A 96,766-nucleotide genomic window follows, 5' to 3' on the forward strand; every position below is an offset into this window, starting at 1 on the left:
ACGCCCGGTTACATTTCGAACCCGGAAGCTAAGCCTTTCAGCGCCGATGGTACTGCAGGGGGGACCCTGTGGGAGAGTAGGACGCCGCCGAACAAATTGTGAAACGCCTCAGTCCCCGAACCGTATGGTTCGGGGACTGAGGCATTTTTGCGTTTAGGGTGCAGTCATGCGCTACGACCTCATCATCTTCGACAACGACGGAGTGCTCGTCGACAGCGAGCCGCTCTCCAACCAGGTGCTGTCCGAGTACCTGTCCGAACTGGGCCACCCCACCTCGTACGAGGAGTCCCTCCGCGACTACATGGGCGCCGCCGTCCACCGCATTCACGACACCGTCCAGGAGCGGACCGGCCGGCAGCTGCCGGCGGAGTTCGACGAGACGCTGCACGCCCGGATCTTCCGCGCCTTCGAGCAGCACCTGCAGCCGGTGAAGGGGGCGGCCGAACTGCTGGAGTACCTGGTCGCCGAGGGGGTGTCGTACTGCGTGGCGTCCTCGGGCAGCCACGAGCGGATCAGGGTCGGGCAGCGCCGGGCCGGGCTCGACGAGTGGTTCGAGGAGGAGTGGATCTTCAGCGCGGACGACGTCGGGCGGGGCAAGCCGGCGCCCGACCTGTTCCTCCACGCGGCACGGTCGATGGGGGTCGAGCCGGGCCGGTGCGTCGTGATCGAGGACAGCCCGCTCGGAGTGGAGGCCGCCGTCGCCGCCGGGATGGACGTATTCGGCTTCACGTCGATGACCCCCGCCGACCGGCTGTCCGCCGCGACCGAGGTGTTCACGGACCTGGGGGACCTTCCGCGGCTCCTCGGCTGAGCCGCCCGGGCCTGGCCCGTCCCTGGCCAGAGCCCTCCCGCGCCTCCAGTCCCGGCCGCCGAGGCCGGCGCCCGAACCACCCCGGCCCCCACTCCCGTAATTCGCTGTGTGATCCATCTACCCAGCGGTAGTTCTGGCCCGTACGCTCCCCGCCATGACCGCCCCCTCCGCTTCAGCGGCGCGACTGCGGCACGGCCGCAAAGCCCTGGCCGTCAGCTTCTTCGTCCAGGGCGCGGTGTTCGCCCTGCTCGTGACCCGGATCCCGGCCATTCAGGATCAGTACGGGATATCCGACGGGCTGCTGCCCGTCTTCCTGGCCGCCGTGCCGATCCTCGCGGGCGTCGGCAGCATCGGTACGGAGCACCTGGTGGCGCGGGTCCGGCCGAGCGTCGTGCTGCGCTGGGCGCAGCCCGCCGTCTGCCTCGCGCTCCTCGCCGCGGGCTCCGGCGACGCGGTGTGGGAGGCGGCGGTCGCGCTCGGGCTGTTCGGGCTGACGGTGGGCGGTCTGGACGCGTCGATGAACATGCTCGGCGTGAGCCTGCAACGGGCGTACGGGCGGAGCATCATGTTGGGCTTCCACGCCGCGTACAGCCTCGGAGGGATCGTCGGGGCCTCGCTCGCCTGGGCCGGCGCGCATTGGCACCTCTCGCTCGCCGTCCTCTACGCGCCGCTGGTCGTGGTGGTGATCCCCGCGGCCCTCGTCGCCAGCCGCTGGTATCTGGACCAGCGCAGACCGCAGCAGGAGAGGCCCGAGGAGAGCCACGAGAGCCACGAGGAGCGTGTGAGCCGCGACGGCGCGGCAGCGGCGGCCCGGCCAGGCGCTCCGGTCACCATGAGGCTGCTGTGGCCGCTGTGCATGGTCATGGCCTTCGCCTATATAGGTGACTCGACCGTGTCCAACTGGAGCGCCAAGTATCTCCAGGACGTGCTCCACAGCTCGGAGCAGCTGTCGACGGTCCCGTACAACGTCTACATGGTGATGACCCTGCTGGGCCGTGCCGTCGGCGACCGGGGCGTACGGCGGTTCGGGCCGGTCGCGATCGTACGGATGGGGGCGGTGGTGGCGGCGTGCGGTTTCGGGGTGGTCGCGGTCGCGCCCGGGGCGTGGGCGGGGATGCTCGGGTTCACGATCCTGGGGCTCGGGCTGTGTGTGATCGTGCCGCAGACCTTCGCGGCGGCCGGGCGGCTGTTCCCCGGAGCGACGGATACCGCCATCGCGCGTCTGAATATCTTCAACTATGTGGGTTTTCTGATCGGTTCGCCGCTTGTCGGGGCCCTGGGGGACGCCTGGAGCTACCGCGGCGCGATGGCCGTCCCGCTGCTGCTCGTGCTCGCGATGCTCTTCTACGCCCACTCGTTCGGTTCCGCCGCCGACCGATACCGTGGCGGGCATGAGCGGCCGCGCACAGTTGATGTGGGATGAGGCAGTAACGGGCTACGACTTCGGCCCGGGGCACCCGATGGACCCGGTGCGGCTCGCGCTGACCATGCGGTTGGTCGAGGCGTACGGGCTGCACCGCGAGGTCGACGTGGTGGCCGCGAAGGCGGCCGGCGACTCCACGCTGCGGCTCGTGCACCGGCAGGACTACGTGGACGCCGTGCGCCGGGTGTCGGCCGACCCGAGGGCGGCCGACGGTACGTACGGGCTCGGGACCACCGACGACCCGGCGTTCGCGGGGATGCACGAGGCGTCGGCGCTGATCGCCGGCCAGTCGGTGGGCGCGGCCGAGGCGGTGTGGCGCGGTGAGGCGCTGCACGCCGTGAACTTCACGGGCGGGCTGCACCACGCGATGCCGGGCGGCGCGTCCGGGTTCTGCGTCTACAACGACGCGGCGCTGGCGGTGGCGCGGCTGCTGGAGCTGGGTGCGCGGCGGGTCGCGTACGTGGATGTCGACGTGCACCACGGGGACGGGGTGCAGGCGGCCTTCTGGGAGGACCCGCGGGTGCTCACCATCTCGCTGCACGAGCACCCCAGCACGCTCTTTCCGCAGACCGGTTGGCCGCAGGAGACGGGGGCGGACGAGGCCGAGGGCTCGGCCGTCAACGTCGCGCTGCCGGCGGGGACCGGGGACGAGGGGTGGCTGCGGGCGTTCCACGCGGTGGTGCCGGAGCTGCTGGCGGCGTTCCGGCCGGACGTGCTGGTGACGCAGCACGGGGCCGATACGCACTTCGAGGACCCGCTGGCGCATCTGGCGGTGTCGTTGGACGCGCAGCGGATGGCCGCCGAGTCGTGCCACGCGCTGGCACACGAGCACGCGCGGGGGCGCTGGGTGGCGCTGGGCGGCGGCGGGTACGCGGTGGTGGACGTGGTGCCGCGGTCGTGGACCCATCTGGTGGGGATCGCGGCGGGGCGGGCGGTCCCGCCGGAGTCCCTGGTGCCGCAGGAGTGGCGGCACGAGGTGTACCGGCGGACCCGGGAGGCGGCGCCGGTCCGTATGACGGACGGGCGGGAGCCCGGGTGGCGGGATTTCCTGGAGTCCGGATACGACCCGGCGGACCGGCTGGATCAGGCGATTCTCGCCACGCGACGGGCGGTTTTCCCCGCGCACGGGCTGCTGCCGTTGCCGTAGGGCGGGGGAGCGGGGCCGAGCGCCTTCGCGCGCCCCACGGACCCCTGCCGTCCCCTAGCGCACGCTTTTGGCGATTTGCCCGCCCCGGCCCTCGGTGAACCGCCACCATGGAGCCCGTGGTGAGTTCACACGCCCTGCGCGCGCATCTGCTCGATGCCCGGCTGGCCGGCCCCGTGGCCACGAGCCGTGAGCGGAGCCTGCACCGCTACCGGCTCTTCGTCGCGCGGGACCCCCGCGCGCTGATCGGGCTGGAGCCCGAACGCGACTGGTCTCTGGTCGAGTTGCTTGGGCTTATGGGCGAACGGTGTGGGGTTTCGGTCGATCCGGAACATACTTCTGGGCAGGATGTGATCGACCCCGACCGTACGGTGGAGGCGCTCGGATTCTTCGCCGACCGGCTCCGGGCGGCGGTGGAGGAGGGCGCGACGGTGCTGATCGGGACCGGTCACCCGCACCGGCTCCTGGGCTTCTACGCCTCGTTGGCCGGGGCCCTGTCGGCGGCGGGATGCACTGTTCTCACCCCGGCGCAGGGTCGAAGAGTCGACATGACGACCCGGTTCGGGGTACGTACGTACAACCTTGACTACGTACGGGGAGTCGCGATGGTGCGGGAACCCGGCGCACGGGAGCCCGGGAGTACGCCGGGCGCACACACCCATTCCCCCCTCCCGATTCGTACCGCTCTGGCGGCCGCGGTAGACGCTCGCAGCACCCTGCCCACCCTCGTCATCGGGGATCACGGATGGGTCTGCGGAGCAGGTCAGCTGGGCATTGAGGCCATCGGTCTGGCGGACACGGACGATCCGGCGCTGTTCGTGGGGCAGGCCGAGGGGCGGGTGTCCGTGGCCGTTCCGCTTGATGACACTGTGCGGTCTGATTACTACCGACCGCTTACTCGCTATGTACTCAATCGAGCGTGTCTGTCACAGTAGGCGGCCGATCGCTGCTCCTCTTCCCCACTCGTATCACCCGCCCCTAACCTGGGGAGTGAGCGCGCAGCGACGAGGAGTCACCGGAGGGGAAGCCGGTGCCCGTCATGTGCGGAAGGTTCAGGTGTGACATGGCTGCTGGCGAGAGGCCTCTGAATGAGGTCGTGTTCCTGACCGTGGCGGAAGTCGCCTCGGTGATGCGAGTGTCCAAGATGACCGTGTACCGCTTGGTGCACAGTGGTCATCTGCCGGCGATCCGGGTGGGCAGGTCCTTCCGGGTCCCAGAGCAGGCGGTGCACGAGTACCTCCGCGAGTCCTATGTGGGGGTGGAAACCGCCTAGGGAGCGGGCCGGGGGAGGCATTTCCCCGGCCTGTGCTCTGACGAGCACCTCGGATTACGCCGATCGCTCGGTGCCGGGTAGGCTGGCCTGATGTAGGTAGTGTGGGCTCGGACGCCCCGCACCGAGTGATCGAAGTTAGCGAGGGTAGTCGTGGGCTCTGTTATCAAGAAGCGGCGCAAGCGGATGGCCAAGAAGAAGCACCGCAAGCTGCTCAAGCGCACGCGCGTTCAGCGTCGCAACAAGAAGTAAGCAGCGACGCTGTGTACATCCCGCAGCCCTTCCACCGGATCACGGTGGGAGGGCTGCGGTGCTGTGAGGGCGGGGTGGCGTCCGTGGCGCTCCGCCCCAGGGCAGAACGTCGCTTTGCGTGAGCCCTTCACTACGGCTTGAAATGTAGCTCCATGCATCGGGCGGTCATCACAGCGCAACAACGAGCCGCTACGGTGGCGGCCAAAGCCCCGCTCGTCGAGCGGGGTTTCGAGGGAAGGCGCTGATCTTGGGCAAGGTCGTGCTCGTCACCGGGGTCGCACGTCAGCTGGGCGGCCGTTTCGTACGGCGCGTCCAGCGGGAGCCCGGCGTCGACCGGGTCATCGGTGTGGACGCCGTGCCCCCCGAGCACCACTTGGGCGGGGCCGATTTCGTACGGGCCGACATCCGCCATCCCACGATCGGCAAGGTCCTGGCCGAGCACGGCGTCGACACCGTCGTCCACATGGACGTCAACGGCACGCCGCTCGGCAAGCGCGGCGGCCGGACCCTGGTCAAGGAGACCAACGTCATCGGCACCATGCAGCTGCTCGGCGCGTGCCAGAAGGCGCCGACCGTCAAGCGGCTCGTGATCAAGTCGAGCACCAGTGTGTACGGCTCCGCGCCCCGCGACCCCGCGGTCTTCACCGAGACCACGCCCCCGAAGTCGCTGCCCAGCGGCGGCTTCGCCAAGGACACCGTCGAGGTCGAGGGGTACGTACGAGGGTTCGCGCGCCGCCGCCCCGACGTGGCCGTCTGCGTGCTGCGCTTCGCCAACGTGCTGGGGCCGTGCGCCGATTCGCCGCTCGCCGAGTACTTCTCGCTGCCCGTCCTGCCCACCGTGCTCGGCTTCGACCCCCGCCTCCAGTTCGTGCACGAGGACGACGCGATCGAGGTGCTGCGCATCGCCGCCGGCGAGCCGCGCCGCTCCACGCTCAACAGCGGCACCTTCAACATCGCCGGTGACGGCGTGCTGCTGCTCTCACAGACCGCGCGCCGCCTCGGCCGCCCCACGCTCCCCTTCTTCCTGCCGACCGTCACCTGGATCGGCTCCGCGCTGCGCTCCCTCGGCATCAGCGACTTCTCGCCCGAGCAGATCCGGCTGCTGACACACGGGCGGGTCGTCCAGACCACGCAGATGCGCGAGACACTGGGATTTGAACCGAAATACACCACCGCGGAGGCGTTCGCGGACTACGCGCGCAGTCGCGGTCCGGGGCTGCTCCCGCCCGAGAACCTCGCCCGTACCGTCGACCGGATCGCCGCGGTGCTGCCTGTCGGCGGCGACCAGAATTGAGGAGCGCACCCAACATGGCGGACGCGAAGGTCATTCCGTTCGGCGAGGAACCGCGGTCCCGGCGCAGGGTGAGGCGCGCGGGGCGCGCGAGCGGCCGGGCGGAGGTCCCGCTGGCGCCCGTACCACCGCAGCGCGAGGAGGAGCCGGAGCCCGCCGGCGAGCCGTCGCGGCAGAACGGCGGCGGGGGCTGGGACCAGCGGCTGGCGCACGGGCTGAGCTTTCTGCGCCGCCGGATCACCGGCGAGTACGAGGTCGACGAGTTCGGGTACGACGAGGAACTCACCGACCAGGTGATCATGTCGATGCTGCGCCCGTTCTACGACAAGTACTTCCGGGTCGACGTGAAGGGCATCGAGAACATCCCGTCCGAGGGCGGCGCGCTGATCGTCGCCAACCACTCCGGCACCCTGCCGCTCGACGCGCTGATGCTCCAGGCCGCGGTGCACGACGAGCACCCCGCCGGTCGCCATCTGCGGCTGCTGGCCGCCGACCTCGTCTTCGTGCTGCCGGTGGTCAACGAGCTCGCGCGGAAGGCCGGCCACACCCTCGCCTGCGCGGAGGACGCACAGCGGCTGCTGGAGCGCGGTGAGGTGGTGGGGGTGATGCCGGAGGGGTTCAAGGGGATAGGGAAGCCGTTCTCCGACCGGTACAAGCTGCAGCGCTTCGGGCGAGGCGGTTTCGTCTCGACGGCGCTGCGCGCCAGGGCGCCGATCGTGCCGTGCTCGATCGTCGGCGCCGAGGAGATCTATCCGATGATCGGCAACGCGCGGACCCTCGCGCGGCTGCTGGGCATCCCGTACTTCCCGCTCACGCCGACCTTCCCGTGGCTGGGGCCGCTGGGCGCGGTGCCGCTGCCGACGAAGTGGACGATCCAGTTCGGGGAGCCGATCCTGACGGACGGCTATCCACCGGAGGCGGCGGACGATCCGATGCTGATGTTCAACTTGACGGACCAGGTGCGCGAAACGATTCAGCACACGCTGTACAAGCTGTTGGTGCAGCGGCGTTCGGTGTTCTTCTGAGCCGGTGTTCTTCTGAGCCGGGGCTCTTTGCAGCAGGGACTCTTTTAAGCGGGCGTTCTTTTAAGCAGGCGTTCTTTTGACGGTGGTGCCGGAGGCGGAGAGGCCCGAACGGGTCTCTCCGCCTCCGGCGTCACTTCCCGTCGTCGCCGTTGATGCCCAGGCCCGGCAGCAGGCCCGGCAGCAGCGGCGGGATGGTGATGTCCGGCTTTCCGCCCGACTTGCCGTCCTTGCCGTCCTCCCCGTGGGACGGGGCCGGACTGTCGCCGTGGTCCTTGGCGGGCGGATCCAGCAGGCCGGTGCCGCCGAGGAGACCGCCGTCCTCGCTCTTGTCGGCCGATGAGGACGGGGACGGATGGTGACCGCCGCCGCCCGGACCGCTGTCGGCCTTGGTCGGATGGGGCGAGGGCGTCGGGTGGGCCGTGTGATCCGGCGCGGCGTGCCGGGGAGCACCGCGCCGCTCCGTGGCGCCCTGCTTGCCCGGGGTGGCCGGGAGCAGCGACCGCAACGGGCCGACCTCCTCGTCTATGGCGTCGAAGACCGAACTCACCTGGTCACGCACGTCCGTGAGCTGAAGGGGCAGCCGCTCGCGCAGCTGGTGCCAGCCCTCGCGGTGCGAGGTGGTGAAGGAGGACAGCGCCCGGATCGGATTGAGCGAGCCGTCGCGCTCGTACGCCTCGTGGAGGAGCCGGTGGCCCTCGGAGGCGTCGAAGTGCATGCCGGAGAGCGCCTTGCGGACCTCGCCGACGGACTCGTGATCGAGGTCGCCGAGGCGGCCGCGCTCCAGGAGGCGACGGGCCTCCTGCATCCGCGTGGACGCCTGGTCAAGATAGGCCTGGCCGCGATCGGAGTCGCCGTCGGCCATGCCCAGCTTGAAGTCCTCCATGCCGCGCTTGAGTCCGTACAGCGAATCGCCGGGCAGGGCGTTGTTGCTCGCCGCGGCGACGCCTCCGAACGCGCCCGCCGCCACGCCCACGGTGAGCCCGCCGGCGGCGAGCCCCTTGGACCAGCGGGAGCGCGGCCGCAGCCTGCTCAGCGGGCTCGCCCGGTGCGTGCCTTTTCCGGAACGCTGCTCGGGGACTTGGGCTGCGCCCTCCGCGAACTGTGCCTCCATGGCAGCGATCAGCTGCGCACGCTGCACGATTTTGACTTCGGGGTCCAACTCCGGTGCCGGTAGCTCGCCGAGCCCGCTCGCCAGGGCCAGCAGCCGATTCCGCTCGGCGTGTTCCGCCGATGGATCGGACTGCTCGGCCGTTGCGCCCTGGAGCGCCTGCTCCTCCAGGGACTGGGCGAAGGCGTTCGCCCGCCGGTGCGCCGATACGTTCGCGATCACAGGCGGCACCTCCTCTCGTCATGACGGTCGACTCCCCAGGACACCTGGAAGGTTGCACGCCTTGATCGCGTCCACTCGATCGAGTGAGTGGCTGCGGGCATGGCGTGACCGCAGGGAGCCTGCATCCCGCACAACGAGCGGCGCGGCACTCGGGTTACGCGGTCCGGATGATCTGACCGCAGGTGAGGGGGTGAATACCAAGGGTCAGCGGGCATCGTCCGGCAGGAGCCGGGCGAGGGTTCGCACGGCACGGTATTGGAGGGTCTTGATGGCACCCTCGTTCTTCCCCATGACGCGGGCGGTCTCGGCGACCGACAGGCCCTGGAGGAAGCGGAGGGTCACGCACTCCTGCTGCTGCGGGTTGAGCTTGCGGACCGCTTCCAGCAGCGCGGCGTTGGAGAGGGATTCGAGGACGGAGTCCTCCGGGCTGCGCTCGACCTCGTTGGCGTCGAGCATCTCCCCGGTGGTCACTTCGAGCCGGAACCTCGACGACTTGAAGTGGTCGGCGACGAGGTTGCGGGCGATGGTCACCAGCCAGGCGCCGAAGTCGCGGCCCTGCCAGGTGAAGGTGCCGATGCGGCGCAGGGCGCGCAGGAACGTCTCGCTGGTGAGGTCCTCGGCGGTGGCCCTCCCGCCCACGCGGTAGTAGATGTATCGGTAGACGGTGTCGGAGTACTGGTCGTAGAGGCGGCCGAAGGCGTCGGCCTCCCCGGCCTGGGCGCGCTCGACCAGGTCCATCATGCGAGCGCTGTCACTGTCGGCGCTCGGGCGGCGGGGGGCGGTGGACGTGCCGGTGCCGGAGCCGGTACGTCCGCGGGTGCGTCTGCCGACGGCCGTGGTGCTCTCGGCCATGGCATAGCAGGGGCCGGCGGGACCGCCGGCGGGGGCGAGCGGGGCAAGGGCGGGGACGGCGTACGCGGTGGGGACGAAACCGCGCAGGCGGTCGATGACCGTTGCGCGGAGCGTAGCCAGGCCCGAGGCGTCAACCCCGACGTGTGGGTACACGGGACTCCCAGAGGCAGAGCTTCCATCACGTGCAGTGCGGGACCGTTCACTCGTCGTAGGGACGTGCGGGTACCGGTTTGCGTCTGAGGAGGATAACGCTTCGTGTAGGCGACGCTACACCCAGTTGCTCAAATCATCGTTTACGTCCGGTCTGTTACCGGTTAACGACCGATCAAGTGTCGAACATGTGGCGGTTATTGATCGGAGTGAGTCAAGAGTTGATTGGCTGGCTGGCGTGTTGTGGCAACCCGGACACAAGGGGACTGGCGGGGGCCGTGTGGGGGTGAAACGGCGGGATTGGCATGGGGGTGACGGTGGTTACGGCGGGCGACGGGGGGTGTGGCGGGGGTGGCGTCGGGGCGGGCCGCCCCGGGGCGGCGTCGGGGTGGCGTCGGGGCGGCCCGGGGCGGGGGGACCTCAATCGCCGGACGGGCTGAGTGGCGCGGGTTCATCGGGGCTCCGCCCCGGACCCCGGTCCTCAATCGCCGGACGGGCTGGATTGGGCAGGGCTTCGCGGGTTCGCTCGGGCCGGCGGACACCGGGGCTCCGCCCCGGGCCCCGGTCCTCAATCGCCGGACGGGCTGGATCGGGCGGGTGCTTGTGCGCCGGCCCCGGCCCCGGCCCCGGTCCTCAAGCGTCGGGCGGGTCGAGTCGGGCCCGGGGTTGTTCGTGGTTCAGCGGCGGCGGCGGTGCAGGGCTACTGCCGCTGCCGCGCCGCCCGCGAGGGCGCCCACGCCCGCCGCCGCCGGGATGCCGACGCGCGCGGCTTTGCGGCCCGTACGGTAGTCGCGTAGGCGCCAGCCGCGTTCGCGGGCGTGTCTGCGCAGGTGGGTGTCGGGGTTGATGGCGTACGGGTGGCCGACGATCGACAGCATCGGGATGTCGTTGGCGGAGTCGCTGTACGCGGCACAGCGGGCGAGGTCCAGGTTCTCGGCCGTGGCCAGGGCCCGTACCGCTTCGGCCTTCGCCGGGCCGTGCAGCGGTTCGCCGACCAGCTTGCCCGTGTACACGCCGCCGATCGACTCGGCGACGGTGCCCAGGGCGCCGGTCAGCCCCAGCCGGCGGGCGATGATCGTCGCGGTCTCGACGGGGGCCGCGGTCACCAGCCAGACCTTCTGGCCCGCGTCCAGGTGGGCCTGGGCCAGCGCGCGGGTGCCGGGCCAGATGCGCTCGGCCATGTACTCGTCGTAGATCTCCTCGCCGATGGACATCAGCTCCGAGACGCGGTGGCCCTTCACGATGGACAGGGCGCTGTCGCGCGCGTCCTGCATGTGCTCGGGGTCCTCGACGCCGGCCAGCCGGAACCACGCCTGCTGCCAGGCGAAGCGGGCCAGTTCGCGCTTGCGGAAGAAGTGCCGCTTATAGAGGCCGCGGCCGAAGTGGAAGAGGGCCGCGCCCTGCATCACGGTGTTGTCGAGGTCGAAGAAGGCGGCGGCCTTCTCGTCGCCGACGACGGGGAACTCCGGTTCGGCGGCCTCGGTGGAGCCTGACGGCTCGGCTGCCTCGGTGGCCTCAGCGGCCTCGGCGGGCTCAGTTGTCTCGGCGCGTTCGGGGGAGGCGGGCTCGCGCCCCTCCTCTGCTGCCATGTCGGGAGTGTCGTGCGCGGACTTGCGGGCTGCCTCCGCCGCCGCCTCGCCGGCCAGCACGCTGCGTGCGGTGGCGGAGCGCCTACGGGGGGTGAGCCATCCCAGTGCGGCCATGGCGCGAGCATAGCCAGTTTGTTCGGTGCGGCCGGACTCGGAACGATTCGGGCGCGTGAACTTCCCGCCACGCTCCGGTGCGAGCCTGTGCCCTCCCCCGGTCGGATCGGCGCGCCTGCCAGGCGCCGCGTGCCAGGCGTCGCGCGCCCGGCCGGGTAGGCGCCCCGGGCCCTTACCCGCCGAGCGCCTTCCGCAGCCGAGCGGGGTCCACTCGCCAGAAGTCGTGCTGCGCGCCGTCCACCAGGATCACCGGGATCTGTTCCCAGTATTGGCGGTGCAGTTCCGCGTCCTGCGTAATGTCTTTCTTTTCCCAGCTCGCGCCGAGTTCCGCGCAGACCCGCTCGATGACCGCCTCCGCGTCGTCGCAGAGATGGCAGCCGGGTTTGCCGATCAGGGTCACCGTGCTGTTGGCGGGATTCTTACGGGCCGGGCGGCGCAGCAGCGGGGTCATGGCAGTCATTGTGCCCGGTACGGGGCGGTCGGCGGCGGGGCCCTCGGTCCTTGTCCGGTCGTCGTGCGATGGCCCTCCGCCGGTCTCCCGATCTCGCCCCGATGGCCGTGAAGCGGTCAGTAAGGGTGCCCGGGGCGACTACCATGGTGGGCGATTTGTTGGTGTCCGGGGGCATAGTGGCAAGGAGTGAGGGCGCGTGCTCCCGTCGGTGAACCCGCGATACGGCTGTGGTCGCGGTGGTGCGGGCGGTGGTTCCCGGAAGCGGCTGAAAGGGCGCGTGACGCCTGTCACTTTGCTCGGACAAAGCGGACACCATCTTTGTGCACGCGTTCACAAAGACATAGCCTGCATTCGACGGGGCGGTCCTGCGACAAGATGCCGCCCGCAGCCCCGCGCTACCCGCAGGAGCACCGTGGCAACTGGCCGAACTCACCGACCGGCGACCCGAAGCCGAGGGATTCCCGAGGCCACCGTCGCCCGGCTTCCGCTGTATCTGCGTGCGCTGACCGCGCTTTCCGAGCGTTCGGTCCCCACGGTCTCCTCCGAGGAACTCGCAGCCGCCGCGGGGGTCAACTCCGCGAAGCTGCGCAAGGATTTCAGCTACCTCGGCTCGTACGGGACCCGGGGCGTCGGCTACGACGTCGAGTATCTCGTCTACCAGATCTCCCGTGAGCTCGGCCTGACCCAGGACTGGCCGGTTGTGATCGTCGGTATCGGCAACCTCGGGGCGGCGCTCGCCAATTACGGCGGCTTCGCGTCGCGCGGCTTCCGGGTCGCGGCCCTGATCGACGCCGATCCGGCCATGGCCGGCAAGCCGGTCGCGGGCCTGCCGGTCCGGCACACCGACGAACTCGAAGCGATCATCAGCGACAACGGGGTCTCCATCGGCGTCATCGCCACCCCGGCCGGCGCGGCCCAGCAGGTCTGCGACCGGCTGGTCAACGCCGGGGTCACCTCGATCCTCAACTTCGCGCCGACCGTGCTGACCGTGCCCGAGGGCGTGGACGTGCGGAAGGTTGATCTGTCCATAGAGCTCCAGATCCTCGCCTTCCACGAGCAGCGCAAGGCGGGCGAGGAGTCCGAATCCGCCGCCACCGCGCCGCCGCCGACGGCGGCCCGTACGGTCACCGGCTCCGGCGGCCGAAAGGGACCCGACGGCGATGTACCCGCCGTGATGCCGGCATGAGCGGGTTCAGAGAACGGACCATCCACCACGACGTCCCCGGCGCGGGGCGGCCCGAGCGAAGCGAGGAGAGGTCATGAGCCTCCTGGTCGTCGGCCTGAGCCACCGCAGCGCGCCGGTCAGCGTGCTGGAGCGCGCCGCGCTCGCGGCGGACACGCAGGCGAAGCTGTTGCACGACACCCTCGCCGCCGAGCCCGCCGCCGAGGCGGCGGTGCTCGCCACCTGCAACCGCATCGAGCTGTACGCGGACGTGGACAAGTTCCACGCGGGCGTCGCCGAGCTGTCCACCCTGCTCGCCCGGCACACGGGCGTGGGGCTGGAGGAGCTGACGCCCTACCTCTACGTGCACTACGAGGACCGGGCCGTCCACCACCTCTTCTCGGTGGCCTGCGGGCTCGACTCGATGGTCGTCGGCGAGGGCCAGATCCTCGGCCAGATCAAGGACGCGCTCGCCCTCGGCCAGGAGCTGCACACGGCCGGGCGGCTCCTCAACGACCTCTTCCAGCAGGCCCTGCGGGTCGGCAAGCGCGCGCACAGCGAGACCGGCATCGACAAGGCGGGTCAGTCGCTGGTGACCTTCGGCCTGGAGCAGCTGGCCGACGGCGCCTCCGTCCAGGAGTGGGCGCGCGGCAAGCGCGCCCTGATCATCGGCGCCGGTTCCATGTCCTCGCTCGCCGCCGTCACCCTGGCCCGCGCCGGCGTCACCGAACTGGCCGTCGCCAACCGGACGTTGGAGCGCGCCCAGCGCCTGGCGCTCGCGCTGACCGAGCCCGGCGGCCCGGGCGCGGCCGAGCTCACGGCCTCCGCCGTGCCGATGGCCGACGTCGCCGCCGAGCTGGCCCAGGCCGACATCGTCGTCTCCTGTACGGGCGCCACCGGCCTGGTCCTGACGGTCGAGTCGGTGCTGTCGGCCCTCACCGAGCGGCTGGCGGCGAGCGCCGAGGCCGTGAGCTCGGCCGCCGCGTCCGGCGCTGCCGACCGGCTCGCACCGCGTGAGGACGTACGCGGCGAGGACGACGCCACCGCCCAGGACGCGGCCACCGCCCAGGACGGCGACTGCCCCCTCGGCCTCGTGGACGACGCGCGCCGCACCGCCCCCCTCCTGCACCTCCTCGACCTCGCGATGCCGCGGGACGTGGACGCCGCCGCGCACCGGGTCGAGTACGTACGCCTCGTCGACATCGAGTCGCTCGCCGAGGCGTCCGCCGACGCGCCCATGGCCGCCGACGTCGACCGGGTGCGCACGATCGTCGCGGACGAGGTCGAGGCATTCGGCGCCGCCCAGCGCGCCGCGCACATCACGCCCACCGTGGTCGCGCTGCGCACCATGGCGGCGGACCTCGTCGCGAGCGAGATCACGCGGCTGGACGGCCGCCTTCCGGATCTGGACGACAAGGAGCGCGCGGAGATCACCCAGACCGTCCGCCGTGTCGTCGACAAACTCCTGCACGCGCCCACCGTGCGGGTCAAGCAGCTCGCCGCGACGCCCGGCGGCGCCGGGTACGCGGACGCGCTGCGCGAACTCTTCGACCTCGACCCGCAGGCGGTCGCCGCCGTCAGCCGGGCGGACACGCGGTCCGACAGGCAGAACACAGCACGGGAGCGGGCATGAACGACACCTCACCCACGGCGGCCGCCGACAGCCGGCCGCTCCGGCTGGGCACCCGGCGCAGCAAGCTAGCCATGGCCCAGTCAGCTCAGGTCGCCGAGGCGGTGCGCACGCTCACCGGGCGCGCCGTGGAGCTCGTCGAGATCACGACGTACGGCGACACTTCGCGCGAGCACCTCGCGCAGATCGGCGGTACCGGCGTCTTCGTCTCCGCGCTGCGCGACGCGCTGCTCGCCGGTGACATCGACTTCGCCGTGCACTCGCTGAAGGACCTGCCGACCGCCGAGCCGGCCGGGCTCGTGCTGGCCGCGATCCCGGTCCGCGAGGACCCGCGCGATGTGCTGGTCGCCCGCGACGGGCTCACCTTCGAGTCGCTGCCGCCGGGCGCCCGGATCGGCACCGGTTCGCCGCGCCGGATGGCGCAGCTGAACGGCTGGGCGCGGTCGCTCGGCCGGGACGTCGAGACCGTGCCGATCCGCGGCAACATCGACACCCGCGTCGGGTACGTCACCGGCGGGGAACTGGACGCCGTCGTGCTGGCCGCGGCCGGCCTCACCCGCATCGGCCGGATCGGGGAGGCGAGCCAGTTCCTGCCCGCCGACTCGGTCCTGCCCGCCCCCGGCCAGGGGGCCCTGGCAGTCGAGTGCGTCGCCGACCCGGTCGGCGGCGCTCCCGGACTCGCCAGCGTGCTCGCCGAGCTCGACGACCCGTTCACCCGGGCCGCCGTGACCGCCGAGCGTTCCCTGCTCGCCGCCCTGGAGGCCGGCTGCTCCGCACCTGTGGGTGCGCTGGCCGACCTGCAGGCCGACGGGCAGGCTGTCACCGTAATGCGCCTGCGCGGCGTCGTCGGCTCGACCGACGGCTCGACGCTGGTGCAGCTGTCCACCACCGGTCCCGTTCCGGCCTCCAGCGACGAAGCCTCGGCCCTCGGCCGGGAACTCGCCGCGGAGATGCTGGCAAAGGGTGCGGCCGGTCTTATGGGGGAGCGAGCACTTTGAACCCCACCGCCCCTAACCACCCCGCGCACGGGCACGTCACCTTCCTGGGTGCCGGTCCCGGAGACCCGGGACTGCTGACGCTCCGAGCCGTGGAGGCACTGGCGGCAGCGGACGTACTGATCGCCGATCCGGACGTGCTCGACGTGGTACGTGCTCATGTGCGTGCCAATACGGCCGTGGAGAGCCACGGCATGCCGGCCCAGACGGTAGCTGATGGCTCATCAACTGCCGCCGAGGTCCCGGTTCTTAGGGACACCGCCAATCTTGTCATGGGGGCGGCGCGGAGCGGCAAGCGGGTCGTCCGTGCGGTCGTCGGCGACCCCGGTCTGGACGGCAACGCCGCCGACGAGATGCTGGCCTGCGCCGCGGAGGGCGTCACCTTCGAGGTGGTGCCCGGCGTCGCCAACGCGGTGGGCGTACCCGCCTACGCCGGTGTGCCGCTGCGCGACGCGAGCGGCGCCGACGTCCGGTTCCTGGACGCCCGTACGGCCTCCGACCGGTGCTGGGCCGAGATCGGCGCGAGCGAGGTGACCGCGGTGGTCACCGCCACCCTCGACACCGTCGCCGCCACCGCCGGCGAGCTCATCTCGGCCGGGCGCAAGCCCGACACCCCGATGACCGTCACCGTCGCGGGCACCACGACGCGCCAGCGCACCTGGTCTGTGACGCTCGGTTCGGTGGCGCAGACGCTCAAGGCCGCGAAGGTGCTGCCGTCGCCGAATGGCGGGCAGCCCGTCATAGCCGTGGTCGGCGAGCGCAGTGCGGCCGCGCAGCGCGACCGGCTCTCGTGGTTCGAGTCCAAGCCGCTGTTCGGCTGGAACGTGCTCGTGCCGCGCACCAAGGAGCAGGCCGCATCGCTCTCCGACCAGCTCCGTTCGTACGGCGCCGTGCCCAGTGAGGTCCCGACGATCGCCGTCGAGCCGCCGCGCACCCCGCAGCAGATGGAGCGCGCGGTCAAGGGCCTGGTCACCGGCCGCTACGAGTGGATCGCCTTCACCTCGGTCAACGCCGTCAAGGCGGTGCGCGAGAAGTTCGAGGAGTACGGGCTCGACGCGCGCGCCTTCGCCGGGATCAAGGTCGCGGCGGTCGGCGAGCAGACCGCCAGGTCGCTGGTGGAGTTCGGCGTCAAGCCGGACCTGGTGCCGAGCGGCGAGCAGTCGGCCGCCGGGCTGCTGGAGGACTGGCCGCCCTACGACCCGGTCTTCGACCCGATCGACCGGGTCTTCCTGCCGCGTGCGGACATCGCCACGGAGACCCTGGTCGCCGGGCTGATCGAGCTGGGCTGGGAGGTCGACGACGTCACCGCCTACCGGACCGTACGCGCTTCCCCGCCGCCCGCCGAGACCCGCGAGGCGATCAAGGGCGGCGGCTTCGACGCGGTCCTGTTCACCTCGTCCTCGACCGTGCGGAACCTGGTCGGCATCGCCGGCAAGCCGCACAATGTGACCGTGATCGCCTGTATCGGTCCGGCCACCGCCAAGACCGCCGAGGAGCACGGGCTGCGCGTGGACGTCATGTCGCCCGAGCCTTCGGTGCACAAGCTGGCCGCGGCGCTCGCGGACTTCGGGGCCGCGCGGCGCGATACCGCGCTGGAGGCCGGCGACCCGGTCACCCGGCCCAGCGAGCGGCGGCCCGGATCGCGTAGGAGGGCACGGAGTTGAGCACGGATTACGGAAGTTTCCCAGGGGCGCGCCCGCGGCGGCTGCGCACCACCCCGGCCATGCGCCGGATGGTCGCCGAGACGCGTCTGCACCCGGCCGATCTGATCCTGCCCGCCTTCGTGCGGGAGGGCGCCGTCGAGCCGGTGCCGGTCACCTCCATGCCGGGCGTCGTCCAGCACACCCGCGACAGCCTGCGCAAGGCGGCCGTCGAGGCCGTCTCGGCGGGCGTCGGCGGGTTCATGCTCTACGGCGTGCCCGAGGAGAAGGACGCGGTCGGCAGTCAGGGCACGGACCCCGACGGCATCCTCCAGGTCGCGATCCGGGACGTACGGGCCGAGGTCGGCGACGACCTGGTGATCATGTCGGACCTCTGCCTGGACGAGTACACCGACCACGGCCACTGCGGCGTGCTGGACGAGCAGGGCCGGGTGGACAACGACCCGACGCTTGAGCGGTACGCCGAGATGGCGCGCGTCCAGGCCGACGCGGGCGTCCACGTGGTCGCGCCCAGCGGCATGATGGACGGCCAGGTCCGGGTCATCCGCGAGGCGCTGGACGGCGCGGGCCACCAGGACGTCTCCATCCTGGCCTACACCGCCAAGTACGCGTCCGCGTTCTTCGGCCCCTTCCGGGAGGCCGTCGCCTCCTCGCTGACCGGCGACCGCAAGACGTACCAGCAGGACCCGGCCAACGCCCGGGAGTCCCTGCGCGAGCTGGCGCTCGACATCGAAGAGGGCGCCGACATGGTCATCGTCAAGCCGGCGCTGCCCTACCTGGACGTCCTGCGGCAGGTCGCGGACGCGGTGGACGTGCCGGTCGCCGCGTACCAGGTCTCCGGCGAGTACGCGATGATCGAGGCCGCCGCCGCCAACGGGTGGGTCGACCGCGACCGCATCATCATGGAGACCCTCGTCGGCGCCAAGCGCGCGGGCGCGAGCATGATCCTCACCTACTGGGCGGCGGAGGTCGCGCGGCAGCTCTGACGCCGGTGCGAACTGAGCCCGTTCACGTACGCGGCCCCCGACGGTCCTTCCGTCGGGGGCCGCGTACGTGAACGGGGTACGGCCGTCAGCGCGGCGCCGTGAACGCGGCGCGCGGCGCGGCCCCGTTGACGAGGAAGGCGGTGGGGGCGAGGACCAGGGCGCCGGCGATCTGTGCCGCGACGAACCACGCCGGGAGGGCGCCGGGGATCACGTCGATGGCGACGATCGCGACCGGCGCGACCACCGAGATGACGCGTACGCGCAGAAACGCCGACCGGGAGCCGCGTGCGGCGAGGCCGGTCAGCCAGTAGGTCACCACGGCGCTCGCGAGCACTCCGCCGGCCCGGCCCCACATGAACGGCGTCGGCTGCTTTCCGGCGGTCGCGAGGACCACATCCGCGATGAGGACCGCGACGCTGATCGCGCCGTAGCCCACGACGAACCTCCTCACCGTGCCGAAGGTCTGCTGAACGTCCGGGGCGCCGAGGCGGGTGGCCTCGGCCGTGGTGCGGGTGGTGGTGTCCATGTCCCTCTTCCCTTGTTTCCGCTGTGCCGGTCGGCGTGTTGTCGACGCTAGGGAGCGCGCGGGAGGCGGGGTATGGGGCTGGACGCCGGGGTGGGTGGGGCCAGACCCACTCCGCCGCGAAACCGGGGGGTCCGGGGCCCCGCGCGGTGCAGAGTGAGAACGCCGAGCCGCACCGGCCGTACCGCCTGTACCGGCGGGACCCCGATGCGGAAGAACCAGAAGAAGGAAGTGTCATGCGACAGGTGAGGTTGTGGGTGTCCAGCGCCTGCGTGGGGTTCGCGCGGGCCTGCGCCGTGGTGGCCGTCAGCCTGCTGGTCCCGGCCGTATGGGCCGCCGCCGTGGTGCTGTGGATGTGGTGGGGGGCGGGCCCGTGGGTGTGGATTCCGGAGTTCGTATGGGCCTGCCTCGGCACGCTGCTCCTGTCCCGTCCGGTCTGCCGGATGTTCCGCTCCCTCGTCGCGAAGTGGACGGGTACCGTCATCCCGGCCGGCTACCGGGAGGCCGAGCCGGTGGTGCGGCTGTCCACCGGGTACTGGTGGAACGGCTTCTCCTACCAGCGCACCCGCCGCGACGCCCTCCGGGACCAGCGGATGCGGCTCCGGTGGAGTGACCCCGCCACCCGGCGCGACCTGCGCTTCACGGCGCTCGTGCCGATCACCGCGGGCCTGGTCTCGGCCGTTCCGCCGGCCGGGGTCGCGGTGGCGGTCCTCGGGGTCCTGCGGCCGGAGCCCGCCGCGCGCCTGGCCGGGGTGCTCGGCCTGCTCGTGGCCGTCGCCGTCGCCCCGTACGCCTGGCGGTCCGCCGCGCCCGTAGCCGTCCGCTTCCTGCGCGGCTCGCCCGCGATGGCGCTGGCGGGCCGGGTGGCGGAGCTGACGGCCCAGCGCGCGGACACGACGGTCGCGCAGGCCGCCGAGATCCGCCGCATCGAGCGGGACCTGCACGACGGGGCACAGGCCCGACTGGTCGCGCTCGGGCTCTCCTTGACGACCGCGGAGAAGCTGATGGAGACCGACCCCGACCAGGCCAGGGCGCTGATGCGGGAGGCGCGGGCCGGTGCCGTCACCTCCCTGACCGAGCTCCGCGAACTGGTTCAGGGCATCAACCCGCCGGTGCTCAACGACCGGGGGCTCGTCGACGCGGTACGGGCCCTGGCCCTGGACAGCCCGCTGGAAACGGCGGTCAGCGCCGGCGCTCGGCTGCGTCTGGACCCGCCGATCGAGTCCGCCGTGTACTTCGCGACCGCCGAACTGCTGACCAACGCGGCCCGGCACGCCCACGCGAGCGGGGCGCGGATCTCCATCGCCCGGGACGGCGCCGCCATCGTCGTGGACGTCGAGGACGACGGCCGGGGCGGGGCCGCCGTGCGGGAGGGCGGCGGGCTCGCGGGGCTGCGCCGCCGCCTCGCGGTCTTCGACGGCACCCTGGAGATCACCAGCCCGGCAGGCGGTCCGACCCGCATGAGGATGATGGTGCCATGCGAATCGTTGTAGCCGAAGACCTCTACCTCCTGCGCGAGGGCATGGTCCGCCTCATCGAGGCGTGCGGGCACCAGGTGGTGGCGACGGCGGCCACCGGGCCCGAGACGCTCGACGCGCTGCTGGAGTGGCGGCCGGACGTCGCCGTCATCGACGTCCGGATGCCGCCGGCCCAGTCGGACGAGGGCCTGCGCGCGGCGCTGGCCGCCCGCGCCGAACTGCCCGGGCTGCCGGTCCTGATCCTCTCGCAGTACGTCGAGCAGCTGTACGCGCGCGAACTGCTGGCCGACGGCGCGGGGGGCGTCGGCTACTTCCTCAAGGAGAGCGTCTTCGACGCCGACCAGTTCGTCGACGCCCTGGAACGCGTCGCCGCCGGCGGCACCGCCATGGACCCGGCCGTCATCGCCAAGCTGCTGGCCAGCGGGGCCTCGACCCGGCGGCTCGGCGGGCTCACCGAGCGCGAGCACGCCGTGCTCGGCCTGATGGCCGAAGGGCTGTCCAATCAGGCCATCGGCCGGCGGCTCTTCCTCAGCGAGAGCGCCATCAGCAAGTACACGACCACCATGTTCGGCAAGCTGGGCATCGCCGACGACGGCAGCGGCAACCGCCGCGTCCTCGCCGTCCTCGCCTATCTGAACCAGCCCTGACCCGGGTGGGGGCCCGGCACGTCACAGCGCGCGGGCGATGGCGCGGATGAAGTCGCGGGACGGCGCCCGGTCGAGCGCCAGCTCCTCCAGCCGGTCCAGCAGCGCCCGGTAGTTGGCGAGCTGGTCCGCCGCGTTCAGCAGCGCGGGGCCGTGCGACTGGTCCAGCTGTACGGTGTCGAGCTGCGCCACCGGCCCCGACGCGTACAGGATGGTCTGCCCCGCGCCCGGGAACTCGCCCCGGTCGAAGGGGACCACCAGCACCCGCACGTTCTCCCGCTCGCTCATGTCCACGAGGTGGCCGAGTTGAGCGCGCGTCATCTCCCGGCCGCCGAACCGCATGCGCAGCGCCGCTTCATGGATGATCGCCGTGTACGGCATCGGGGCGCCGCGGTAGAGGACCCCCTGGCGCTTCACGCGGTGCGACACCCGGTGCTCGACCTGGTGGGGCGGCAGCGGCGGTACGCCCTGGTCGAAGATGACCCGGGCGTGGTCGACGGTCTGGAGGAGGCCGGGCAGGATGGCGGTCTGCGCGGTGCGCAGCGCCACGGCGTGGTGCTCGATCTCGGCGAGGTCGAGCAGCCCCGGCGGCAGCGTGCCGCGGTACTCCTCCCACCAGTGGCGGGCGCGATTGCCCGTAAGGGTGGTGAGCGCGTCGATGAGTTGACGGTCCGCGCAGCCGTAGGTGTGTGCCAGCGCGCGCAGCCGGTGAGCGCTGATGCCGGCCCGGCCGGACTCGATGTTGCTGATACGGGCCTGGTCGGCGCCGAGCAGGGCGCCTGCCTCCGAGGCCGTCATGCCCGCCAGCTCGCGGAGCTTGCGGAGTTCTGAACCCAGGCGCTGTTGGCGAGCCGTGGGGGCGGTCCTCGGTGGCATCGGCCCTCTCCCTCGTCACGCACAGTCTGGCGGCGTAAACCTCGGGGGTCCATCGGGTGCATGTATTTTCCGCAAGCCGCAACCCGCATGCACCGGGCTGCCTTACGGTGTGTGTCAATTCGCTCACGCTAGGGAGGCGCGTATGAGTTGTGCGCCGGAACCGTTCGAGGCCGGGCCGCCCGAGGACTGGGAGTACACCCTCCAGGTGCCGAGCGACCCGCTCGCTCCCTGCATCGCGCGCCGGACGCTGCGCACCATCTTCGAGGAGCACGGCTTCTCGGCGTTCGCCGACACCGCGGAGCTGCTGACCTCCGAACTCGTCACCAACTCCTACCGCTACGCCGACGGGCCCGCCTCCGTGCGCGTACGGCGGGACGGGGAGCGGGTGCGGGTGAGCGTGTGGGACGCCAACCCCAAGCTGCCGGCCCTGGCGACGGCCGGGGAGCCGGCCGTGCCGCCCGCGGACGTCGAGCGGGGCCGGGGGCTGGGGCTCGTACGGCTGTGCGCGGACAGCTGGGGCGGCTTCTCGCTGCGGGACCAGCAGCAGGGGCTGGGCGGCAAGATGATGTGGTTCGAGCTGGGCGGCGGCGCCCCAGGCGCCCCTGCCGACCCCTTCGCGGGGTGAGACACCCGCACCGGGCGGAAGCGGGGGCGATCACTCGGTGCGGGTGTCTCCGTGGGCGGAACCCCGCCCACGGTCTGTGCCGCGTCCCGGGGTCCGGCTTTCGGCGGACCGGGGGCGCGGAAGGCGCGGGCCTACTGGATGGCGTCGGCCTTGTCGCGCTGCCAGTAGGTGACCTGGGCCGAGTCGTCGTAGTACGCGCCGCCGGCGGGCAGCGCCGGGTGGGCGGCCGCACCGGTGGAGCCGGACCCGCCGACGCCGCTGAAGAAGACGGCCAGCGACGTCGCGGTGCGGCCGTGATCGCCGTCGCCGCCGAGGGCGACCCCCGCGTACGCCGATTCGCCGGGGGAGAGAGTGACGACGGCCTGCGGCTTCGTGTCCTCCATGGGCCGGGCGGATACGGACTGGTCCTCGCCGAACCGGAGCAGCGGGTAGGAGTAGGCGTTGCACGGCTTCGAGCCGGTGTTGGTGGCCGTGAGCAGCAAGTGGTTGATGGGACGCGTCAGATTGCCGACGGTGACCTTGAGGTTGTCGCCGGTGCAGGCGAGCTTGACGGGGCCCTGATCGCTCGCGCTCCCGCCCTCGGCCGCGCTGCCGCTCTCGGCCGCACTGCCGCTCTTGCCGCCCGTGCGCGCCGCGGAGTCGGCGTGCTTCTGGGAGCCGCCGGGCGCGCTGTCGGCCTTGGGGTCGTTGGCGGAGCCGCCCGGGGCCGCGGAAGCGGCGGCGCTCGCGCCGGCCTTGTCGTCGGTCCCCTGGGACTGGCAGGCGGACAGGGAAACGGCGGCGGCGATCGCCGCCGCGGCTACGGCGATGGTGCGGGTGCTGCGGGACATGGCCATGAGCGGAGTTCTCCCCGGGCTGGTCAGAAGGAACGGACGAGCGCCACGACGGTGATGGTGGATGCCACGAACACGGCGACGGCCACGACGTCGATGAGGTTGAACCGGACGCGTGAACGCATGACTGCTCCTGGAACGGGTGGCGCTGGAGGGCGGGGTGGAGCCGCGGAACCCGCCGCGACATGTCCACAGCCTGCGAGGAGGCGTGTTCCAGCCGCAATGGCCGCCCGGGTATTCGGGAAGCTGGAACGGCCGCGCATAAACTGACCTGGGGAGAAGCCCTACCCCTGGAACGCGCTTCCGGGACGGAGTTGGAGGGGGCTGGTGGGTGTGGCGAGTGAGACAGAGGACTTTGCCGCCCTGCTCCGGGAGCTGAAGGGCCGTTCGGGACGCAGCTACGGCGTCCTGGCGGGGAAGCTCCACGTGAGTACGTCCACGCTGCACCGCTACTGCAACGGCGACGCCGTGCCCACCGACTACGCCCCCGTGGAACGTCTCGCGCGGCTGTGCGGTGCGACGCCGGACGAGCTGGTGGAGGTGCACCGGCGCTGGATCGTCGCGGACGCGGCGCGGCGGCGCAAGCCCTCGGCGGCGGCCCCCGCCCCGGCGCCGCGACCGGAGCCGGAGCCGGAGCCCGAGTCACGGCCGGAGCCGCGAGCGGAGTCCGTGCCGGAGGACGAGCCCTCGACCGCGCTCGTTCACGTGCCCGCGCCGAAGCCCGCGACCGTGCTGAAGCCCGAGCCCGAGCCCGAGCCCGAGCCCGAGCCCGAGCCCGCGCCGAAGCCCGCGTCCGCCGTCCGCCGCTGGACGCGGAAGCGGGTCGCCCTGGTGGGCGCCGGGGTGGCGGTGCTCGCCGTGCCCGCCGTCGTGGCGGTGGGACAGGTGACCGGGGGGCCGGACGGCGGGAGCGGGGCGTCCGCGGGCCACTCGGCCGCGCCCCTGCCGAGCGCCGACGCGCGTATCCCGCGGCTGCCGGAGCGCGGCTCGCCCGACAGCGCCTCCGAATCGAGCGCCGAGGCCGAGAAGTCCAAGAGCGCCTCACCCTCGCCGACCGCGTCGCGCGGCGGCGCGAAGGCCCCCGGCGAGGACCCCGGCCCCAGCGAGGCCGCGGGCCCGGACGAGGACGCCACGGGCGTGCCGCTGACCGTGAACAGCCGGATCAACTCCTGGGAGGACCGCTGCTCCCAGTACTACCTGCTGGGCGACACGCCCGCCCAGGTGCCGGCGCCGCCGACCGAACAGGACACCAGCGCGTGGGCGCGGAGCCTGGGCGCGGTCACCGGCGGTACGTCGAAGACCGAACTGGTCGTGCAGGGGACCGGAAAGACGGTGGTCCTCCAGGCGCTGCACGTACGCGTGGTGGGGCGTTCGGCGCCGCTCGACTGGTCGGCGTACTCCATGGGGAGCGGCTGCGGCGGCGGGCTGACCCCGAGGTCGTTCGCCATCGACCTCGACGCCGACCGCCCGGTGACGCGGCCGGTCGCCGGTGAGCAGGGCGACGTGAAGATCCCCGCCACGGACTTTCCGTACAAGGTGTCGCTGAACGACCCCCAGGTGCTGAACATCCAGGCGCACGCCGAAAGCCACACGGTCAGCTGGTACCTGGAGCTGGAGTGGAGCAGCGGCGGCCGGCACGGAACGGTGCGGATCGACGACCACGGCAAGCCGTTCCGCACGTCCGGGATGAAGGGCGCGCCGAAGTACGACTACTGGGACTCCCAGCACGTCTGGAAGCGGAACGACCAGTCGTGACGTTCCGCTGCCAGGCGGCCGTAACGGTCAGAGGCGCTCGGGGGTGCGGATGCCCAGGAGCGCCATGCCCTGCCGCAGCGTGCGGGCGGTGAGCTCGCACAGGAAGAGGCGGTTCTCGGCGACGTCGGCGGGGACCTCGGCCTTCACGACCGGGCACTGCTCATAGAACGTCGCGTAGTGCGAGGCCAGCTGGTAGAGGTACGCGGCGAGCTTGTGCGGCTCGTACGTCTCGGCGACCGCCTCCAGGATCTCGGCGAAGTCGTCGAGGTGCAGGCCCAGCGCCCGCTCGGCGGGGGCCAGCGCCAGCTCCGGGTGCGGGACCGGACGCTTGTCGCCGGCCTTGCGCAGGATGGACTGGATGCGCGCGTACGCGTACTGGAGGTAGACGCTGGTGTCGCCGTTGAGGGACACCATCCGGTCGAGGTCGAAGACGTAGTCGCGGGTCATCGACGTGGACAGGTCCGCGTACTTGACCGCGCCGATGCCCACCTGCGCGCCGCGCTCGGCGATCTCCGCCTCGGTGAGGTCCTTGGCCTTCTCCCGCACGACGGCCGACGCGCGGTCGATCGCCTCGTCCAGCAGGTCGACCAGCCGGACCGTCTCGCCCTCACGGGTCTTGAAGGGCTTGCCGTCCTTGCCGAGCACGGTGCCGAAGGGGAGTTGCCGCGCGGTGTCCTCGGGGAGCCAGCCGGCCCGGCGGGCGGTCTCGAAGACCATCCGGAAGTGCAGGGCCTGCCGGGCGTCCACGACGTAGAGGAGCGTGTCGGCGCCCAGCCCGCCGACCCGGTCGCGGATGGCGGCGAGGTCGGTGGCCGCGTAGCCGAAGCCGCCGTTGGACTTCTGGACGATGAGCGGCGTCGGGTTGCCGTCCGGGCCCTTGACGTCGTCGAAGAAGACGCACAGGGCGCCGTCGGAGCGGACGGCGACGCCGGACTCCTCCAGCTCCTTGACGACGTTGATCAGGTCGTCGTTGTACGCGCTCTCGCCGACGATGTCCTCGTCGCGGATCTCCACGTCGAGCTTCTCGTACACGCCCTGGAAGTAGATCTTCGACTCGTCGACGATCTTGTGCCAGAGGGCGAGGGTCTCCTCGTCGCCGGACTGGAGGGCCACCACCCGGTCGCGGGCGCGGCCCTTGAACTCCTCGTCGGAGTCGAAGAGCGCGCGCGACGCCTTGTAGAGGCGGTTGAGGCGCGCCATGGCGGCCTCGCCCTCGCCGTCGGCGCCGTTCGCGGCGGCCGCGGAGTCAGAAGCGTGGTCCAGCTCGGCGGGGTGCTCGATCAGGTACTGGATGAGCATGCCGAACTGGGTGCCCCAGTCGCCGATGTGGTGGCGGCGGACCACCTTCTCGCCCCGGTGCTCCAGGATCTTGACGATCGCGTCGCCGATCACCGTCGAGCGCAGATGGCCGACGTGCATCTCCTTGGCCACGTTGGGCTGGGAGTAGTCGATGACGGTGGTGCCCGGGTCCGGTGCGTACGGGACGCCGAGCCGGTCGTCGGCTGCGCGCGCCGCGAGCGTGGCGGTGATCGCGGAGTCGGCGACGGTGATGTTCAGGAAGCCGGGCCCGGAGACCTCGACGTCGGAGAGCAGGTCACCGGTCGGCAGCCCCTCGACGACCTTGGCGGCCAGCTCGCGGGGGTTGCCCTTCAGCTTCTTCGCCAGCGCCAGCATCCCGTTGGCCTGGAAATCCGCTCGGTCGCTACGTCGCAGCAGCGGGTCGGCGGCGCCGGCCTCGGGCAGGGCTGCCGAGAGGGCGTCCGCGACGCGCTGGTGGACCGTAGCGGCGAGGGAAGGGACCGAAGCCATGGGTTGCCATTCCGTGTGAGGTCGTCTGGGTCAGTCGCAAGTATCCCACGGGCCTCCCACCGGCCCGGCCGGGTAATTCACGGGCCTTGGCGAAAGCCCCGGCCGGTTAATTCACGGGCGGCGGCGGAACCCCCGGGGCACCCTTGCCGTCTGGGACAATGGTCGACGCTGACCGCAAGGAAGGAAGTGCCGAACGTGGCTCAGAGCACCGAGGCCGACTGGGTCTCCCGATTCGCCGACGAGGTCATTGCCGAGGCGGAGCGTCATGCCCCCGGCAAACCCATTGTCTGCGCCTCGGGCCTCAGCCCCTCCGGCCCGATCCATCTGGGCAACCTGCGCGAGGTCATGACCCCGCACCTGGTGGCCGATGAGATCCGGCGCCGTGGGCACGACTGCGTGCACATCATTTCCTGGGACGACTACGACCGGTACCGCAAGGTCCCGGCCGGCGTCGACTCGTCCTGGTCGGAGCACATCGGCAAGCCGCTCACCTCCGTGCCGGCCCCGCCCGGCAGCTCGTACGCCAACTGGGCCGAGCACTTCAAGGCGCCGATGATCAAGGCGCTGGAGGAGCTCGGCATCGAGTTCCGCGGCATCAGCCAGACCGAGCAGTACACGTCCGGTACGTACCGCGAGCAGGTCCTGCACGCGATGCGCAACCGCGGCCGGATCGACGAGATCCTCGACCGGTACCGGACGAAGGACAAGCCGGGCGGCGCGGCCAAGGGCGGCCAGAAGCAGGGTCAGAAGCAGGGTCAGAAGCCCGTCGACGAGGCCGAGCTGGAGGCCGCCGAGGGCTCCGGCGCCGCGGACGAGGACGACGGCAGCACGGGCGGTGGGGGCTACTTCCCGTACAAGCCCTACTGCTCCGTGTGCGACCGCGACCTGACGACCGTCACCGCGTACGACGACGAGTCGACCGAGCTGTCCTACCGCTGCGCCTGCGGGCACGAGGAGACGGTGCTGCTGCGCGAGCACGACCGCGGCAAGCTGGTCTGGAAGGTCGACTGGCCGATGCGCTGGGCGTACGAGGGCGTCGTCTTCGAGCCCAGCGGCGTCGACCACTCCTCGCCCGGCTCCTCGTACGTCGTCGGCGGCCAGATCGTCCGCGAGGTCTTCGACGGCCGGCAGCCGATCGGCCCGATGTACGCCTTCGTCGGCATCAGCGGCATGGCCAAGATGTCCTCCTCGAAGGGCGGGGTCCCGACCCCGGCCGACGCGCTGGAGATCATGGAGGCGCCGCTGCTGCGCTGGCTGTACGCGCGCCGCAAGCCCAACCAGTCCTTCAAGATCGCCTTCGACCAGGAGATCCAGCGGCTGTACGACGAGTGGGACGCCCTGGAGCGCAAGATCGCGGACGGCTCGGCGCAGCCCGCCGACGTCGCCGCGTACGGGCGTGCCACCCGCACCGCCGCCGCCGAACTCCCGAAGACGCCGCGCCCGCTGCCGTACCGCACGCTCGCCTCGGTCGTGGACATCACCGGCGGCCAGGACGAGCAGACGCTGCGCATCCTCAGCGAGCTCGACCCGGCCAACCCGGTCGCCGCGCTCGACGAGACCCGGCCGCGGCTCGACCGCGCGCAGCACTGGGTCACCACCCAGGTACCGGCCGAGCAGCGCACGATCCTGCGGGACGAGCCGGACGCCGAACTGCTGGCGTCCCTGGACGACGACGCGCGCGAGTCGCTGCGGCTGCTGCTGGCCGGGCTCGATGAGCACTGGTCGCTGGACGGGCTGACCACGCTCGTCTACGGCGTCCCGAAGATCCAGGCGGGCCTGGAACCGGACGCCAAGCCGACGCCGGAGCTCAAGGTCGCGCAGCGTTCGTTCTTCGCGCTCCTGTACCGGCTGCTGGTCAGCCGTGACACGGGCCCGCGACTGCCCACGCTGCTGCTGGCGGTGGGGGCGGACCGGGTGCGCAAGCTGCTCGGCGCGTAAGCGGCGCCCATCGACGGAGGGCCGTCACCCGGTCGGTTGACCAGGGTGGCGGCCCTCCGTCGTGGATTCGGCCGTGAGTGCGGCTGTGAGTTCCGTCGCGGGCTTTGCCGCGAGTTCTGTGGTGAGTTCCGCCGTGGTCAGCGCGCGCTGTCCGCGTCGGCCTCGGTGTGGTAGCGCTGCCGGAAGTCCCGCAGGAACCCGCGCAGCTCGCCTTCGGTGAGCGGCCCGCCGCTCTCGTTGGTCACGCCGTCGACGTCGGCGAGGTGGACACCGAGCTGACGGGCGTTGGGGAAGTCGCCGTTGTTCTCCTTGTACCGGCGATAGGCGGAGAACAACTGCTCCAGATGAGCGCCCTCGGAGTCGGCCGCGCCGTCCTCGGCCGCCGCCGCTTCCCGCTGCTGCTCGTGCTCGTGCTCGGCGACGGGGGCAGGGGCTGCGGCCGGAGCGGCGAACCAGGGGTTGACGTGCGTCTCCGCTGACGCTTGCGGCGCCGGGGGCGCTGCCGCCTGGGCTTGTACGGGCGTGGGGGCGTACCCGCGTCCGTACTCGTGCCCGTGCCCGTGCTCTTCGGCGGCAGCGGCGGCAGCGGCGGGCGGGTGCGGGGCGTACTGCGGCTGGCCCGCGGCGGCGGCTTGCCCGGCGGACGGGAACTGCTGAGTGGCGGGGGCGTGCTCGGAGTACTGCGCCTGCTGGGCGGGGAGCTCCGTGTGCTGGACCTGCCGGGGAGCGGCGGCCGCTTGCGGGGCGTACCGCGGCTGGTCTGTGGCGGGGGCTTGCCCGGTGGGCGGCAGGTGCTGAGCGGCGGGGGCGTGCTCGGCGTACTGGGGTTGCTGGGGGGTGGCGGGGGCTTGCGGGGCGTACTGCGCCTGCTGGGGGGTGGCAGGGGGCTGTGGTGCGTACTGCGCCTGCTGCTGGGGGGTGGCGGCCGGTGTCTGCTCGGCGTACTGCGGTTGCTGCGGGGCGGCGGGCGCTTGCGGGGCGTACTGCGCCTGCTGAGGAGCGCCGGGGACCTGTGGTGCGGCCGGGGGGTGCGCGGCGGTACGTACCTGCTCAGCCTGCTGGGGCTGCTGAACCTGCTGAACCTGCTGGGCCGCGGGGGCTTGGCTGTTGGCAGCGGCCTGCTCCGCGGCTGTGCTGTGCGCCGCACCGGCGGCCTGGCCCGCGCCCGCGGACTGTGCCGCGCCCGCTACCTGCTCCACGGCCGGGGCTTGGACGTCGGCCTGCTGCCCGTTGGCGGCAGGCTGCCCTACGGCGACGGCCTGTCCCGCACCGACGGCCTGTCCCGCACCGGCGGGACGCTCTTCCACCGGGCCCTGCCCGGCAACCGACTGTTCCGCAGCCGTGCCCGCAGCCTGTTGTTCCGCAGCCGCAGCCGCAGCCGCAGCCGCAGCCGCAGCCGTGGCCGGTTGCTCCCGTGGCAGCGGCTCAGCCGGGGCCGCGATGGCCGGGCGGTGCGTACCCGACGGCGGCAGCGTCGGGACCAGGGCCGTGGCCGGGGTGATGCCCGCGGCGGCCAGGCCCGCCGGGCCGGTCTCCGAGAGCGGGACCCCGAACCGCGCCAGCCGCAGCGGCATCAGCGATTCGACCGGGGCCCTGCGCCGCCAGGCACGGCCGTAGCGGGCCTGGAGCCGGGCCCGGTAGACGAGGCGCTCCTGTTCCAGCTGGATGACCTGTTCGTAGCTGCGCAGTTCCCACAGCTTCATCCGCCGCCACAGTCGGAACGTGGGGATGGGGGAGAGCAGCCAGCGGGTGAGGCGAACGCCTTCCATGTGGCGGTCGGCGGTGATGTCGGCGATCCGGCCGACCGCGTGCCGCGCCGCCTCGATGGAGACGACGAAGAGCACCGGGATGACCGCGTGCATGCCGACGCCGAGCGGGTCGGGCCAGGCGGCCGCGCCGTTGAAGGCGATGGTGGCGGCGGTGAGCAGCCAGGCGGTCTGGCGCAGGAGGGGGAAGGGTATCCGGATCCAGGTGAGGAGCAGGTCCAGCGCCAGCAGGACGACGATCCCGGCGTCGATGCCGATGGGCAGGACGTTGGCGAATCCGCCGAAGCCCTTCTTGAGGGCGAGGTCGCGCACGGCGGAGTACGAACCGGCGAAGCCGATTCCGGCGATCACCGCCGCTCCCGCCACGACGAGCCCGATGAGTATGCGGTGCGTACGCGTCAGCTTGGTCACTTCCGTCGCGGACACCCGCGATCCCTCCCCGCCCTCGAATGCCAGCGCGCCAAGACTGGCACACCCGTTCGGGGCGGGGTGCGGCGGCTGTTGCTAGGGGCTACTTGTTGGCGGCGGCGATGGAGGCGACAGCCTCCTTGGCGGCGGACTCCGCCTGCTTCAAAAGCTCGTCGGCGTCGGGCGACTTGGCACCCTGGAAGCCCGCGCCGTCGTATTCGACGGTGACGACGACATTGGAGGTACGGGCGACGACCCGCTGGTCACGGTAGTTGTCGCCGTCCTTCCTGGACTCGGCCTTGACCGTGGTGGCCTGGTCGCCGATGCCGTCGGCCGTGCCGGTCTTGACGTTCTTCGCCCCCTCCGCCTTGGTCGCCTTCTCGGTCTCCTGGGTGACGTACGCCTTGGCGCGCTGGTCACCGGAGCCGAAGGTGGGGTGGGAGGCGAAGAGGCTGACGGAGGTGCTGAGGGAGCGGTACTGGATGTTCTTGACGTCGTCGTCGTCCGAGCCGCTCCACAGGCAGGAGCTGGAGCTGTCGTTCTTGGGAGGCGGCAGGACCTTGCCCTTCTTGTCCTCCACGTTGGGCACCAGCTTCTCGACCGTCTTCGTGGAGATCTCCTTGCAGGGCTCGGGGATCTTGGAGAACGCCGCCGCCTTGACGGTGGGCGAGGCGCTGGCCGAGGAGGAGGCGGAGGACGAGCTCGACGATTCCTTCTTCGAGCCGGAGTCGTCGGAGCAGCCGGTGGCGACGAGCATCACCGGTACTGCTCCGCAGGCGAGGATTCGGGCGAGTCGCGAGGCTGTTCTGCGCATGGGTCCTTCGCTCATTCGGTGTCGACGGGCGGGCCGGCGGTGGCCGGGCGGATCCGGTTGGGGCCGGCGGTAGCCGGGTGGGGCTATCGGCACGGTACGCGGCCGGGGCGCGGGGGCGGCCCAAATGTGGCGATACTCGCCGGGTCAGTCGCTGAAGTACCCGGCGAGTTCATGGGCCAGTCCGCGGGCCTTGTCCTGGAGGTCTTCGCTGCTGGGGACATGCTGCTTGTCGATCGCCCACTGGTCGTAGCCGATGGTGACGAGGACGTTCGAGGACCGGAAGACGATGGTGATGTCGCGGTGCGCACCTGAGTCGGGGGTGGCGAGCCGGTCGTTGAGGAACGCGTCGTCGCCGAGGTCGTCGAGGAGCCTGGGGGCGAGGTCGGCGGCGTTCGTGGTGGGGGAGGGGGGAGAGGACGGGACGCCGGAGGTGGCGGTGGGGGTGGGGCCCTGCCCGGCGTCGAGTTCCTTGGAGAGCTGAGCGGACTTGGCGCCCTTCGCCTTGTCCGTGTCGTTCTGCTTCTTCTGCTTCTTCAGCTTCGAGGAGTCGGCGGGCCCGTCGGTCGAGGGGTGGCTCGGGGGGTGGCCCGAAGACGAGTCGGTCGGGATGTTCGCGGTGCTCGCCCGCGCCTCGTAGAGCTGCCGCGCCCGGTCGTCGTCGCTGACCGCAGGGTCGTAGGAGACCACGCGCTCGTAGTCGACCGTCAGATGGCGGGTGCCGTCGGGCGCCTCCACGTTCCAGCGGCAGCCGACGCGGCGGTCGGTGTCGTAGGTGAGGGTGGGCTGGCCGGCGTATGCCTTCTCGGCGTCCTGCTCGCTCTGGCCGTCGGGGCCCGGCAGCATGGTGCGCAGGGTCTTGCGGTCGACCTTTCCGCAGGGCTCGGGGAGCGAGTGGTACTTGCCGGGCTGCGCGGCGGTGGCGGAGGGGTCGGCGTCCCCGGACTTGGAGTCCTCGCCGGTGCCGGTCGTCCCGGACCCTCCGCTGCAGCCGCTCGCCAGCCCGACGGTGAGCACGGCCGCGGCCAGTGCGGCGACCGGTGCGTACGCCTTTCGCTGCACTGTTCATGGCTCCTTTCGCCGGAAAACTGGTTGCCGCCCCGAGGTGGCGGCTGGACACAATGTCTACCGCACGTACTGCCGCGCCTGCCGGTTCGCCGCCGTCAATCTGACGTTAGGTCCGGCTTTTGCGCTCTGAGGGTTTTGTGGGGGAATGAGGTAGGTCATGTCGTACACCGAGGTGCCCGGGGCACAGGTCCCTATCCGCATGTGGGCCGATCCGGCGACGGTCGAGGGCGGCGCGATGCAGCAACTGCGCAATGTCTCCACGCTGCCGTGGATCAAGGGCCTGGCCGTGATGCCGGACGTGCACTTCGGCAAGGGCGCGACGGTCGGCTCGGTGATCGCCATGCGCGGGGCGGTCTGCCCGGCGGCGGTCGGGGTGGACATCGGCTGCGGCATGTCGGCGGTCAAGACGTCGCTCACCGCCAACGACCTGCCGGGCGATCTGTCGCGGCTGCGGTCGAAGATCGAGCAGGCGATTCCGGTGGGACGGGCGATGCACGACGATCCGGTGGACCCAGGGCGGATGCACGGTTTCCCGACGGCCGGGTGGGACGACTTCTGGGCGCGGTTCGACGGGGTGGCGGAGGCGGTCAAGTTCCGGCAGGGGCGGGCCGTGAAGCAGATGGGTTCGCTGGGGCAGGGAAATCATTTCTGGGAGTTCTGCATCGACTCCGACGACTGCGTGTGGATCATGCTGCACTCCGGGTCGCGCAACATCGGCAAAGAGCTGGCCGAGTACCACATCGGGCAGGCTCAGAAGCTGCCGCACAACCAGGGCCTGGTCGACCGCGACCTCGCGGTCTTCGTCTCGGACACCCCGCAGATGGCGGCCTACCGGCACGACCTCTTCTGGGCGCAGGAGTACGCGAAGCACAACCGCGACATCATGATGGCGCTGTCCCAGGACGTCGTCCGCCGGGAGTTCAAGAAGGCGCGCGTGACCTTTGACCCTGTCATCTCCTGCCACCACAACTACGTGGCGGAGGAGCGTTACGACGGCATGGACCTGCTCGTCACCCGCAAGGGCGCGATCCGCGCGGGCAGCGGCGAGTACGGCATCATCCCGGGCTCCATGGGCACCGGCTCGTACATCGTCAAGGGCCTCGGCAACGCCGCGTCCTTCAACTCGGCCTCCCACGGCGCGGGCCGCCGCATGAGCCGGGGCGCCGCGAAGAAGCGGTTCTCCACGAAGGACCTGGAGGACCAGACGCGCGGCGTGGAGTGCCGCAAGGACTCGGGCGTCGTGGACGAGATCCCGGCCGCGTACAAGCCGATCGAGCAGGTCATCGACCAGCAGCGGGACCTGGTCGAGGTCGTCGCCAAGCTCAAGCAGGTCATCTGCGTGAAGGGCTGAGCGCCGGCGCTGTACGTGATCGGTTGGGCCCGGGCCGACACCGGTCCGGGCTCAGCGCGCTATGGGGAAGAACACCCTCGGCCTATACGTCAGGGTCGAAGGGTGCACACAGGACGCATTGGCGGTCTACAGCCTGAGTACGCCCATCACGACGGATGGCGGCACTTCATGGCAGTCCTGGACCAGCGCAGCAGGCTGGACGAACTGATGAGTCACGAGAAGAGCCACGCCAGTCGAACAGGCCACTGCTACCTGCCTGTCTCCGAGATCTTCACCCGCGTCAAATAGCTTGTTCGGTGTGGAGGCGGGGATACGCGGGCCCCTGCATCGTCCTGCGGCCTTGGAGGCGACTGTCTTTCAACTCCGCCTCGCACGGCGCAGGCCGCAAGGCGGGCCCTGATGCCGCAGAAGCGGTTCTCGATGAAGGCTCTGTACGCGTCCAGGACCTCCAGACGCGCCGAGTATCGGCACGCGATCCGCGCCTGAGTGCAGCGCAGGCGGTGCGCGCAACTCGATGTGCTCCGGGCCGGTAGGGGGTTCTGAGCTCATCGTGCGTACCGGGCCGTTGTGTAGGCGATCGGGCCGGTGAGCGTGGCACCCAGTCCATTCAGCATGTCCACCACCTCGAACCCCGCGCAGGATGCGTAGTGTTCCAGCTCGCGCGGAAACAGTACGCGTCGCCGAATCGTGTCTTGCGCGTCTTCGCCGGATGGCAGGGACCAGAGTCTATGCATGGTGTTGATCTGCGTTCGCAGGTCCCATTCGTAGCTGATGGCGACCTGTGCGGGGCCGGCCGGCGTCTCGACGGCAGCGATGGAGGGCTCGGGGCGGACGATGGGCGATACGGGCGAGCAGAGAACGAGAATCGCGCCGGGACGCGTGTGCGCGGCGAAGGTGGCGAATACCGCGCTGATGTCGTCGTTGTCGTGCACGTAGGCAAGGGAGTTGCCGAGACACACCACGGCGTCCGCGTACCGCTGAAGCCGGACGGTTCGCATGTCACCGATGCGGATGTCGAGTGCGGGCCGTACCCGGTGTGCGTAGTCGACCAGACCGGGCTGGAGGTCTACGCCGATGCACTCGAAGCGTTTGGCCAGGAGTTCCAGGTCGCGTCCGGTCCCGCATCCAAAGTCCACCAGCGTGGTGGCGTCCGGGCGGTGGCGCTCGATCAGGGCGCGGCAGATGCCGGCGCTGCTGCTGTCCTCCTGGACCGCGTCGTACAGAGCGGGGGCTCGGTAGAAGAGGTTCGATGCTTTCATGTCGCGGCTTCCCCGTCGGCGTCATCACATGAGGCTCCGCAGCCCGACTTCCAGGGCAAGCACGTCGTACAGCAAGTCGGGCACCGTTGGCGAGCGCTCGGCGTCTGCTCCGGCCCGGGCGAGCGCTTTGGGATCAACGTAGCCGAGATCGGCCAGCACTGATTCCCGTGTCATGCCGTCCAGGATGCGGAGCCCGTATGAGCGGAGCCCTCCTTCCATGACCCCGAGGAAGTTCTCCGGTTCCTGCGGCGAGGCGACTGCCTCTGGCATTCCGGCACGCCGTAGGCGCTCCCGGAGCAGAGCCTTTCCGCGCTTGTGCTCGTGCGGCAGCTGCTCCATGAATCGCACGATGCGGGGGTGTACCAGCGGGCTTACAGGCCAGACGCCCAGGCGGAGGAAACCGGGGTTGTGGAGCCCGAACGCCATCAGTGTCGGCACCGGAAGCACTGGCATCGGCGCCAGCTGCTCGTTCACATCGGCGAGCGCTTCGGTGGCCCGGGGGCCAAGCCACGGCACGGGTTCCGCCGTCGGAAGTTTCGCACTCGTCCGCGAATGGTGAGCGTTGACCTCATCGCCGCCGCTGCCGGTGAACACGATCTCGCAGCCACGGGCTGCTGCCTGGGCGCGGACGACATCGAATGCCTCTTGGTAGAACGCGCCTGCGGGGTCGTGGGGCTCGCCGAGTGCCCGCACTCCGCCTGGTACGAACGGCGGGTGCTGCATGGCGGGAATGAGCGTGTCATGGAAGCCGCAATGGTCCACCAGAACCTGTCGGCGCGCTTTTTGTTCTGCGCCGATGCCGCCGCCCATCAGGAGACCGAAGCTGTGCACCTCGTGGAAGCCGACCGTGTTCACTGCCAGGGCGACGTTGCCGGAGTCGGCTCCGCCCGAGAGTTCGAGCCCTACACAACCAGTCGCTGCGGGGGCTTCGCGGACGGCCTCGGTGAGTAGCGCATCAAATACCTGCAGGGGGTCTACGTCGGTGCGCAGCGTACGGGGCGCCAGGACGTGTTCGGCAGGCTCCGGGTACCGCATGGTGAGGCCGGAAGAGGTGAAGATGGCTGTGGCTCGTTCGGTGAGCCGGTACACCCCGTCGAACAGCGTGTCGGCGGTGTACCGGTGCTGCCGGGTCAGAGTCCGGGCCATGGTGCGCGCCACGAGTCGGTCGGTTCGCATGTACGGATGCAGTTCGGCCAGGTGCCATGACGCATGCAACACGTTCCCGGCGGCTACAAGGTAGAGAGGAGCCGTGCCGAACAAGCCCGCTGACACCCGGACTTCACGCGGTTTCATCGCGACCGTTACGAAGTCCGCCTCTCCCTCCTTGCACTCACTCACCTTGAGAGCGACGCTAGGGGCCCAGTCATCGTCGAATTCCATTGCGAGTGCTGAGACAGTCGCGGACTTGATCCAGCTGGTTCCGCTGGACCAACGCCCCTCATGGAAACGCCAGTACGGGCGGTCCAGGTCCGGCAGGCACAGACGCATCGAGAGCATGTGATTACCTTCCGAAAGTGGTGCGGCGGGGCGAGGCCCGGTCAGCCCCGCTCCGCCGCACTTCATGCGTGCATCACTTGCAGTGGTCGCCGTTGTTGTCGCCGCCGCCCGGCATCTTGTCCTGCAGTGCGGCGCTCATGGCCGGCACTCCGGTGACCAGATCGCCGGTGAACAATTCGTCCACATTCATGGAGTTCTCCTCCTAGGGTTGAAGCGGTATCCGCGGCGGTTGCCGCAGAGCGGGCCCGTCCGGCTGTCGCCCGTCATCGCGAGGCAGCCGGGCGAGGTGACCGCCACCTCGTGGCGGTGGGCTCTCCCGGGTGGCAGGTCTTCTTCTGCGATCAGGGAGGGGATCGGCCCTGCCTCTACGCAACCGTGCGGACACTTACAGCGATACCGTTGCGGTGGTGTCGGGACTTGAAAGCCTTGAAAGTCCGCATAGGTTCGAGGAGTTGAAGGTCATGGCGGGACGCCAACCGAACGCAGCTCTCGGCCGCCTGATCGTTGAGAGCCGATGGACGTATCGCCAGTGCGCTTGGGCTGTGAACCGGGTTGGCACGGAGACCGGCATGTCGCTCCGCTACGACGAGTCGGCCGTGAGCCACTGGCTCGGCGGAACCATTCCTCGCGGCGCTGTACGAGCGTGCATCCTCGAAGCCTTCTCGCGCCGACTCGACCGGCCTGTGACCCATGCCGAGGCCGGTCTGCCGGTTTCGGGCGGCCGCTCTCCCGCTGCCGCGGATAGCGTGGAAGGACTGGTCGATCTGGGGAGGCAGGACAGTGCGCCGTGGAAAGCGCACGTAGATCGTGTGGAGGTGAGAGACCTTCACCGCCGGGCTGTCGCAGCAGTTCGGTGAAGCTGGGGGCAGCCTGATCCGGGAGATGCCGGGGAGGGCGGTAAGCAGCCCCGACAAAGTCGGGACGTTCCAGAACTGCCAGATGGGGCGGGTCCGGCCAGCAAGACGGAGAGGAGTACGCGAGGAACCGGCGTCTTACGCCTCCTTACTTCCAGCCGGCTCGAACCTGGCGGATACGGGCCGGAAGCGGTGGGTCCCTGTCGCTCGTCTAACGGCGGGGAACTCTTCGGGCGATCTTGTCCAGCTGCCCGTAGAGGCCACAGTGAAGTGCTGCGGGGTAGCTGTGGTGAGGCCGCGGGGGCAAAGTCGGGCTCCTACTTCGACAAGCGATCAACGTGTGAACACGGGAAACGTTCTGGTCCCGCCCCAACTCGCCTCGCCAGGGCGGGAAGTGGCTGGGCTCATCGTCGGCCGACCGGGCCAGAGCGGGGCGGAGCCGCCGTAGTACTCGGAGCTGGGGAAAGCCCAGTACGTGGGGAAGGGCGGCAGCGGAATCAGAAGGGAGGGACTGCAATGCCGAAAGACGCACTGCTGAATAGCAGCGCTCCACCGAAACAGCCCGATGGGCCGGAACGGGGGGTATCGGGGATGCAGACCAAGCTTCACCGTTGGGCGGCGGCCGATCCAGGCCGACAGTTCGACGATCTGTTCAACCTCGTGCATGACCCGAGGACGCTGCTCGCAGCGTTCGAACGGGTCGCGGGGAACACTGGCGCCCGGACGCCTGGAGTGGACGGTCTCACCGTCGACCAGGTGGAACGGGAGCTTGGTGTCCCGGGGTTCTTGGAGGATCTGCGCCGGGCGCTGAAGGCGGGCGAGTTCTGTCCGCTGCCGGTGCGCGAACGGAAGATCCCTAAGCCCGGCAGCAGCGGCAAGGTGCGCAAGCTCGGCATCCCGACCGTTGCCGATCGCGTGGTCCAGGCTGCGTTGAAGCTGGTGCTGGAACCGATCTTTGAGGCCGACTTCCAGCCGGTCTCTTTCGGGTTCAGGCCGAGGCGGCGGGCACAGGACGCAATCGCCGAGATCCACCAGTTTGGCACCAAGGGGTATCGCTGGGTGCTGGACGCTGATATCGAGGCGTGCTTTGACTCCATTGATCACACGGCCCTGATGGACCGAGTGCGCAAGCGGATCAAGGACAAGCGCGTGCTCCGTCTGGTGAAAGCCTTCCTCAAGGCCGGAGTCCTCACTGAGGTCGCCTCCTACGAGGAGACGTTCACCGGCACGCCTCAAGGCGGCATCCTCTCGCCCCTCTTGGCCAACATCGCCTTGTCGGAGCTCGACGAGCACCTTCACGGCCCCTGGCTGGAGGGCGGAAGCATGTCCACCGCCTACAAGCGCAGCCGTCGACGTCACTACGGCCTGCCGAGATGGCGCATCGTCCGCTACGCGGACGATTTCGTTGTCCTCGTGCACGGTCAACGAAACGACGTCGAGGCCCTGCAAGAGGAAGTCACCGACGTGTTGCGGCCCCTGGGTCTACGGCTGTCACCAGCGAAGACCCAGATCGTGCACATGTCGGACGGGTTCGACTTCTTGGGGTTCCGCATCCAGTGGCGCCGCAAGAGGGGTGCTGCAAATAAGTGGCACGTCTACACCTACATCGCTGACCGGCCTATTCGGCAGCTTAAGGACAAGATTCGAGCCCTGACGGGCAGAACGTCGCAGCAGGACATCCGCAAGGTGCTGATCCGGATCAACCAGATCACTCGCGGGTGGGTCAACTACTTCAAGCACGCTGTCTGCAAGCGCGCGCTCCGGGCCTTGGATCACTTCGTCTGGCGCCGGGTGAACTCCTTGCTGATGGCACGGCACCGCTGGAAGTGGAAGGACGTCCGTCGGCGCTTCTACGACCGCAATGCCGGTCGCTGGAAGCCGCTCTCGGCGGACGGGATCGCACTTTTCGCGCTGGATACGGTTGCGGTCACCCGCTACCGGCACCGGCCGAAGATCCCCACCCCTTGGGAGGTTCCTGCCCATGCCTGACGGACGAGACCGTGGAGAGCCCGGTACTCCGAGAGGAGTACGCCGGGTTCGGAGAGCGGTCCGGGGAAACGGGCAGGCAGCAATGCCTGAACCGCGCCCCGGGCCGACTCAACTGGACCCGTCCCGTCGGAGCGTCCTGGGGGCGGGGCTGTTCTCCGTGGCCCTCACGATCCCTGGGTGGCCCGATGTGATCGGCCGGGCCGAGGCGGTGGAGTCCGGGCGTGTTGCGCGGATCGGGGTGAGCGACGTGGACATGGTCGTGGCCATGACCGAGCGCGTCTCGGAGCTCGACGACCAGTTGGGCGGCCGTCACGCGCGCCCCATGGCGGCTTCGTTCATGGTCAACACGGTTGCGGCGTACCTACGCGCCGACGCGTCGGCCGAGGTGCGCCGAGCGATGCTCTCCGCCGCTTCCGACCTGCTCTATCTGACCGGCTACATGGCCGTGGACGAAGGGCTGCACGGTCTCGCGCAGCGCTACTACGTCAAGGCGCTGGAACTGGCGGGGGCGGCCGAGGACCATCTGACGTACTGCACCGTGCTGCGCGGCATGAGCGTTCAGGCCGTCGACCTGGGGCACGGTGGCAGGGCGGTGGAGCTGGCGGATGCGGCTGCCGCCGCCGCACCCGCGGCCGGGCCCCGGATGCGGGCCTTCCTCGCCGGTCAGCAGGGCCACGCGGCCGCGAAGACCGGGGATCGCACAGCGGCCCTGCGCCACCTCCGCGAGGCGGAAGCCGCCATGGACCGTGCGGAGGCGCGGGGCAAGGCATTCGGTTCGTACGATCCGGCGTCGCTGAACTACCACGTCAGCCAGGTCCGTTACGAACTGGGCGACGTAGCCGGTGCCATCGAGGCCATGCGGCAGTCGGACAAGGTGCGCTACAGCGTCTACCGCCGCGCCCGGGTGCGGCACCGGGCCACCCTGGCGGAGCGGCAACTGGAGATCGGCCACCTCGAAGCGGCTTGCGCCACCTGGCACCAGGCACTCGACGACTACCCCATGGTTCAGTCGGGCCGCGCCGACGAGCGCGTGAAGGTGATGTTCGGGCTGTTGCGCCCGCACGTGAGGAACGCCGTTGCCCGCGACCTCTACGACCGGGCACGGACCGTCGCCCGGCCGGCCCTGGCCGGGTGAGTGGCGGGGCCGGGTAAGTGGCGGGGCCGGCGCGGTGCTATCCGGCGTCCCCCGGGTACCAGCGGAGTTCGACCCTGTTGCCGTCCGGGTCCAGGATGTAGATGGACTGGGCGTCGCCGCGGGCGCCGAAGCGGGTGACGGGGCCCTCGGTGACGGTGAAGTCCCCGGATTCGATGACCTGTTGCCAGTCGAGGGGTTCGACGGTCAGGCAGAAGTGGTCGACGTTGGACTCGCCCCGGTCGCCCTGGACCAGGTCGATGATGGTGGTCGGGCCGACCCGCACCGAGGGGAACGGCGCCTTTCCGGCGCGCCATTCGTCCACCCGGACCGGCTCCAGGCCGAGGGGGCCGCAGTAGAAGGCCAGGGAGCGCTCGGGGTCGGCGACGTTGAGGACCAGGTGGTCGAAGGCGGTGACGCGCATGGTGCTCCTCCTCGGTACGGGGGCGGCTCGGGCGGTCAGTTCTCGCGGTGCACCTTGTAGTTGGACGCCTGGGCCCGGGGGCGCAGGACCAGGAGGTCGACGTTGACGTGGGCGGGGCGGGTGACTGTCCAGGCGATGGTGTCGGCGACGTCGTCGGCGGTCAGCGGCTCGGCCACGCCCGCGTAGACCTTGGCGGCCTTCTCCTGGTCGCCGCGGAAGCGGGTGAGGGCGAACTCGTCGGTCTTGACCATGCCCGGCGCGATCTCTATGACGCGTACGGGCTGCCCGCACAGCTCCAGGCGCAGCGTCTCCGCGATGGCGTGCGCGCCGTGCTTGGCGGCGACGTAGCCCCCGCCTCCCTCGTACGTGCCGAGGCCCGCGGTGGAGGAGAGGATCAGGACCGTGCCGTCGCCGGAGGCGACCAGGGCGGGGAGCAGGGCCTGGGTGGTGTTGAGCACGCCGAGGACGTTGACCTCGTACATGGCGCGCCAGTCGGCGGGGTCGGCGGAGGCGACGGGGTCGGTGCCCAGGGCGCCGCCCGCGTTGTTGATCAGTACGTCGCAGCGGTCGAGCCCGGCCGCGAAGGCGTCCACGGCGGCGCGGTCCGTGACGTCGAGCGCGTGGGCGTCGGCCCGGTGGCCCGCCTCGGCCAGTTCGGCGGCGAGCGCCTCGACGCGGTCCTTGCGGCGGGCGGTGAGGTCGACGCGGTAGCCGGCGGCGGCGAGCCGGCGGGCGGTGGCGGCGCCGATGCCGCTGCTGGCACCGGTGATGACTGCGGTACGGGCGGTGGCGGAGGCGGCGTCAGCGGGCATGGGGGCTCTCCTCGGGCGCGGGGTGCGGGGCGGCTCGTACGGTCGTACGGGCCGCGCTCTCGGGTGTGCGGCGCCCATCGCAGATCGCGCGGGTGCGCGTACGCGTGGGGCCGCTGTGGCGACTCTTTACGTTTCTTCGCAGGATATGCCCGGCCGCCGGGGCTCACCGGCCGCGCGGCGCGTACATGATCACGGCGACCCCGGCGAGGCAGACGAGCGCGCCGATCACGTCGAAGCGGTCCGGGCGGTAGCCGTCCGCGGCCATGCCCCAGGCCAGCGAACCGGCGACGAACACCCCGCCGTAGGCGGCGAGGATCCGGCCGAAGTCCGCGTCCGGCTGGAGGGTGGCGACGAAGCCGTACGCGCCGAGGGCGACGATGCCGCCGCCGATCCACGCCCAGCCGCGCTGCTCGCGCACGCCCTGCCAGATGAGCCACGCGCCCCCGATCTCCAGGAGGGCGGCGAGGAGGAAGAGAGCGATGGAGCGCGCGGTGAGCATGGGGCAACCGTACGGTGGCCGAATCGTGGTCGGGAATGTCACCTTCCGTCGAAGAAGGCTCAATTGAGAACAACATGGGAAATTGCAGCGTGATCATATGAATCGGCTGCTATAAATCCATCCTTGGGTTTGCGCACGGGGGAGGGGCAGCCCATGGCCGATTCGGACGGGGTCCGTATCCACGGCGACGTTCCTGGACAGGTCGTCGTCGGCGACCGCAACGTGGTGATCAGAGCCGAGCTGGGCTCCTCCGTCACCTACCGGCCCGAAGGGCCGCCCCCGGTCCGGCGGCGCGCGCGTCCCCTGGGCTGGGCCCTGCCCGCCCGCGCACCCGCGCTGCTGGCCCGTACGAGCGAACTCGCCGCGCTGGAACGGTGGTTGGCCACCGGAGTGCCGGTGCAGGTGTACGGGCCGCCGGGCCTCGGCAAGACCGCGCTGCTGCGCGCCTTCGCGGCCGACCGGATGGCGCGCGGCGGCACCGTGGTCTACCTCCCGGCCGCCGGACTGCCCGCCGAGGACATCGTCCAGGAGATCTTCCACGCCTGCTTCGAGGTGACGGACTACAAGCCCGAACCGGCCGAGATGCGGCGGCTGATGGGCTCGCTGCGCGAGCTGCTGCTGGTCGTCGACGACTTCGGCGGGTCGGCCGCGGAACTGGCCGGCCTCGTGTACGCCACACCGGGCTGCGAGCTGCTGCTGTCCTCCGTGGAGCGCGGGCTCGGCGGCGGCCGGCCGGGCGGCTCCGGCGCCGAGGGGCCCGGCGGCCGGCCGATGCGGCTCGAAGGGCTGCCCGAGCACGCCGCCCTCGACCTGCTCGTACGGGAGCTGGGCCGCCCGCTGCGCGGCCGCGAGACGACCGCGGCGCGCCGGCTCGCCGCCACCGTGGGCGGGCACCCGCTGACCCTGGTGCAGGCCGCCGCCGCCATGAGCGCGACCGCCACCAGCGGCGCCGTCACGGCAGCGGTCGGCTACGGCGCGTTCGAGGCGTTCGAGGCGCTCGCCGCGGACGAGTCGGTGTTCGCGGTGGGCATCGCCGGCCGGCTGAGCGACAGGGCGGCGCGGCTGCTGCGGCTGCTGTGCGCCTTCGATCCGCTGCCGGTGTCCTCGGGGCTGCTGACCGTGTTCACCGGGGGTGCGGATCGCGCCGCCCTGGCCGAACTGGGCGCCCTGCGGCTCGCCGAGGCCGACGGCGTCGGGTACCGGGCCTGCGGCCGGTTCGCCACGCTGGTCGCCGAACGGGCGGGGCCGCCGCGGCGGGCTTCGGAGTTCGCCGCCCCGCTGATCGCCTGGGTACGGACCAGGGCCACCCGGCAGCAGGCCGCGGCCGAGGCCGTCGCGATCGGGTGCGTCCTGGCCTCCGCGGGCTGGGCGGGCGACCACGCGGCGGTGCGGGACCTGGCACGGGCCGTGGCGCCCGCGCTGGCCAGGTCGCTGCGCTGGGGCGCGTGGCGGCGAGCGCTCGAACTCGGCGAGCGCGCGGCCCTCGAACTCGGCGCGGCCCATGACGCCGCGTACTTCGCCCACGAGCGGGACGTGCGCCGGCGCGTGCTGGCCGCGGGGTTCGGGGCGCTGGCCGGTGGCGGGGGCGGGGGCTACGCGCTGGTGGCCCAGCACGGCTCGCCTGCCGCCGGCCCCGCGCCCGGTCCGCAGTACGGCTCGCCCCCGCCCGGCCCGCAGTACGGCTCGCCCCCGCCCGGTTCCCCCGCGCCCGGTCCGCAGCCCGGCTCCCCCGCGCCCGGCGGCTCCCCGTCGCAGTTGAAGGGGCACGCACCGGGGAGCAGGACCGGCCGGGGCCCCAAGGGCCGGTCGGGGCTGCGCGGGGCCGTGTCGCACCCGGCGGTGGTCGGCGCGGCGGTCGCCGCCGTGGTGGCGGGCGGCGTTCTCGCGGCGGCGGTCACCGCCGACGGCGACCGGCGGCCGAACGTACCGGCCCCGTTGATCTCCAGCGCGTCCGCCACCGTGCCGTCGTCGCCGCCCCCGGCGAGCGCCCCCGGCGTGACCAGCGGGACCGCCGGGGCTACGGATGCGTCCTCGGCCGTGCCGACGGGCGGGCCCCCGGGCGCCGCGACCTCCCCCGAGCCGCCCCCGCCCGGCCGGGCCACGGACGGCGGCCCGTCGTCCGGTACGTGCGTCCCGGTCGCGCTGGCCGCCCAGGACTTCGGGACGGTGGCGGTGGGGGAGCCGGTGACCAAGACGGTCCGCTTCGACCAGTGGCTGCCGTGCGACGACGAGGACTCGCTGGGCGTCGGCGGCGAGCAGGGGGTGAACGGAGGGGGCCCGAGCGCCTGGGGCTCCGCCCTGACGGCCTGTCCGCCGCCGCCCGGCTCCCGGTTGTGCCTCTTCGATGTGACGTTCCGTCCGACGCGGCCGGGCACGTACCGGGCGACGGTCACCATGCTCGACGACTGGGGGCGGGCGGACGTGTCGATGACGGTGACCGGGGTCGCGGTGGGGGACCAGCCGACGGGCCCGAGCGGGCCCACGGGCCCGACCGGGCCGACCGGCCCTTCGGCGCCGACCGCGCCGACGGATCCCGCGAAGACCTCGGCGACGGTCGAACAACCCGCGCCCACGGACACGCCCGACCCGAGGGGACTCACCCGGGTCCCCACGCCCGTACCCGCTCAGCCCCCGGGGGCCTCTCAGACGCCCGAGCCGTCAGACGACGACCCGTCCGAACCCGGCGGGAGATGAACCGCCTGTTCCGGCCACCCGGCCACCCCACCATTCGCCCTGACTACTGGTCAGGCGCAGCCACCCGCACGCGTCAGCAGCAGAAGGAGTCCCGCTCATGCCCGAGACGACCGAGAGCCACGGCGACCGCTACGAAGTGCACACCCAGGACGTGTCCGGCCAGGTCGTCGTCGGCCATGGCAACACCGTCTCCCGCGTGGAGGCCGCACGGGGCCCGGCGCTCCCGGTCACCGAGGAGGAACTGGCCGTCCTGCGCGCCGAGTTCGTGCGCGTACGGGCCCTCGTGCCGCCGGACGGGCCGGAGGCGGAACGGGCCGTCGGCCTCCTGGACGAACTGGAGGAGGCCGTCACCGCGCCCGAGGCGGACCTGTCCACCATGGAGTACGTCCGCCAGTGGTTCGCCCGCAGGCTTCCGGTGCTGGCGGGCACGGTCGCGAGCCTGGTGATCCACCCGGTCGTGGGCCGGCTGGTGGAGGCGGCGGGCGGGCGGCTGGTCGAGGAGTTCAACCAGCGGTTCGGCGAGTGACGCGGCCGCGCACCCGCGCCCCGCGCAGGCCCGTACGGACCGGCGGAGCGCTCACGCCCGTACCAGCCAAGGCCGAGCGCTCACGCCCGTACGGACCGGCCGAGCGCCCGCGCTCACACGGACCGGCCGAGCACTCACGCCCGTACCAGCCGGAGCCGAGCGCCCGCGCCCGTACCACCGCCACCGCCCCACCGGTCAAAGCCCCCGAAGCCCCCCGAAGCCTTCGTCAGCTTCTCCTCAAGGCCACACCAAGCAGTAAGGCTGATGCCCCGCCTCATGCAGCCGGTGTGAGAAGTCCTGCCACTCGTGGAGGAGCTGATAGACGCGGAAGGCGTCGCGCGGGCCGCCGCGGTCGGGGACCGTGGACCATATGAAGGCGGCGGCGCCGACGGATTCCTCGCCGATGCCGCGCAGCGGGTCGACGACGGTCGTGGGGAGCTTGACCACGGCGTAGTCGGGGTGCAGGACGACGAGCTCCAGCGGGGGGACCCGGTGCAGGGGGATGCCCTCGATGCCGGTGAGGACCATGGCGGCCATCGTCTCCGGTTTGATCTTGGAGAACATGCCGCCCATACCCAGCTCGTCCCCGCCGAGCTCTTCCGGGCGCATGGAGATCGGTACGCGTGCGGCGGTCGCTCCGTTGGGTGCCCCGAAGTACTTGTAGGTCACCCCCACCCGGCCACCACTCCTGCTTCCCGCGCTCTCCGCCTCGCGCCGGTGGCGTCCGCGCTGGGCACGCTCGGGGCCCAGGTCATCGGTCCCCTCACCCAGTCCGCCACCGCGATGCATAATCTCCACCCGACCACTCGCGAACGCCGTCGCGCAACCCGATCATCGTCTCAGAGACCTCCCCCGCGACCGGCGCCTGAAACGCCCCGCCGCGAGTCCCGGTGTGGCTCTGAGACCATGGCTGGTGTGACTTACTCGTACTCTGCTCCAGTCTCGCAGACGCTCTTCGACCGCGCGGCCGTCGTGACACCCGGCGGCGTGAACTCTCCGGTGCGCGCGTTCCGCGCCGTGGGGGGTACGCCCCGGTTCATGGTGTCCGGAACCGGTCCGTACCTCACCGACGCCGACGGCCGGGAGTACGTGGACCTGGTGTGCTCGTGGGGCCCGATGATCCTGGGCCACTCGCACCCCGAGGTGACGGCCGCGGTGCAGGAGGCCGTCGCGCGCGGCACGTCGTTCGGCACCCCCGGCGAGGGCGAGGTCGCGCTCGCCGAGGAGATCGTGGCCCGCGTCGGCCCCGTCGAGCAGGTGCGGCTCGTCTCCTCCGGCACCGAGGCGACGATGTCGGCGATCCGGCTGGCCCGCGGCTTCACGGGCCGCCCGAAGGTGATCAAGTTCGCGGGCTGCTACCACGGCCATGTGGACGCGCTGCTGGCCGCGGCCGGGTCCGGGCTCGCGACGTTCGCGCTGCCGGACACGCCCGGCGTCACCGGTGCGCAGGCCGGCGACACCATCGTCCTCCCCTATAACGACCTGGACGCCGTACGGGCCGCCTTCGCCGCGCACCCGGGTGAGATCGCGTGCGTGATCACGGAGGCGGCGGCGGGCAACATGGGCGTCGTGGCGCCGCTGCCGGGCTTCAACCAGGGCCTCGCGGACCTGTGCTCCGAGCACGGCGCGCTGTACATCTCCGACGAGGTCATGACCGGCTTCCGGGTGAGCAAGGCGGGCTGGTACGGCCTGGACGGGGTGCGGCCCGACCTGATGACCTTCGGCAAGGTCATGGGCGGCGGGTTCCCGGCCGCGGCTTTCGGCGGGCGCGCCGACGTCATGGCGCACCTGGCGCCGATCGGCCCGGTCTACCAGGCGGGCACTCTCTCCGGTAACCCGGTGGCGACCGCCGCGGGCCTCGCGCAGCTGCGGCTGCTGGACGACGCCGCGTACGGGCGTGTGGACGCGGTCTCCGCCGAGGTGCGGGCGCTGGTGTCGGGCGCGCTGGACAAGGCGGGCGTCGCGCACCGGGTGTCGGCCGCGGGCAGCATGTTCTCGGTGTTCTTCACCGGCGAGGAGGTGCGGGACTACGACACGGCCAAGGCCCAGGAGTCGTTCCGCTTCACCGCCTTCTTCCACTCGATGCTCGCGCAGGGCGTCTATCTCCCGCCGTCCTCCTTCGAGTCGTGGTTCCTCTCGACGGCGCACGACGACGCGGCGGTCGAGCGGATCGCGGACGCGCTGCCGGGGGCGGCGCGGGCCGCCGCCGAGGCGACGGAATGATGTCCGGCATGACGAATGGAGATACGGACAACAGCGCGCCCGGCAGTGCGGGTGCGGGCGCGGGCGGGGACGGCGACCGGGACGCGCTGACCGTGGTGCATGTGATGCGCCACGGCGAGGTGCACAACCCCGAGGGCGTCCTGTACGGGCGCAAGCCCGGCTACCACCTCTCGGAACTCGGCCGGCAGATGGCCGACCGGGTCGCCGAGCACCTTTCGGGGCGCGACATCACCCATGTGGTCGCCTCGCCGCTGGAGCGGGCGCAGGAGACGGCGACGCCGCTGGCCAAGGCGGTGAGCCTGGACCTGGCGACGGACGAGCGGCTGATCGAGGCGGGGAACGTCTTCGAGGGCAAGACGTTCGGCGTGGGCGACGGCGCGCTGAAGAACCCGTCCAACTGGAAGTACCTCACCAACCCGTTCCGCCCTTCGTGGGGCGAGCCGTACGTCGATCAGGTCGTGCGGATGATGGGGGCGATCGGCGCGGCGCGGGACGCGGCGCGCGGCCATGAGGCGGTGTGCGTCAGCCACCAGCTGCCGATCTGGATCGTGCGGAGCTTCGCCGAGCGGCGCAGGCTCTGGCACGACCCGCGCAAACGGCAGTGCACATTGGCGAGTCTGACGTCGTTCACATTCCGCGGCAATCGCATCGTGTCGGTCGGATACAGCGAACCGGCCCGCGATTTGGTGCCCGCGCATCTGCTGGCCGGCGCCAAACCGGTGAAGGGCGGCTCCAAGAGTTTCGGAGCGTAAAGAGCGTAATTCGTAGCGTAAGCGCGGGCCAATTTCTGGCAATAATTTCACGCCCGTCACGCGCAACCATCCGTGCTCGCCGTGCAGTCTTACTGATCGTCCATTTGTATGGATGGTGAGTACGCGAGCACGGATGGGGACGAAATGCGCGACATCAGCCGACGCGGGCTGCTCGGAATGGGAGTGGGAGCAGCCGCCGCGCTGGGCGTGGCCGGATGTTCCTCGGATTCCGGATCGGACCGGGACAGGGCCAGCACCAAGGACCCGCGGGCGAAGGCGAGCGAACAGGCGAGGGCGAAACCGATAGGCGACGGCTCGACGGCCGACGCCGGCCCGCAGCCGCATCAGCCGCCGAAGCCGGAACGCCTGGAGCCGGGGCAGAAGCCGCCGCAGTTCGTCGTGTTCTCCTGGGACGGCGCCGGTGAGGTCGGCAACGGGCTCTTCCCCCGCTTCCGCAAGCTGGCCAAGGAGCACAACGCGGGCATGACCTTCTTCCTCTCCGGGCTGTACTGCCTGCCGGAGTCGAAGAAGAACATGTACCGGCCGCCGAACAACAGGGTCGGCGCCTCGGACATCGGCTATCTCACCGACGACCACATCAAGGCGACGCTGCGGAACGTGCGCGAGGCGTGGCTCGAAGGCCATGAGATAGGCACGCACTTCAACGGGCACTTCTGCGCGGGCTCCGGTTCCGTCGCCAAGTGGACGCCCGCGCAATGGCAGTCGGAAATCGACCAGGCGATGTCGTTCGTCACCAAGTGGCGTACGAACACCGGGTTTTCGGACCTAGACCCGCTGCCTTTCGACTACTCCAAGGAACTCGTCGGCGGCCGTACGCCGTGTCTGCTCGGCCAGGAGAATCTGCTGCCGACCGCCGCGAAACTCGGCTGGCGCTACGACGCGAGTTCGTCGGGCGGACTCCAGATATGGCCGACGAAGAAGCACGGCGTATGGGATCTGCCGCTCCAGGCGATACCTTTCCCCGGCCACTCCTTCGAAGTCCTGTCCATGGACTACAACATGCTCTACAACCAGTCGAAGAACTCGACGAAGGCGCCGCCGTCCAACTACCCCGCCTGGCGCCGGCAGGCCGCCCGGTCCTACGTCTCCGGCTTCCAGCGCGCGTACGAGACCAACCGGGCGCCCTTCTTCATCGGCAACCACTTCGAGCAGTGGAACGGCGGCATCTACATGGACGCCGTCGAGGAAGCGCTCAAGCACATCGCCGACGAGAAGCACAAGGACGTCCGGCTGGTCTCCTTCAAGCAGCTCGTGGACTGGATGGACGCGCAGGACCCGAAGGTGCTCGCGGACTTCCGCAGGCTCGGGGTCGGTCAGAAGTGGACCCCGTCGCGGGGTTGAGAATCGCCGTCGAGGGGGGCGCGTCGCGGGGTTGGGAATCGCCGTCGAGGGGGGCGCGGAAGATCGCAGGGGGGCCCATGCGAAACTTTTCACATGAGTGCCCGCCGCGCCCCTCGACGCCCCACACGCCACCGTCGTGCCGCAGTGCTGGCCGTCGGCGCCGCAGCAGCCGCCCTGACGCTGAGCGCCTGCGGGTCCGACGCCGCGGGCAAGGGCGGCGGCGACACCAAGTTCGTGCAGGGCACGGGCGGTATCAGCGTCGTCAAGAACAAGGGCGACCGGCAGAGCGCGCCGGACATCTCCGGCAAGTCCCTGGAGGGCAAGCCGCTCGACCTCATGAAGGACTACAAGGGCAAGATCATTGTCTTTAACGTGTGGGGCTCGTGGTGCACGCCCTGCCGCGCGGAGGCGCCCAACCTGACCAAGGTCGCCAACGAGTACAAGGACAAGGGCGTCCAGTTCGTCGGCCTCAACACCCGGGACGTGGACACCGCCCCCCCGATCAGCTTCGAGAAGCGGTTCGAGGCCCCGTACCCGAGCTTCCACGACCCCTCGGGCAAGCTGCTGCTGCGCTTCCCCAAGGGCAGTCTCAACCCGCAGTTCATCCCCTCCACGATCTTCATCGACCGGAACGGGAAGATCGCGGCCCGCGCGCCCCACGCGCTGAGCGTGGACGAGCTGCGCAAGACCATCGACCCGCTGGTCGCGGAGAAGTGATGAACCAGACCGTCCTGAGCGGAGCGCTGCTGCTCGCGCTGCCCATCGCGGTGCTCGGCGGTCTCGTCTCCTTCTTCTCCCCGTGCGTGCTGCCGCTGGTCCCCGGCTACCTCTCGTACGTCACCGGCGTCAGCGGCACCGACCTCGGCAACGCCAAGCGCGGCCGCATGGTGGTCGGCGCCTCGCTCTTCGTCCTCGGCTTCACCGCCGTCTTCGTCTCCGGCGGCGCCCTGTTCGGCAACTTCGGCTGGCAGCTCCAGGCGCACAAGGAACTCATCTCCAAGGTCCTCGGGGCCTTCACCATCGTGCTCGGCCTCGCCTTCATGGGCTTCATGAGCCTCTTCGGGCAGCGGGAGTTCCGCTTCCACAAGAAGCCCGCGATGGGGCTGGCCGGGGCGCCGCTGCTGGGCGTCCTGTTCGGGGTGGGCTGGACGCCGTGCATCGGCCCCACCCTCGCCGCCGTCAATGTGCTCGCCCTCGACCAGGCGAGCGCCTGGCGCGGCGCGCTGCTCATGGTCGCCTACTGCGTGGGGCTCGGCGTGCCCTTCATCCTCGCCGCGGTCGCCTTCCGGCGGGCCCTCGGCGCGTTCGGCTGGGTCAAGCGCCACTACAAGTGGGTCATGCGGATCGGTGGCCTGATGCTCGTCGCGGTCGGCGTGCTGCTCGTCACCGGGGCGTGGGACCGCATCGTCACCGATATGCAGTCGTGGACCCAATCCTTCGTTCCCGAGGTCTGAATCTGATGGCCAAGACACCCACCCCCGCCGACGAGGAGCAGGGCCTCGGCGAGGCCGGCGCCCGGCTCTCCACGGCGCCGGTCGAGGCCCCCGAGCCCGGAGGGTCGGGCAAGCTGCCGTCGATGGGCGTCATCGGATGGGCCCGCTGGTTCTGGCGCCAGCTCACCTCCATGCGGGTCGCGCTGATCCTGCTGTTCCTGCTCTCGCTGGCCGCGATCCCCGGCTCGCTCGTACCGCAGACCAGCGTCGACGCGGTCAAGGTCGAGGACTGGCAGAAGGCGCACCCCACCGTCACGCCGATCTACGAGAAGCTCCAGCTCTTCCACGTCTACAGCTCGGTGTGGTTCTCGGCGATCTACATCCTGCTCTTCGTCTCGCTCATCGGCTGCATCGTGCCGCGCACCTGGCAGTTCGTCGGACAGCTCCGCTCCCGCCCGCCGGGCGCGCCGCGGCGGCTGACCCGGCTGCCCGCGTACACGACGTGGCGGACCGACGCCGAGCCGGAGCAGGTGCTCGCCGCCGCGCGGAAGACGCTGCGGGGCAAGCGGTTCCGCACCGAGGCCGCCGCCGACTCGGTGGCCGCCGAGAAGGGCTATCTGCGCGAGGCGGGCAACCTCCTCTTCCACATCTCCCTGATCGTGATGCTGGTGGCCTTCGCGACCGGCCAGCTCTTCAAGGCCGAGGGCTCCAAGCTGATCGTCGAGGGCGACGGCTTCTCCAACACCATGTCGCAGTACGACGACTTCAAGCCCGGGTCGCTCTTCGACACGGACAGCCTCCGGCCGTTCAGCTTCGACCTGAACGGCTTCGACTCCAGCTACGAGCGCACCGGCCCGGAGAAGGGCACCCCGCGCGTCTTCCGGGCCCACGTCACGTACTACGACGGTGTGGACGCCAAGCCGCGCAAGACCGCGATCGAGGTGAACAAGCCGCTGGAGACGGGCGACTCGAAGGTCTACCTCCAGGGCCACGGCTACGCGCCGGTCGTCACCGTCCGGGACGGCCAGGGCAACGTCGCGTACAAGGGCGCGGTGGCCTCGCTGCCCGTCGACGGCAAGAACCTCACCGAGTCCACGATCCTCAAGGTGCCGGACTTCCACGGCAAGGACGGCAAGCCGGACCAGATCGGGTTCCAGGGCAACTTCGTGCCCACGCTGGACCTCAAGACCGGCAACATGATGTCGCAGTTCCCCGCCCTGGACTCGCCGGCGCTGGTGCTGACCGCGTACCACGGCAGCCTGGGCATGGACGCGGGTCTGCCGCAGAGCGTCTACAAGCTCGACACGTCGAAGATGAAGCAGTTCAAGGACAAGGACGGCAAGCCCTTCGCCGATCTGCTGCGCGTCGGCGACACCATGAAGCTCCCGAACGGCGCCGGCACCGTCAAGTTCGACGCCATCAAGACCTGGGCCACCTTCCAGGTCTCCCACCAGCCGGGCAACGGCACCGCGCTGGCCGGAGCGGTCGGCGCGCTGCTCGGTCTCGCCGGGTCCCTGTTCATCCAGCGCCGCCGTGTGTGGGTACGGGCGGCGGCGGACGAGGACGGGCGTACGGTCGTGGAGATCGGCGGCCTCGGCCGCAGCGAGTCCGCGAAGCTGCCCGAGGAGCTCGGCGACCTCGCGCTCGCGCTCCAGCCCCACGCCATGCCCGTACCGGACCCGGACCCGGACGCCGATCCGGATCCCTCCGGCCCGGACTCCTCCGGCCCGGACTCCGCCGATCCGGACTCCTCCGATCCCGCAGACCCTGCTGATCCCTCCGAAGGAGCGCGCGCGTGAATATCGCTGCCGCAGCCAACGAGAACCTGGCCCATACCAGCAATGTGCTGATCTATTCGGCGATGGCCGTCTACACCCTCGCCTTCCTCGCGCACATCGCGGAGTGGGTGTTCGGCAGCCGCAGCGCCGTCGGCCGCACCGCCGCCGCGCTGACCGCCGAGCCCGCGCGGAAGGACGTGACCGTACAGGTCGCGCAGAAGGGCGGTACGGGCACGGCGGTGCTGGAGCGCCCCAAGGTGATCACCCGCGCGGCGGCCGGCGCCCGTGACGTGCCGGACGGGCCCGGCGCGGCGGGCGGCAGCGAGAAGGGGGACATGTACGGCCGTATCGCCATCTCCCTGACGGTGCTGGCCTTCCTGATCCACTTCGGCGGGGTGCTCACCCGGGCGCTCTCCGTGGAGCGCGCCCCGTGGGGCAACATGTACGAGTTCTCCACCACCTTCGGGATGGTGGCGGTGGCGGTCTACCTCGGCCTGCTGCTGGCCAAGAAGAACATCCGCTGGCTCGGCCTGCCGCTGGTCACCACGGTCCTCCTCGACCTCGGCCTCGCCGTCTCCGTGCTGTACACCTCCAGCGACCAGCTGGTGCCCGCGCTGCACTCGTACTGGCTGTGGATCCACGTCTCCTGCGCGATCTGCTCCGGCGCGGCGCTGTACGTCGGCGCGGTCTCCTCGCTCTTCTACCGCTTCCGCGACGGGCTGGAGGCGCGCCAGGAGGCCGGCCGCGCCGGGCGGGACTTCCTGGCGAAGAAGCTGCGGGACACGCCCGCGGGCAGCCGCTGGACGCGGTTCGGGGTGCGGGTGCAGATGGGCTGGGACAGCGCCCTGGAGCGGCTGCCGGCCGCCGCGAGCCTCGACAAGTTCGCGTACCGCGTCAACGCGACGGTCTTCCCGCTGTGGACCTTCACGATCATCGCGGGCTCCATCTGGGCCGAGGCCGCCTGGGGCCGCTACTGGGGCTGGGACCCCAAGGAGACCTGGTCCTTCATCACCTGGGTCGCCTACGCCGCCTACCTCCACGCCCGCGCCACCGCCGGCTGGAAGGGCCGCAAGGCCGCCTACCTGGGCCTGCTCGCCTTCGCCTGCTACCTCTTCAACTACTACGGCGTGAACATCTTCATCACCGGCAAGCACTCGTACGCGGGCGTCTGACCACACGCTGCGCCGCTTCCACGGCCCGCGCCGCTCCCTGGGGAGGGGCGCGGGCTTCGTGGTGCTGGCGTAGCCCGTTCGAGTGGAGCACGGGTGATCGGGGCACTTACGACCGTAGACTCGGATCAATCGGCTAGGGAGGTTCGGATGACCGCCGCAGTGGAGGACTCGGCCGCGCTGGACGAGATGTTCGCGGTGATAGAGGGCATGAACGTGCCCGGGGACTACCGCGCGGAGATCATCGAGGGGGAGATCGTCCTGAACCCGCAGCGCAAGGTGCACTCAAGGATCATCCAGTTGTTGACGGTGACCTTGATGGATGCGCTGGGACGCAATGCGAACATCCTCTGGGACGTACGCGTCGACTTCCCCGGTGTCCTCAACGGCTATGTGCCGGATGTAACGCTGGTGAAGGACGGCGCGGAGGAGGATGACAACGGCAACCACAGCTACCGCGACATCGAGCTGGTGGCCGAGGTGGTCTCGCGCGGAAGCCGCCGCGACGACTACGACGCGAAGCTCGTGACGTACGCCCGCGCCGGGGTCCCCACCTATGTCATCGCCGACCCGAAGACGGGCTTCGCGCACGTCCATCACGCGCCCAAGGGCGACGGGTACGGCGACGTCAGCACCTATGCCTTCGGCGTCACCTTCGTCCTCCCCGGCACGGACGTCACCATCGACACAGCCAACTGGCCCCGCGACTGACCCGTCCGCCGGCCGCGGGGCCGGTGTGCCCGACCCGGTGGGTCAGCGGCGCTTGCGGTGGCCGCGTTCCTGGTGCGGGGGCTTCTGGCCGGTGGTGGGGAGGGTGGGCTTGGGGAGGTTGGCCACCTCCCACTTCGCCTTTTCCAGCTGGCGCGCCGTGTCGTGCGGCAGCCGCGGCGGGCGGTGCGCGGCGTGGCGGAAGCCGAAGGCGGAGGTGAGGTCGCCGAAGGTGTCGCGGCGCCAGTCGGTGATGTTGGGCTCCTCGACGCCCGTCCAGCGCTCCAGGAACTGGAGCACCGAGGTGTGGTCGAAGGCGTCCCCGGCGGCCCAGCCGCCCACCGTCCATGGCGAGATGATCGTGCACGGCACCCGGTAGCCGCCGCCGATCGGCAGCCCCCTGATGAACTCGTCCTTCGTCCCGGCGGGCGGCGTGGGCGGCGGCACGTGGTCGAAGAGGCCGTCGTTCTCGTCGTAGTTGAGGATGAAGGCGGTCTTGCGCCACACCTCCGGGTTGGACGCGATGGCCTCGATCTTCCGGGCGACGAAGTCGGCGCCCGCGGCCGGCAGGTAGTCCGGGTGCTCGGACTCGGTGCTGGTGGGGATGATCCAGGACACCGCGGGGAGCCGGTCGTTGCGGGCGTCCTCCTCGAAGGCGTCGGCCGCGAGCTTGCGCATGCCGCGCTCGTACAGCGGGTCGCCCGGCTTGGCGTCCTTGAACGTCTTGAAGTTCTCCAGCATGTTGCAGCCGTAGTTGTCCTGCTGCTGGTAGACGCGCCAGCTCACGCCCGCCTGCTGGAGCCGCTCGGCGTAGGAGGTCCACCGGTACGGCGTGGGCGCCGTGTTGTTGGTGATCGGGCCGCCCCGGGTGCCGGACGGGTCGATGGTGCCGGTCATCCAGTAGAGCCGGTTGGGCCAGGTCGGCCCGAAGACCGAGCAGAAGTAGTTGTCGCAGATGGTGAAGGTCTCGGCCAGCGCGAACTGGAACGGTATGTCCTGCCGCGTGTGGTAGCCCATCACGTACGGGCCGTTCTTCCCGTCCGCCTTGCGGTGCGCGGGCAGCCAGCGGTCCATCTTCCCGCCGTTCCACGCCTCGTGCTGCACGGCCCAGGCGTGGCTGGTGGAGGGGATCGCCTGAGCGCTGCTCTTATGGGTGTCCAGGCGGAACGGCAGCAGATACCCCTCGGGGTTCACCTCGTCCGGCTGGTAGAACACCGAGCGGCCCGTGGGGAGCCGCAGCGCGTCGGGGTCGGCGAAGCCGCGTACGCCCTTGAGGGTGCCGAAGTAGTGGTCGAACGACCGGTTCTCCTGCATCAGCAGCACGACGTGCTCGATGTCGTCCAGCGAGCCGTGCCGCTCCGGTCCGGCGGCCACGGCCTTCTGGACGCTCGGCGGCAGCAGCGACAGCGCCGTGGCGCCGCCGACCGCGCCCGCCGCCGAGCCGAGGAGTCTGCGTCGGGTCATGTCGGGCATGGGTGTCCCTCTCGCTCGAATCGCGTACAGGCCCCAATGGGCCGACCCGACTCTCGCGGCGCGTGCGCACCAACGGCAGGAGGACATACGTGAACGATGCGACAAATGGCTGTGAAGAGACGTGAGTTGACCGATGTGGTCGTCTTGCGTCCCGATCGGCGCCAGCCGGACGCCGGAGCGGCCCGTACGGCGTCCGTACGAGCCGAATTCGTACCGGAGTGGCCCGTACGGCGTGGGTACGGGCCGAATTCGTACGACTCAGCCCTTCGGCGGGGCCGGCGGCGCGTCCTCGGGGCCGCCGTCCCGGCGGCGCATCTCCTCCTCGCGGCGGCGCAGGTCCGCCTCCCAGTTCTTGAGCAGCTCCTCGTCCGCGGCGCCGCCCCTCGTGCCGCCCCGGCGCGCGCCGTCCTGATGGAGGGTGTTCAGGAAGTCGGGGTTGTCGTCCGGCGCCACCCAGGCGCGGCGCGGCCCGGCCCCCGCCGCCCGGCCGGGCCCGGCCGCGGCGCGCGGCCGGCCCGCGGCGAGCCAGGCGATCGGACCGATCAGCACTTCGCCGAAGAGCAGGATGATGAACACCCACGCCAGCTTCGGCAGCCCCCTGACCTCATGCTCCGGAGTGTTCAGGCAGTCGATGAAGGCATAGATCCACAGGGCCAGGACCAGCAGGAACGGCAGATACCTGAGCATGGTGGAGGGCCCCCAGAGAGATGGAACGGGCCGGTCGGCGGCCCCCGTGACGGGACAAGGGTAGTGCGTGCTTGATACTTGATGGCATGGCTTATGACGATCTTCGCTCATTCCTGAGAGCACTTGAGCGCGACGGCGACCTCAAGCGCGTCAAAGCGGAAGTCGACCCCTATCTGGAGATCGGGGAGATCGTCGACCGGGTGAACAAGGCGGGCGGTCCGGCGCTGCTCTTCGAGAACGTGAAGGGCGCGGCGATGCCGCTGGCCATGAACGTCTTCGGGACCGACCGCCGGCTGCTGAAGTCGCTCGGGCTGAAGTCCTACGACGACATCAGCGACCGGATCGGCGGGCTGCTGAAGCCCGAGCTGCCGCAGGGCTTCGTCGGGGTGCGGGAGGCGTTCGGGAAGCTCGCGAACATGGCGCACGTACCGCCGAAGAAGGTGAAGGGGGAGGCCGCGCCCGTCCAGGAGACGGTGCTCACCGGCGACGACGTCGACCTGGAGCAGCTGCCCGCGCTCTTCACCTGGCCGGAGGACGGCGGATCCTTCTTCAACCTGGGGCTCACGCACACCAAGCACCCCGAGACGGGCGTGCGCAACCTGGGGCTCTACCGCCTCCAGCGCCACGACAAGCGCACCATCGGCATGCACTGGCAGATCCACAAGGACAGCCGCAACCACTACCAGGTGGCCGCCCGGCGCGGTGAGCGGCTGCCGGTCGCGATCGCCTTCGGCGCCCCGCCCGCCGTGACGTACGCCTCGACCGCGCCGCTGCCCGGTGACATCGACGAGTACCTGTTCGCGGGGTTCGTGCAGGGCAAGCGGATCGAGATGGTCGACTGCAAGACGGTGCCGCTCCAGGTCCCGGCGCAGGCCGAGGTGGTCATCGAGGGGTGGCTGGAGCCGGGCGAGATGCTGCCGGAGGGGCCGTTCGGCGACCACACCGGCTTCTACACGCCGCAGGAGCCGTTCCCCGCGCTGACCATCGACTGCGTCACGATGCGCAAGCGCCCGCTGCTCCAGTCGATCGTGGTGGGCCGGCCGCCGACGGAGGACGGCCCCCTCGGCCGGGCCACCGAGCGGTTCTTCCTCCCGCTGCTGAAGATCATCGTGCCGGACATCGTGGACTACCACCTGCCGGAGTCGGGCGGCTTCCACAACTGCGCGATCGTCGCGATCGACAAGCGGTACCCCAAGCACGCGCAGAAGGTCATGCACGCGATCTGGGGCGCGCACATGATGTCGCTCACCAAGCTGATCGTGGTGGTGGACGCCGACTGCGACGTCCACGACCTGCACGAGGTCGCCTGGCGGGCGCTGGGGAACACGGACTACGCGCGCGACCTGACCGTCGTCGAGGGGCCGGTCGACCACCTCGACCACGCCTCGTACCAGCAGTTCTGGGGCGGCAAGGCGGGCATCGACGCGACCGCGAAGTGGCCCGAGGAGGGCTACACGCGCGACGGCGGCTGGCCGCACATGGTCGAGTCGGACCCGGAGGTCGCCGAAAAGGTGACGAAGCGTTGGAAGGAGTACGGGCTGTGATGTCGGCCGCCGAAGGCGTACTGGGTCAGGGGCCCGCGCAGCCCAGCAGCAAGGTGCGGGCGTTCCTGCGGCTCGTGATGATCGAGCACTCCGTCTTCGCGCTGCCCTTCGCGTACATCGCCGCACTCACCGCGATGTACCGGCTCGACAAGGAGATCCACTGGGGGCGGCTGCTCCTGGTGACCATCGCCATGGTGGGGCTGCGCACCTTCGCGATGGCCTGCAACCGGATCATCGACCGCGAGATCGACGCGCGCAATCCGCGCACGGCCGGCCGCGAGCTGGTGACGGGCGCGGTGTCGGTGCGCTCCGCGTGGACCGGCGCGCTGGTGGCGGTCGTGGTCTTCCTGGGCGCGGCGGCGGCGCTGAACCCGCTGTGCCTGGCGCTGGCGCCGATCGCCGTGGTCCCGATGGTGGTCTATCCGTACGGGAAGCGGTTCACCGACTTCCCGCACGCGATCCTGGGCCTGGCGCAGGCGATGGGCCCGGTCGGCGCGTGGCTCGCGGTCACGGGGGAGTGGTCGTGGGAGGCGGTGATCCTCGGCCTCGCGGTCGGCATCTGGATCGGCGGCTTCGACCTGATCTTCGGCTCCCAGGACGTGGAGGCGGACCGGGCGCACGGGGTGAAGTCGACCCCGGCCCGGTACGGCGTCCCGGCGGCGCTGTACGGGGCGCGGGTCTGCCATGTGCTGACCACGGCGCTGCTGGTGTGGTTCGGGCTGGCCACCCACGCCGGGGTGTTCTTCTGGATCGGCCTGGTGATCGTCGCGGCGGCGTTCTGCTACGAGCACACGATCGTGAAGCCGCACGACCTGTCCCGGCTGAACCGGGCGTTCTTCCAGACCAACAGCTTCATCGGGATCTCGCTGTTCGTGTGCGTGCTGCTCGACCTGCTGGTGCGGGGGCTGACGGTCTGACCGCCGGACCGGTGGCGTGGCTGCCGGGACCGGGCGGCATGGCTGTCGGGACCGATGGCGCCGCCGGGATCGACGGCGTCACCGCCGGGATCGACGGCGTAACCGTTTCGGGTGAGCCGGGGCACGCCGCCCCGGCCGCCGATCCGAGCGGGTGACAGGGATCGGGCGGACGGTGGCCGGATAGGCTCTGGTCGTGGAGCCGCACGAACACACAAGAACACGCCGCCCGTGGCTGGTGGGGGTCTCCGGCGCGTCCGGTACCCCGTATGCCGCCTCCGTACTGCGCGCGCTGCTGAGCGCCGGCGAGGACGTGGACCTGGTGGTCAGCCGCGCCTCACGGCTGACCCTGCTGGACGAGACGGGCATCAGCTTCCGCGACGCGCACTGGCGCGACGACCTGGCGGCGTGGCTCGCCTGGGGCGCGGACGGCAAGCCGGACGTCTTCGACGTGGATGTGTCGGGGGTGCGGTACTGGGCGGCCGGCGATCTGGCCGCGGGGCCGTCGTCCGGCTCGTACCCCGTACAGGGGATGCTGATCGTGCCCGCGTCGACGGCCTGTGTGGCCGGGGTCGCGCTGGGGCTGTCGAAGGATCTGCTGCAACGGGCGGCGAGCGTGTCGCTCAAGGAGCGGCGCCCGCTGGTGGTCGCGGTGCGCGAGACGCCGCTGAACGGTCAGACGCTCAAGCATCTGGTGGCGCTGGACGAGGCGGGCGCCGTGGTGCTGCCCGCCTCTCCGGCGTTTTACGCGGGGGCGACGCACATCCAGGATCTGGTGGACTTCGTCGCGGGGCGGGTGCTGGACGCGGCAGGTGTGCCGCATCAGCTGTACCGCCGCTGGGAGGGAGAGCTGGGTGGCGGCTCTCGGGAGGGTTGAGGCGCTCAGCGCTTCTTGGCGCGCGCGGTGCGGAACATGGTTCCGGCGCGGCGGGCGGCAGCGCTGGGCTGGTGAGCACGCGAACGCTTGGCCTCGTCCTGAAGCTCGCGCATCCGGGCGTAGGCCATCTCGATCGTGTACACGGGACACACTCCTAGATCTTCTTTGATCGTGTGACTGATTTGCAGGGCATCTGCCCTGTACGCCTTAGATTCTACATGCAAAACTGCGAGTTCGCTGATTATTGGAAGGTGTCAGGCGTATGGACGCGGTGGACAGGCAGCTCATCCAGGCTCTGCGGGAGAACGGACGGGCCTCGTACGCGGAACTGGGCCGGCTGGTGGGGCTCTCGGGGCCGAGCGTCACCGACCGGATCAACCGCCTGGAGGCGGCGGGCGTCATCACCGGATACCGCGCGACGGTCGACTCCGCCTCGCTCGGCCTCGGCGTGACGGCCCTGATCGGCATCTCCCTCTCCGACGCCGCCGACCACGAGGACGTGGCGCGGCGGCTGCGCGACCTGCCGGAGATCGAGGACTGCTGGTTCATCGCGGGCGACGACTCGTACATGCTCAAGGCGCGGGTCGGCGACGTGGACGGGCTGGAGCGGACCATCCGCAGACTCTCCGGGACCCGGGGGGTCTCGCGGACGCGCACCACGATCGTGCTCTCCACGAAGTGGGAGAACCGGGTCGGGGAGCTTCCCGAGGAGCCGTAGGCGTAGGCTCGACGAGGCCCGAACGGCTACAGCGGACAGAGGCCCGAACGGCGCACAGCAGACATGGGTATACGTAGTGGAGGCGACCGGATGACTGCATCGATGGATGTGGGTCTCAAGCGCGAGCTGGAGGACAAGGTCCGGTCCGGGGAGCGGCTGACCCGTGAGGACGGGGTGGCGCTCTACGAGAGCGACGACCTGGCGTGGCTGGGCGGTCTCGCCCACGAGGTGCGGACGCGCAAGAACGGCGACATCGTCCACTTCAACGTCAACCGCCACCTCAACATGACCAACGTGTGCACCGCCTCGTGCGCGTACTGCTCCTTCCAGCGCAAGCCGGGCGAGAAGGACGCGTACACGATGCGCATCGAGGAGGCCGTCCGCCTGGCCAAGGCCATGGAGAACGAGAACCTCACCGAGCTGCACATCGTCAACGGCCTGCACCCCACGCTGCCGTGGCGCTACTACCCGAGGTCCCTCAGGGCCCTCAAGGAAGCGCTGCCGCACGTCGGCCTGAAGGCGTTCACGGCCACCGAGATCCACCACTTCGAGAAGATCTCCGGGCTGACCGCGAGCGAGATCCTCGACGAGCTGATCGACGCCGGCCTGGAGTCGCTGACCGGCGGCGGCGCGGAGATCTTCGACTGGGAGGTCCGGCAGCACATCGTCGACCACGACACCCACTGGGAGGACTGGTCGCGCATCCACCGGCTCGCCCACGAGAAGGGGCTCAAGACGCCGGCCACGATGCTGTACGGGCACATCGAGGAGCCCCGTCACCGGGTGGACCACGTACTGCGGCTGCGCGAGCTCCAGGACGAGACGAACGGCTTCCAGGTCTTCATCCCGCTGCGCTACCAGCACGACTTCGTGGACATGAAGGACGGCAAGGTACGCAACCGGCTCCAGGCCCGTACGACGATGGCGACCGGCGCCGAGGCGCTGAAGACCTTCGCGGTCTCCCGGCTGCTCTTCGACAACGTCCCGCACGTCAAGTGCTTCTGGGTGATGCACGGCGTGCAGACCACCCAGCTCGCGCTCCAGCACGGCGCGGACGACATGGACGGCTCGGTCGTCGAGTACAAGATCACGCACGACGCGGACAACTACGGGACGCCGAACAAGCTGACCCGCGACGACCTGCTGGACCTGATCCGGGACGCGGGCTTCCGCCCCGTCGAGCGCAACACGCGCTACGAGATCATCCGCGAGTACGACGGTCCGGACCCGGCGCGGCGCGAGTCGCCGCAGGCGATGCGCGTCTGAGGCCGCAGCACCGCACGCACCCGTTGAGACCCCGGCCGCCGGCCGGGGTCTCTTCGGTTTCCGGCGAGGCCCGCGAGTCCGCGCCGCTCTCCGGAGCGCTTCGCGCCGTCGGAACGGTCCTCCTCAAGCTCAACCCGGACCGGCCGCTGGACCACCGGTGCACCGTGGTCGCGGTCATGGTCGACCCGGTGCTCCAGGGCGGCGGACACGGCCGGCGGATGCTGCCCGAATCCATAAAGATGGCCCGTGACCTGGGATTCGACGCGCTGCGCCGCAGCGACCGAGGCGGCACCGGGCTGGACGGCTTCTCCATCGGCTGCGGCTTCAAGGAGGTCGGCCGGGTGCCCGACGCGATCAAGGTCGCGGAGGGCGACCACCGCGACGACATCACGATGTGGCTCCCCCTTCTCTGAACGAATCGGGGGCGTGCTTGACTGGAGGGTGCCCCTTTCGGATGTCGTTGAGAAGAAGGTCTCTCCGTGAGTAGCCAGAAGTTCGCCTCGCTCCGCTACACCGGTATGCGAATCGGCCTCCTCATCGCCTGCTTCGCGCTGGTCTGGGTGCTCTGCTCCGTACACGCCATTCCACTCGCGGTGCGCGGCTCCAACCTGGTCTGGATGGTGCTGGTCGCGCTCATCATCTCCGCGCCGCTGAGCTATGTGCTGCTGCGCAAGCAGCGCGACGCCATGTCCGAGCAGATCGTCGGGCGCGTGGACCGCGCCAAGGAGGCGCTGGCGGCCAACGCCGCCCAAGAGGACCACGTCGTGTAAGCGCCCCGCACTCACTACGCACGCCCCGCAGGGGAGCAGCCGCTCCCCTGCGGGGCGCTGTCGTTTTTGCCCCCCGCTGTCACCCGTCGCCCCGTGTTGTCCCGTGCTGGGACCGTCCGTTACGCGAGATACCAAAGATATTCTTTGGGAACCTCAAAGTTCGAGTGTTAACGTAATCGTCATGAAGACAGCAGCTGCGCACCGATCCCCCACGAGCGTCGTGCTCGTGGCGCGCCTGCACATCGATCTTTGCCGCCGCATGTCCGCGGCCTGTCACCGCCGCTGACCGGGCCCCGCCCGGCACGCCGCAGCGGCCGGAGATCCCGTACGGACCTCCTGGCGCATTCACGCCCTTCCTCTCTGACACCCGTCTGTCCCCGGAGATTCCGTTGTCATCGTCAACGAACACGTCATCGTCGAGCCGGCGCATACCCAAGGTGCCGTTCTGGGCCCAGATCCTGCTGGGTCTCGTCCTCGGCGCCCTCCTCGGCTGGGCCGCCAAGAGCGGCGACATCGCCTGGCTCCAGACGACCCTGGACAAGATCGGCGGCATCTTCATCCAGCTGCTGAAGCTGGCCGTCGCCCCGCTCGTCTTCTTCGCCATCCTGGTGTCCATCACCAACCTGCGGAACGTGAACAACGCCGCCCGCCTCGCCACCCGGACCCTGATCTGGTTCATGGTGACCTCGCTGATCGCGGTCGTCATCGGCCTCGCCATCGGCCTGCTCACCAACCCCGGCTCGGGCACCGGCCTGACCGCCGCCGACGGCGCCAAGCCCCAGCACTCGGGCTCCTGGCTGGACTTCCTCACCGGGATCGTCCCGACCGACGTCATCACGCCGTTCACCGAACTCCAGGTCATGCAGATCGTCTTCATGGCCGCCGTCGCGGGCATCGCCGCCCTCAAGCTCGGCGAGAAGGCCGAGCCGATCCTCGTCCTCAGCCGCTCCGTCCTGGAACTGCTCCAGAAGGCCCTGTGGTGGGTCATCCGGCTCGCCCCCATCGGCACCGTCGGTCTGATCGGCAAGGCCATCTACCAGTACGGCTGGGACCTGATCGGCCAGTACGCGACGTTCACCGCCGACATCTACGTCGGCTGCGCCCTCGTCCTCTTCGGCGTCTACCCGCTGCTCCTCGGCCTGGTCGCCAAGGTCAACCCGATCCAGTTCTTCAAGGGCGCCTGGCCCGCCATCCAGCTGGCCTTCGTCTCCCGCTCCTCGGTCGGCACCATGCCGTTGACGCAGAAGGTCACCGAGCGGCTCGGCGTGCCGAAGGAGTACGCGTCCTTCGCGGTGCCCTTCGGCTCCACGACCAAGATGGACGGCTGCGCCTCGATCTACCCGGCCATCGCCGCGATCTTCGTCGCGGAGATCTTCCACATGCACCTCGGCGTCGGCGACTACCTGCTGATCGCCTTCGTCTCGGTCATCGGCTCGGCCGCCACGGCCGGACTGACCGGCGCGACCGTGATGCTGACGCTGACCCTCTCGACGCTGGGCCTGCCGCTGGCGGGCGTGGGCCTGCTGCTGGCGATCGACCCGATCCTCGACATGATGCGCACCGCGACCAACGTCGCCGGGCAGGTCGTCGTCCCGATCATCGTCTCGGCACGGGAGAAGGTCCTGGACCGCGCGGTGTACGACGCGGCCGGCTCCTCCCCGTTGGACGACGAGACCCCGGCTTCGACCCCCGCCCCGGCCCCGGCGCAGCCCAAGCCGGAGCCCGCGACCGTCTGACCGCACCCCCGCACCACCCCGCTCCCCGTACGGCCCTCCGCGCTCCCCGGCGCTCGGAGGGCCGTACGCGCGTATGGGCGGGTACGGGCGTTACGCGCGTACGGCCGGTGTCCTGAACTGGCCGCGGTGGCCGGGGAAACGGGAGGTGCCGCAGCGGCGGCCGGCATGGGATGAGAAGCTGCTCACAGCGATCCGGCAGGCGGCCGACGACGCGCACCCGCTCGTGCCCGCACCGCGCCGATCCACCGATCCACCACGCCCCCGGCGGGACCCGCCGGGGCCAGCGGGTTCTTCGGCACCGCCGCCGGGACTCCAGCGGGCCGCCATCGCGCGGGACTTCGCCGCCGGGCCGCCGCCGCGTGCGGATTGCGGGGTTCCACCGGCGCCGCCATGAACGGCCCCGTGCCGCCTTCTGTGGGGGAAGGTGGCGCGGGGCTCTCTTCTCCCCGGGCGTCCCGTGGCAGCGGAGCGGGCGCGCGGTCGCTGTGGGAGTGCGTACACAAGGAACATCGTGCGCAAGGTCCGTATACAAGGCAGGAGCCCCGCTCCCCGCCGAAGCGGAGGAGCGGGGCTCCTTAGGTGTTGCACGTCGACCGCGATCGGTCGACCCCATCCGGTCCGTGAGGACTAGGCGGGGGTGACGTTCTCCGCCTGCGGGCCCTTCGGACCCTGCGTGACGTCGAAGTTCACCTGCTGGTTCTCTTCCAGGGAACGGAAGCCAGAGGCGTTGATCGCGGAGTAGTGAACGAAGACATCCGGGCCGCCGCCGTCCTGGGCGATGAAGCCGAAGCCCTTTTCAGCGTTGAACCACTTCACGGTTCCGGTAGCCATAAGCCCTCCTTGGGCCAAAGGGTTGCCCTGCTCCAGAACCTGCGAGAAGTCTGAAAACTACAAAAGCCTGCGGGGTCACATGCTCCGCAGGCTCTGTACTGCAAGGGAAACCAAACTGCAACTTGCGGTGAGCCTAGCACGCTCCGCAGGGGCTGGGAAAGAGTCGAAGATCACCTGTTGGCGGGGTTTTCAGCCGCCTCTGGGCGGAAAAGATCGCAGGTCGAGCGCGGATCGCCGGACCCCGCTCCGCTCGCGTGTGCGACCCGGGTCTAGCCTCCGGATGTGGACAATTCAGCCTCTGCCGCCGCCGCCCTCCCCGACCACCGTCGGAGCCGGCCGCGGGTCGGCCACATTCAGTTCCTCAACTGCCTGCCCCTTTACTGGGGCCTCGCCCGTACGGGCACGCTGCTCGATCTTGAGCTCACCAAGGACACCCCGGAGAAGCTCAGCGAGCAGCTGGTCAGCGGGGAACTCGACATCGGGCCCATCACGCTCGTCGAATTCCTGAAGAACGCCGACGACCTCGTCGCCCTGCCCGACATCGCCGTCGGCTGCGACGGTCCGGTGATGTCCTGCGTGATCGCCTCGCAGGTGCCGCTGGAGCAGCTCGACCGCGGCCGGGTCGCGCTCGGTTCGACCTCGCGCACCTCCGTACGGCTGGCCCAGCTGCTGCTCGAAGAGCAGTACAAGGTCGAGCCCGACTACTACACCTGCCCGCCGGACCTCGGCCAGATGATGCAGGAGGCGGACGCCGCCGTTCTGATCGGTGACGCCGCGCTGCGGGCCAAGATGCATTACGGGCCGAAGCTCGGCCTCGACGTCCACGACCTCGGGCAGATGTGGAAGGACTGGACGGGGCTGCCGTTCGTCTTCGCGGTGTGGGCCGTGCGCCGCGACTACCTGGAGCGCGAGCCGCGCATCGTGCGCAAGGTGCACGAGGCGTTCCTCGCCTCCCGGGACGTGTCCCTGGAGGAGGTCGGGAAGGTCGCCGAACAGGCGGCGCGCTGGGAGACGTTCGACGCGCCGCTGCTGGAGCGCTACTTCACGACCCTGGACTTCCGCTTCGGGGCGGAGCAGCTGGCCGGCGTCACCGAGTTCGCGCGGCGTACGGGCCCGACGACCGGGTTCCCGGCCGATGTGAAGGTGAGCCTGCTGGAGGGCTGACCGCCGCCCGGCGGACCGAGGGGGCCGGCCGGGGCTCCGAGGGGGGGCGGCCGGGGCTCTGAGGGGGCCGGCGGGGCTCCGAGGGGGCGGAGCCCGGTGGCCGGGGCCCCGGGTCACGAGGCCGGCGTCGGCCCCTCCATATGCTCGCTTATCCACTGGAGGCTTCCGTTGGCCATGCCCTCCACATAGGTCTTGCCGTTGTGCTCGCCGCCCTGGATCACCTGGAGGCGGGTCTTGACCGGCCCCTTGTTGCCGTACCGGGCGAGGAATTTCTTCACCTTCGGCATCACGGTGAGTTCCTTGGTGCCGACCTGGAAGTTCAGATAGACGTCCGGATGCTTGGCGGCTATCAGCTTCGCGGCCAGCTTCTCCGGGTTGTTGGCCGCTTCCTCCGTCGCGTGGCCCGCCCACAGCGGCGAGTCCGGCACGATGTCCGGGCCGGAGGCGATCACGGCCTTGAACTTGCCCGGGTCCTTCAGTACGGCCTTCAGCCCCGAGAAGCCGCCTGAGGAGGAGCCCATGAAGGCCCAGCCGTCGCGCGACTTGATCGTGCGGAAGTTCGCCTTCATTAGATCGGGGACGTCCTCGGTCAGCCAGGTGCCCATCTTGGGCTGGCCGGGTATGTCGCTGCCGTCGTAGTAGTTCTTCGCGTCCGGGTTCAGCACCGGCATGGCGAGCACGAAGGGCAGGCTCTTGCCCGCCAGCGACTCCTTGGCGATGGTCGACTGGAGCTTGAGGTCGGTGCCCATCCAGTAGTTGTTCGGGTACCCGTTTCCGCCCGGCAGCGCGATCATCACGGGGAAGCCGCTCTTCGCGTACTTGGGGTCCGAGTACTGCTTCGGCGCCCACACCCACACCTTGCCGGTGAAGCCCGACTTCTTGCCGTGGAGCTTCACGACGCCGATGGTGGTGCCGTCGCTCAGATGGCTCTGCACCCGGAAGTCGGCCGCCGGCCCGGTCGGCATCAGGACCTTGGAGTCCTTGCTCGGCTGCTTGCCGCTGTCACCGCCCGCCTGGCCGCCCTCGCCCGGCTTCGGCTGCCCGAAACTGACCGGATCGCCCTGGTCCGAGAAGACGCCGAGGTAATCCATGACCGGCCACGCGATCCCGCCGAGCACCAGCACGGCCACGGCCCCCAGGAACCACCCCTTGGCCTTGGAGGCCCGGCGGTGACCCCGGGAACGGTAGGTCCCCCTGGAAGAATGACTCATTCGTGGCGCTCCGGATGATCCTGCTGCCCCGAAGGACATGACGGGTTGTTCCGGCCTGTTTGATGGGGAAAGCCGGGCCCAGGGTTCCCCTTCGCCCGGTGAATTGAGTCATAAGCTGATCAGCTGATTCTCACAGGAAGGCAATGTGGGCGCGGGGGCAGCCGACCGGATCCGACCGGTCCCGCCGATCGGTCCCACCGGCCCTGCCGGCCGGGCCCGGCGGCCACCGGACCGGACCCGCCGCCTCCGTAGCCCGGCCCCCACCGGTTCTGTCAGAGCGCTGGCGTAGGCTGGATCAGTCTTGTCAGCACCCTCCGAAGGGACGCCCCGGTGACCGAGAACGCCGACCTCTCGTCCGTCCTCGACCGCGCCGCGACCGGCGGCCGGATCACCCCGGAGGAGGCGCTCGACCTGTACCGGTCGGCGCCGCTGCACGCGCTGGGCTCGGCGGCCGACGCCGCGCGCCGCAAGCGGTACGCGGGCACCGAGCACATCGCCACGTACATCATCGAGCGCAACATCAACTACACGAACTCATGCGTCACCGCGTGCAAGTTCTGCGCCTTCTACGCCCCGCCGAAGAGCGACAAGGTCTGGACCCGCGACCTCGACGACATCCTGCGCCGCTGCGAGGAGACCGTCCGGCTCGGCGGCACGCAGATCATGTTCCAGGGCGGCCACCACCCGGACTACGGCGTCGAGTACTACGAAGAGCACTTCGCCGCCATCAAGAAGGCGTACCCCGAGCTCGTCATCCACTCCCTCGGCGCCTCCGAGATCGAGCACATGGCCCGCATCTCCGGCGTCACCGCCGAGGAGGCCATCAGCCGCATCCACGCCGCCGGCCTCGACTCCTTCGCGGGCGCGGGCGCGGAGCTGCTCCCCGCCCGGCCGCGTACCGCCATCGCGCCGCTCAAGGAGTCCGGCGAGCGCTGGCTGGAGATCATGGAGATCGCGCACGGGCTGGGCGTCGAGTCGACGTCCACGATGCTGATGGGCACCGGCGAGACCAACGCCGAGCGCATCGAGCACCTGCGGATGATCCGCGACGTCCAGGACCGTACGGGCGGCTTCCGCGCCTTCATCCCGTACACCTACCAGGCCGAGAACAACCACTTGAAGGGCCAGACGCAGGCCACCCTCTTCGAGTACCTGCGCATGATCTCCATCGCGCGGCTCTTCCTCGACAACGTCGCCCACATCCAGGGCTCCTGGCTGACCACGGGCAAGGAGGTCGGCCAGCTCTCCCTGCACTACGGCGCGGACGACCTCGGCTCCATCATGCTGGAGGAGAACGTGGTCTCCTCCGCCGGCGCGAAGCACCGCTCGAACCGGATGGAGATCATCGACCTCATCCGCAAGGCCGGCCGCGTACCGGCGCAGCGCGCCACGACGTACGAGCACCTGGTCGTGCACGACGATCCGGCGAACGACCCGGTCGACGACAAGGTCGTCTCGCACCTGTCCTCCACGGCCATCGAGGGCGGCACGGCGCACCCCGAGTTGAAGCTCGTCGAGACCAGCTGACCCGCGGTCGGCCGGCGCCTGCGGGGGCGGCCCGCGCCGACCGGGCACGGAGCCGCCGCGCGGGGCCGACGCGGTGCGCGGGGACGCGGATGCCAGTGCCGTGACGGGCGATGCCTGCCCGGAAGAAGCGTGCGTGCCGGGCGGCGCGACGGGGCAGAGCTTGCCGGGTGGGGCGCTAGGGGCGACTCTTACGCGGCAGGCCGGCAGGCCGGCAGGCCGGCAGGCCGGCAGGCAATGGGCGGCGCGTGGGGCCGGAGCGTAGAGACGGCGGTGGTCTGGGTGTTGACGATCCATCAGGTGCGCGGGGTGCGGCTCGCCGAGGGTGACGGGCCTGCCGCCGAGGCGGACGCTGTCCTGGTGTCCGGCGACCACATCGAGGACATCGGCCCGTACGAGCGGCTGCGCACCGAGCACGGTGAGCGCGCCCGGGTGCGCGAGTGGGACGGCGTGCTGGCCCCCGGCCGGTACGAACCGGGTGCGGCGGCGCTCCTGGAGGCCGCCTACCACCCCGATCCGCGCGAGGCCGACGAGCTGGGTACGGAGCCGGTCACCGGTGCGGCGCTCGCGGCGCTCGCCATGACCGACGTCCGGTGGGGCGCGAGCGCCCGGCGCGGGCTCCAGCGGCTGCTGGCGGCGGGCACGACCGCGCTGACCGGCCCGTTCGAGCGGCCCCCGGTCCGTACCGCCGTCGAACGCTCCGGCCTCCGGGTGCTGCCCGCGGCGACCGCGGCCCGCCCCGGGACGCTGACGGTGGGCGGGCCCGCCGACTTCGCGGTCTTCGCCGAGGACGGGAGTGCGCTCGTCACCGTCCTGGGCGGCCGGCTGGTGCACCGCCGCCGCTGAGAGCCTGGGCATCTCCCCGGCCGGGCGGGTGGGGACCGGCCCGTACGTTCGTGGCGTCGCCGAGACGCCCCGGCAGCTCCGCCGCGAGTCTCTTCCGGCGCCGTGCGATCGCACGCACCGGACGCCGCGCGCCGATCCGGCCCGGGACAGGGCCTTTGGTCCGGATCCCGGCCCCGCCGCGCGGCTCGAAACGCCCCCCCGTGCGCGGCACAACGGCGCGGGCGGGGAAGAATGGGCGCGTGACCCGAGCATCCCTGGAGAAGCAGCCGCACGAAGTCGCCGCGATGTTCGACGACGTGGCGGCGAAGTACGACCTGACCAACGACGTGCTGTCGCTGGGCCAGGCCCGGCTCTGGCGCAAGGCGGTGGCGCAGGCGGTGGCCGCGCGGCCGGGGGAGAAGGTGCTGGACCTCGCGGCGGGCACGGGCACCTCGTCGCTGCCCTTCGCGGCCACCGGCGCGTACGTCGTCCCGTGCGACTTCTCGACCGGCATGCTGCGGGAGGGCAAGAAGCGCCACCCGCACCTGCCGCTCACGGCCGGGGACGCGACCCGGCTGCCCTTCGCGGACGGGGTGTTCGACGCCGTCACGATCTCCTTCGGGCTGCGCAACGTGCAGGAGACCGACACCGCGCTGCGCGAGCTGCTGCGGGTGACGAAGCCCGGCGGCCGGGTCGTCATCTGCGAGTTCAGCCACCCCACGTGGGCGCCGTTCCGCACGGTCTACACCGAGTACCTGATGCGCGCGCTGCCGCCGGTCGCGACGGCGGTCAGCAGCAACCCGGACGCGTACGTCTACCTCGCCGAGTCGATCCGCGCCTGGCCCGACCAGCCGGCGCTGGCCGCACGGCTGCAAGGGGCGGGCTGGTCGAAGGTGGCGTGGCGGAATCTGACGGGCGGCATCGTGGCGCTGCACCGGGGCAGGAAGAGCGGGGGCTGAGGGGCCGGGCCCGGGGCCGCCTGTCGTGCGCTCACCCGCTCGGGGCCGTGCGCTCACCCGCTCCGACCGGGAGCGGAGCGTACGACGGTGACCCTTCACGAGCGCCGGATTGCGCCCCCATAGACTGCTCTTGTCCAGTGCGTGACCCGCCCGACGTCCGGCACGCATGTTCCGAGCTTTGGGGAGATCCCGCCGTGACCGAGTCCCCTGCCGAGCACAGCGCAGACGTGATCGTCGTCGGGGCCGGCCCGGCCGGTTCCGCGACCGCCTACCACCTGGCCAAATCGGGCCTGGACGTGCTCCTGCTGGAGAAGACGGCGTTCCCGCGCGAGAAGGTCTGCGGCGACGGGCTGACCCCGCGCGCCACCAAGCAGCTCGTGTCCATGGGGATCGACATCTCCGAAGAGGCGGGCTGGCTGCGCAACAAGGGCCTGCGCATCATCGGCGGCGGCGTCCGCCTGCAACTCGACTGGCCGGACCTGGCCTCGTACCCGGACTACGGCCTGGTCCGCAAGCGCGACGACTTCGACGAGCAGCTGGCGCGCCAGGCCCAGAAGGCGGGCGCGCGGCTGTACGAGCGCTGCAACGTCGGCGCTCCGGTCATCGACGACCGTACGGGCCGGATCACGGGCGTCCACGCCAAGCTCGGCGAGGAGAAGACCCCGGTCACCTTCCACGCGCCGCTCGTGGTCGCCGCGGACGGCAACTCCACCCGGCTGTCCCTGGCCATGGGCCTGCACCGGCGCGAGGACCGCCCGATGGGCGTGGCCGTCCGCACGTACTTCACCTCGCCCCGCCACGATGACGACTACCTGGAGTCCTGGCTGGAGCTGTGGGACCGCCGCGGCGAGCAGGACCGGCTGCTGCCCGGTTACGGCTGGATCTTCGGCATGGGCGACGGCACCAGCAACGTCGGCCTCGGCATCCTCAACAGCAGCTCCGCCTTCCGGGAGCTGGACTGGCGCGAGATCCTCAAGGCGTGGTGCGCCTCGATGCCGGCGGACTGGGGCTACACCCCCGAGAACATGACGGGCCCGATCCGCGGCGCCGCCCTCCCGATGGCCTTCAACCGCCAGCCGCACTACACGCGCGGCCTGCTGCTCGTCGGCGACGCGGGCGGCCTGGTCAACCCGTTCAACGGCGAGGGCATCGCCTACGCCATGGAGTCCGGCCAGATCGCCGCCGACGTCATCGTCCAGGCCCACGCCCGCGCCACGTACGCGCAGCGCGAACTGGCCCTGCAGAACTACCCGAAGGTCCTCAAGGAGACCTACGGCGGCTACTACACCCTCGGCCGCGCCTTCGTGAAGCTCATCGGCAACCCGAAGGTCATGAAGATGGCCACCCAACGCGGCCTCACCCACCCGCTGCTGATGAGGTTCACCCTCAAGATGCTCGCCAACCTGACGGACCCGACGGGCGGCGACGCCATGGACCGCATCATCAACGGACTGAGCAAGGTCGCCCCGAGGTCGTAACGGGCGGGGCGCGCCATCCCGCGAGCCTGCCAGCCCGCGAGTCCACGTCACGGACCGCCGGCCCCCCATGGGGGACCGGCGGTCTTTCGCGTTCTTCCGCGTGGGCGACCGCCCGACCGTCTGACCGCGGAGCCGGTCCACGCCGTGCGGTGTCCGTGGTCCAGCGGGTGCCGACGGCGTCTGCCGCCCGTGCCCTCCGGCAGCCGGAGGGCACGGGCGTGAGTTGCCGGGGGCCGAGCGGACCTCGGTGGTGTACTGCCGCCGCCCGACCAGGGAGGTGGCGCGGGCTCTCACTGAGGGGGCGTGGTGTCCGTGCCCAGCGGCCGTTCGAGAACGGTGCGCAGCACGATGGTCGTGCTGGTGCTGCGCACCGGTGGGATCGAGCGGATGCGGTCGAGCGCGTCGGCGAGCGCGTCCGTACCGGCCACGCGCACCTTCAGCCAGTAGCAGTCCTCGCCCGCCACCTCGTGCACTTCGAGCACGCAGGTTTCGCTTTCGAGCCGTTCGTTGACCACCGCCCTGGCGGCCGCGCCGGGTTCGAAGCGGAGCGCGATGAACGCCGCCGTCCCCGCGTCCACGCTCGCCGGGTCGAGGCCCGCGTGGTAGCCGGTGATCACTCCGTCGCGCTCCAGCCGCTGCAATCGGTCCCGTGCCGAGGGTTCGGACAGCCCGACTGCCCGGGCGAGCGCCCGGACGGTCTGCCGGCCGTCCGCCGTCACCATCCGCAGGATCGTCCGGTCGATGTCGTCCAGCTGCCGCGTCATAGCGAGTACTTGCCCTTCATGACAGATCAACCTAATCTCTGTGAGGCATCCTACCTGATTCACCTTTCTAAATGAGGCTAGATGCTAGTCGAGCCTAAACTGACACTCATGCGTCGCCTTCCGCTTCCCTGGCTGGCGCTGATCACCGTATGGATCTTCTGGGGATCTACGTACCTGGGCATCCGGTCGGCGGTCGACACGATTCCGCCGCTGCTCATGGCCGGCGTCCGGTACCTCACGGCCGGCACGGTGATGTTCGCGCTCGTCGGACCGCGCCATGCCCGCGGGGACCGGCGCCCGACGGTGCGGCACCTGCGCTCCACACTGATCGTCGCCGCCCTGCTGCTGGTCGGCGGCAACGGCTTGGTCAGCGTCGGCGAGACGAGCGTCGACTCCGGATCGGCCGCCCTCATCGTGGCGACCGTGCCGGTCTGGATGGTCCTGATCAACGCGGTGGTGACGAGGACGCGCGTCACGGCCACGATGATGGTGGCGCTCGCCCTGGGGACGGTCGGGGTCGGCGTGCTCGTGGGCGGGCCCGGCGCCGACGTCGATGCCGGTGGCGCGGTCATCGTGCTGATCGGGTCGCTCAGCTGGGCGATCGGTACGGTCTACGCCCGCCGCGCCCCGCTGCCCTCGCACCCGCTCGTCGTGGCGTCGTTGGAGATGATCGCCGGCGGGCTGCTGCTGCTCATCGCCGCCGCCGTGACGGGCGAGTTCGGCCGCTTCGACCCCGCGGCGGTCTCCGCCGGTTCGATCGCCGGGCTCCTGTGGCTGATCATCGGCGGCTCCATGATCGCCTTCACCGCGTACGGCTACGCCAACGCCAACCTGCCCAACGACACGATGGCCACCTACGCCTACGTCAACCCGGTGGTCGCCGTCGTGCTGGGGAGCCTGATCGCCCAGGAAGCGCTCAGCCCGAACCTGCTGCTCGGCGGGGCCGTCATCGTCAGCGCGGTGGTGCTCATCGTCGGCGGCAGGGCCATCGCCCGACGCGTCCGCCGCCGGACCCCGCTCCCGGACGGCCCACCTCTACCAGCCTCCGAGCACCTGCTCCCGGAGGACTCGTCCGGATCAGCCTCCGAACACCCACTCCCGAAGGGCTCGACCCGATGAACCTGATGGACACCGCCCGCCATGTCGAGGCGACGAGGGCGATGGGCGCGCAAGCGTGGCGCATGGCGGAGAACCGGCTCGGCGCTCCCGTGCCCGCCTGCCCGGAGTGGCGGGTCCGCGATGTCGTCCACCATCTGGGCAACGTCGCCTCCTACGTCCATGCCTGCGTCGAGCAGGGGGCCGGCGAACCCGAGTTCACCGACGCCGAGATGCCTCCCGACGACCGGGTGATCCAGTGGGCCGCCGAGGAGTGGGACCGGACCCTGGACCGCCTCGCCGCGGCCGACCCCCACGCCGCCGCGTGGAACTGGTCCACTCAGCCGCACGTCGTCTCGTTCTGGCCGCGGTGCCTCACCCACGAGGCGTTCGTCCACGGCTGGGACATCGCGGACGCCGCGGGGGAGTCGCTGCCGATCCCCGCGGACGTCGCCGCCGACGGCGTGGACGAGGTCCTCGCGGTCCACCTGGCCGCCGGGGTCCGCGACGGCAGGCGCTTCACCCGCACCGGCCGGATCGAAGTGCACAGCACCGACACGGGCCACCGCTGGCTGGTGGAGCTCACCCCGGCGACCGCGCACACCAGGGCGGCGGCCCCGGGCGAACCGAGCGACACCCGCATCGCGGCCACCGCCGAGGCGCTGTACCTCGACCTGTGGGGCCGCACCCCGCTGAACCTGGACCCGCACCAGCGACACTGGTCCGGCCAACTCGGCGCCGGAGTGCTCACGGCCTGACGGGCCCGAGCCGGTGCCGCCCGCCTGCCGCCCGCCTGCCGCGCGCCTGCCGCGGGGCGGCACCGGCCGCATCCGGCCCGAGCATGGCGGGCGGTGCCACGTGGTCGCCGCGCTTGGGCGTCATCCGGTTACGCCCGGTTCCGGTACGGGGCCGTAATCCTCGCCGCTGTCCGTGGTCAGCGCGGCGAGGAGCTCCGGGTCCGAGTGGACCTCGGCGGTGTGCTGCCACGCGGCGATCGTCGTGGCCACCGCCGACATGTTGCCCAGGCTCTCCGCGGCGGGCAGCACCTCGGCCAATTCGGCCGCGAAGGCGCGGACGCTCTCCTCCGGGAGGAAGCGGACCCAGGGAAACGCGTCGGGAATGATCTCCAGGAGGAGCGATCGCGCGGCCGTGTCGTGCTTCACCAGCGCGAGGAACATCCGCGCGCCGGCGGACATGATCTGGGCGTCCTGCTCGTCCCGCGCGGCCGTGGTGATCACCAGGTCTTCCGCGTCCCGCCGCCGCAGCAGTATGCGTTTCGCCCCGGCCGGCCCGGCCAGTGTCGCCTTCGGCTTGTTGATCAGCTCGGAGAAGTTCGCTTCCAGCCGCTGCGTCGTCATGACTATTAGTCTCAAAGTCCCGAGGTGTCGAGATGGTCCTGTCAGGCGGGGCGCGTCGTGAGCCCGGCCGGTGGCTGAAGCAGACGGGGACGCCCCGGCCGGGGCCGTCTTCACGAACTGCCCGTCGAGCGGGGGCGTCGACGGACGCCCACCGCCCGTCGAGTGTGGCAGCGGCTACCACGCGTCCTCCGCCTGCCATGACAGACGGCGGGCCCGGTTCGCGGCAGTCAGGTCAGGCGGCCGAAGGCGTCTGCCTTGACGCCGAGGATGAGCCCGCGCAGCTTTTCGGGGGTCGTCGAGAGGACGGTGTCCGGGGTGTCGCTCTCGCGCATCTTTATTACGCCGTCGTGGTCGGCCAGTTCGACACAGTTCTGATTGTTGTCGGCCCCCGAGAACGAGGACTTCTGCCATGCGATGGGGTCGGTCATGCCCTTGGCTCACAATTCCTGTGCGATGCGGTGGATGAACTTTCTGGACTCGTCCAACCCGAGCGTGATTCTTTCGACTGTGGCCAGCAGGGTGCGGTATTTCGCCAGTTGGGCTTCCGCGTCCAGGAATCCACCGTCGAAGGCGCTGTCGATATGAACGGTGTCCAGGGCAGGAACCGATGCGCCGGCATAGAGCACGGAGTGGGCCGATCCCGTGACCTGGGCGTCGAACGGGATGACGCGGACAGTCACGGTCGGCCACTGGGAGGCTTCGAGCAGAAAGTCCAGCTGCGCACGCATGGCATCCGACGTGCAGTACCTCATGCGGAGCGCGGCTTCATGAATGAGCACGTCGAATTTCGGTGGCTGCGGCCGGTCGAAGATCGCGCGGCGTCTCATGCGGTATTCCACCCGCATGTCGAGCTCTGTGGCCGACGACCCGGAAATGCTGCTCTGGAACAACTGACGCGCGTACGACTCCGTCTGGAGGATGCCGGGTGTGTGCAGCATGTGAATCGCACGCATATGTGTCGCGTGGTGTTCCAGTTCGGCCAGGTCCAGGAATCCCGGCGAGAGTATGCCCCGGTACTCTTCCCACCAGCCTTTGCCGCGTTCCTCGGCCATGCTCGCGAGCGCGCCGACAAGGTGCTCGTCCGTCGCGGAGTAGTGGGCGGCGAGTCGGCGCACGCGTTCGGCGCTTACGCCGTATCGCCCCGATTCCAGGTGGCTGACCTGTGCGCGCTCCCCGCCCAGGAACGCCCCCACTTGGCTCCCGGACAGTCCGGCGCGCTCGCGCATCTTGCGCAGCTCCGCGCCCAAGCGCTTCTGTCGGGCCGTCGGATAGCTCCTCGGCGGCATGGCACCCCCTCTGCGGTGGCTATGAGTCTGTCGCCCAACTGTGTCACGGGTCCACCAGCCAGGACGCGATACCCGTCCCACTGTTGTTACGTCCCACTGTTGTGCCCTACTCTTCGGTGCAGCACCACGCGGCACGCCTGGAACAGCCGAAGTGCGGCCACCGGCATGCCCGTTGAGGGCGGGCCCGGGGGCCAGGCCACGGATGGCGCAGCAGCGCGGGCTGCCAACCCCACCGGGAGATGAGCATGAGCGATGCACGTTTCGCCGTACCCCCACAACGCCAGTCGTTCCGCGTCAGCGCGCCGAACGACGCCATAACTCCGAGGATCGCTCGCGAGCAGGTGGCGCTGCTGCTGAGCCTGACCCGTCACGCGGACGTCGCCGACGTGGCCAAGCTGCTCGTGAGCGAGATCGTCACGAACGTCCATGTGCACACGTCGACTCCCGTCGTGCACGTGGACGTGACCGTAGGACCAGGCCGTGTGTACGTGGCCGTATGGGACGACGCCCCGTGCCCCCGGCTTCACGCACGCGCCGCGCAGGACGCACGCGATGACGAAGAACGCGGACGAGGCTTGCTGCTGGTCCAGGAGATGGCCACCAGGTGGGGCGTCACATGGCCCGGCGAGCCGGATCGTGCGCACAAGCGGGTGTGGTTCACGCTGGACGAGCACGGCACGGCGGCGCGGGGGAAGCCGGATCAGGCCGGGCCGTCGCGCGCGCCCGGGAAGTGAGGCCGAACCTTCCCGGCGCGGTCCCGCGCATCCCGTGGTGGACGCCGCCGGGTTCATCCGGCCGGACCGTGTTCGGTCGCGGTGGGGCAAGCGCTGCCCGTACACCGTCGGCCGCGACGTTCCGCGGGTCGTCGCGGACGTGCGGAACAGAAGCGGAAGCCGTCGGCGCGGGCCGCGTCAGCGCTGCGCGGGAGCCCCTTCGCCGGTCGTGGCGGCGGCCTCCTTCGTCAGGGTCGCCGCTTGCAGGAGGCTCAGGCCGGTCTCGGCCTGGCGCAGGGCTTTGACGGCCGCGACGGAGTCGTCGACGGGGCCGTCGTAGCCGGCCGCCGCGAGGCGGTCCCGTACCCAGCGGGCGCGCAGCTCCGATTCCGGGGCGCTCGCGGCTTCGGAGGCGAGGGTCAGGGCCAGTTCGAGGCCGGGCCGTTCCTCCGGGGTGGCGGTGCCGAGGGCCTGGCGGAGGGCTGCGGTGATCGTGTCCGCGTCGCGCAGGACGATCATCTCCGGGTCCTGGCGTTTTCCGAAAGCCTTCATGCGGCGATCTTGCCCCGAAGCGGACCCGGTACTCAATCCCGCGCCCCGATGACGTGCCCCACACACGCGAGGACCCCTGGTCCCGAGCGGCGGGACCAGGGGTCTTGGCGTGGTGCGAGGGGCCGACGTCACATGACGCGGACGGCGCCCGTCGGCTGGTCGTAGCTCAGGGAGCGCTCGACGATGCCCGTGCTGGGGTTCTGGGCGCCGATGAACTTGCCGCCGCCGATGTAGACACCCACGTGGTACGCGCTGCCCGCGCTGCCCCAGTAGAGGAGGTCGCCGGGCTGGAGGTTGTCCAGGGAGACCGAGGTGCCGGCCGTCGACTGGTCCTGGGAGACGCGCGGCAGGTCGATGCCGATCTGCCGGTACGCGGCCTGGGTGAGGCCGGAGCAGTCGTACGAGGAGGAGCCCGTCGCGCCCATCACGTACGGCTTGCCGATCTGCGCCTGGAGGAACGAGATCAGCGTCGCGGCGCTGCCCGTGGCGTGGGACGTCGAGGGGGCGGACGACGACGAGGACGACGGGGCCGACGAGGACGACGAGGCGGAGGTGGTGGAGAGCTGCGTGCGCTCGGCGGACCGGGAGGCGCGGGCGGCCTCGTCGGCGGCCTTGGCGGCCTTCGCCTTCTTGGCCTCCTCGGCCTTCTTCTCGGCCTCGGCCTTGCGGTTGGCCTCGTCCTTGACCTTCTTGGCCTGGACCTTGGCCTTGTGCGCGGCCGTTTCCTGCTGGGCCCGGGTCTGGTAGTCGTGGGCGGTCTGCTGGGTGGCGTCCGCGCTCTGCGTGATGGAGGCCGCGAGGGTCGCGTCGACCGTCGGCATCTCCAGAGTGGACTCCGCGGGCTTCTCTGCGGCGCTCGCCGGGGCGGCCGCGCCGGTCACCGCGAGGGTGCTGAGAACGCCGCCGGCAACTCCCGTGCGCAGCGCCCACGAAGAGGCGGTACGGCGGGGCTTCCGGCGGCTGGGTATGTGAGCGACAGGGGACATGGCACTAACGGCTATCAAGTGCCATGCCCGAGATCAACAAAAGTGGCATGCGACACACCTGCCGTGTACACGACGAGAATTGAGCCTTGTCGATCTTCGAGTGGCCCGGACGAGGGGTGTCCGATTTGCGCGATCATGCGGATACGCATGGCATTTGATGTCGGATGAGGCCCCTGGGGCCGCCTATCACTTCCGTAGCTCCTGAGTCGAGGGTGCCCGGAAAAAGTGGTCCTTGAACGTGAAACCGCGTGGGATAGCTCACGCCCGGTATGGCGCGAACCGGGCGTTCGGAGGGGAGCGGAGGTGGGCTCGTGAAGCGGAGCGGAGGCGGGCTCGTGAAGCGGAGCGCCGATCGGCGATCGAGGGCGGGCGACCGAGGGTGAGCGACCCGGCCACCCCTCCGGGTGGCCGAGCGCTAGCAGTTGAAACCGTCCAGCGCCAATTTGCTTGCATCGGCCATCTCTTGATAGAGCCGCACGCCTCTCACCAGCAACGCAGCCCCCGAATGTCACCTCTGGTGATCACTCGGCCGCTTCGCGTACGAAGATCACCGCTCATCCGACTTCATGATCCTTCGTCAGGTGGTGGAGATCACAAAGGCGTTGTCGCACCCCGTGTCGCAGATCACAGACCGACGGGCATAAGATGCAGGCGACTCGGGCTTGTGAACTGCCTCACATACGCGCGATCTTCCTGGGGTCGCGCGGAACTCGCACGGGATTCGTGGGGGATTTCGCGGGGTGGTTCACACACCCGGTCCCGTCTGCCAGCAGTCATCGTCGACTGGAAGGAGCGAGGAGCGGTGAACGCTTACGCGCCCATCCTCGTACTGGGAGCCCTCGGGGCAGGCTTCGCGATCTTCTCCGTGGTCATGGCCTCGATCATCGGCCCCAAGCGCTACAACCGCGCCAAGCTCGAAGCGTATGAGTGCGGCATCGAGCCGACCCCGCAGCCGGCCGGCGGCGGGCGATTCCCCATTAAGTACTACCTCACGGCGATGCTCTTCATCGTCTTCGATATCGAGATCGTCTTCCTCTATCCCTGGGCGGTCACCTTCGACTCCCTGGGGCTGTTCGGGCTCGTCGAGATGCTCCTCTTCGTGCTGACCGTCTTCGTCGCCTACGCCTATGTATGGCGTCGTGGCGGCCTGGAATGGGACTAGGGGCCAACCAATGGGACTTGAAGAGAAGCTGCCGAGCGGATTTCTGCTCACCACCGTCGAGCAGGCCGCGGGCTGGGTCCGTAAATCGTCCGTCTTCCCGGCCACCTTCGGCCTCGCCTGCTGCGCCATCGAGATGATGACGACCGGCGCGGGCCGCTACGACCTCGCCCGCTTCGGGATGGAGGTCTTCCGCGGCTCGCCCCGGCAGGCGGACCTGATGATCGTGGCGGGCCGGGTGAGCCAGAAGATGGCCCCGGTGCTGCGGCAGGTCTACGACCAGATGCCGAACCCGAAGTGGGTCATCTCCATGGGTGTCTGCGCGTCCTCGGGCGGGATGTTCAACAACTACGCGATTGTGCAGGGCGTTGACCACATTGTCCCGGTAGATATCTATTTGCCCGGCTGCCCGCCGCGTCCCGAGATGCTGCTCGACGCGATCCTCAAGCTGCACCACAAGATCCAGAACGAGAAGCTCGGGGTCAATCGCGAGGAAGCGGCCCGCGAGGCGGAGGAGGCGGCGCTCGGCGCGCTCCCGCTGATCGAGATGAAGGGGCTGCTGCGATGAGCGACGCCCAGGCGGGCGGGGCCAACCCCGACCGCGACATCGACGCCGCCAACCTGCCCGGCCAGCGCGGCGACGAAGGCGAGGCGATCGCCACCCGCCGCGGCATGTTCGGCGCGGCGAACGGCTCCGACACCTCCGGCTACGGCGGTCTCGTACGGACCGTACGGCTGCCCGGCGCGTCGTCGCGCCCGTACGGCGGCTGGTTCGACGAGGTCGCCGACGAGCTGGAGGGGGCCCTCGACGAACAGGGCCTGGTCCCGGAGAACGTCATCGAGAAGACCGTCGTCGACCGCGACGAGCTGACCTTCCACATCGAGCGGGAGTACCTGCCGCGGGTCGCCCGGACGCTCCGCGACGACCCGGCGCTCCGCTTCGAGCTGTGCACCGGCGTCAGCGGCGTGCACTTCGAGGAGGACAAGGGGCGCGAGCTGCACGCGGTCTACCACCTGCGCTCGATCACCCACAACCGGCTGATCCGGCTGGAGGTCTCGGCCCCCGACAGCGACCCCCACGTGCCCTCCCTCGTGGACGTCTATCCGACCAACGACTGGCACGAGCGCGAGACGTACGACTTCTTCGGCCTGATCTTCGACGGCCACCCGGCGCTCACCCGAATCATGATGCCGGACGACTGGCAGGGCTTCCCGCAGCGCAAGGACTACCCGCTCGGCGGCATCCCCGTCGAGTACAAGGGCGCCCAGATCCCGGCTCCGGACCAGCGGAGGTCGTACACCTGATGAGCACATCGCATGCGAGCGCAGCGCGCGAGACCACCGAAGGCACCGTCTACACCGTCACGGGCGGCGACTGGGACGAGATCGCCGAGGCCGCCAAGCGGGCCGACGACGAGCGGATCATCGTCAACATGGGCCCCCAGCACCCGTCCACCCACGGCGTGCTCCGGCTGATCCTGGAGATCGACGGCGAGACGGTCACCGAGGCCCGCTGCGGCATCGGCTATCTGCACACGGGGATCGAGAAGAACCTCGAATTCCGGACGTGGACCCAGGGCACCACGTTCGTGACGCGCATGGACTACCTGACGCCGTTCTTCAACGAGACGGCGTACTGCCTGGGCGTCGAGAAGCTGCTCGGCATCGAGGAGCACATCCCGGACCGCGCCTCCGTCATCCGCGTGATGCTGATGGAGCTGAACCGCATCTCCTCGCACCTGGTGGCCATCGCCACCGGCGGCATGGAGCTCGGCGCCACCACGATCATGATCTACGGATTCCGCGACCGCGAACTGGTCCTGGACCTCTTCGAGCTGATCACCGGGCTCCGGATGAACCACGCGTACGTACGCCCCGGCGGGCTCGCCCAGGACCTGCCGCCCGGCGCCGTCGACCAGGTCCGCGCGTACGTGAAGAAGATGCGCAAGAACCTGCCCGAGTACGACAAGCTCGCCTCCGGCAACCCGATCTTCAAGGGCCGCATGCAGGACGTCGGCTATCTGGACCTGGCCGGCTGCATGGCGCTCGGCGCGACCGGCCCCGTGCTGCGCTCCGCCGGACTCCCGCACGACCTGCGCAAGGCGCAGCCCTACTGCGGCTACGAGAACTACGACTTCGACATCCCGACCGCCGAGACCTGCGACAGCTACGGCCGCTTCCTGATCCGGCTGGAGGAGATGCGGCAGTCGCTGCGCATCGTCGAGCAGTGCCTGGACCGGCTGGAGCCCGGCCCGGTCATGGTCGCCGACAAGAAGATCGCCTGGCCCGCGCAGCTGGCGCTCGGACCGGACGGCCTCGGCAACTCCCTCGACCACATCAAGAAGATCATGGGCACCTCGATGGAGGCCCTGATCCACCACTTCAAGCTGGTGACCGAGGGGTTCCGGGTGCCGCCCGGCCAGGCGTACGCGGCCGTGGAGTCGCCCAAGGGCGAACTCGGCGTGCATCTCGTCAGCGACGGGGGCACCCGCCCCTACCGGGTCCACTTCCGGGACCCGTCCTTCACCAACCTCCAGGCCATGGCGGCGATGTGCGAGGGCGGCCAGGTCGCCGACGTCATCGTCGCCGTCGCGTCCATCGACCCCGTGATGGGAGGCGTCGACCGGTGAGCGACGTCCAGCTGGGCATGCCCCGGCTCCCCGCGCCCGACTACCCCGCCGACGTACGGCAGCGGCTCGACGCCGATGCGCGGGAGGTGATCTCCCGCTACCCCGACTCGCGCTCCGCGCTGCTGCCGCTGCTCCACCTCGTACAGGCGGAGGAGGGGCACGTCACCCGCACCGGCGTCCGGTTCTGCGCCGAACAGCTCGGCCTGACCACCGCCGAGGTGACCGCGGTGTCCACCTTCTACACCATGTACCGGCGCAAACCCTCCGGCGACTACCAGGTCGGGGTCTGCACCAACACGCTGTGCGCGGTGATGGGCGGCGACGCGATCTTCGACGCCCTCAAGGAGCACCTGGACGTCGGCAACGACGAGACGACGCCCGACGGCAAGGTCACCCTCGAACACATCGAGTGCAACGCCGCCTGCGACTTCGCGCCCGTACTGATGGTCAACTGGGAGTTCTTCGACAACCAGACCGTCGAGAGCGCCACCGCGCTCGTCGACGACCTGCGGGCCGGCCGCACCGTGGAGCCGACGCGCGGCGCGCCCCTGTGCACATACAAGGAGACGGCCCGCATCCTCGCCGGGTTCCCCGACGAGCGCCCCGGCGCCGTCGAGGCCACCGGCGGGGCCGGACCGGCCTCGCTCGCCGGGCTGCGGCTGGCCAAGGGCGAGAGCGCGCCCGGCCGCGTCGTGGCCCCGCGCGCCGCCGCGCGCCCCGCGGCCGGCGGCCGTCCCACCACCGACGAGGCGCCCGCGACCCACCCGAGTTCGCATGACGCGCCGCAGCAGACCTCGGCCTCCGACCCCAGCAACCCGGCCGGACCGGTCGCCGAGGAGGGGGAGTGATGACCTTGGCAGCAGAAGAAGTCGACGAGACCAGCCCCGAGAAGGTACTGGCACCGGTGCTGTCCGCCTTCTGGGACCAGCCCGGTTCCTGGACGCTGGACACCTACCACCGGCACGAGGGGTACGAGGGCGCGCGCAAGGCCCTCGCGATGGCCCCGGACGACGTCATCGCGTACGTCAAGGACTCGGGGCTGCGCGGCCGCGGCGGGGCGGGCTTCCCCACCGGGATGAAGTGGCAGTTCATTCCGCAGGGCGACGGCAAGCCGCACTACCTCGTCGTCAACGCCGACGAGTCCGAGCCCGGCACCTGCAAGGACATCCCCCTCCTCTTCGCCAATCCGCACGTGCTCATCGAGGGCATGCTGATCGCCTGTCACGCGATCCGCTCCAGCCACGCCTTCATCTATCTGCGCGGCGAAGCCGTCCCCGTGCTGCGTCGGCTGCACGAGGCCGTGCGCGAGGCGTACGCGGCGGGCTACCTCGGCGAGAACATCCTGGGCAGCGGCCTCGACCTCGACATCACCGTGCACGCGGGGGCCGGCGCGTACATCTGCGGTGAGGAGACCGCGCTGCTCGACTCGCTCGAAGGGCGCCGCGGCCAGCCCCGGCTGCGGCCTCCGTTCCCCGCCGTCGCGGGCCTGTACGCCTGCCCCACTGTGGTGAACAACGTCGAGTCCATCGCCTCGGTTCCCGCGATCCTGAACAAGGGCAAGGACTGGTTCCGCTCGATGGGCAGCGAGAAGTCCCCGGGCTTCACGCTGTACTCGCTGAGCGGCCATGTCGTGGGCCCCGGCCAGTACGAGGCACCGCTCGGCATCACGCTGCGCCAGCTCCTCGACATGAGCGGCGGCATGCGCCCCGGCCACCGGCTCAAGTTCTGGACGCCGGGCGGCTCTTCGACGCCGATGTTCACGGAGGAACACCTCGACGTGCCCCTCGACTACGAGGGCGTGGGCGCGGCCGGTTCGATGCTCGGCACCAAGGCGCTCCAGTGCTTCGACGAGACGACCTGCGTGGTGCGGGCCGTCACCCGCTGGACCGAGTTCTACGCCCACGAGTCCTGCGGCAAGTGCACCCCCTGCCGCGAAGGCACCTACTGGCTCGTCCAGTTGCTCCGGGACATCGAGGCGGGCAAGGGCCGGATGACGGACCTGGAGAAGCTGAACGACATCGCCGACAACATCAACGGCAAGTCCTTCTGCGCGCTCGGGGACGGCGCGGCCAGCCCGATCTTCTCCTCGCTCAAATACTTCCGCGCGGAGTACGAGCAGCACATCACCGGGCGGGGCTGCCCCTTCGACCCGGCCAAGTCGACCGTATGGGCCGACGGCCCGAAGACCGCTCACCTGGGGGTGAACGCGTGACCGTCACAACTACCGGCCCCAGCGGCGGTGGAGCGGCGGCGGTGCCGCCGGAAGACCTCGTCTCGCTGACCATCGACGGCATCGAGATCTCCGTGCCCAAGGGCACGCTGGTCATCCGGGCCGCCGAACTGCTCGGCATCGAGATCCCGCGGTTCTGCGACCACCCGCTCCTCGACCCGGCCGGCGCCTGCCGGCAGTGCATCGTCGAGGTCGAGGGCCAGCGCAAGCCGATGGCGTCCTGCACCATCACCTGCACCGACGGCATGGTCGTCAAGTCCCAGCTCACCTCGCCGGTCGCCGAGAAGGCCCAGCGCGGTGTGATGGAGCTGCTGCTCATCAACCACCCGCTGGACTGCCCGGTCTGCGACAAGGGCGGCGAGTGCCCGTTGCAGAACCAGGCCATGCAGGTCGGCGACCCCGACACCCGCTTCGAGGGGCGGAAGCGGACGTACGCGAAGCCCGTACCGATCTCCGCCCAGGTGCTGCTGGACCGCGAGCGGTGCGTGCTGTGCGCCCGCTGCACCCGCTTCTCGAACCAGATCGCGGGCGACCCGATGATCGAGCTGATCGAGCGCGGCGCGCTCCAGCAGGTCGGCACGGGTGAGGGCGACCCCTTCGAGTCGTACTTCTCCGGCAACACCATCCAGATCTGCCCGGTGGGCGCGCTGACCTCGGCGGCGTACCGATTCCGCTCCCGCCCCTTCGACCTGGTCTCCTCGCCGTCCGTGTGCGAGCACTGCGCCGGCGGCTGCGCGACCCGCACCGACCACCGGCGCGGCAAGGTCATGCGGCGGCTGGCGGCGGACGACCCCGAGGTCAACGAGGAGTGGATCTGCGACAAGGGGCGGTTCGGCTTCCGCTACGCGCAGCGGCCGGACCGGCTCACCACCCCGCTGGTACGGGACGCGGCCACCGGCGAGCTGGTGGCGGCGAGCTGGCCCGAGGCGCTGGCGGCGGCGGCGAGCGGACTGGCGGCGGCCCGCGGCCGTACGGGCGTGCTGACCGGCGGGCGGCTCACCGTCGAGGACGCGTACGCCTACGCCAAGTTCGCGCGCATCGCCCTGGACACCAACGACATCGACTTCCGGGCCCGGGTGCACAGCGCCGAGGAGGCCGAGTTCCTCGCGGCGCGCGTCGCGGGCCGCGGCCGGGACCTGGACGGCGGCGGCGTCAGCTACGCGGCGCTGGAGAAGGCGCCGGCGGTGCTGCTCGCCGGATTCGAGGCGGAGGAGGAGGCGCCCGGCGTCTTCCTGCGGCTGCGCAAGGCGCACCGCAAGGGCGGCCAACGGACGTTCGCGCTGGCCACGCACGCGAGCAGGGGTCTGACGAAGGCGGGCGGCACGCTGCTGCCGGCGGCGCCCGGCACCGAGACGGAGTGGCTGAACGCGCTGACGTCCGGCACGGAGCTGAGCGGCGTCGGCCGCGAGGCGTACGACGCGCTGCGCGCCGAGGGCTCGGTGATCATCGTCGGCGAGCGGCTGGCCGCGGTGCCGGGCGCGCTCACCGCGGCCGTACGGACCGCCGCCGCGACCGGCGCGCACCTGGTGTGGATTCCGCGCCGGGCCGGGGAGCGGGGCGCCGTCGAGGCCGGGGCGCTGCCGGGGCTGCTGCCCGGCGGGCGGCCGGCCGCCGACCCGCGGGCCCGTGAGGAGACCGCCGCCGTGTGGGGCGTGGCCCGGCTGCCGCACGGCCCGGGGCGCGATGCCGGGCAGATCATCGAGGCCGCGGCCGCGGCCACCGGCGAACTGGGCGCGCTGCTCGTCGCCGGGGTCGAGGTGCGCGACCTGCCCGACCCGGCGCGGGCCGAGCGGGCGCTGGAGGAGATCGGGTTCCTGGTGAGCCTGGAGCAGCGGCCCTCGGCGGTGACCGAGCGGGCGGACGTGGTGCTGCCGGTCGCGGCGGTGCCCGAGAAGTCCGGGACCTTCCTCGACTGGGAGGGCCGGGCCCGCCCCTTCGAGGCCGCGCTCAAGCCGGATCAGATGACGCACCGTCATCTGCTGCCGGACGCACGGGTGCTGCACATGCTGGCCGACGCCCTGGACGTACACCTCGCGCTGCCGGACGTACGGGCCGTACGCGCCGAGCTGGACCGGCTCGGGCCGTGGGAGGGGCCGCACGCGGCGGACCCGCGGGAGGCGGCGCTGCCGCTGCCCCGGCCGGAGGCGGGCGAGGCGGTCCTCGCGGGCCACCGGCTGCTGCTCGACCAGGGGCGGCTCCAGGACGGCGACGAGGCGCTGGCCGGCACCCGGCACGCGGCCGTGGCGCTGCTGTCGGCGGCCACCGCCGCGGAGGCGGGGGTCGCGGACGGCGCGGAGCTGGCGGTGTCCGGCCCGGCCGGGACGGTGCGGCTGCCGCTGCGCGTCACCGCGATGCCGGACCGGGTCGTATGGCTGCCGCTGAACTCCGTCGGCGGCGGCGTCCACGGTGATCTGGGTGCGGTGCCCGGCCAGTTGGTGAAGGTCGGCGCGCCCGCCCCGGGCGCCCCTGAAGCGGAGGTGACGGCATGAACTACCTCGCCGACTCGCTCGCCGCGGAGAACCTCTCCGTGTTCGGCCGCGACACATGGTGGCTGGTCGTCGTCAAGGCGGTCTTCTGCTTCGCCTTCGTGATGCTCACCGTGCTGTTCTCGATCGTCTGGGAGCGCAAGGTCGTCGCGTGGATGCAGCTGCGCATCGGCCCCAACCGGCACGGCCCCTGGGGGATGCTCCAGTCCCTCGCCGACGGCATCAAGCTGATGCTGAAGGAGGACCTGGTCGTCAAGCGCGCGGACAAGGTGGTGTACATCCTCGCGCCGATCGTCGCGGCCGTACCGGCCTTCATGGCGATCGCGGTGATCCCCTTCGGCCCGTCCGGCAACGAGGTCTCGATCTTCGGCCAGCGCACCACGATGCAACTCACCGACCTGCCGATCGGCGTCCTCTACATCCTGGCCACCGCCTCGGTCGGCATCTACGGCATCGTGCTGGCCGGCTGGTCGTCCGGGTCGACGTATCCGCTGCTGGGCGGGTTGCGCTCGTGCGCGCAGATGATCTCGTACGAGATCGCGATGGGCCTCTCCTTCGCCGCCGTCTTCCTCTACTCGGGGTCGATGTCGACCTCCGCGATCGTCGAGTCGCAGCACGACCGGTGGTTCGCGCTGCTGCTGCCGGTCTCCTTCCTCATCTACATCGTGGCGATGGTCGGCGAGACCAACCGGGCGCCGTTCGACCTCCCGGAGTCCGAGGGCGACCTGGTCGGCGGCTTCAACACCGAGTACTCCTCCATCAAGTTCGCGATGTTCATGCTGGCCGAGTACGTCAACATGGTCACGGTCTCGGCGGTCGCGGTCACCCTCTTCCTGGGCGGCTGGCGGGCCCCGTACCCGGTCTCGGCGTTCTGGGAGGGCGCGAACCACGGCTGGTGGCCGATGCTCTGGTTCGTCATCAAGCTCCAGCTGCTGCTCTTCTTCTTCATCTGGCTGCGCGGCACGCTGCCGCGGCTGCGCTACGACCAGTTCATGAAGCTGGGGTGGAAGGTCCTCATCCCGGTCTCGATGGTCTGGCTGATGCTGGTCGCGACCGTAAGGGCGCTGCGGAACGAGAACTACGGCTTCCAGGACATCGTGCTCTACGTCGGCGGCGCGGTCCTGGTGATCCTGCTGCTGTCGTTCGTCGTGGACATCTTCCGGGACCGGCGCGGTGTGAAGGACGAGGTCAGCGAGGTGGCCTTCGACCCGATGGCGGGCGGTTTCCCCGTGCCGCCGCTGCCCGGACAGAGCCTGCCACCCGTGCCCCGGCGACGGTCGCGCCGTGAGCGCGAGCTGATTGTCAGTGGTGGGGCCGATACTGACAGTGACGGAAAGGAGGCTGGTGGTGTCTGAGTTCCAGAACCCCGTGGCCGGCTTCGGCGTGACCTTCAAGGCCATGTTCAAGAAGCGGCTGACCGAGCAGTATCCCGAGCAGAAGAAGCCCACGGCCCCCCGCTTCCACGGCCGTCACCAGCTCAACCGGCACCCGGACGGGCTGGAGAAGTGCATCGGCTGCGAGCTGTGCGCGTGGGCCTGCCCGGCGGACGCCATCTATGTGGAGGGCGCGGAGAACACCGAGGAGGAGCGGTACTCCCCGGGCGAGCGGTACGGCCGCGTCTACCAGATCAACTATCTGCGCTGCATCCTGTGCGGGCTCTGCGTCGAGGCGTGCCCGACCCGGGCGCTGACCATGACCAATGAGTACGAGCTGGCCAACACCAGCCGCGCCTCGCTCATTTACACCAAGGAGGAGCTGCTCGCGGGCCTGGACGAGGGCATGGTCGACTCGCCGCACTCGATCTTCCCGGGCACGGACGAGCAGGACTACTACCGGGGGCTGGTGACCGAGGCCGCGCCCGGCACGGTGCGTCAGGTGGCGCTCTCCAAGGGCGAATCGCCGGAGGCGGAGAGCCCCGAGCGCGCGGCGGCCGACGAGGGGGCGCGGACATGAGCCAGCTCGCCGCCGCCGCGTCCGCCACCTCCACGGGCGAGGCGTTCCAGTTCTGGGTGCTCGGCACGGTCGCCCTGCTCGGCGCGCTGGGCACGGTCCTGATGCGCAGGGCCGTGCACAGCGCGCTGTGCCTGGCGGGCACGATGATCATCCTGGCGGTCTTCTACCTCGCCAACGGCGCGTACTTCCTCGGCATCGTCCAGGTCGTCGTCTACACCGGCGCGATCATGATGCTCTTCCTCTTCGTCGTCATGCTGGTCGGCGTCACCGCGGCCGACTCCCTGAAGGAGACGCTCAAGGGCCAGCGCTGGCTCGCGGCCTCCTGCGGCCTCGGCTTCGGCATCCTGCTCGTCGCCGGCATCGGCAACGCCTCCCTGAAGCACTTCAACGGGCTCGGCAAGGCCAACTCCGGCGGCAATGTGCAGGGGCTGGCGGCGCTCATCTTCACCAAGTACGTCTTCGCCTTCGAGATCACCGGCGCGCTGCTGATCACTGCGGCGGTCGGCGCGATGGTGCTCACGCACCGCGAGCGCACCGAGCGGCCGGCCACCCAGCGCGAGCTGGCCGAGGCCCGGGTGCGCGGCGGCAAGCAGCTCCCGCCGCTGCCCGCCCCCGGCGTCTACGCCCGGCACAACGCGGTCGACGTGCCGGGGCTGCTGCCGGACGGCACGCCGTCCGAGCTGACCGTCAACCCGACGCTGCGGGCCCGCGGCCAGATCCGGGACGTCTCCAGCGAGGCGCTGGGCGAGCTGAAGGCGCTGGAGCAGCGCTCGCAGGAGTGGCTGGAGCGCACCGAGGAGGAGGCCAAGAAATGAACCCCGTCAACTACCTCTACCTGGCCGCCCTGTTGTTCACCATCGGCGCCGCCGGAGTGCTCATCCGGCGGAACGCGATCGTCGTCTTCATGTGCGTCGAGCTGATGCTGAACGCCTGCAACCTGGCGTTCGTCGCCTTCTCCCGGCTGCACGGCAACCTCGACGGCCAGATCATCGCCTTCTTCACGATGGTGGTGGCCGCCGCCGAGGTCGTGGTGGGCCTCGCCATCATCGTGACGATCTTCCGCTCCCGCCACTCGGCCTCGGTCGACGACGCCAGCCTGCTGAAGCTGTAAGGGGACGCTGACGTGGAGAACCTCATCGGATTGCTCGTCGCGGCCCCGCTGCTGGGCGCCGCCGTGCTGCTGTGCGGCGGCAAGCGGCTGGACCGTATCGGGCACTGGCTCGGCACGCTCCTGGCCGCGTCGTCCTTCGTCATCGGCGCGGTGCTCTTCGCCGACATGCTCGGCAGGAGCGGGGAGCACCGCGCCCTGCACGCCCACCTGTTCAGCTGGGTGCCGGTCGGCGGCTTCCGCGCCGACGTGGCCTTCCAGCTCGACCAGCTGTCGATGACCTTCGTCCTGCTGATCACGGGCGTCGGCACGCTGATCCACCTCTACTCGGTCGGCTATATGGAGCACGACGAGCGGCGGCGGCGCTTCTTCGGATATCTGAACCTGTTCCTGGCGGCGATGGTGCTGCTGGTGATCGCCGACAACTACCTGCTGCTGTACGTGGGCTGGGAGGGCGTGGGCCTCGCCTCGTACCTCCTGATCGGGTTCTGGCAGCACAAGCCCAGCGCCGCCACGGCCGCGAAGAAGGCGTTCATCGTCAACCGCGTCGGCGACATGGGGCTGTCGATCGCGATCATGCTGATGTTCACGACGTTCGGCACGTTCGCCTTCGGGCCGGTGCTCTCCTCGGCCGGGGAGGCCGGCGAGGGAAAGCTGACGGCGATCGGGCTGATGCTGCTGCTCGCCGCGTGCGGCAAGTCCGCACAGGTGCCGCTACAGAGCTGGCTCGGCGACGCGATGGAGGGCCCGACCCCGGTCTCGGCCCTGATCCACGCGGCGACGATGGTGACGGCCGGCGTGTATCTGATCACCCGGTCCGGCGCGATCTTCGACGCCGCGACCGACGCGCAGACGGCGGTGGTGACGGTCGGCGCGGTGACGCTGCTCTTCGGCGCCATCGTCGGTTGCGCGAAGGACGACATCAAGAAGGCCCTCGCCGGGTCGACGATGTCCCAGATCGGCTACATGATCCTGGCGGCCGGGCTCGGCCCGATCGGCTATGTCTTCGCGATCATGCACCTGGTGACGCACGGTTTCTTCAAGGCCGGGCTCTTCCTCGGGGCCGGTTCGGTCATGCACGGCATGAACGACGAGGTGGACATGAGGAAGTACGGCGGCCTGCGGAAGTACATGCCGGTCACCTTCGTCACCTTCGGGCTCGGCTATCTGGCGATCATCGGCTTCCCCGGGCTCTCCGGCTTCTTCTCCAAGGACAAGATCATCGAGGCTGCCTTCGCCAAGGGCGGCACCGAGGGCTGGATCCTGGGCGGCGCGGCCCTGCTGGGCGCGGCCATCACCGCGTACTACATGACGCGCGTGATGCTGATGACCTTCTTCGGCGAGAAGCGCTGGGTCCCCGACGCGGACGGCAATGAGCCGCACCCGCACGAGTCGCCCAAGTCGATGACCATCCCGATGGTGATCCTCGCCTTCGGATCGGTCTTCGCGGGCGGGCTGTTCAGTGTCAACGAGACGTTCGTGAAGTGGCTGGAGCCGGTCACCGGGCACGCCGAGGGCCACTCGCCCGTCAGCGCGCTGACCGTCACTCTCGCCACGATGGTGGTGCTGGTCATCGGCGTCGCGATCGCCTGGTCGCAGTACGGACGCCGGCCCGTGCCCGCCGCCGCGCCGCGCGGCTCCCTGCTGACCCGGGCGGCCCGGCGCGACCTCCTCCAGGACGACTTCAACCACGTCGTGCTGGTCCGGGGCGGCGAACACCTGACCCGCAGCCTCGTCTACGTCGACCACACCGTGGTCGACGGGGCGGTGAACGGCACGGCCGCCTCGGTCGGCGGCCTCTCCGGGCGGCTGCGCAAGCTCCAGAACGGCTACGCCCGCTCGTACGCGGTCTCGATGTTCGGCGGCGCGGCGGTCCTCATCGCCGCGACCCTGCTGATGAGGGCGGTCTGATCGATGTCATTTCCCCTGCTGACAGTCACGGCCGCGCTGCCCGCGCTCGGCGCGGTGGCGACCGCCGCGGTCCCGGCCGCCAAGCGCACGGTCGCGAAGTGGCTCGCCCTGCTCTTCTCGCTCGCCACGCTGGTGCTCGCCGCCTTCCAACTGGTGCGCTTCGACCCGGGGGCGTCGGGCCCGTTCCAGCTCACCGAGTCGCACGCCTGGATCAAGGACTTCGGGGTCCGGTACGAGCTCGGCGTGGACGGCATCGCGGTGGTGCTCATCGCGCTGACCGCCCTGCTGATCCCCTTCGTCATCCTGGCCGGATGGCATGACGCGGACCCCCTGGAGGACGAGCGGCCCAACCGCCGCTGGCGGCCCACCCAGGGGTTCTTCGCGCTGATCCTGATGGTCGAGGCGATGGTGGTGATCTCCTTCGAGGCCACCGACGTCTTCCTCTTCTACATCTTCTTCGAAGCCATGCTGATCCCGATGTACTTCCTCATCGGCGGCTTCGGCGACCGGGCCGGGGAGCACGGGGAGGAGCGGACGGCCACCCAGCGCAGTTACGCGGCGGTGAAGTTCCTGCTCTACAACCTGGCCGGCGGGCTGATCATGCTGGCCGCGGTGATCGGGCTGTATGTGGTCACCGCGCACCAGACGGGCACCGGCACGTTCTCCCTCCAGGAGATCGTCCAGGCCAGGGCGGACGGCCGGCTGGACATGGCGACGAGCACGGAGCGCCTGCTGTTCCTGGGGTTCTTCTTCGCCTTCGCGGTCAAGGCCCCGCTGTGGCCGCTGCACACCTGGCTGCCGAACGCGATGGGCGAGGCCACCGCGCCCGTCGCCGTGCTGATCACCGCGGTCGTCGACAAGGTCGGCACCTTCGCGATGCTCCGCTTCTGCATCCAGCTCTTCCCGGAGGCGTCGAAGTGGGCGACCCCGGTGATCATGGTGCTGGCGGTGATCAGCATCCTCTACGGGGCGCTGCTCGCCGTCGGCCAGCGGGACATCAAGCGGCTGGTCGCGTACGCCTCGATCTCGCACTTCGGCTTCATCGTCCTGGGCATCTTCGCGATGACGACCCAGGGCCAGAGCGGCGCGACGCTCTACATGGTCAACCACGGCATCTCCACGGCGGCGCTGATGCTGGTGGCCGGGTTCCTGATCTCGCGGCGCGGGTCGCGGCTCATCGCCGACTACGGCGGGGTGCAGAAGGTTGCCCCGGTGCTCGCGGGCACCTTCCTGATCGGCGGGCTCGCCACGCTGTCGCTGCCGGGGCTGGCGCCGTTCGTCAGCGAATTCCTGGTCCTGGTCGGCACGTTCAGCAGGTATCCGGCGCTCGGGATCATCGCGACGGTGGGCATCGTGCTCGCCGCGCTGTACGTCCTGGTGCTCTATCAGCGCACGATGACGGGGCCGGTGAAGGCCGAGGTGCGGTCCATGCCCGACCTCAAGGTCCGTGAACTGGTCGTCGTCGCCCCGCTGATCGCGCTGCTGGTCTTCCTCGGGGTCTACCCGAAGCCGCTGACCGAGATCGTGAATCCGGCGGTGAAGCACACGATGAGCCAGGTGGACAAGACCGATCCCAAGCCCGATGTGCCGGTCCGGGCCGCGACCGACAAGGACGCGCCCCATGAAGAGGCGGAGGCCGCGAAGTGACTGACGTGGCAACTGTCCACAGCCTGTGGACAATGGCGGCCGGCGTGGAGGACAAGATCCCCGCGCCCCATATCGAGTACGGACAGCTGTCACCGACGCTGATCGTGCTCGGCACGGCGGTGCTGGGCGTGCTGGTCGAGGCGTTCCTGCCGCGCCGCAGCCGCTACTACGCCCAACTCCTGCTCACCGTAGTGGGGCTGGCCGCCGCCTTCGCCGCCGTCATCGGCCTCGCCGCCGGGGGGTACGGCACCGACAAGGCGCACATCGCGGCGATGGGCGCCATCGCCGTCGACGGCCCCGCGCTCTTCCTCCAGGGCACGATCCTGCTGGTCTCGCTGGTCGCCGTCTTCACCTTCGCGGAGCGGCGGCTCGACCCGGCGGCACACGGCAACCGGGTGGACTCCTTCGCCGCGCAGGCCGCGTCCGTGCCGGGCAGCGAGTCCGAGCAGGCGGCCGTGAAGGCCGGGTTCACCACCACCGAGGTCTTCCCGATCGTGCTCTTCGCGGTGGCGGGCATGCTCGTCTTCCCCGCCGCCAACGATCTGCTGACCCTCTTCATCGCGCTGGAGGTCTTCTCCCTCCCGCTGTACGTGCTGTGCGCGCTGGCCCGCCGCCAGCGGCTGCTCTCGCAGGAGTCGGCGGTCAAGTACTTCCTGCTGGGGGCGTTCTCGTCGGCGTTCCTGCTCTTCGGGGTGGCCCTGCTGTACGGGTACGCGGGCACGGTCACGTACTCCGGCATCGCCGATGTCGTCGACGGCACGGTCAAGACGGTGGACCCCGCGCTCGCCGGGACCATGGGCAATGACGCGCTGCTGCTGATCGGCGGCGCGATGGTGCTGATGGGGCTGCTGTTCAAGGTGGGCGCGGTGCCGTTCCATATGTGGACCCCGGACGTGTACCAGGGCGCGCCGACGCCGGTCACCGGGTTCATGGCGGCGGCCACCAAGGTCGCGGGCTTCGGCGCGCTGCTGCGGCTGCTGTACGTGGTGCTGCCGGGGCTGCGCTGGGACTGGCGGCCGGTGATGTGGGGCGTCGCGATCATCACGATGCTGATCGGCGCGATCGTCGCCGTCACCCAGACCGATGTGAAGCGGCTGCTGGCCTACTCGTCCATCGCGCACGCCGGCTTCATCCTCGCGGGCGTCATCGCCGTCACCCCGGACGGAATCTCCTCCGTCCTCTTCTACCTGGCCGCGTACTCCTTTGTGACGCTCGGGGCCTTCGCGGTCGTCACCCTGGTGCGGGACGCGGGCGGCGAGGCGACGGCGCTGGCCAAGTGGGCCGGGCTGGGACGGCGTTCGCCGCTGGTCGCAGCGGTGTTCGCGATCTTCCTGCTGGCGTTCGCGGGCATCCCGCTGACCAGCGGTTTCGCGGGGAAGTTCGCGGTCTTCAAGGCGGCGGCGGAGGGCGGCGCGGGCGCGCTGGTCGTCGTCGGTGTGCTGTCCTCGGCGATCGCGGCGTTCTTCTACATCAGGGTGATCGTGCTGATGTTCTTCAGCGAGCCGACGCCGGAGGGGCCCACCGTGGCCGTGCCGAGCGCGCTGACCTCGACGGCGATCGCGGTGGGTGTGATCGTCACCATCGGGCTGGGCGTCTTCCCGCAGTACTTCCTGGACCTGGCGGGACAGGCGGGAACGTTCATCAGGTAGCGCCGGAGCACCGGCCCGCCACCGCCGCCCCCCCCCCCCCCCCCCGGGGGGGGGGGGGGGGGGGGGGGACCCCCAGACAGGACAGGTGGGGCCATAGCGTGTTGCAGCCCCATACACCTTCGGCTCTCTC

The 96,766-nt window shown here is 70.6% G+C and carries 89 protein-coding genes and 1 rRNA gene; 62 read left to right on the forward strand and 28 right to left on the reverse strand.

The features are described from left to right. The 9 genes from rrf to AC07AB_RS30670 form a co-directional block, all read left to right on the forward strand. Positions 1–93, forward strand: a 5S ribosomal RNA gene (rrf, locus tag AC07AB_RS30630); the annotation flags it as partial. Between the two features lie 73 nt (positions 94–166). Continuing rightward, positions 167–811, forward strand: coding sequence for an HAD family hydrolase (locus AC07AB_RS30635; RefSeq protein WP_478573605.1), 645 nt, complete (start codon positions 167–169; stop codon positions 809–811). A gap of 154 nt (positions 812–965) precedes the next feature. After that, on the forward strand, positions 966–2,234 hold the full coding sequence (locus AC07AB_RS30640; protein WP_478573607.1) for an MFS transporter: 1,269 nt from the start codon (positions 966–968) through the stop codon (positions 2,232–2,234). Further along, positions 2,203–3,381, forward strand: coding sequence for an acetoin utilization protein AcuC (locus tag AC07AB_RS30645; RefSeq protein WP_478573610.1), 1,179 nt, complete (start codon positions 2,203–2,205; stop codon positions 3,379–3,381). Before AC07AB_RS30640 ends, AC07AB_RS30645 begins: the two co-directional genes overlap by 32 nt. Positions 3,382–3,497: 116 nt before the next feature. Continuing rightward, positions 3,498–4,313 (forward strand): phosphatase, encoded by an 816-nt coding sequence (locus tag AC07AB_RS30650; protein WP_478573613.1) that lies wholly within the window; start codon positions 3,498–3,500, stop codon positions 4,311–4,313. A 128-nt stretch (positions 4,314–4,441) separates the two neighbouring features. After that, on the forward strand, positions 4,442–4,651 hold the full coding sequence (locus AC07AB_RS30655; protein ID WP_031145511.1) for a helix-turn-helix domain-containing protein: 210 nt from the start codon (positions 4,442–4,444) through the stop codon (positions 4,649–4,651). Positions 4,652–4,801: 150 nt separating this feature from the next. After that, positions 4,802–4,900, forward strand: a complete 99-nt coding sequence (locus AC07AB_RS30660; RefSeq protein ID WP_003948845.1) for a 30S ribosomal protein bS22 — start codon at positions 4,802–4,804, stop codon at positions 4,898–4,900. A 247-nt stretch (positions 4,901–5,147) separates the two neighbouring features. Next, the gene (locus AC07AB_RS30665) at positions 5,148–6,194 is read left to right on the forward strand and encodes an NAD-dependent epimerase/dehydratase family protein (protein ID WP_478573615.1); all 1,047 of its coding nucleotides are present in this window, start codon (positions 5,148–5,150) and stop codon (positions 6,192–6,194) included. A 14-nt stretch (positions 6,195–6,208) separates the two neighbouring features. Beyond that, positions 6,209–7,216, forward strand: coding sequence for a lysophospholipid acyltransferase family protein (locus AC07AB_RS30670; RefSeq protein WP_478573618.1), 1,008 nt, complete (start codon positions 6,209–6,211; stop codon positions 7,214–7,216). A gap of 130 nt (positions 7,217–7,346) precedes the next feature. Here the strand turns inward: AC07AB_RS30670 and AC07AB_RS30675 are convergent, their stop codons facing one another. The 4 genes from AC07AB_RS30675 to AC07AB_RS30690 form a co-directional block, all read right to left on the reverse strand. After that, positions 7,347–8,546: a DUF5667 domain-containing protein gene (locus tag AC07AB_RS30675; protein ID WP_478573621.1), complete on the reverse strand. Its 1,200-nt coding sequence runs from the start codon at positions 8,544–8,546 to the stop codon at positions 7,347–7,349. Positions 8,547–8,750: 204 nt separating this feature from the next. Further along, on the reverse strand, positions 8,751–9,551 hold the full coding sequence (locus AC07AB_RS30680; protein ID WP_478573624.1) for an ECF subfamily RNA polymerase sigma factor, BldN family: 801 nt from the start codon (positions 9,549–9,551) through the stop codon (positions 8,751–8,753). 674 nt (positions 9,552–10,225) lie between these two features. Next, a complete protein-coding gene (locus tag AC07AB_RS30685; protein WP_478573627.1) occupies positions 10,226–11,251 on the reverse strand; it encodes an HAD family hydrolase in 1,026 nt (341 codons plus the stop codon). A gap of 172 nt (positions 11,252–11,423) precedes the next feature. Beyond that, positions 11,424–11,702: a glutaredoxin family protein gene (locus tag AC07AB_RS30690; RefSeq protein ID WP_478573630.1), complete on the reverse strand. Its 279-nt coding sequence runs from the start codon at positions 11,700–11,702 to the stop codon at positions 11,424–11,426. Between the two features lie 412 nt (positions 11,703–12,114). Here AC07AB_RS30690 and AC07AB_RS30695 point away from each other — a divergent pair, with 412 nt between their 5' ends. From AC07AB_RS30695 to hemB, 5 genes are all read left to right on the forward strand, one after another. Further along, positions 12,115–12,888: a redox-sensing transcriptional repressor Rex gene (locus AC07AB_RS30695; protein ID WP_478573633.1), complete on the forward strand. Its 774-nt coding sequence runs from the start codon at positions 12,115–12,117 to the stop codon at positions 12,886–12,888. Positions 12,889–12,961: 73 nt separating this feature from the next. Further along, positions 12,962–14,497: a glutamyl-tRNA reductase gene (locus tag AC07AB_RS30700; protein ID WP_478573636.1), complete on the forward strand. Its 1,536-nt coding sequence runs from the start codon at positions 12,962–12,964 to the stop codon at positions 14,495–14,497. Next, positions 14,494–15,492, forward strand: a complete 999-nt coding sequence (gene hemC / locus AC07AB_RS30705) for a hydroxymethylbilane synthase (protein WP_478573639.1) — start codon at positions 14,494–14,496, stop codon at positions 15,490–15,492. The genes AC07AB_RS30700 and hemC overlap by 4 nt, the downstream gene beginning before the upstream one ends. Next, positions 15,489–17,153: a bifunctional uroporphyrinogen-III C-methyltransferase/uroporphyrinogen-III synthase gene (locus tag AC07AB_RS30710; protein ID WP_478573642.1), complete on the forward strand. Its 1,665-nt coding sequence runs from the start codon at positions 15,489–15,491 to the stop codon at positions 17,151–17,153. Before hemC ends, AC07AB_RS30710 begins: the two co-directional genes overlap by 4 nt. Then, positions 17,150–18,136, forward strand: a complete 987-nt coding sequence (gene hemB / locus AC07AB_RS30715) for a porphobilinogen synthase (protein ID WP_478573645.1) — start codon at positions 17,150–17,152, stop codon at positions 18,134–18,136. Before AC07AB_RS30710 ends, hemB begins: the two co-directional genes overlap by 4 nt. A gap of 85 nt (positions 18,137–18,221) precedes the next feature. Here the strand turns inward: hemB and AC07AB_RS30720 are convergent, their stop codons facing one another. Further along, positions 18,222–18,662, reverse strand: a complete 441-nt coding sequence (locus tag AC07AB_RS30720; RefSeq protein WP_478573647.1) for a hypothetical protein — start codon at positions 18,660–18,662, stop codon at positions 18,222–18,224. Between the two features lie 233 nt (positions 18,663–18,895). Between AC07AB_RS30720 and AC07AB_RS30725 the strand changes: the two genes are divergently transcribed. Then, positions 18,896–20,152, forward strand: coding sequence for a sensor histidine kinase (locus AC07AB_RS30725; protein ID WP_478573649.1), 1,257 nt, complete (start codon positions 18,896–18,898; stop codon positions 20,150–20,152). Then, a complete protein-coding gene (locus AC07AB_RS30730) occupies positions 20,137–20,784 on the forward strand; it encodes a response regulator transcription factor (protein ID WP_478573651.1) in 648 nt (215 codons plus the stop codon). The genes AC07AB_RS30725 and AC07AB_RS30730 overlap by 16 nt, the downstream gene beginning before the upstream one ends. A 21-nt stretch (positions 20,785–20,805) precedes the next feature. Here AC07AB_RS30730 and AC07AB_RS30735 read toward each other — a convergent pair whose 3' ends face one another. Beyond that, positions 20,806–21,657, reverse strand: a complete 852-nt coding sequence (locus AC07AB_RS30735) for a helix-turn-helix domain-containing protein (RefSeq protein ID WP_478573654.1) — start codon at positions 21,655–21,657, stop codon at positions 20,806–20,808. 142 nt (positions 21,658–21,799) lie between these two features. On the opposite strand from AC07AB_RS30735, the gene AC07AB_RS30740 reads away from it, so the two are divergent. After that, complete coding sequence (locus tag AC07AB_RS30740; protein WP_478573657.1) at positions 21,800–22,282, forward strand: ATP-binding protein; 483 nt, start codon at positions 21,800–21,802, stop codon at positions 22,280–22,282. Between the two features lie 131 nt (positions 22,283–22,413). Here the strand turns inward: AC07AB_RS30740 and AC07AB_RS30745 are convergent, their stop codons facing one another. Next, positions 22,414–23,112 carry a DUF4232 domain-containing protein gene (locus AC07AB_RS30745; RefSeq protein WP_478573659.1) on the reverse strand — a complete coding sequence of 233 codons (699 nt, stop codon included), beginning with the start codon at positions 23,110–23,112 and terminating at the stop codon, positions 22,414–22,416. 336 nt (positions 23,113–23,448) lie between these two features. Between AC07AB_RS30745 and AC07AB_RS30750 the strand changes: the two genes are divergently transcribed. Next, on the forward strand, positions 23,449–24,870 hold the full coding sequence (locus AC07AB_RS30750; RefSeq protein WP_478573662.1) for a helix-turn-helix domain-containing protein: 1,422 nt from the start codon (positions 23,449–23,451) through the stop codon (positions 24,868–24,870). 27 nt (positions 24,871–24,897) lie between these two features. On the opposite strand, the gene argS is transcribed toward AC07AB_RS30750, so the two are convergent. After that, positions 24,898–26,679: an arginine--tRNA ligase gene (gene argS / locus AC07AB_RS30755; protein WP_478573664.1), complete on the reverse strand. Its 1,782-nt coding sequence runs from the start codon at positions 26,677–26,679 to the stop codon at positions 24,898–24,900. A gap of 186 nt (positions 26,680–26,865) precedes the next feature. Between argS and lysS the strand changes: the two genes are divergently transcribed. After that, the gene (gene lysS / locus AC07AB_RS30760; protein ID WP_478573667.1) at positions 26,866–28,617 is read left to right on the forward strand and encodes a lysine--tRNA ligase; all 1,752 of its coding nucleotides are present in this window, start codon (positions 26,866–26,868) and stop codon (positions 28,615–28,617) included. Between the two features lie 137 nt (positions 28,618–28,754). On the opposite strand, the gene AC07AB_RS30765 is transcribed toward lysS, so the two are convergent. The 3 genes from AC07AB_RS30765 to AC07AB_RS30775 all read right to left on the reverse strand — a co-directional run bounded on the left by AC07AB_RS30765 (position 28,755) and on the right by AC07AB_RS30775 (position 32,664). Continuing rightward, on the reverse strand, positions 28,755–30,809 hold the full coding sequence (locus AC07AB_RS30765; protein WP_478573669.1) for a DUF2637 domain-containing protein: 2,055 nt from the start codon (positions 30,807–30,809) through the stop codon (positions 28,755–28,757). A gap of 85 nt (positions 30,810–30,894) precedes the next feature. Beyond that, the gene (locus tag AC07AB_RS30770; RefSeq protein ID WP_478573672.1) at positions 30,895–31,605 is read right to left on the reverse strand and encodes a hypothetical protein; all 711 of its coding nucleotides are present in this window, start codon (positions 31,603–31,605) and stop codon (positions 30,895–30,897) included. Between the two features lie 144 nt (positions 31,606–31,749). Beyond that, a complete protein-coding gene (locus AC07AB_RS30775) occupies positions 31,750–32,664 on the reverse strand; it encodes a hypothetical protein (protein ID WP_478573674.1) in 915 nt (304 codons plus the stop codon). Positions 32,665–32,827: 163 nt separating this feature from the next. Here AC07AB_RS30775 and AC07AB_RS30780 point away from each other — a divergent pair, with 163 nt between their 5' ends. Further along, complete coding sequence (locus AC07AB_RS30780; RefSeq protein ID WP_478573676.1) at positions 32,828–34,021, forward strand: RtcB family protein; 1,194 nt, start codon at positions 32,828–32,830, stop codon at positions 34,019–34,021. A 545-nt stretch (positions 34,022–34,566) separates the two neighbouring features. Here the strand turns inward: AC07AB_RS30780 and AC07AB_RS30785 are convergent. Together AC07AB_RS30785 and AC07AB_RS30790 are read right to left on the reverse strand one after the other, a co-directional pair. After that, positions 34,567–35,280: a class I SAM-dependent methyltransferase gene (locus tag AC07AB_RS30785; RefSeq protein WP_478573679.1), complete on the reverse strand. Its 714-nt coding sequence runs from the start codon at positions 35,278–35,280 to the stop codon at positions 34,567–34,569. A gap of 24 nt (positions 35,281–35,304) precedes the next feature. Continuing rightward, a complete protein-coding gene (locus tag AC07AB_RS30790) occupies positions 35,305–36,777 on the reverse strand; it encodes an asparagine synthase-related protein (protein WP_478573681.1) in 1,473 nt (490 codons plus the stop codon). 1,370 nt (positions 36,778–38,147) lie between these two features. On the opposite strand from AC07AB_RS30790, the gene ltrA reads away from it, so the two are divergent. After that, complete coding sequence (gene ltrA, locus AC07AB_RS30795; RefSeq protein WP_478573684.1) at positions 38,148–39,620, forward strand: group II intron reverse transcriptase/maturase; 1,473 nt, start codon at positions 38,148–38,150, stop codon at positions 39,618–39,620. An 82-nt stretch (positions 39,621–39,702) separates the two neighbouring features. Next, the gene (locus tag AC07AB_RS30800) at positions 39,703–40,755 is read left to right on the forward strand and encodes a transcriptional regulator (RefSeq protein WP_478573686.1); all 1,053 of its coding nucleotides are present in this window, start codon (positions 39,703–39,705) and stop codon (positions 40,753–40,755) included. A 37-nt stretch (positions 40,756–40,792) separates the two neighbouring features. Here the strand turns inward: AC07AB_RS30800 and AC07AB_RS30805 are convergent, their stop codons facing one another. From AC07AB_RS30805 to AC07AB_RS30815, 3 genes are all read right to left on the reverse strand, one after another. Next, positions 40,793–41,176, reverse strand: coding sequence for a VOC family protein (locus AC07AB_RS30805; RefSeq protein ID WP_478573689.1), 384 nt, complete (start codon positions 41,174–41,176; stop codon positions 40,793–40,795). A gap of 35 nt (positions 41,177–41,211) precedes the next feature. Then, positions 41,212–41,988, reverse strand: a complete 777-nt coding sequence (locus AC07AB_RS30810) for an SDR family NAD(P)-dependent oxidoreductase (protein ID WP_478573692.1) — start codon at positions 41,986–41,988, stop codon at positions 41,212–41,214. Between the two features lie 163 nt (positions 41,989–42,151). Then, entirely contained in the window at positions 42,152–42,487 is a 336-nt protein-coding gene (locus AC07AB_RS30815) for a YnfA family protein (protein WP_478573694.1), read from the reverse strand. 153 nt (positions 42,488–42,640) lie between these two features. On the opposite strand from AC07AB_RS30815, the gene AC07AB_RS30820 reads away from it, so the two are divergent. Both AC07AB_RS30820 and AC07AB_RS30825 read left to right on the forward strand, forming a co-directional pair. After that, a complete protein-coding gene (locus AC07AB_RS30820; RefSeq protein ID WP_478573697.1) occupies positions 42,641–45,181 on the forward strand; it encodes a P-loop NTPase family protein in 2,541 nt (846 codons plus the stop codon). A 97-nt stretch (positions 45,182–45,278) separates the two neighbouring features. Next, the gene (locus AC07AB_RS30825; RefSeq protein ID WP_478573698.1) at positions 45,279–45,707 is read left to right on the forward strand and encodes a hypothetical protein; all 429 of its coding nucleotides are present in this window, start codon (positions 45,279–45,281) and stop codon (positions 45,705–45,707) included. Positions 45,708–45,944: 237 nt separating this feature from the next. On the opposite strand, the gene AC07AB_RS30830 is transcribed toward AC07AB_RS30825, so the two are convergent. After that, on the reverse strand, positions 45,945–46,496 hold the full coding sequence (locus AC07AB_RS30830) for a hypothetical protein (RefSeq protein ID WP_478573700.1): 552 nt from the start codon (positions 46,494–46,496) through the stop codon (positions 45,945–45,947). 117 nt (positions 46,497–46,613) lie between these two features. On the opposite strand from AC07AB_RS30830, the gene hemL reads away from it, so the two are divergent. The 8 genes from hemL (at position 46,614) to AC07AB_RS30870 (ending at position 55,135) form a co-directional block, all read left to right on the forward strand. Further along, positions 46,614–47,930 carry a glutamate-1-semialdehyde 2,1-aminomutase gene (gene hemL / locus AC07AB_RS30835; protein WP_478573703.1) on the forward strand — a complete coding sequence of 439 codons (1,317 nt, stop codon included), beginning with the start codon at positions 46,614–46,616 and terminating at the stop codon, positions 47,928–47,930. Between the two features lie 104 nt (positions 47,931–48,034). Then, complete coding sequence (locus tag AC07AB_RS30840; RefSeq protein ID WP_478573971.1) at positions 48,035–48,682, forward strand: histidine phosphatase family protein; 648 nt, start codon at positions 48,035–48,037, stop codon at positions 48,680–48,682. A 144-nt stretch (positions 48,683–48,826) separates the two neighbouring features. Further along, positions 48,827–50,044 (forward strand): polysaccharide deacetylase family protein, encoded by a 1,218-nt coding sequence (locus tag AC07AB_RS30845; RefSeq protein WP_478573706.1) that lies wholly within the window; start codon positions 48,827–48,829, stop codon positions 50,042–50,044. Positions 50,045–50,137: 93 nt separating this feature from the next. Further along, positions 50,138–50,761 carry a TlpA family protein disulfide reductase gene (locus AC07AB_RS30850; RefSeq protein WP_478573709.1) on the forward strand — a complete coding sequence of 208 codons (624 nt, stop codon included), beginning with the start codon at positions 50,138–50,140 and terminating at the stop codon, positions 50,759–50,761. Further along, entirely contained in the window at positions 50,761–51,498 is a 738-nt protein-coding gene (locus AC07AB_RS30855) for a cytochrome c biogenesis CcdA family protein (RefSeq protein WP_478573712.1), read from the forward strand. Before AC07AB_RS30850 ends, AC07AB_RS30855 begins: the two co-directional genes overlap by 1 nt. A gap of 5 nt (positions 51,499–51,503) precedes the next feature. After that, complete coding sequence (resB, locus tag AC07AB_RS30860; protein ID WP_478573715.1) at positions 51,504–53,276, forward strand: cytochrome c biogenesis protein ResB; 1,773 nt, start codon at positions 51,504–51,506, stop codon at positions 53,274–53,276. After that, positions 53,273–54,427 (forward strand): c-type cytochrome biogenesis protein CcsB, encoded by a 1,155-nt coding sequence (gene ccsB, locus AC07AB_RS30865; RefSeq protein WP_478573717.1) that lies wholly within the window; start codon positions 53,273–53,275, stop codon positions 54,425–54,427. Before resB ends, ccsB begins: the two co-directional genes overlap by 4 nt. A gap of 147 nt (positions 54,428–54,574) precedes the next feature. Further along, positions 54,575–55,135, forward strand: coding sequence for a Uma2 family endonuclease (locus AC07AB_RS30870; protein WP_478573720.1), 561 nt, complete (start codon positions 54,575–54,577; stop codon positions 55,133–55,135). A gap of 42 nt (positions 55,136–55,177) precedes the next feature. Here the strand turns inward: AC07AB_RS30870 and AC07AB_RS30875 are convergent, their stop codons facing one another. Together AC07AB_RS30875 and AC07AB_RS30880 are read right to left on the reverse strand one after the other, a co-directional pair. Continuing rightward, a complete protein-coding gene (locus tag AC07AB_RS30875; RefSeq protein WP_478573723.1) occupies positions 55,178–56,605 on the reverse strand; it encodes an alkaline phosphatase family protein in 1,428 nt (475 codons plus the stop codon). Between the two features lie 258 nt (positions 56,606–56,863). Then, positions 56,864–57,292: a PLD nuclease N-terminal domain-containing protein gene (locus AC07AB_RS30880; protein WP_478573725.1), complete on the reverse strand. Its 429-nt coding sequence runs from the start codon at positions 57,290–57,292 to the stop codon at positions 56,864–56,866. Between the two features lie 86 nt (positions 57,293–57,378). On the opposite strand from AC07AB_RS30880, the gene AC07AB_RS30885 reads away from it, so the two are divergent. The 3 genes from AC07AB_RS30885 to AC07AB_RS30895 all read left to right on the forward strand — a co-directional run bounded on the left by AC07AB_RS30885 (position 57,379) and on the right by AC07AB_RS30895 (position 60,627). Further along, positions 57,379–58,836: a menaquinone biosynthesis decarboxylase gene (locus AC07AB_RS30885; protein ID WP_478573728.1), complete on the forward strand. Its 1,458-nt coding sequence runs from the start codon at positions 57,379–57,381 to the stop codon at positions 58,834–58,836. Further along, positions 58,836–59,753: a menaquinone biosynthesis prenyltransferase MqnP gene (gene mqnP, locus AC07AB_RS30890; protein WP_478573731.1), complete on the forward strand. Its 918-nt coding sequence runs from the start codon at positions 58,836–58,838 to the stop codon at positions 59,751–59,753. Before AC07AB_RS30885 ends, mqnP begins: the two co-directional genes overlap by 1 nt. 193 nt (positions 59,754–59,946) lie before the next feature. Continuing rightward, positions 59,947–60,627, forward strand: a complete 681-nt coding sequence (locus tag AC07AB_RS30895) for a UbiX family flavin prenyltransferase (protein ID WP_478573734.1) — start codon at positions 59,947–59,949, stop codon at positions 60,625–60,627. Between the two features lie 5 nt (positions 60,628–60,632). Here the strand turns inward: AC07AB_RS30895 and AC07AB_RS30900 are convergent, their stop codons facing one another. Then, complete coding sequence (locus AC07AB_RS30900) at positions 60,633–60,770, reverse strand: hypothetical protein (protein WP_478573736.1); 138 nt, start codon at positions 60,768–60,770, stop codon at positions 60,633–60,635. A 119-nt stretch (positions 60,771–60,889) separates the two neighbouring features. On the opposite strand from AC07AB_RS30900, the gene AC07AB_RS30905 reads away from it, so the two are divergent. From AC07AB_RS30905 to AC07AB_RS30925, 5 genes are all read left to right on the forward strand, one after another. Further along, a complete protein-coding gene (locus AC07AB_RS30905) occupies positions 60,890–61,345 on the forward strand; it encodes an Lrp/AsnC family transcriptional regulator (protein WP_363132913.1) in 456 nt (151 codons plus the stop codon). 102 nt (positions 61,346–61,447) lie between these two features. Further along, a complete protein-coding gene (gene mqnE, locus AC07AB_RS30910) occupies positions 61,448–62,611 on the forward strand; it encodes an aminofutalosine synthase MqnE (protein WP_478573974.1) in 1,164 nt (387 codons plus the stop codon). A gap of 23 nt (positions 62,612–62,634) precedes the next feature. Beyond that, entirely contained in the window at positions 62,635–63,024 is a 390-nt protein-coding gene (locus tag AC07AB_RS30915) for an N-acetyltransferase family protein (protein ID WP_478573739.1), read from the forward strand. Positions 63,025–63,090: 66 nt separating this feature from the next. Next, a complete protein-coding gene (locus AC07AB_RS30920; RefSeq protein ID WP_478573742.1) occupies positions 63,091–63,381 on the forward strand; it encodes a DUF4229 domain-containing protein in 291 nt (96 codons plus the stop codon). Positions 63,382–63,752: 371 nt separating this feature from the next. Further along, positions 63,753–65,117 (forward strand): dicarboxylate/amino acid:cation symporter, encoded by a 1,365-nt coding sequence (locus tag AC07AB_RS30925; RefSeq protein ID WP_478573977.1) that lies wholly within the window; start codon positions 63,753–63,755, stop codon positions 65,115–65,117. Between the two features lie 627 nt (positions 65,118–65,744). Here AC07AB_RS30925 and AC07AB_RS30930 read toward each other — a convergent pair. Further along, entirely contained in the window at positions 65,745–65,948 is a 204-nt protein-coding gene (locus tag AC07AB_RS30930) for a cold-shock protein (protein ID WP_007265804.1), read from the reverse strand. Between the two features lie 282 nt (positions 65,949–66,230). Between AC07AB_RS30930 and AC07AB_RS30935 the strand changes: the two genes are divergently transcribed. Next, complete coding sequence (locus tag AC07AB_RS30935) at positions 66,231–67,112, forward strand: menaquinone biosynthetic enzyme MqnA/MqnD family protein (protein ID WP_478573745.1); 882 nt, start codon at positions 66,231–66,233, stop codon at positions 67,110–67,112. 113 nt (positions 67,113–67,225) lie between these two features. Here AC07AB_RS30935 and AC07AB_RS30940 read toward each other — a convergent pair whose 3' ends face one another. Then, positions 67,226–68,323, reverse strand: coding sequence for an alpha/beta hydrolase (locus AC07AB_RS30940; RefSeq protein ID WP_478573748.1), 1,098 nt, complete (start codon positions 68,321–68,323; stop codon positions 67,226–67,228). 330 nt (positions 68,324–68,653) lie between these two features. On the opposite strand from AC07AB_RS30940, the gene mqnC reads away from it, so the two are divergent. The 4 genes from mqnC to AC07AB_RS30960 all read left to right on the forward strand — a co-directional run bounded on the left by mqnC (position 68,654) and on the right by AC07AB_RS30960 (position 73,109). Continuing rightward, positions 68,654–69,850 carry a cyclic dehypoxanthinyl futalosine synthase gene (gene mqnC, locus AC07AB_RS30945; RefSeq protein WP_478573751.1) on the forward strand — a complete coding sequence of 399 codons (1,197 nt, stop codon included), beginning with the start codon at positions 68,654–68,656 and terminating at the stop codon, positions 69,848–69,850. 279 nt (positions 69,851–70,129) lie between these two features. Then, positions 70,130–70,693: a hypothetical protein gene (locus AC07AB_RS30950; protein ID WP_478573753.1), complete on the forward strand. Its 564-nt coding sequence runs from the start codon at positions 70,130–70,132 to the stop codon at positions 70,691–70,693. 239 nt (positions 70,694–70,932) lie between these two features. Beyond that, on the forward strand, positions 70,933–71,631 hold the full coding sequence (locus tag AC07AB_RS30955) for a demethylmenaquinone methyltransferase (protein WP_478573756.1): 699 nt from the start codon (positions 70,933–70,935) through the stop codon (positions 71,629–71,631). A 194-nt stretch (positions 71,632–71,825) separates the two neighbouring features. Continuing rightward, positions 71,826–73,109, forward strand: a complete 1,284-nt coding sequence (locus AC07AB_RS30960; RefSeq protein WP_478573758.1) for a geranylgeranyl reductase family protein — start codon at positions 71,826–71,828, stop codon at positions 73,107–73,109. A 290-nt stretch (positions 73,110–73,399) separates the two neighbouring features. Here the strand turns inward: AC07AB_RS30960 and AC07AB_RS30965 are convergent, their stop codons facing one another. Beyond that, a complete protein-coding gene (locus AC07AB_RS30965) occupies positions 73,400–73,873 on the reverse strand; it encodes an Lrp/AsnC family transcriptional regulator (RefSeq protein WP_478573761.1) in 474 nt (157 codons plus the stop codon). Positions 73,874–73,981: 108 nt separating this feature from the next. Between AC07AB_RS30965 and AC07AB_RS30970 the strand changes: the two genes are divergently transcribed. Then, positions 73,982–74,992, forward strand: coding sequence for an EamA family transporter (locus AC07AB_RS30970; protein ID WP_478573763.1), 1,011 nt, complete (start codon positions 73,982–73,984; stop codon positions 74,990–74,992). Further along, on the forward strand, positions 74,989–75,726 hold the full coding sequence (locus tag AC07AB_RS30975) for a maleylpyruvate isomerase family mycothiol-dependent enzyme (protein WP_478573766.1): 738 nt from the start codon (positions 74,989–74,991) through the stop codon (positions 75,724–75,726). The genes AC07AB_RS30970 and AC07AB_RS30975 overlap by 4 nt, the downstream gene beginning before the upstream one ends. Positions 75,727–75,846: 120 nt before the next feature. Here AC07AB_RS30975 and AC07AB_RS30980 read toward each other — a convergent pair whose 3' ends face one another. The 3 genes from AC07AB_RS30980 to AC07AB_RS30990 form a co-directional block, all read right to left on the reverse strand. Next, positions 75,847–76,326 (reverse strand): DUF6247 family protein, encoded by a 480-nt coding sequence (locus AC07AB_RS30980; protein ID WP_478573769.1) that lies wholly within the window; start codon positions 76,324–76,326, stop codon positions 75,847–75,849. 227 nt (positions 76,327–76,553) lie between these two features. Continuing rightward, positions 76,554–76,754, reverse strand: a complete 201-nt coding sequence (locus AC07AB_RS30985) for a DUF397 domain-containing protein (RefSeq protein ID WP_478573772.1) — start codon at positions 76,752–76,754, stop codon at positions 76,554–76,556. A gap of 9 nt (positions 76,755–76,763) precedes the next feature. Next, a complete protein-coding gene (locus AC07AB_RS30990) occupies positions 76,764–77,612 on the reverse strand; it encodes a helix-turn-helix domain-containing protein (RefSeq protein WP_478573775.1) in 849 nt (282 codons plus the stop codon). Between the two features lie 245 nt (positions 77,613–77,857). Between AC07AB_RS30990 and AC07AB_RS30995 the strand changes: the two genes are divergently transcribed. Beyond that, positions 77,858–78,346, forward strand: a complete 489-nt coding sequence (locus AC07AB_RS30995) for an ATP-binding protein (RefSeq protein WP_478573778.1) — start codon at positions 77,858–77,860, stop codon at positions 78,344–78,346. Between the two features lie 177 nt (positions 78,347–78,523). On the opposite strand, the gene AC07AB_RS31000 is transcribed toward AC07AB_RS30995, so the two are convergent. Continuing rightward, positions 78,524–78,877 carry a hypothetical protein gene (locus tag AC07AB_RS31000; RefSeq protein WP_478573781.1) on the reverse strand — a complete coding sequence of 118 codons (354 nt, stop codon included), beginning with the start codon at positions 78,875–78,877 and terminating at the stop codon, positions 78,524–78,526. A gap of 128 nt (positions 78,878–79,005) precedes the next feature. Then, a complete protein-coding gene (locus AC07AB_RS31005) occupies positions 79,006–79,863 on the reverse strand; it encodes a C40 family peptidase (RefSeq protein ID WP_478573784.1) in 858 nt (285 codons plus the stop codon). An 802-nt stretch (positions 79,864–80,665) separates the two neighbouring features. Here AC07AB_RS31005 and AC07AB_RS31010 point away from each other — a divergent pair. The 14 genes from AC07AB_RS31010 to nuoN are packed head-to-tail and all read left to right on the forward strand — an operon-like array spanning position 80,666 to position 96,636. After that, the gene (locus tag AC07AB_RS31010) at positions 80,666–81,025 is read left to right on the forward strand and encodes an NADH-quinone oxidoreductase subunit A (protein ID WP_363132937.1); all 360 of its coding nucleotides are present in this window, start codon (positions 80,666–80,668) and stop codon (positions 81,023–81,025) included. A gap of 10 nt (positions 81,026–81,035) precedes the next feature. Further along, positions 81,036–81,590: a NuoB/complex I 20 kDa subunit family protein gene (locus AC07AB_RS31015; RefSeq protein ID WP_363132938.1), complete on the forward strand. Its 555-nt coding sequence runs from the start codon at positions 81,036–81,038 to the stop codon at positions 81,588–81,590. Then, positions 81,587–82,327 (forward strand): NADH-quinone oxidoreductase subunit C, encoded by a 741-nt coding sequence (locus tag AC07AB_RS31020; RefSeq protein ID WP_478573786.1) that lies wholly within the window; start codon positions 81,587–81,589, stop codon positions 82,325–82,327. Before AC07AB_RS31015 ends, AC07AB_RS31020 begins: the two co-directional genes overlap by 4 nt. Continuing rightward, positions 82,327–83,652 (forward strand): NADH-quinone oxidoreductase subunit D, encoded by a 1,326-nt coding sequence (locus AC07AB_RS31025; RefSeq protein ID WP_478573789.1) that lies wholly within the window; start codon positions 82,327–82,329, stop codon positions 83,650–83,652. The genes AC07AB_RS31020 and AC07AB_RS31025 overlap by 1 nt, the downstream gene beginning before the upstream one ends. Continuing rightward, entirely contained in the window at positions 83,649–84,500 is an 852-nt protein-coding gene (nuoE, locus tag AC07AB_RS31030; RefSeq protein WP_478573792.1) for an NADH-quinone oxidoreductase subunit NuoE, read from the forward strand. Before AC07AB_RS31025 ends, nuoE begins: the two co-directional genes overlap by 4 nt. Continuing rightward, positions 84,497–85,864 (forward strand): NADH-quinone oxidoreductase subunit NuoF, encoded by a 1,368-nt coding sequence (gene nuoF, locus AC07AB_RS31035; protein ID WP_478573795.1) that lies wholly within the window; start codon positions 84,497–84,499, stop codon positions 85,862–85,864. The genes nuoE and nuoF overlap by 4 nt, the downstream gene beginning before the upstream one ends. Next, positions 85,861–88,371, forward strand: coding sequence for an NADH-quinone oxidoreductase subunit G (locus AC07AB_RS31040; protein WP_478573798.1), 2,511 nt, complete (start codon positions 85,861–85,863; stop codon positions 88,369–88,371). The genes nuoF and AC07AB_RS31040 overlap by 4 nt, the downstream gene beginning before the upstream one ends. Next, complete coding sequence (gene nuoH / locus AC07AB_RS31045; protein ID WP_478573801.1) at positions 88,368–89,723, forward strand: NADH-quinone oxidoreductase subunit NuoH; 1,356 nt, start codon at positions 88,368–88,370, stop codon at positions 89,721–89,723. Before AC07AB_RS31040 ends, nuoH begins: the two co-directional genes overlap by 4 nt. Further along, entirely contained in the window at positions 89,716–90,321 is a 606-nt protein-coding gene (gene nuoI, locus AC07AB_RS31050; RefSeq protein WP_478573804.1) for an NADH-quinone oxidoreductase subunit NuoI, read from the forward strand. Before nuoH ends, nuoI begins: the two co-directional genes overlap by 8 nt. Next, positions 90,318–91,136, forward strand: coding sequence for an NADH-quinone oxidoreductase subunit J (locus tag AC07AB_RS31055; protein ID WP_478573805.1), 819 nt, complete (start codon positions 90,318–90,320; stop codon positions 91,134–91,136). The genes nuoI and AC07AB_RS31055 overlap by 4 nt, the downstream gene beginning before the upstream one ends. Continuing rightward, positions 91,133–91,432, forward strand: coding sequence for an NADH-quinone oxidoreductase subunit NuoK (gene nuoK, locus AC07AB_RS31060; protein ID WP_030883239.1), 300 nt, complete (start codon positions 91,133–91,135; stop codon positions 91,430–91,432). Before AC07AB_RS31055 ends, nuoK begins: the two co-directional genes overlap by 4 nt. 12 nt (positions 91,433–91,444) lie before the next feature. After that, entirely contained in the window at positions 91,445–93,340 is a 1,896-nt protein-coding gene (gene nuoL / locus AC07AB_RS31065; protein ID WP_478573808.1) for an NADH-quinone oxidoreductase subunit L, read from the forward strand. 3 nt (positions 93,341–93,343) lie between these two features. Further along, a complete protein-coding gene (locus AC07AB_RS31070; RefSeq protein ID WP_478573810.1) occupies positions 93,344–94,987 on the forward strand; it encodes an NADH-quinone oxidoreductase subunit M in 1,644 nt (547 codons plus the stop codon). Beyond that, positions 94,984–96,636: an NADH-quinone oxidoreductase subunit NuoN gene (nuoN, locus tag AC07AB_RS31075; protein ID WP_478573813.1), complete on the forward strand. Its 1,653-nt coding sequence runs from the start codon at positions 94,984–94,986 to the stop codon at positions 96,634–96,636. The genes AC07AB_RS31070 and nuoN overlap by 4 nt, the downstream gene beginning before the upstream one ends. Positions 96,637–96,766 lie beyond the last annotated feature (130 nt).

The organism is Streptomyces sp. NPDC044033, from assembly GCF_056434425.1.

Bases quoted from the DNA above. Each gene is read 5' to 3' on its own strand.
- AC07AB_RS30635 (WP_478573605.1), top strand. From the start codon at position 167: ATGCGCTACGACCTCATCATCTTCGACAACGACGGAGTGCTCGTCGAC.
- AC07AB_RS30640 (WP_478573607.1), top strand. From the start codon at position 966: ATGACCGCCCCCTCCGCTTCAGCGGCGCGACTGCGGCACGGCCGCAAA.
- AC07AB_RS30645 (WP_478573610.1), top strand. From the start codon at position 2,203: ATGAGCGGCCGCGCACAGTTGATGTGGGATGAGGCAGTAACGGGCTAC.
- AC07AB_RS30655 (WP_031145511.1), top strand. From the start codon at position 4,442: ATGGCTGCTGGCGAGAGGCCTCTGAATGAGGTCGTGTTCCTGACCGTG.
- AC07AB_RS30670 (WP_478573618.1), top strand. From the start codon at position 6,209: ATGGCGGACGCGAAGGTCATTCCGTTCGGCGAGGAACCGCGGTCCCGG.
- AC07AB_RS30685 (WP_478573627.1), bottom strand. From the start codon at position 11,251: ATGGCCGCACTGGGATGGCTCACCCCCCGTAGGCGCTCCGCCACCGCA.
- AC07AB_RS30690 (WP_478573630.1), bottom strand. From the start codon at position 11,702: ATGACCCCGCTGCTGCGCCGCCCGGCCCGTAAGAATCCCGCCAACAGC.
- AC07AB_RS30700 (WP_478573636.1), top strand. From the start codon at position 12,962: ATGAGCCTCCTGGTCGTCGGCCTGAGCCACCGCAGCGCGCCGGTCAGC.
- hemC (WP_478573639.1), top strand. From the start codon at position 14,494: ATGAACGACACCTCACCCACGGCGGCCGCCGACAGCCGGCCGCTCCGG.
- AC07AB_RS30720 (WP_478573647.1), bottom strand. From the start codon at position 18,662: ATGGACACCACCACCCGCACCACGGCCGAGGCCACCCGCCTCGGCGCC.
- AC07AB_RS30725 (WP_478573649.1), top strand. From the start codon at position 18,896: ATGCGACAGGTGAGGTTGTGGGTGTCCAGCGCCTGCGTGGGGTTCGCG.
- AC07AB_RS30730 (WP_478573651.1), top strand. From the start codon at position 20,137: ATGCGAATCGTTGTAGCCGAAGACCTCTACCTCCTGCGCGAGGGCATG.
- AC07AB_RS30735 (WP_478573654.1), bottom strand. From the start codon at position 21,657: ATGCCACCGAGGACCGCCCCCACGGCTCGCCAACAGCGCCTGGGTTCA.
- AC07AB_RS30740 (WP_478573657.1), top strand. From the start codon at position 21,800: ATGAGTTGTGCGCCGGAACCGTTCGAGGCCGGGCCGCCCGAGGACTGG.
- AC07AB_RS30745 (WP_478573659.1), bottom strand. From the start codon at position 23,112: ATGTCCCGCAGCACCCGCACCATCGCCGTAGCCGCGGCGGCGATCGCC.
- argS (WP_478573664.1), bottom strand. From the start codon at position 26,679: ATGGCTTCGGTCCCTTCCCTCGCCGCTACGGTCCACCAGCGCGTCGCG.
- AC07AB_RS30770 (WP_478573672.1), bottom strand. From the start codon at position 31,605: ATGCGCAGAACAGCCTCGCGACTCGCCCGAATCCTCGCCTGCGGAGCA.
- AC07AB_RS30780 (WP_478573676.1), top strand. From the start codon at position 32,828: ATGTCGTACACCGAGGTGCCCGGGGCACAGGTCCCTATCCGCATGTGG.
- AC07AB_RS30785 (WP_478573679.1), bottom strand. From the start codon at position 35,280: ATGAAAGCATCGAACCTCTTCTACCGAGCCCCCGCTCTGTACGACGCG.
- AC07AB_RS30790 (WP_478573681.1), bottom strand. From the start codon at position 36,777: ATGCTCTCGATGCGTCTGTGCCTGCCGGACCTGGACCGCCCGTACTGG.
- ltrA (WP_478573684.1), top strand. From the start codon at position 38,148: ATGCCGAAAGACGCACTGCTGAATAGCAGCGCTCCACCGAAACAGCCC.
- AC07AB_RS30800 (WP_478573686.1), top strand. From the start codon at position 39,703: ATGCCTGAACCGCGCCCCGGGCCGACTCAACTGGACCCGTCCCGTCGG.
- AC07AB_RS30805 (WP_478573689.1), bottom strand. From the start codon at position 41,176: ATGCGCGTCACCGCCTTCGACCACCTGGTCCTCAACGTCGCCGACCCC.
- AC07AB_RS30810 (WP_478573692.1), bottom strand. From the start codon at position 41,988: ATGCCCGCTGACGCCGCCTCCGCCACCGCCCGTACCGCAGTCATCACC.
- AC07AB_RS30815 (WP_478573694.1), bottom strand. From the start codon at position 42,487: ATGCTCACCGCGCGCTCCATCGCTCTCTTCCTCCTCGCCGCCCTCCTG.
- AC07AB_RS30820 (WP_478573697.1), top strand. From the start codon at position 42,641: ATGGCCGATTCGGACGGGGTCCGTATCCACGGCGACGTTCCTGGACAG.
- AC07AB_RS30825 (WP_478573698.1), top strand. From the start codon at position 45,279: ATGCCCGAGACGACCGAGAGCCACGGCGACCGCTACGAAGTGCACACC.
- AC07AB_RS30830 (WP_478573700.1), bottom strand. From the start codon at position 46,496: ATGCATCGCGGTGGCGGACTGGGTGAGGGGACCGATGACCTGGGCCCC.
- hemL (WP_478573703.1), top strand. From the start codon at position 46,614: ATGGCTGGTGTGACTTACTCGTACTCTGCTCCAGTCTCGCAGACGCTC.
- AC07AB_RS30840 (WP_478573971.1), top strand. From the start codon at position 48,035: ATGCGCCACGGCGAGGTGCACAACCCCGAGGGCGTCCTGTACGGGCGC.
- AC07AB_RS30845 (WP_478573706.1), top strand. From the start codon at position 48,827: ATGCGCGACATCAGCCGACGCGGGCTGCTCGGAATGGGAGTGGGAGCA.
- AC07AB_RS30850 (WP_478573709.1), top strand. From the start codon at position 50,138: ATGAGTGCCCGCCGCGCCCCTCGACGCCCCACACGCCACCGTCGTGCC.
- AC07AB_RS30855 (WP_478573712.1), top strand. From the start codon at position 50,761: ATGAACCAGACCGTCCTGAGCGGAGCGCTGCTGCTCGCGCTGCCCATC.
- resB (WP_478573715.1), top strand. From the start codon at position 51,504: ATGGCCAAGACACCCACCCCCGCCGACGAGGAGCAGGGCCTCGGCGAG.
- AC07AB_RS30870 (WP_478573720.1), top strand. From the start codon at position 54,575: ATGACCGCCGCAGTGGAGGACTCGGCCGCGCTGGACGAGATGTTCGCG.
- AC07AB_RS30875 (WP_478573723.1), bottom strand. From the start codon at position 56,605: ATGCCCGACATGACCCGACGCAGACTCCTCGGCTCGGCGGCGGGCGCG.
- AC07AB_RS30880 (WP_478573725.1), bottom strand. From the start codon at position 57,292: ATGCTCAGGTATCTGCCGTTCCTGCTGGTCCTGGCCCTGTGGATCTAT.
- AC07AB_RS30885 (WP_478573728.1), top strand. From the start codon at position 57,379: ATGGCTTATGACGATCTTCGCTCATTCCTGAGAGCACTTGAGCGCGAC.
- mqnP (WP_478573731.1), top strand. From the start codon at position 58,836: ATGTCGGCCGCCGAAGGCGTACTGGGTCAGGGGCCCGCGCAGCCCAGC.
- AC07AB_RS30905 (WP_363132913.1), top strand. From the start codon at position 60,890: ATGGACGCGGTGGACAGGCAGCTCATCCAGGCTCTGCGGGAGAACGGA.
- mqnE (WP_478573974.1), top strand. From the start codon at position 61,448: ATGGATGTGGGTCTCAAGCGCGAGCTGGAGGACAAGGTCCGGTCCGGG.
- AC07AB_RS30930 (WP_007265804.1), bottom strand. From the start codon at position 65,948: ATGGCTACCGGAACCGTGAAGTGGTTCAACGCTGAAAAGGGCTTCGGC.
- AC07AB_RS30940 (WP_478573748.1), bottom strand. From the start codon at position 68,323: ATGAGTCATTCTTCCAGGGGGACCTACCGTTCCCGGGGTCACCGCCGG.
- AC07AB_RS30965 (WP_478573761.1), bottom strand. From the start codon at position 73,873: ATGACGCGGCAGCTGGACGACATCGACCGGACGATCCTGCGGATGGTG.
- AC07AB_RS30970 (WP_478573763.1), top strand. From the start codon at position 73,982: ATGCGTCGCCTTCCGCTTCCCTGGCTGGCGCTGATCACCGTATGGATC.
- AC07AB_RS30975 (WP_478573766.1), top strand. From the start codon at position 74,989: ATGAACCTGATGGACACCGCCCGCCATGTCGAGGCGACGAGGGCGATG.
- AC07AB_RS30980 (WP_478573769.1), bottom strand. From the start codon at position 76,326: ATGACGACGCAGCGGCTGGAAGCGAACTTCTCCGAGCTGATCAACAAG.
- AC07AB_RS30985 (WP_478573772.1), bottom strand. From the start codon at position 76,754: ATGACCGACCCCATCGCATGGCAGAAGTCCTCGTTCTCGGGGGCCGAC.
- AC07AB_RS30990 (WP_478573775.1), bottom strand. From the start codon at position 77,612: ATGCCGCCGAGGAGCTATCCGACGGCCCGACAGAAGCGCTTGGGCGCG.
- AC07AB_RS30995 (WP_478573778.1), top strand. From the start codon at position 77,858: ATGAGCGATGCACGTTTCGCCGTACCCCCACAACGCCAGTCGTTCCGC.
- AC07AB_RS31000 (WP_478573781.1), bottom strand. From the start codon at position 78,877: ATGAAGGCTTTCGGAAAACGCCAGGACCCGGAGATGATCGTCCTGCGC.
- AC07AB_RS31005 (WP_478573784.1), bottom strand. From the start codon at position 79,863: ATGTCCCCTGTCGCTCACATACCCAGCCGCCGGAAGCCCCGCCGTACC.
- AC07AB_RS31015 (WP_363132938.1), top strand. From the start codon at position 81,036: ATGGGACTTGAAGAGAAGCTGCCGAGCGGATTTCTGCTCACCACCGTC.
- AC07AB_RS31020 (WP_478573786.1), top strand. From the start codon at position 81,587: ATGAGCGACGCCCAGGCGGGCGGGGCCAACCCCGACCGCGACATCGAC.
- AC07AB_RS31025 (WP_478573789.1), top strand. From the start codon at position 82,327: ATGAGCACATCGCATGCGAGCGCAGCGCGCGAGACCACCGAAGGCACC.
- nuoH (WP_478573801.1), top strand. From the start codon at position 88,368: ATGAACTACCTCGCCGACTCGCTCGCCGCGGAGAACCTCTCCGTGTTC.
- AC07AB_RS31055 (WP_478573805.1), top strand. From the start codon at position 90,318: ATGAGCCAGCTCGCCGCCGCCGCGTCCGCCACCTCCACGGGCGAGGCG.
- nuoK (WP_030883239.1), top strand. From the start codon at position 91,133: ATGAACCCCGTCAACTACCTCTACCTGGCCGCCCTGTTGTTCACCATC.
- AC07AB_RS31070 (WP_478573810.1), top strand. From the start codon at position 93,344: ATGTCATTTCCCCTGCTGACAGTCACGGCCGCGCTGCCCGCGCTCGGC.